The following is a 111,708-nucleotide window of genomic DNA, read 5'->3' on the forward strand; positions in this document are numbered from 1 at the left end:
GGCCGGCGACCGGCGAGAACATCGGCAGCGGCGGACCGGTGGCCGACGCACCGGGAACGATCGGCGGGACGGCCGTCGGCCTGACGAACGCCATGCTCGCCGAGAAGGCGCCCGAGGACGGACACCGCCGGAACATCCTCGACTGCTCGTTCCGTCACGTCGGCATCTCGATCGTCCGGGACGACTCCGGAAGGGTCTGGATGACCCAGGACTTCTCGCGCTGACGCGCCGGGGAACGTCCGTACCCCGTCGGCATCAGCCGACGGGGTACTCCCACTCGACTGCGGGAGCCCCGTCGACGGACGGATCAACCGTCAGCAGGTGCTCGGCGATCTCCAACGGCACGGCCACCAGCGGGATTCCGGAGTCCAGCGGGATGCTGACCCGGTGGACCGCGCCGAGGGCGGACACCTCGACCACCGCGGTGGTCTCACCGATGAGGCCGACGGCATCCAGGCGGGCCACCACGTCCGGACGGCCGACATCGCTGGGGTAGCCGGTGAGCGTGAACAGGAGGTCGCCGATGTCCTCGAGCAGGTCGGCGTAGACCAGCAGTGGTGGCGCCTCCCCGGTCACCGGGAACCGGGTCAGCGGCCTCGGGTCCGGGGCGGCCCATCCGCCTTCACGGGCGAGGGCCACATGCAGGTCGTGCCGGGTCGCCGTGGTCGGCAGCAGCACCGGCGCTCCCGCCTTCGGACTCACCGTGGTGACCAGGGCGAGGGGGGCTCCGTCCGAGTCCTCGGCGGAGGGGAAAGCGATCCGTGCCAGGTACCGGCTGCCGCCGGCGTTGGCGCGCTGGAGTGCCGCGGCCTCCTGGAGGAAGTACCCGCGCTGGAGTTGCTGCCGTTGATCCGCCGCCATGGTCCTGCCCGTCTTCCGCGCACTGTCCGAATGGTCAGGAGGGGGCGCCCGGTCCGGGCCGGTACCGGTAGGACGGCCGTCCGCGCCCAGTGGCGCCGGCAGCGTTGCCACCGGCACCGGCGGCAGCCCGTGGGCCGGGCCCCACGCCGGAGCCCGCCCTCCGGTGCGAGCCGTACGGCACGCACGCGCTCAGGGTGCCACGGAGAACCTGAGGTTCTGATGAGCACCGGCGTCGATCATCCGCGGACCGGCCGGGCAGGCGCCGGACCGAGCACCCGGCGCCTGCCCGCGGGGATGTCGAGGCAGCGGTTGGACCGGGGGTTGAGCAGGGCGCCGTCCGGCCGGGGCTGCCAGATCTGGGCACCGGTGCGGTGGATCGTGCTCCCCCTCCCCACGACGGCCGAACCGGCCGCACGCGTGCTGCGGGTCACCCCGGTCCGCCGGCCTGACCTCGGCGCGGTGCCGGGAGCCGCACCGGGAGCCGCACCGGAGCGGCCGGCGGACGCCCCGTCAGGCGACCCCAGGCGCCCCGTCAGGCGCGGATGATCTCCAGTCCGCAGCCCGAGACGGCCCCCGCCCGGTCGGTGTCCAACCCGTCGTCCGTCACCAGCGCGTGGACCTCGGACAACGGGCAGATCGAGGCGAAGGTCACCCTGCCGATCTTGGTGCTGTCCGCGAGGACGACCGAGCGCCCGCTCCTCCGGAGCAGCGCCCGGTCGGCCTCGGCCTCCATCTCGTCGTGTGTCGTGCATCCCTCCTGGGCGGTCAGGCCGTCCACCCCGATGAACGACAGGTCGAGGTGGTAGTGCGAGAGCATCCGGTCCGCCGCCGGACCGACCAGCTCGTAGCTCGCCGATCGGGCGAGTCCCCCGATGACCACCAGGCGGATCGCCGGGCGCACGATCAGTTCGGCGGCGATGTTCACGGCGTTGGTGACCACGGTGATCCCGGTGCGGTCGGCCAGGGCACGGGCCAGCTCGACCGTGGTGGTCCCACCCGTCAGACCGACCACGGCGCCCTCGGGAACCAGTTCGGCGGCCGCGAGGCCGATCCGCCGCTTCTCCTCCTGCCGGTGCTCGCTCCGCTGCCGCAGCGACCGTTCGAGGGTCACCGCCCCCGTGGACGCGCCACCGCGGGTGCGGTGGAGCAGGCCTCGGTCGTGCAGCCCCTGGAGGTCCCGGCGGATCGTCGAGGCCGAGACTTCGAGCAGTTCCGAGAGCGCGTGCACATCCGCGCTCCCGGCCTCGGTGACGTGCGACAGGATCCGGACCACGCGATCAGCTTTGAGCATGATGGAAAGTCAACCCTCCAGCCGCTGCCCGTACACAGTGACCACCCGATGGTCTAGACCGTCAGAGCCGGGGCCTTCAACACCGGGAGCAGCCGGGCGACCTCGGCGGCCGTCGCCGCCCGGCCGGGGCCGAGATAGCGGCGGGTGTCGACCAGTTCGCCGCTCCCCGCGAGGGCCTGCCGGACGGCAGCGGTGAAGACCTGGTTGAGGTGGGTGGCGATGTTGATCTTCGTCATACCGCACTCGACGGCGCGGGTCAGGTGCTCGTCGGCCACGCCGGAGGAGCCGTGCAGCACCAGCGGCACCGGCACGGCAGCGCGCAGTTCGGCGATCAGGTCGAAGTCGAGCTCGGCGTCCCGGGTGGTCATGGCGTGCGAGGTGCCGACCGCGACCGCGAGCGCGTCGATGCCGGTCGCGGCCACGAACGCGGCCGCTTCGCCGGGCTCGGTCCGCGCACCCGGCGCGTGCACACCGTCCTTGCCGCCGACCTCGCCCAGCTCCGCCTCCACCCAGACCTCCGCCGCGTGGCAGCGCGCCACCACCTCCGCCGTGGCCCGGACGTTCTCCTCGTACTCCAGCACCGAGGCATCGAACATCACGGAGGTGAAACCGAGCCGGACGGCCTCCTCGACCAGTTCGGGCGCCGTCGCATGGTCCAGGTGCACCGCGACCGGGACGGCGGCCGCCCGGGCCACCGCCAGGACCGCGGCACCCACCGGGGCCAGTGCCCCGTGATAGCGGACGGCGTTCTCACTGAGCTGGAGGACCACCGGGCAACCGGCCCCCTCGGCGCCCGAGACGATGGCCTCGGCGTGTTCGAGCTGGATGACGTTGAACGCACCGACACCCTGGTTCGCGGACACCGCCGCTGCGACGATGTCACCGGTCGGGGTCAGGGGCATAGCAGGCTCCTCAAGGGTTGGATCTCCACGAGCGGTAGCAGCCCCGCGCGGACGACGGGGTCGAAGTCGCCGGCCAACGGGGCGGCGACGGCGGCGGCGGAGAGCGCGACGGCCTCCGCCAACCGGTCCGGCCAGGACGCGCCGGTCACCAGGCCGAGGGTGAGCGCGGCCACGGCCGCGTCCCCGGCACCGGTCGGGTTCCCGAACAGCCGCTCGGGTACGCAGGCCTGCCAACTTCCGTCCGGTGTCACGGCGATGAGGCCGTCGGGCCCGAGCGAGGCGACCACCGACTTCGCGCCCGCGCCCTGCAGGGCGTGGGCGGCGCGGACGGGATCCCGCAGCCCCGTCACCGCCGCGAGTTCGTCCGCGTTGGGCTTGACCAGCGCCGGCTTCGCCGCCAGCGAGGCCCGCAGGGCTGGTCCGTCCGCGTCCACCACGGCCGGCACTCCGTGGGTGTGGGCGAGCAGGACCAGTTCGGCGTAGGCATCGGCCGGCACTCCCCTGGGGAGACTGCCGGAGAACACCACCGCCTGCGCCGCGGGCAGCAGGGTGTCGAGCCGGTCCAGGAACCGGTCCCACTCCCCCGTGCTGACCAGCGGCCCGGGTTCGAGCAGGATCGTGGCGTCACCGGCCAGCTCGTCCACGACCGTCACCGTCCGGCGGCTCTCGTCCGCGATCGGTACCAACCGGTCGGCCAGGCCCGCCGATGCGAGCTCGCTGCGCAGCGCCTCGCCGGTCGGACCACCGGCCAGGCCGGTGACGGCCGTGGGCTGCCCCAGGGCGTGCAGCACGCGGGAGACGTTGACCCCCTTGCCGCCGGCGCGCTGGACCACCGAACGCACCCGGTTGCTCCGGTGCGGGCGCAGCCGGTCGAGGTGGTAGGTGATGTCCAGCGCCGCGTTGAGGGTGACGGTGAGGATCACGACAGGCCCCTCCCGTGCGCTCGACCGCCCATCGGCTCGGTCACGGCTGGGCCAGCACGATCGAGCGGGTGAGGTTGCGCGGCCGGTCGGGGTCGAGACCGCGCAGCCCGGCCAGGTCGACGGCGAGGCGTTGGGCCCGGATCAGGTCGGCCATCGGGTCCAGGGTGCTGACCGAAACCTTGGCGCCGGTGAGGCGCACCTGGTCCACGAGCCCGGCCGGGGGCCGGCCGAAGAACCACACCAGGCTGTCCGGACCGGTGACGCTGATCGGACCGTGCCGGTACTCCATCGCGGGGTAGGACTCGGTCCAACTTCCCGATGCCTCGCGGAGCTTGAGCGCTGCCTCGTGGGCGAGCCCGACGGTCCAGCCGGCACCGAGGAAGGTGAACTGGGTCGCGGCGGTGGCACCCTCCGGCAGCGGCTCGGCCAACGCCCGCTCGCCGTCGGCGGGCAGGTCGTCGGGGGCCAGTCCGAGGTGGCCGCGGAGCAGGGCGAGCACGGTGGTGGCGAACCGGGTCTGCACCACCGACTTCTCGTCGGCGTAGCCCAGGTCCACCACGGACCGGGCGGCCGTGCTGATCGGCGTGGCGACGTCCCCGGTGATCGCGACGGTGGCCACGCCGTCGGCGCGGCCGAGGGCGCTGAGCACCTCGGTCGTCGTGCCGGAGCGGGTGATGGCGACCACCCGGTCGTAGCGGCGTGCGGCCGGGTACTCGGAGGCCGCGAAGGCATCGGTCTCGCCGAGCCCGGCCCCCTCGCGCAGCGACGCGTAGGCCTGGGCGATGTAGAGCGAGGTGCCGCAGCCGATCACCGCCACCCGCTCCCCCGCCGGCGGCAGGTCGGCGGCGTTCGCCTCCAGTGCCGTGCGCCAGTGCTCGGGCTGGCTGGCGATCTCCTGCTGGACATGACTCATGACGGCCTCCATGGGCGGTCGAGGAGGGTTGCTCATACTTGCGCATTTCCTAATGCATCAGAGCAGCTATGAGCATCATCATGCAGGCATCACCCGGCTCCGCGCCAGGCCTTGACCCGATGGAATAAAGGAATTTAACTTATTAGGACCGAGCCGAACCCTCGGTGCCCCCTCCTGCCCCCGGACAGCGGGTTCGGTCGGCCTGCCAGCCCGCAGCCGACCCGGAGCCCGCACGAGAGAACCCCTCGGATGCTGACAGAGACGCCGTTGCACCCCCACACCCACCACCGCCCGGCCCCCGGGACGGCCGACGCCCGACCGGCCCACACGGTCATCGGCATCGACTTCGGTGGCACCAAGACCGAACTCGCCCTCGCCGACCCGCACGGGACGATCCTCGTCCGCAAACGGCTGGCGACACTCGCCGAGCAAGGACCCGACCAAGCCCTCGGGCGCGCCGCCGAGGCCGTCCGGCAACTGGCCCTCGAATCCGAGACCCGCTTCAACGCACCGGTCACCGCCCACGCCGCTGTCGCACCGGGCATCATCCAGTCCCACCGCATCCTGCTCACCCCCAACCTGCCCGGCTGGGAGGAGCTCGCCCTGTCCGCGCGCCTCGCCGAGGAGTTCGGTGTCCCGACCGTCCCCGTCGCCAACGACGTCCGGGCCGGCGCACTCGCCGAACTTCGCCTCGGCGAACTGCGCGACGTCGACCCCGGCCTCTACATCAACCTCGGCACCGGGCTCGCGGCCGCGCTGGCCGTCGGCGGACGCATCGTGTACGGCGCCAACCAGGCGGCCGGCGAGATCGCCTACGTCAACCCCGGCGACGCACCGCTGAACGCCGTCGCAACCGGCCGTGCCCCGCTCGAGGAACTCCTCGGCGGCAGGCAACTGGCCGAACGCGCCAAGGAACTCCTCGGCGGGACCGCCACCGGCGGCGACCTCTTCCGCAGCACCGACCCCGCCGCACGGGCGCTGGCCCACCGGACACTCACCGTCCTCGCGACGGCGCTCGCCAACATGGCCGCCCTCGTCGACCCCGCCCGCATCGTCCTCGGCGGCGGAATGATGTCCGCCGCCGCCGAGATCCTCCCCGCACTCGAGCGCCTGCTGGCCGACGCCCTGCCCTTCCCCACCGAGCTCAAGGTCGCCCGGTTCCGCCGGGACGCCTCCCTGCACGGCGCGATCGTCCTCGCCCTGGACGACGTGTGCGCACGGGGAGCCCACCCCGGCCTCGCCGACGACCCCGAGGCGTCCTGAGGCCCGACGCGCCCTGAGGCCCGACACGTCCTGAGGCCCGGCGTCCCTCACGACGCCTCCCCGGGGCGGGTCGGACCCGCCCCACCAGCCCGGTCGATCACCACCCTCGACCGGCCATCGACACCCGGACCGGGTCCGGAGCACCGCGCACCACCCGTACGACCGCACCGGTGCCGCCATCCGACCCGTCAGTCCGGTTGGAGCCGCGAAGTCTGCCCCCCGCCTGACATCCCAGGAGGTTCCCATGTCCTTAACCAGTGCATTCACGCGACGCGGCAGTGCCGTGCTCGTCGCGGGGATCATGGTCGCCGCGGCGGCCGTGGGAGGGCCACCCCTGCACGCGAGGGCGGCCACCCCGGCCGTGCCCGCCGTCTCCACCACCACCGTCACCGGCGCGCCCGGCTCGTCCACCGCCCTCAAGGGCTTCGCCATCGAGTCCTCGGCCGACGTGCCGGACAGCGGTGAGGCCATCTCGCACCCCGGCTACCAGCCGGCCGGCTGGCACGCGGCCGGCGCCCGCTCCACGGTGTTCGCCGCACTCGTGGCGGACGGCACCTACCCGGACCCGTTCTACTCCGAGAACATGAAGACGGTTCCGAAGGAGCAGTTCCAGGTGCCCTGGTGGTACCGCTCCGACTTCACCGTCAACGACACCTCCGCCCGGACCTACCTGAACGTCACCGGTGTCGTCTCCGCCGCCGACGTGTACGTCAACGGCACCCTGGTCGCCACCGCCGACCAGATCGCGGGCATGTACACCTCGCACGAGCTGGACATCACGGCCTACGTCCGCCAGGGGCTCAATGCCGTCGCCTTCAGGATCAAGCCCAACGACCCCAAGAAGGACTTCACCTCCGGCTGGATCGACTGGAACCCCGCCCCGCCGGACAACAACATGGGCCTGGTCTACGACATCAGCGTCCGGCGCGCCGGCGCGGTGTCCCTGACCGACACCCATGTGATCACCTCGGTGGACATGCCCTCCCTCAGCTCCGCCAAGCTCACCGTCAAGGCCACGGCGCGCAACGACACCGACCGCACCGTCACCTCCACCGTCACCGGCAGCATCGGCGACCTGACGTTCGCCAAGGACGTCACGCTCGCCCCCCGCGAGTCCAAGCCGGTCGTGTTCACCCCTGACGACACCTCGCAGCTCAAGATCGACAACCCGCGGATCTGGTGGCCGGCCGGCATGGGCGACCAGGCGCTGTACGACCTCCAGCTGACGGCGAGGACCGACGGCGCCGTCACGGACACCGCACACAAGAGCTTCGGTATCCGGGACGTCCAGGCCCCCCTGAACCAGGACGGGGCGCGCTCGTACATCATCAACGGCCACCCCCTCCTGATCAGGGGTGCCAACGACTCGACCGACCTGCTCTGGCGCTGGAACGCACAGGAGGTCTCCGACCGGTTCGCCTACGCCCGCAACCTGGGCATCAACGCGATCCGGCTGGAAGGGCACCTGGAGCCGGACGAGTACTACGAGATGGCCGACAAGGCGGGCATGCTCCTGCTGCCGGGCTGGGAGTGCTGCAACAAGTGGCAGGACCGGGACTCCGGCCCCTACAGCGCGCACGAGCACGAGATCAACCGCGCCTCGATGGCCGCCGTGGCGGCCCGGCTGCGCAACAACCCCAGCGTGATCTCGTTCCTCATCGGCAGTGACAAGGCCCCGTCGGAGGAGTCGGCGAAGGACTACAAGGCGGCCCTGAACGCGGCGGACTGGACGCTTCCGGTCATCAGCGACATCGACCGGAACAGCGTCCTCGACTACCAGAGCGGTATGAAGATGACCGGCCCCTACGAGTGGGTGCCGCCCGTGTACTGGTACTTCAAGAAGGACGGGGGTGCCGAGGGCTTCAACTCCGAGACGAGCGCCGGCGCGAGCATCCCCACCATGGACACCCTCCGACGGATGATGACGCCCGGCGAACTCGAGACCATGTGGACGGACCCCTCGGCGGTGCTGTACCACCGGTCTCCGGGCACGTTCTTCGCGACCCTGAAGGACTTCAACACGGCGCTGTCCGCGCGCTACGGCAAGCTCACCAGCCTCGACGACTACGTCCGCAAGGCCCAACTCGCCCAGTACGAGGCGGTGCGGGCCCAGTTCGAGGCGTACGGCCGCAACTTCACCGACGAGAAGAACCCCTCCACCGGCCAGATCTACTTCCTGCTCAACTCCCCCTGGACGTCCCTCCACTGGCAGCTCTTCGACCGCTACTCCGACCAGGGCGGCGCGTACTTCGGGGCCCAGAAGGCCAACGAGGACGTCCACATCCAGTACTCCTACGACGACCGCTCCGTCGTCGTGGTCAACCGGCGCACCGACGCCGCCCCGGGACTCACCGCCCACGTCGACCTCTACAACATCGACGGCACCCAGCGCTTCCACCGGGACTCCGACGTGCTCACCGTCCCCGGCGACGGCGGCAAGGCCATCGCCCTCGAGGAAATCCCCAAGGACATCCCGAACCTGGACACCACCTACCTCGCCAAGCTGACCCTCACCGACTCCAAGGGCGAGGAGGTCAGCCGCAACGTCTACTGGCTGTCCACCGAGCCGGACGTCCTCGGCGACTACAACTGGCCGAACACCCCCACCACGTCCTACGGGTCGCTGGACGGCCTGAACCAGCTGGCCAAGGACAAGGCCCAGGTCTCCGCCACGGCCACCAGCAAGAGCAAGGGCGACACCACCGAGGTCACCGTCACGCTCACCAACACCGGCACCGGCAACACCCCCGCCCTGCTCACCGACGTCCACCTCGTCGACGACCAGAACAAGCCCGTGCTGCCGGTGACCTGGTCCGACAACCAGGTCAGCCTCTGGCCCGGCGAATCCACCACCCTGACCGCCACCGTCCGCACCTCCGACCTCGCCGGCGCCACCCCGAACCTGCGCCTCTCCGGCTGGAACCTCATCCCCACCGACAACATCGTGGCCAAGCCCAGCTCCTGACCGCAGCACCCGCTGCCTCGCTCCACCGGTGTGACCGGCCCGGCTGCTCGGGCCGGTCACACCGGCACGTACGGGCCCGGCCGAGCCGGGAGCTTTTGCCGGGCGCCTTCACGAACTCTTGACGGACGCGCCCACGGGTGCACACTATGAGAAAACTCTTTTACGAAAACCTCCTTTACCAAGGCGCGCACCGCAGTCACCACCGTCACTACCGTCGCCATCGCCGCCCCGTGAGGAGGCCATCGATCCACGGGCGGCACCACGCCGGCCCGCCGTGAAGGACGCACATGTTCCTCAACTCACCGACACCTCGGACGGATCCACCGCCGGTCACGCTCCAACCCTGGCTCCCGGACGACCCGTACGGCCTGCGGCTGGTCGCCCTCGGCGTCGACTTCGACGCCGTGAAGGTCCCCCAGCCGCTGGCCCGCTCCGTGCGCACCGCCCTCGGACGGCACGAGACCAGCTTCATCGAGGACCTCCTGGACGGCTCCCACCTGTGGCTCGTCGCCCCCGGCAGCTGCTGCTCGACCGGCTCCCGCCACCTGGTCCTCTCCACCGGCTGGCACATCGCCATTCCGGGTCCGCGCTGTACGGCGCGGCGCCGATGGAACTGCCCCTGGCCGACCTTCACCTCCGCCCGCCTCCTCCAGGGCGCCATCGAGGCCGCGTCCAGCCCCTCGAAGGGGCGATGAGACGCCCACCCCAACCGACTTGCGCCCCGATGCCGCCCACGCCCCGCCACGCGGCCTCGCACGACTCACGCGGACCGTGACCCCACCGTCACGGTCCGTTCTCCGTGTCCCGGGCAGGGCTCCGAATGTCATGGGCAGAGCTCCGACCGGCCGTGCCGTGCCTGGCACATCGGCGCACATCGGACGGTCGGCGCCGGTCGCGACCGTATAGGCTCAGGTGACGCCCGAAACCCTCCGCACCCGAACGCCCGGCCGAAAGGAAGCGCCGACCACCGTGGAAGCCGCATGGAACCGCAGCGTCTTGCGAACCAACAACGAGCGGCTCCTCCTCGATCGGCTCCGCACCGACGGTGCCACCTCCCGGGCCGAGCTCGCCCGGATCACCGGGCTGTCCAAGCCGACCGTCTCCACCGCGCTGAGCCGCCTGCAGTCCGCGGGCCTGGTCCGCGAGCTGGGCAAGGTCGTCGTGCCCGGCCGCGGCCGCTCCCCGGTGCTCTACGAGGCCGATCCGAGCGCCGGACACGGGCTGGGGGTGCACGTCGGCCGCCGGTGGGTCCGCGTGGCGCTGACCGACCTGGACGGCCGGATCCTGGCCCGTCATGACGAGCCGAACGACTCCGGCGACGCCCACGGCGCGGTGTCCAAGGTGATCGCCCTGGCCCGCAGGGTCACCGCCGAGGCGGACGTGCCCCCGGAGAGCGTCCTCCACACGGTCATCGGCGGGCCCGGCGCCGTCGACGAGCACGACGCGGTCCGGTACGCGGTGGGCCTCCCGGGCTGGGGAATGCCGGGCATCGTCAACCGCCTCCGGACGGAGCTGGGCACCGGCCTGACCCTGGTGAACGACGCCAACCTCGCGGCGCTCGGCGAGTACGCGGGCGGCGTCGGGCAGGGGCGGCGACTGTTCATGTACCTCCTGGTCGGCGCCGGCGTGGGCGGCGGCATCGTGGTCGACGGGAAGCTCTTCCCCGGCGCGCACGGCGCCGCCGGGGAACTCGGCTACCTGCCGTGCTGCAGCGCGACGGGAGAGGGCTCGGCCGGCGGGACCCGGCACGCCCTCCTGGAGGAGTCCGCCGCCGGCGGGGCCGTGGTCGCCATGGCCCACGCCAAGGGCCTGCTGGACGTCACCACCGCGAAGCAGGTGTTCGACGCGGCCCGTGCGGGCGACGAACTCGCCCGCAGCGTCGTCGCGGAGGAGGCGCAGCGCCTCGCCCACGGCATCGCCTCGGTCGCCGCGGTCATCGACCCGGAACTCGTGGTCCTCGGCGGCGGCATCGGCAGCAGCGCGGACCTGCTGATCCCGCTGATCCGCGCGGCCCTGCCGCGCATCACACCGCTGCGGCTGAACCTGGCGGCCTCGGAGCTCGGCGACGGCGCCGTGCTGCACGGCGCGGTGGCCATGGGGGTGGAGATCACACGGGAGCTGGTCTTCGAGAAGTGGCAGCGCGCCCAGGAGCCGCTGGACGAGTAGCGGCGGCCCGCGTACTGCCACGCGGTTCGAGGGTTCCGCCGGGGTCGGTCGGCGGAGTACGGTCGTTCGAAGGCCGACCACCTGGCGACGGCCACCCCGCGGACCCGCACCAGGGTCCGCCGTACCCCGGTTCCGAGCAGGCCGGCCGCCCGGCTCCGTACAGTCCGGGCACAGTTGAACCGCGCGGGCGGTGGTGCCGCACAAGAACGCCGGGACACCACAACGCCGGCACACCACCGATCCGCCGAAGAGGCCCGTCACCGCGCGGTGGCACCGCACCCCTGCTGCCACCGACGCCGTTCGCGCAGCCGATCGCCGCGCCGGCCCAGCCGCCGAGAGCCGGCGTCCGAAGTGAACCCGATCCGTGACCTGCTCCGCTCTTGACCGCGATCCTGTTAAGGAATTTTACTTTTCCCACACCGCCACCTCTAGCCCCCAGGAGGCACCCTTTGACCACCCAGCAAGGCCCCGGTCTCATCAGACGGGTCGGCCTGTTCCAAGCCACCGCCATCAACATGAGCCAGATGGTCGGCTGCGGTCCGTTCGTGACCATCCCCCTCATGGTCGCTGCCTTCGGTGGCCCCCAGGCCATCATCGGCTGGATCGCCGGCGCACTCCTGGCCTTGGTCGACGGTCTCGTCTGGGCCGAACTGGGCGCCTCACTGCCGGGCTCCGGCGGCACCTACGTCTATCTCCGCGAGGCGTTCCAGTACCGCACCGGGCGTCTGATGCCGTTCCTGTTCGTCTGGACGGCGATGCTCTTCATCCCGCTGATCATGTCGACCGGCGTCCAGGGCCTGGTCCAGTACCTCGGCTACCTGTGGCCCGACATGACCACCGGCCAAGGGGACCTCGTCGGTGTCGGCGTCGTCGCGCTCGTGATCCTCCTGCTGTGGCGCAAGGTCGAGAACATCGGCAAGGTCACGGTCGCCATGTGGATCGTGATGCTCGTCTCCGTGGCCGCCGTGATCCTCGCCTCCTTCACCCACTTCCACCCGTCGATGGCCTTCAGCTGGCCCGAGCACGCCATCGAGCTCGGCAGCGGCACCTTCTGGCTCGGATTCGCCTCCGGCCTGACCATCGGCATCTACGACTACCTCGGCTACAACACCGCCGCCTACATGGGCGCCGAGGTCAAGAACCCCGGCCGCGTGCTCCCCCGCTCCATCGTCTACTCCGTCATCGGCGTCCTGGTCATCTACCTGCTCCTGCAGATCGGCGTCCTCGGCGTCGTGCCCTGGAAAGACATGCTCGACCCCAACAGCCAAGCCTCCCAAGCCGTCATCTCCCTCGTCCTCGAACAGACCCTCGGCAAGACCCCCGCCCAGATCATCACCGTCCTCATCCTCATCACCGCCTTCGCCTCGGTCTTCACCGGCCTGCTCGGCGGCTCCCGCGTCCCCTACGACGCCGCCCGCGACCGCCTCTTCTTCCGCTCCTTCGCCAAGCTCCACCCCAGGCACAACTTCCCCACCGCCGGCCTGCTCACCATGGGCGTCATCACCACCGCCGCCTACCTCCTCGCCCGCCACATCGGCACCTCCGCCGACCACCCGCCCCTGACCATCCTGATCACCCTGCTGACCACGGTCATGGTGATCATCCAAGCCCTCGCCCAGATCGCCGCCGTCACCGTCCTGCGCAAGCGCCAACCGAACCTGGCCCGCCCCTACAAGATGCTGCTCTACCCCCTACCGAGCATCATCGCCGCCATCGGCTGGCTGGCCATCTACGGATACGCCGACAAGGCCAACCCCGGCATCCACCCCATCGAATGGTCCATCGGCTGGGTCGCCCTCGGCGGCGTCGTCTACCTGGTCTGGTCCCGCATCGAGAAGGTGTGGCCCTTCGGCCCCAAGGAGATCCGCGAGGAGTACCTGACCGAACAGCAGGCCGCCGAACACGTGGCCGCCTCCTCCTGAACCCTCCCTGACCTGCGGGCCCCGACCGGTCGCCCCTCCCCCGGGCACCGGCCGGGGCCCGACCGCCGTCCACCCACGACGGACGTCACGGAGCCGAACTCCCGGCGGACTTGACGGCCCTCGACGGCCCTCGACGGCCGTCGGCGGATCAGGATTCCGGGCGCACCTGACAGCGGCTCAACGGGGTGCGGACTCCGTCCGGTCACCGGGGTGGCGACAGGCCTCCGGGTCGGGTGCGGGCGCCGCCTCGCACACGTAGCCCTGGTCGTCCTCGTCATGGCTGAGGTAGCGGGCGCTGCACTCCTCGGAGCCGAGCCGGTCGCAGTAGGCGAGGGCCTCGAAGCCGTCGGCGAACTCCCCCGGCGCACGGACGACCCAGGCATCCGGAGGCAGGGAGGCCCAGGTGTCGCTGTCGACGAGCGAAGCGCCGGGCACTCGCTGCTGGAACTCGGCGACCTGCTGGTCCCGTTCCTCCCGGTCCGTCGTACGGGGGATCTCGGCGAGCCCGACGATCCAGGTGCCGGACGGGCCGGCCGCCGGAGTCCCCGCGGCCTGGCCGCTCCGCTGCGAGAGCATCAGGGCGGTGGCCGCGGCGACCACGACGGCACCCACGACGACGTCGACCACCACGGCGAGGCGGCGGCGCCGACGAGGGCTCGGCGCGGGTCCGGATTCCGCACGCGGCCGGGCGGCGCCGGTGGCGGAGTCCGCGGACTCCGCAGGCGTCGGGGGCTCGGAGAGCACGGCGGTTTCCCTTCCACTCCGGTCGGATCGAATGTGCGGCTGCCGACGGGGATTCTTTCAGGAAAATCCTGAGGTTTTGATGAGGTCGCCCGGCACCACGCACCGGCGAAATCGGTTTCCTCGGCGCGGCTGGAAACCATGTCTACAGTGGTCCCCTGCACCGCCGACGACGAGGGCCTCCCCCGCCCCACCACGCGTCCCACCTGATCGGAGAAAGCCGCCCCGTGACAGCAATTCGGGACCGCTACATCGACACGATTCGTGCACTGGCCATTGTGCGGGTGATCGTCTATCACGCATTGAATCTGGGCTGGCTCACGATCGTCTTTCCGTCGATGGGCATCATGTTCGCCCTCGCCGGCTCCCTGATGGCCGCGTCGATGGAGAAGTCCGGGCTGGTGACGGTCGGCCGCCGTCTCCGCCGCCTGCTGCCGTCGCTCTGGGTGCTCGGCGCGGTGGCCGTCTCGGTCATGCTGATCCACGGCTGGACGGCCGACGACCGGACGTCGCCGACCGACCCCAGAATGCTGTTCTGGATTATTCCGCTGAATTCCCCACCGGCCAACGACTGGGGCCAGGAATTCGTCGGAGTGCTGTGGTACATCAGCACCTACCTGTGGTTCGTACTGCTGTCGCCGGTGCTGCTTCCGCTGTTCCGCCGCCTCCCGGTGGTCATGCTCGCCCTGCCGTTCCTGCTGGTGTACCTGTTCAGCCTGAATTCGTACGGGATGAGCGACGAGATCACCGGGCCGATCACCGATCTCTGCAGCTACCTGGCCTGCTGGCTGCTCGGTTTCGCCCACCACGACGGCACCCTGCGCCGGCTCAGGTGGCGGTTGGTGGTGCCGGTCGCCCTGGCCGCCTTCGTGGTCGGCGGCTGGCTGGCCTGGACCAATCGGGCGGAATCGAACTTCGACCTCACCGCGGATCCCATGGCCAACACCTACTGGTCGTTCGCCTTCGTGCTGCTGTTGCTGCGGTGGCAGCCGAAGATGTCCTCGCCGAGCCGGATTCCGGTGCTGGACCGGTTGGTCTCCCTGCTCAACGCCCGGGCGGTCACGATCTACCTCTGGCACAACCCGGGCATCTTCTTCGCCGGCCTGCTGCTCGCGGAGGTCGGGCTGGACACCGCCCCGGTCAGCGATGCCGTCCTGCTGCTGGGCACGCTCCTCTGGACCTTGGCGGCCGTGCTGCTGTTCGGCTGGATCGAGGACCTGGCGGCACGCCGACGGCCGAGGCTCCTCCCGATCGGCGGTGAAACGCGCCGGGTCTCGGCCCCCGCCGCCGATGCCGGTGATCCGTCCGACCAGGGCGGGCAAGGCGACCAAGGCGACCAAGGCCGCGAGCTCGACCAGCGAGGCCGGCATTCCGCTCGGCGGTGACCGGTGCCGGGGGCTACCGGCCGGCTCCAGGGAGGGCACGGCTGTGCCGCCGCGGGCCGCGGCGGCACAGCCGTGGCGCGCTCCGCTACCGGTAGGTGAGGCGGTCGACCAGCAGGTAGCTGCCGCTGGTCTTGACCAGTTTCAGAGTGTGCACCCCGTAGGGCAGTCCGTCGACCGTGTAGACCCGCTGCTGGGCGTTGCGGGTGGGGGTGTTGGCGTTGACGCTGCCGCGCGGCTGACCGTCGACGTAGACGTCCGTGGTGCCCTCGTCGCTGTTGGTCTCGGTGACCACCTCGGCGCCGGTGCCGTTGAAGGTGGCGGTGACCGAGTCGCCGTCGGTGGTGGTGTAGTGGACGTCGTCGTTGAAGTCGCCGTAGCCGCGGCCGGTGGTGTAGGACCAACTGCCGGAGTAGACGAGCGACGGGTCGGTGTCGTTGACGGAGTGGTCCAGCTGGAAGCCGTCGATGGTGGCCTGGTTGCCGCTGGTCTTGGTCAGGGTGACGGTGTGGTTGCCGTAGGGCAGGTTCGCGATCCGGTAGATGGCGACCTGGGCCTGGCGGGGGCCGGAGGTGGAGGTGTCGACGGTGCCGGCGGGGGCACCGTCCAGCGTGACGGCCAATTGGCCCTGGTCGGAGTTGAGTTCACCGAGGACACGGAGGCCGGTACCGGTGAACCTGATGGTCGCCGTCTCGCCGTTGACCGCGGTGTTGTGGACGTCGGAGCCCAGGTCGCCGAAGGAGCGCCGGCTGTTGACGCTCCAGCCACCGCTGTAGGCGATGGCGGCCGGCGCCATCAGGCCGCCGTAGTCGCCGTCGTTGAGCAGGTCGGCGGCCGGCGGCATCAGGGACTTGTGGCCGGGCTCCAGGCCGGCCCGGGCGGCGAGGTCCTTGGCGGCCTGCGGCCAGGAGCCGTTCGAGACCACGGTGTTGTCGGTGACCGTGACATTGGTGCCGTTGTTCGTGTAGCGGGCGGTGTCGGTGTAGTTGTCGTGGATGGTGATGTCGTGGATCGTCCAGATCCACTCGTTGGTCCAGTCGCTGCCGACCTGGCTGACCACGTTGTCGTAGGTGTTCCAGTGGGAACTGCCCTCGTCGTGGTAGATGCCCTGGGCCGCGCCGTCGTTGGCGCTGGAGACGGCGATGACGTTGCCGGCCAGCACGGAGGTGGCGCCACCGTCGCCGGTACCCTGGCCGCCGAGGGTGTAGATCCCGCCGCCGTCCTCGAGGACCCGCATGGTGTCGTGGATGTGGTTGGCCAGGATCTGGTTGCCACCGGAGTAGATGGTGCCGTGCTGGGCGACGCCCTGGGTGGCCCAGCCCCAGCCCCAGCCGATCGAGATGCCGGAGTACGGGGTGTGGGCGATCTCGTTGTGGGCGAGGGTGACGGCGCGGGAGTTGCCGACCATGATGCCGACCGCGTCGGCGTACTCCCGGCCGATGTTCAGGATCGCGTTGTTCGAGACGGTGTCACCGGAGGTCATCAGCGCGGGGTCGTTGAGGTAGTAGTCGTCGACCTCGCCGACCCACACTCCCGCACCGGAGGTGTCCTGGATGCGGTTGCCCGTGACGGTGGAGTCCTGGGTGCCGTCGGCCAGATCCACGGCGTTGCCGCCGACGTGGCTGATCTCACCGCCGGTGACCGAGATCCGCTGCCCGCGGTGGACCTGGACCGCGCCCGGGGTGCGCGCCACCTGGGTCGAGCTGCCCGCCCACAGCACGCCGGCCTGGTTGTCCGCGTAGCCGTCCGGGCCGGCGGGCTGCAGCCAGGTGGCGTACGAGAAGGTGATGCCCCGGAAGGCGAGGTCGTGGACCGGCGCGACGACGTCCGGCACGACCGTGAAGGCGTCCACGGTCAGGTAGCTGCCGCCGGTCTTCACCAGCTTCACCGTGTGCGAGCCCTTGGCCAGGCCCCGGACCGAGGCGATCACCTGCTGCGCGAGCCGGGTGGAGCCGTACGCGGAGGTCGAAGCGGTGCGGACGCCGTCGACGTAGACGTCCAGGCCGCCCTCGTCGCTGTTGGTCTCGCCGAGCACGTCGAGGCCGGTACCGGTGAAGGTGTAGGAGACCGAGTCGCCGTTGGTGGAGGTGGCGTGCACGTCGTCGCCGAGGTCGCCGTACCCGCGCTTCTTGGCGGCGGTCCACGCGCCCGTGTACCCGGCGTTCGCGTCGTCGTCGTTGACGGGCGCCAGGTGGCCGGGAGTCCCGGAGGCGTCCACCAGGGTTTCCAGCACGGGCAGTTCGACGTCGGCGGTGGCGAGGTCCTCCCCGGCGCGGGGGATGTAGTAGACCTGCGGGGTCCCGCTGCCGTCCACCGCCCCGGTGCGGTCCAGGTAGAACTGACCGGGCACGGCGAGGAGTTCGTAGGCGTTCTCGAGCCAGCTGATCGAGTCGAAGGAGGGGCGGCCGGAGCCGTGGAAGGGGAATCCGGGCGCGGGCGAGGCCGTGGTGTTCGCCCAGCACGGCTGGGCGGCGTTCAGGCTGGATCCACCGTTCGCCGCGGCGATGCCGGACAGCGGGCAGCGCAGGTGCTTCCAGTTGGGCAGGCCGGCGATCTGCACGTCGGAGGGGTTGCGCCAGGCCGTGTACGAGGGGTCGGCGGTGGTGAACCCGGTGGCGGACTTGGTGAATCCGGCGGGGTTGACCGCGGAGCGGGTGCGGTCCGCGCGCTGCCCGTCGACGTACAGCTGCAGGCCCTGGGCTCCGGCCGGGGCCGGCGCCTTCCAGATGTTCTTGTCCGCGTCGACCTGGGTGAAGCCGGTGACCTGCCGGCCGCCGCTGAGCACCGGCCGCTCACCCGGGTAGGCCTGGTAGACCACGGTGTGGCCGCCGGTGCCGGAATCCTGCGGGCCGAGCTGGAAGGGCGCGGCCAACCGGTAGGTACCACCGCGCAGTTGCACGGTGAGGTCGCCGGTCATGCCCGGGGCGAGCGTGCGGACCAGGTCCCGGGCGGACGTCAGGTCGCAGGGGTCGGCCAGGGTGCAGGCGCTGCCCGAGCCGGAGGGGGAGACGTAGAGCACGGTCTGGACGGTGACCGCTGCCGCGGTGCCGGCGAGGATGCCGGAGGCGGCGAGCAGGGCCGCCGCCGTGGCGGCGGCCACTGAGCGCAGGGGTGGCGGAGTCATGGGTGGGGTACTCCTTGGACACTGAGCCAGTCATCGGATGTTGACGGCATGAAATCGCCATGAGACGGCGGCACTTGGGCACGATGCTGGATATACATCCGACCAATGTCAAGGGATTGCACAACCACCGGGCATCCTCCAATCGACCGGCGCATGCCGACCCGAGCCAAGGGCGGGGCGGCGCAGCCCCCGCGCGCCGCGTCGGCGATGGCGGGCCGGAGACGGATGCCCTCCACCGCGGGGCGGGCGCCGGCGGCCACCCCCGGCCCGCCCCGACATCACGCATTCGACTTCGGTGAGTAGTCGAATGGTCGTCATTCCTCACCCGACGGAAACCCGCCGGCGCCATCGCCCTGCACCATTGCCCGACCACCCTTGGTCGGCCGATTCACGAATGCCGATTCACGAATAGGGGTCGCAGGAAAAGCTGGATTTTTCGGCGGATCACGATCTTGGTGCGAGATGGAGTGGAGCATATGCTGGTTTGAAGCTGGCCGAGGATCTCCACATGCGACCTCGGGCGGGAAGGCAGGCGCAGGTGACAGTCGAGTGGGACGATATTCGAGCGCTGAATATCGCACATGAACGATTTCTGGGCGGCCTTCCGGTGGCCGACGGTTGCCGCGGGTCGGTCTTGCGGTCATGGCGGCGTTGCCATTCCCAGGGGGTCAGGGCCGACCACATCCAGGCCCGCTACCACCAGGACCTGGATTTCAGGGGCCGGCTCGGCCTCCTCGCCGAACCGGTCCTGGATGATCTCGAGTCGAAGATCTCCGGCATCAAAGTGTCCGCCCTCCTGTGCGACGAACAGGTTCGTGTCCTGGCACGGCGCGTGGGCGAACCGTCACTGAACGCCTATTGCGACTCCATTCAGCTCGCGCCCGGATTCGGCTTCCCGGAACCGATCGTCGGCACCAACGGGATGGGCACGGCGCTCGCCAGCAGGCGCCGGGAGTTCATCTGCGGCCGTGAGCACTTCGCCGATTCCATGCGGTCGTTCGCCTGCGCTGCCGCGCCCATCCGCGATCCGCTCGGCGGCGCGATTCTCGGCGCGCTGGACCTGACCTGCGAACACGACGACGCTCACCTCAACATGCTGAATCTGGTCGACGAGACGGCGAAGCTGATCGAACGGCGGCTGCTGGACCAGATTCGAGCCCGGGACCGCGCCTTGCTCGCCGCCTTCCACCGGGCGCGCCGCCGGGCGGGCGTCTCCGCAGCGAGCTGGTCCGACCGGCCGGTCTCCGCCTGGCTGCTTCCCGAGGACCGGTTGGAGTCCAGCGACCGCATCGTCCTCCTGGAAGCGGCGGCGGAGATGATCTCCGCGGGACGTACCTGCCTGACCGTCGTACAGCTCCGCCACGGTCGCGTCGCGACCCTGCTCTGCCGCCCGGTGGACGACGGCGTCGGCCCTGCCGGGTTCGCGGTCGAGGCCGTGCTGCCCGACGGTGCGCTGCGGTGTCTGGACTCCGCGGCGATGCGAGCCACCGAGACGATCATCGGGCACGGCAACGGTTCCGGACCGGGCCAGGAGCCCCCCGCCCGGCGGTCGCCGCCTTCGGCGGCCACCCTCAGCGCGGCGCCGTCACCACCGTCCCAGTCCCCGCCGTGGCTGGTCGCCATCGGGGAGCCGGGCGTGGGACGGCTGGCACTGCTGTCCCGGCAGCGCCTGTCCTTGCTGAGTGATGCCGGGCGCCTCGGATCCAGCCTCGACGTGACGCGCACGGCCGAGGACCTGACCGAGGTCGCGGTCCCGAAATTCGCCGACTTCGCCGCCGTGGACATCCCGGACGCCGTGCTCGGCGGCGAGGAGCCACCAGGCCTCGGCGAGCCGGTCCGCCGGATCGCGCTCAGCGGGGTCCGGCCGTCCCCGCACCTGTACGAGGTGGGTGAGCCGATTCTGTACGGCCGGTCCACCCCGCAGGCGATCTGCCTGGCCTCGGAGGAGTCGGTCCTCGAGCAGGATCTGAACACGGCGGCCGGGTGGATCGCCCAGGATCCGGACCGCACCGAGCGGATCCGTGCGGAAGGCATCCACTCGCTCATCGCGGTGCCCCTGCGCGCCCGTGGCGTCGTCCTGGGCGTCGTCGTCCTCTACCGGTCCGGGCAGTCGCCTCCGTTCGAGGAGGACGACCTGCTGCTCGCCGAGGAACTCGTCAGTCGCGCGGCCGTGAGCATCGACAACGCCCGGCGCTACACCCGGGAGTACGCCACCGCTCTTGCTCTGCAGACCAGCCTGCTGCCCCACGACCTGCCCGATCAGAACGCCGTCGAGGCCGCACACCGCTATGTGCCGGCCCGCGGCGGCGCCGGCGGCGACTGGTTCGACGTGATCCCGCTCTCGGGCGCCCGGGTGGCGCTCGTGGTGGGCGACGTGGTCGGTCGCGGAGTGCAGGCGTCCGCCACGATGGGGCGGCTCTGCACCGCGGTGCGGAACTTCTCCGACCTCGACCTGCCGGTCGAGGAGGTCCTGGCCCATCTCGACGACCTCGTCGAACGCCTGGACCACGAGCAGCAGGCGCGCACCCCGGCCGGTAACACGATTGCTGGCGCCACCTGTCTGTACGCCGTGTACGACCCGGTCTCGCGGCACCTCACCCTCGCCAGCGCCGGCCACCCACCGCCCGTACTGGTCCGGCCTGACGGCCGGGTCGACCTCCCGGACGTCCCGACCGGGCCGCCGCTCGGACTGGGGTGGCAACCCTTCGAGACCCTCGAGCTCGAACTCGAGGAGGGCAGTGAACTGGTGCTCTTCACCAACGGCCTGCTGCACGACGGTTCGCAGGACCCCGAGGTCGTGCTCGCCGCGGTGCGTGCCGCACGCACCCGCGCCACGGGGACCCCGGAGGAGCTGTGCCGCACCCTGCTCGAAGCCCTGCTCCCGGCCAAGCCGCGGGACGATGTCGCCCTGCTCGTCGCCCGCACCCGCTCGCTCGACGGCGGACAGGTGGCGCAGTGGGACCTGCCCGCCGACCCTGCGGCCGTCGCCGGCCTGCGCGCCGCGGTCGCACGACAGCTGGCCGACTGGGGACTGGAGGAGCTGTCGTTCTCCACCGAACTGATCATCAGTGAGCTGGCCACCAACGCCATTCGCTACGGCGGGCCGCCCATCCAGGTACGACTGCTTCGCAGTCTCGCGCTGATCTGCGAGGTCACCGACGGCAGCAGCACCTCACCGAGACTGCGCCGTGCCGCCAGTACCGACGAAGGCGGGCGCGGACTGTTCCTGGTCGCTCAGCTCGCTCACCGCTGGGGCACCCGCTACGTCCGCGAAGGCAAGGTCATCTGGGCGGAGCAGCCCTTCCCGGACGCCGAACCCCCGGACACCGAGCCCCCGGTCGCCGATCCGCCTGGCATCAGCGGCATCAGCGGTCGGTGAGCTCCGGCGCGTACACCGTGCCCAGCGGCTCCGGACCCACGTACTGCTGGCAGTTGCAGGGCCGCGGCTCGTAACTCACCGGGCGCCGGTCGGCGTCCCAGGCGGTGGGTGCCTCGACCACCTCGTGGCAGCGGCCCTGCCGGTCGTGCTTGGCCAGGTGGTGGGTGCAGCCGCAGACCGGCTCGGGCGGGCGGCCGGCCGCCTCCAGGGCGACCCTCTGCCGCTCGGTCGCCTCCAGCACCTCCAACTTGCGCTTGTGCCGGGTCTTCAACGCCTTGCGGGCCAGGTCCGAGCCACCGTAGATCACCATGGGCAGCAGCCACCACAGGTTCCACAGGTTGTCCATCAACGCCCCCCAGTGATCCGTCCTCGGCCCAGATCATATGACTGACCAGCACGAACGACCCGGCGGGGGGGTCAGCGGATGACCGGCAGCACCGGCTCCGAACTGCGGCCCGAAGCCGCCTCGATGAAGGCCACCGGGTCGGCGACCTCCGCCAGCAGCGCGCTGGTGAACCGCAGCGCCCGCTCGGCCGGCGCGGGGCCGCCGACGGCCGCGACCAGGTCCAGCAGGTGGACGGTCGCCTCCATCAGCGCCACCTCGCCGAGCGCCCCGACCGTGACGCTGCCGAGCAGCGGGTGCGCCACCACGGTGCTCGACGGCAGGTCGGCGAGCCCGGCCAGGGCCTCCGGGCCCTCGGTGCCGAACCGGGCGATCAGCGCCGCCGGTTCGCTCGCCCTGGCCGCCTCCCTGGCCAGTTCGGCGACCTGTCCGGCGGCGATGTGGGCGAGCCCGCCCGGCCGGTTGAAGGTCCGCAGGACGTCCGCCCCGCAGGTCAGTTCGGCCGGTCCGTCCAGGACGGCCGTGCGCAGTCCGGTGAACATCTCCGGCACCGGCGCCACGTGCGCGTAGAGGTCCCGTACGGTCCACTCGGTCAGCCGGGTCGGCCGGTCCCAGTCCGCGGCTCCGAGAGCCGCCCCGCGTTCCGCCCAGGATCGCCAGGCCTCGGCCAACAGCTCGCGCACGTGGTCGTTCTGACTGCTCATCGGGTACTCCTCGACACAGGATCCACGGAGTGCCCCACGCTACCCGCCCGCACGGGAGAAACCACTTGCACCCCCGGTGCCCACCCGCCACCATCGGCCCATGACCTCGGCACCCGCCCACCCGCTGCCCGTGACCGCCGCCGCCCGCCCGGCCGCCGGTCAGCAGCAGCCCGACCGCCCCCGGAGGCCCGACCGCGCCCTCGGATGAGGGCCGCGCTGGTCGCGGGGCTGCTCGCCGGGTGGGGCGTCGCCGTGCCGGTGGGGGCCGTCGGGGCCTACCTGGTGGCGCTCACCGCGCGGACCTCGCTGCGCACCGGGGCCTGCGCCGCTCTCGGCGTGGCCACCGCGGACGGGCTGTACGCCGTGCTGGCCACCCTCGGCGGCAACGGCCTCGCGCCCCTGCTGGTGCCGGTGGCCACGCCGCTGCGGATCGCCTCCGCCCTCGTGCTGCTCGCCTTGGCCGTCCGCACCGCCGTCACCGCCCTGCGCGCCCCCGGCACCCTGGCCGCCCTCGCCGCGCCGACCCTGCCCGGCCCCGGCCGGGCCTTCCTGACCCTGCTCGGGATCACCCTGCTCAACCCGCTCACCGTGCTGTACTTCGCCGCCCTGGTCCTGGGCGACGGCCCCGGCGGCCCCGACAGCCCGGCGGGCCCGCTCGCCCGCACGGTCTTCCCCCTCGCCGTGTTCGCCGCCTCGGCGAGCTGGCAACTGCTGCTCGCCCTCGGCGGCGCCCTGCTCGGCCGGACCCTGGCAGGCGCCCGCGGCCGCCGGTGGACCGCCCTCGGCTCGGCCGCGCTGGTGGGCTGGCTGGCCGTCCGGCTGCTGCTGCCCTGACCCGACCCGGCCAGAGCTGGCCCCACCGGGCCGCACCCGGCCACTGGTTGCGCTCCGTGACCGAGCGGGGCACGGCCGAGGCCTGTTTTCCGGGTATTCGTCCCTTGTATCCTGGTTCTGTATCCGCTGCGTAACCTGCGACCTGCCCGGCCCCGGCCCCCGTCCGACCCCGCCGCCCGGGCACGGCCGACGGCCCACCGGCACCGACTCGGAGGAGTGCGGACATGGCTGAGCGGGACGGCCCCGAGAAGCGCGGGCGCCTGAGTCGCCCCCTGGTGCTGGACGCCGCCGTCGCCCTGGTGGACCGCGAGGGGCTCGGCGCGCTGACCATGCGCAGGCTGGCGGCGGAGCTCGGCGTCGAGTCGATGGCCCTGTACCGCTACACCCCCGGCAAGGAAGCCCTGCTGGACGGCCTGACCGAGGCCTACTTCACCGAGATCAACACCCAGTTGCGCACCGGCCTCGGCAGCGGCCACGAGAACGGCTGGCGGACGGAGCTGCGCCGGATCGCCCAGGCCTTCGCCGTCGTGGCGCACGCCCACCCCGAGATCCTGCCGCTGGTCGCCACCCGCCCGCTGGCCGTCCCGGTGTCCCGCCGCCCGGCGCCGGCCCTCGCCCTCACCGAGCACATCCTGTCGGTGCTCGCCCGGGCCGGTTTCGACGACACCACCGCGCTGACGATCTACCGCACCTTCGTGGCCTGGAACCTGGGCTTCCTGCTGGTGGACAAGCGCCAGGTGGTCGACAACCCGGACGAGCCGGACCCGGTGCTGCGGCTCGGCCTGCACCGGCTGCCCGCGGCCGACTACCCGCGACTGCGCGCGCTGGTCCCCCGCTTCGCCGACTTCGACGACCGGGCCGAGATGCTGACCGGCCTGGACCGCCTGCTGGACGGGATGCCGGAGCCGCCCCTCGACGGCTTCTACGGCGCCGACGGGTCCTGAGGGGACGCCGACGGGCCCTGAGGGGGCAAGGCACCCGGGGACGCTCCGGTCAGACCCGGGCGCCGAGCATCCGCAGCACCAACTCGCCGTAACGGCGGCCGAGTTCCTCCGGCGTACCGGAGGAGCGCTCGGTGTACCAGCGGGAGACGTCGATACCCAGCGAGGTGACCGCGCGGGCCGCCGTGCGCACCTCCGAGACCTCGAACTCCCCGGCCGCCACACCGGCCTCGATCAGCGCGCTGACCTCGCGCTCGATGTCCAGGCGCAGCGCCGCGACCTCGGCGTAGGCGTCCTCGGGCAGGGCGTGCAGCTCGTAGTTGACCACCCGGCCGACCGTCCGGGCCCGGGCGTGCCAGGCGGTGAACTGCTCGACCACGCGCCGCATCCGCTCGGCCGGGCCGCCCTCCCCGGCCGCCGCCTCCCGGACCAGGGTGAGGGTGGCGGCGTGCCCGGCCCGGCTGATCTCGGCGAGCAGGGCGGCCTTGGACTGGTAGTGGATGTACAGCGCGGCGGGGCTCATGCCCGCCGCGGTGGCGATGTCCCGGGTGGTGGTGGCGTGGAAGCCGCGCTCCGCGAACGACTCGACGGCCGCCTGGAGCAGCCGGTACGCCGCCTCGGGGCGGGTGTCGGCGCCGGGCAGGGTCGGCCAGAGGTCGGCGATGGGCGTGCTGGTCATGGCGCCATCCTCCCAGAGAGTCGTACAGGCATTCCCGCCGGCCGCTCCGCTGCGGCCGCCGGACTGTTGACAGGCTCTCGCACCGACAGCATGCTGAGCAAGCGCTTAGTCAGCACTGTAGAGCAGACCCGAAAGGCAGGACCCTCCGTGGTGCACTCCTTCAAGGGCCGGGTGGCCGTCGTGACCGGATCGAGCCGGGGCATCGGCCTCGGCATCGCCCGCGAACTGGTCGACCGCGGCGCCAAGGTCTGCCTCACCGCCCGCAACCCCGAGCCGCTCGCCGAGGCGGTCCGCGACCTGGGCGGCCCGGACAACGCGATCGCGGTCGCCGGCAAGGCCGACGACCCGGCCCACCAGGAGGAGGCGGTCGCCCGCACCCTGGAGGCCTTCGGACGGCTCGACCACCTGGTCAACAACACCGGCATCAACCCGATCTACGGGCCGGTCCTGGACACCGACCCCGACGCGGCCGCCAAGATCTTCGCCGTCAACGTGCTCGGCCCGCTGGCCTGGACCCGCCGGGCGCACGCCGCCTGGATGGGCGAGCACGGCGGCTCGGTCGTCAACGTCGCCTCCGTCGCGGGCATCCGCTCCTCGCTCGGGATCGGCATGTACGGCGTCAGCAAGGCCGCGCTGATCCGGCTCACCACCGAACTCGGCGCCGAGCTGGGCCCGCAGGGCATCCGGGTCAACGCCGTCGCCCCCGCCGTGGTGAAGACCAAGTTCGCCGAGGCGCTGTACGAGGGCCGCGAGGAGAAGGTCGTCAAGGCCTATCCGCTGGGCCGGCTCGGCGTCCCCGAGGACGTCGCGGGCGCGGTGGCCTTCCTGCTCTCCCCGGAGGCCGGCTGGATCACCGGCCAGACCCTGGTGGTGGACGGCGGAGTCACCCTCGGCGGTGGGCTGTGACCGGCGGGCCGGACGCACCGACCGGGCCGGACGCACCAACCTGGCCGGGCAGCGACCTGACCGGCCAGGGCGTCGTGGTGACCGGCGCCGGCCGGGGCATCGGCGCCGCCCTGGCCCGGGCCTTCGCCGCGGCCGGCGCCCGGGTGGTGGTCAACGACCTGGACGCCGACGCCGCCCGCGCGGTCGCGAAGGAGTGCGGCGGCACCGCCGTATCCGGGGACGCCGCCTCCGCCGAGGGCCTCGCCGCCCTGGTCGACCGGGCCCGCGCGGAGCTCGGCGAGGTCGACGTGTGGTGCGCCAACGCGGGCGTCGCCCCGATCGGCGGCGCCGACGCCCCCGCGGCGGCCTGGGCGAGCGCCTGGGAGGTCAACGTGCTGGCCCACGTACGGGCCGCCGACCTGCTGCTCCCCCGCTGGCTGGAGCGCGGCCACGGCCGCTTCCTGGCCACCGTCTCGGCCGCCGGGTTGCTCACCATGCTCGGCTCGGCCCCGTACGCGGTCAGCAAGCACGGCGCGCTCGCCTTCGCCGAGTGGCTCTCCGCCACCTACCGCCACCGGGGTGTCCGGGTGCACGCGCTCTGCCCCCAGGGGGTGCGCACCGACATGCTGGCCTCCACCGGCGCGGTCGGCGAGGCGCTGCTGGTGCCGACCGCGCTGGATCCGGAGGACGTCGCCGAGGCGACGCTGGACGGGCTGCGCCAGGACCGCTTCCTGATCCTGCCGCACCCCGAGGTCGCCGAGTACTACCGCGTCCGGGCCACCGAGCCGGACCGCTGGCTCGCCGGGGTGAACCGGCTCCAGCAGGGGCTGGAGAAGGGTGGGGCGCTGTGAGGGCCTGGCAGGTCACCGAGCTCGGCGAGCCGGCCGCGGTGCTGCGGCTCGCCGAGGACGCCGCCCGGCCGGTGCCGGGCCCGGGGCAGTTGCTGGTCCGGGTCCGGGCGGCCGCGGTGAACTTCCCCGACGCACTGATGGTGCGGGGGCAGTACCAGGTCCGCCCGCCGCTGCCGTTCACCCCGGGCGTGGAGCTGTGCGGCGAGGTCGCGGAGGGCGCCCGGCGCGGCGAGCGGCTGATCGGCAACCCGGTGCTGCCGCACGGCGCCTTCGCCGAGTACGCGCTGCTGGACGCCGCGGCCGCGTTCCCGGCGCCCGAGGCGCTGGACGACGCCGAGGCGGCGGCGCTGCACATCGGCTACCAGACCGCCTGGTTCGCCCTGCACCGCCGGGCCCGGCTGCGGGCCGGCGAGACCCTGCTGGTGCACGCGGCGGCCGGCGGGGTCGGCAGTGCGGCCGTCCAGCTCGGCCGGGCCGCCGGGGCCCGGGTGGTCGCCGTGGTCGGCGGCCCGGCCAAGGCCGAGGCGGCCCGGGCGCTCGGCGCCGACCTGGTGGTGGACCGGACGGCCGACGGCCCGGCCGGGGACTTCGTCGCCGCCGTCAAGGAGTTCACCGGCGGACGCGGCGCGGACGTGGTCTTCGACCCGGTCGGCGGCGAGGCCTACACCGGCTCCACCAAGTGCGTGGCCTTCGAGGGCCGGATCGTGGTGGTGGGCTTCGCCGCCGGGCAGATCCCGGCCCCGGCGCTGAACCACGCCCTGGTGAAGAACTACTCGATCCTCGGCCTGCACTGGGGCCTGTACAACACCCACGACCCGCGGGCCGTGCGCGCCGCCCACGACGCGCTGACCGAGCTCGCCGAGCAGGGCGTGGTCCGGCCGCTGGTCAGCGCCCAGGTCCCGCTGGCCGAGGCCGCGGCGGCCGTGCAGCTGGTCGCCGACGGGCGCAGCACGGGGCGGATCGCCGTCCTGGGTAAGTAGCCCAAGGGCGGGACGCTCTACGACAGGTGGCTCAACCGCCGCGCCGGGCGGACTCGTTCTCCTGGGCCAGCCGCCGCAACGCGAGCAGCGCCGGCTCCAGGAGGACGGTCCGCAGCAGGGCCCGCTCGGCCTGTTCCAGCGGGTCGGCAGCCGGGTCGAGCTGCTCGAGGTCGAGGACGGCGGTCCGCTCGGCCAGTTCGGCGTAGCCACGCAGGGTGGCGGGGTCGAGTGCGGCGCCGAGCGAGCGCAGGGTCTCCAGGGTCTCGCCGAGCACGGCCCGGGCGGGGGCGTGCTCGGAGACCTCCCAGCCGAGGGCGTCGATCAGCGCGTCCACCTCGGCGGCGCCGGGCGCCGGTTCGGGTTCCGGGGCGTCCTCGTCCACCGGCCGGGCCCCGAGCACCAGGCCGAGCACCTGGTGCCGCTCCCCCGCGTGCTCGGCCACCGCGCCGAGCACCTCCCGGGTGGCGCTCACGCTCAGTCCGCGCACCCCGATGAGTGCGCGCACCAGGCGCAGCCGCCGCAGGTGGCCCTCGTCGTACTCGGCCTGGGTGGCGGCGGTGGCCCGGCCGGGCGGCAGCAGGCCCTCGCGCAGGTAGTACTTGATGGTCGCGGTCGGGACGGCGCTGCGGCGGCTCAGTTCGGAGATGCGCACGGCTACACCTCTGGCTTTCCTCTGGCTCTGGCTTTCCTCTGGCATCTGGATACCAGCACTGTCTAACATAGATAGTGCCACTACCCAATGTGGCGCCCTCCGCCGACGAGGAGAGTTCAGCCGTGCCCACACTGCCCTGGATCACCCCGAATCCCCCCACCCCCGGCACCCGGGCGGTCGTGATGGCCTCCCGCTTCGAGGTCCGCTCGCTCGCCGACGTCCCGCGGTTCTTCCTCCGCTCGCTCGCCGTCTGGCGCCAACTCCGCAACACCCAGGGCGCGTTGGGCGCTTCGCTGATCGCCCGGCCGCTCCGGCGGACCTTCTGGACGCTCTCCGCCTGGGAGAGCCGCGAGGCCCTGAACGCCTTCGCCGCCGCCGAACCCCACCGCAGCACCATGACCGGACTGCGCTCCACCATGCGGGAGTCCACCTTCACCTTCTGGGACACCCCGGTCGAGCGGCTGCCGATCGCCTGGCCGGACGCCCACGCCCGGATCGACGCCCAGCGCGCCGCCGACCGGGCCCCGCAGGCCCCCTAGGGCGTGTCTTGTGGATCAGGTCGGACCAGACCGCGGCGTCAGGGTGCGTGCATCGCAAGGCGGAGGATGGGGGCACCTCCCGGCCGAAGGCTGGGGGAGAGTCCATGCGGTGGGGGCACCTCCCGGCCGAAGGCTGGGGGCCATCGGCGACCGACGACAACGCGGCGAGGTGCGTGCCCTGGCGTCGCGGGCCTGGCCTGATCCACAAGACACGCCCTACCGCCCCGCGATGACCTCCAGCGCCGGGCGCGGCGGGCGGCCCAGCAGCGCCGCCAGGTCCCCCGGCCCACCCGGCCCGGCCAGGAAGCCGTGCGCGATCGCCGAGTAGGTGCCCACCGTCATCGGCACCTGGAAGTCGCGCAGCGCGTCCGAGGCCGCCAGCGCAGTCCGGGCCTCCGCGAGCCCGCCCGGGCGGTACTCGGCGCCCAGCACCTCCGCCACCTCCGCGCCGCCCACCGCCCGCTCCCCGACCAGCTCGTACGTCCGCCCCGCGTGCCCGGCGGGCGCCAGCGCCACCTTCACCGCCGCCTCGGCCAGGTCCGCCCGGGCCACGGCCGCCAGCCGCCCCGCCCCCAGCGGCGCGGTGATCACCCCGTCCGGACCGGGCGCGGCGATCGCGGCCAGCAGCTCCGCGTAGAGGCCGTTGCGCAGCACCGTCCAACGCAGCGTGCCGGACTCGCGCAGCCGCCGCTCCGTCCAGCGGTGCGCCAGCGCGTACGGCAGGTGGTCGCCGTCGCCCGACAGGCTGGTGTAGACGACGTGCTCGACGCCCGCCTTCTCCGCCGCCTCGATCGCCACGCCGTGCCGGGCGATCACCACGTCGTCCTCGGCGGCACCGGCCGAGATCAGCAGCAGCGTCCGTACCCCGTCGAAGGCCTCGGCCAGGGTCTCCGGCCGGTCGAAGTCCACCAGCCGGACGGGCTGACCGCCCGGCACCTTCTCGGGCGTCCGGCTCCCGGCGACGACATCCGCACGGCCCGCGAGGCGCTCCAGGACGAGGGCGCCGAGACCTCCGTTGACACCGGTGACGAGCAGCATGTTTCTCCTCCAGATGGCTGGTCGTTGAAGACGTGACCATCCTCGGTAGCCTGGGCGTCCGGCGTAAGGAGGCACTTCCATGTCAGTAGGGCACACCGCGGTAACCACCCCCCGTCCGGTGGTCTGGTGCGACGACGGCGTCGACTGCGGGATCCGCGACCTGCTGACCCGGCTCGGCGACAAGTGGTCGGTCCTCGCCGTGGTCGAACTCGCCCAGGGCGTACGGCGGTTCCGCGAGCTGCAGCGCGCCCTGCCGGGGATCTCGCAGCGGATGCTGACCCTGACGGTACGCCGGCTGGAGCGCGACGGCCTGGTCTCCCGGACCGTCCACCCGACCGTCCCCCCACAGGTCGAGTACGAGCTGACCCCGCTCGGCCACAGCCTCACCCACCTGGTGCGGGCGATGGTCGACTGGTCGTACGACCACCACGACGCGATCCTCACCTCCCGGCAGGAGTGGGACGACGCCAACCCCGGCTCGGAGATCCGCTAGCGAAGCACGACGCGGCCGGCCGCGGTCGAGGTGGTCACGAACCCGGCGCGAACGCGGTGGCGTGGTCGGCGGCCCACTGACGGAACGTTCGCGGGGCCGTCCCGAGGATGTCGGCCACCGCGGTGGTGACGTGTGCGGGCGGTCCGACCGCGGCGGCCCAGGCGGCGAGCAGCATCTCGACGACCGGCCGGGGCGCCGTGCCCTCCGACAGGCTCCGGAACTCGTCCGGCGTCATCTCCTCGAACGCGATCCGGCGCCCCAGGGCGGCACCGATGGCGTCCACCTGTGCGACCTGGCTCAGCGACTCGGGGCCCGTGAGGACGTAGTCACCTCCGGCGTACCCGTCCTGGTGGAGTGTCCGGGCCGCGACGGCTGCCACGTCGCGGTCGTCGACCGGTGCCGTCCGCGCGGCGCCGTAAGGCCATCGGACGACCTCGCCGCGCCGGATCGCGGGCGCCCACCAGGCCAGCGAGTTCGACGCGAGCATCCCCGGCCGGATGATCGACGACTCGAGTCCGGTGGCCGCGATGAGCCGCTCGATGTCGGCGTGCAGCGCCGCCATGGGATTGGGCTGCTGGAAGAAGGGGTGCGGGGTCCGATGCGGAGAGGAGAGGAAGACGACCCGCCGCACGTTGGCCGCCAGCCGCTCGATGACTGCCGCGGCGCTCTGCGGCGGGGCGGTCCAGACCAGGAAGACCGCACCGGCGCCCTTCAGCGCCGGGTCGAGCGACTCGGGCACGGTCAGGTCACCGGCGAAGACCTCGACCTTCGCCGGCAGCGTCGCCGCCTCGGAGCGACGGGCCAGGGCGCGGACCGGCACGCCCGCTTCGAGGAGTCGGTCGACGACGATGCGGCCGATCCGACCCGTCGCACCGGTGACGAGCACGGGAGGAATGACTGTCCGATTCATGCCACCCATGAAATCGTTACCTGGTTAACAACGCAACTCGGTAAGCCATTGCCTCGGTTCCATGACGGCCGGCGAGCTGGTGCTCACCGTCGACCGACGGCGGCACGGGGCGGTTTCGGCCAGAGCGCCACGCCCGGTGGCTCGCAAGGCGTCCTTGTCCGGGACGGCCGCGCACCGATTCGATGGCCCCATGGGCCGACGAGACCTCGTTCTTCTGACCGATCACAGCTCGACCGAGGGCACCCGGGACGCGATGGCCGCCGCCGCCCGGCGGCTGACCGGTCGCGAGCCCGTCCTGCTGGACGCGCGGCACTTCATGACGAATGGCTCCCGAGACGCCACCGGCCGGATCGAAGCCGTGGGCCACGGTACCGTCCGGCTGGAGGCCGAAGGGCGTGTCGTGACCACGGACGCGGTGGTCGTCTACGAGATCCCGCCGCACCGGCGCCCCGCCTTCGCCCACTGCCAGCGGCAGTTGCGCGCGGCCGGCGTCCGCTCGCTCGGCACCGACGTAGAGGCCTGGCGCGCGGCGACCGAGAAGGACCTCACGGTCGAGCACTTCACCCGCGACGGTGTGCCGCACATGCCGACGATCACGCTCTCCCGGCCGAGCCCGGAGGCCGCCGTCGAGGCCTTCGAGCGGCTCGGCGGCGACGTCTGGGCCCGGCCGTGCGTCGGCATGGGCGGCGACGACGTCTTCCACGTCACCACCCACGCCCAACTCGCCGCCGCCGCACGACACTACGCGGATCTCGACGAAGCCTGGCTGATCGCCCGGGACGCCCGGAACTTCACCGCCGACGGGCGGCGCCACCAGTACCGGGTGGTCGTCCTCGGCGGCCGGGTGGTCCGCGCGACCGAGCACGTCCAGGCGGACCCGGATGCGCCGTGCAACGAATGCCGGGGCGCCGTCTCCACCCTGCTGGAGGTCGACGAAATCCCCCCGGGTCTCGCCGAGTTGGCGATCCAGGCGACCAAGTCCCTGGGCCTGCCGCTGGCCGGCGTCGACCTCGCCGCCGAGAGCGGCGGCGTGGTCTTCGAGGTCAACGTCCACCCGGCCTTCGGCCGCACGCGCGGGGTGGACCAGATCGCCGTTCCGTACGTCGCGGCGCACCTGCATTCCTGAAGCAAGGTGTCGTGGCACGGGCTACCGCTCGTACGTCATCTCCGGGAAGCGGGCCGAGGGGCCGTCCAGCAGGTGGTCGTCGTGGCCGCGCAGCCAGCGGTCGAGGAAGGACGCCACGTAGGAGCGGGTGGCGAGCTCGGCCCGGTCGGGGCGGACGTCGCCGACGTCCCCGGCCAGCGCCTCCGGGGTGACGGCGCCCTGGCGGGCGAGCTGCGGCAGCAGGGACTGCGCGTCGGTGTAGGAGCCGTGCCGGGAGCCCTCCAGGGTGAGGTCGGCGTGCCAGCCGGTGCTGTGCTGCCACAGGGCGTTCCAGCCCGGCTGGCCGCGGTAGCTGCCGGAGTCCTCGCTGCGGGTGCCCATCAGCAGGAACGGGCGGTCCAGGCCGTCCTCGACGAAGTCGGGCAGGAAGACGCCGGTCTGGCCGTCGGGGCCGGGGAAGTGCAGTTGGCCGTCCAGGTTGACCGCGGCGGCGATCCGCGGATCGTCGTGCATGGCCTGGAGGGCGGTGAAGCCGCCCGCCGAGTGGCCGACCATGGCGATCCGGTCCAGGTCCAGCGAGGTGGCGACGCCGGCCGGCAGGCCCGGGGCCCGGCGCAGCCCGGAGAGTTCGTCCAGGACGAAGCGGGTGTCCGCCACCCGGGCGGCCAGGGACTTGCGCAGCACGGCGCCGACGTCCAGACCGGGCTGTTGCAGCATGGCGGGGAACACCGAGGTGGCCAGGTCCCCGTCGGGGAAGGCGACTTCGGAGGCCTCGTAGGTGTGGTCGACGGTGACGACCACATAGCCGCGCGAGGCGAGGTCCTCCACCAGGGCCGTCCCCCAGGTGCGCGGGTCGCCCAGCCCGGGCGAGTACAGCACCACCGGGCGGGGGCCGCCGGGCCGGGCGGGGGCGTCCCGGCGGGCGTGGGTGAGGATCCCCGACCAGTCCGTGCTGCCGGGCCGCACATGGTAGTTGAGTTCACCGACCCCGGTGTCGCCGCCGAAGTGCGCCCCGGCGGCGGGCTCCATGTAGCGGGCCCGCTCCCCGCCGGTGGCCGGGCGGGCGGTCGGGTACCACAGGCTGACCATCAACTCGCGCCCGCGGCCCGGCTTCCAGGGGTCCTCGCGCCCGGCGTCGGTCAGCCGCAGCGAGGTCGTCCCGATCGGGTACGGCCCGGTCGGCCGCGGCAGCCAGGCCGTGGCCTGCCGGCCGCCCCCGTCGTCCACCGCCGGCGCCGCCACCGCGCCCGGCGCGCCCGTCACCCCGAGTGTCGCCGACGCCGCCAACAGCACCGCCGCCACGGCCCGTCCCCGCCTGCCCATGCCAGTCTCCTCGTCCCGATCGGTCACAGGGCAGACGCTACGGGCGGGGCGTGCCGGAGCCGTCATACCGGGGAGCCAAGTCCCCCTGACTACCCCGGTATGACACCCTTACGGGCCGGCCGGGGGCGGCCCGGAGCCCGGCCGCCCCTGGTGCCCGGCCGGGTCCGTACCGGGTGCTCAGCGGTACTGCTTGAGCTCCCGCCGGGCCAGCGAGCGCTTGTGCACCTCGTCCGGGCCGTCCGCCAGGCGCAGGGTGCGGTTGCCGGCCCAGAGTTGGGCGAGCGGGGTGTCCTGGCTGACGCCCGCGGCGCCGTAGGTCTGGACGGCCTTGTCGAGGATCCACTCGACGGTGCGCGGGGTGGCGATCTTGATGGCCTGGATCTCGGTGTGCGCGCCGCGGTTGCCGACGGTGTCCATCAGCCAGGCCGTCTTGAGCACCAGCAGCCGCAACTGCTCGATGCGGACCCGGGATTCGGCGATCCAGTCCTGCACCACGCCCTGCTCGGCGAGCGGCCGGCCGAAGGCCACCCGCTCGCTCGCCCGGCGGCACATCAGCTCCAGCGCGCGCTCGGCCAGGCCGATGGCCCGCATGCAGTGGTGGATCCGGCCCGGGCCGAGCCGGGCCTGGGCGATGGCGAAGCCGCCGCCCTCCTCGCCGATCAGGTTCTCGACGGGCACCCGGACGTCCTCGAACAGCACCTCGGCGTGGCCGCCGTGGTCGGCGTCGTCGTAGCCGAAGACGGTCATGCCGCGCTTGACGGTGAGGCCCGGGGTGTCGCGCGGCACCAGCACCATGCTCTGCTGGCGGTGCGCGGCGGCGTCCGGATCGGTCTTGCCCATCACGATGAAGACCTTGCAGTCCGGGTTCATCGCGCCGGTGATGTACCACTTGCGGCCGTTGATCACGTACTCGTCGCCGTCGCGCTCGATCCGGGTGGCGATGTTGGTGGCGTCCGAGGAGGCCACCTCGGGCTCGGTCATCGCGAACGCGGAGCGGATCGCGCCGTCCAGCAGCGGCCGCAGCCAGCGCTCCTGCTGCTCGGCGCTGCCGAACTGGGCGAGGAGTTCCATGTTGCCGGTGTCGGGGGCGGCGCAGTTGAGGGCGGGCGGGGCCAGCTGGATGCTGCGGCCGGTGATCTCGGCGAGCGGGGCGTACTGGAGGTTGGTGAGCCCGGCCCCGTGCTCACCCGGGATGCCGTGCCGGTCCACGAAGAAGAGGTTCCACAGGCCCTGCTTGCGGGCCTGCGTCTGGAGGTCGGCGACGACGGGCGGGACGCTCCAGGGTTCACGGGCGGGGTCGGCCAACTGCTGCGTGAGGACGGGCTCGGCGGGGTGGACGTGCTCGGCCATGAAGGCGAGCAGCTGCTCGCGGAGCTCGTCCGTCCGGGCGTCGTAGGCGAAGTCCATGGTGCTCAGCCCTCCTTGAGGGTGGTCAGTCCGTGCCGGGCGAGGATCGGGGCCATCTCGCCCGCGCGCTCGAAGCCCGCGCCCAGGGTGCGGCCCTGCTGGAAGCGGTAGTGGATGCCCTCGGCGACGGCGGCCAGCTTGAACGAGGCGAAGGCCACGTACCAGTCCAGGTCGGCGGCCTGACGGCCGGTCAACTCGGCGTAGTACGAGACGATCCCGTCGGCCGCGGGGAAGCCGGGGGCGGTCATGGCGTCGGGGATGATGCCGCCGCCGACGCCGGCCAGCTCGGTGTACATCACCAGCAGGCCGATGTCGGTGAGCGGATCGCCGAGGGTGGACATCTCCCAGTCGAGGACGGCGGTGATCGCGTCGGCGTCGTCGACCAGGACGTTGTCGAGCCGGTAGTCGCCGTGCACCAGGGCGGGCGCGGGCGAGGCGGGGAGCCGCTCGGCGAGCAGGGCGTGCAGCCGGTCGAGTTCGGGGAGGTCCCGGCTGCGGGACTTCTCCAGCTGGGTGGACCAGCGGCGCAGCTGGCGTTCCAGGTAGCCCTCGGGCCGGCCGAAGTCGCCGAGGCCGACGGCGGCCGGGTCGATCCGGTGCAGGGCGGCGAGGGTCTCGACCAGGCGGCGGCCGAGCGTCGCCGTCCGCTGTTCGCCGAGGCCGGCCAGGGTCTTGCGGTCCCGGTGGGCGACGCCGGTGACGTGCTCCATCAGGTACCAGGGCGCGCCGAGCACCTCGGTGCCGTGGTCGATCAGCAGCATGCCCGGGACGGGCACCTCGCTGTCCCGCAGCGCGGACATCACCCGGTGCTCGCGCCCCATGTCGTGCGCGGTCGCCAGCACGTGCCCCAGCGGCGGCCGGCGCAGCACCCAGCGACCGGTGCCGTCCGTGAGCGCGTACGTCAGGTTGGAGCGGCCCCCCTCGATGAGTTCGGCCCGCAGCGGGCCCCGGACGGTGCCGGGCAGTTCCCGGTCCAGGTGGGCGCGGAGGCGGGCCAGGTCCAGGCCGGGCGGGTCGGCGGGGGTCGGCGGCATCGGGCGGCTCCTCGGGGACGACGGAGGTTGACTAAGCGCTTGCTTAGCATTCAGGGGAGGCGCTCCCGTGTCAATGGCACCCGGTCCGGGCCTGGGCCGAATGCCGCCGTTCCGGCCCCACCTGCTGACGGGTTCGCGACAATGCACTCCAGGTGCCGACGGATCCGGCGTCGCACGGACGAGAGAGGGACGACCCCATGGCGTACGGGACGAAAGCCGTCAGGCGGGCGGCGACACTCGCGACCGCCCTGCTGTCACTGGGCGCCGGCCTCGTCCCGGCCGCCTCCGCCGCGACACCGGAACCCGGGGGGTCGAGCGCCTACTGGACACCGGCCCGCCTGACGGCCGCACTCCCCCAGCGCACCGATCCCGCCGCCCCGGGCACCGGGGACGGGCCCCGGCCCGGCGAGTTCATCCCGCCGAGCCACAGCTTCGACGGCATCCCCCAGGCCGGCGCGTTCTTCTGGACGGACGCCGACGGCACCGGCCGCACCTGCAGCGGCTCCGTGGTGCACAGCCCGGGCCGCGACCTGGCCCTGAGCGCGGGGCACTGCCTCAAGGGGTACGCGGGCCGGGCCCCGAAGCGGCACCTGGCGTTCGTGCCGCAGTACCACGACGGGCTCACGCCCTTCGGCGTCTTCCCGGTCCGGGCCGACGGCGTCTACGTCGCCCAGGAGTACTACGACCGGGGCGAACACGCGGGCGCCGCCTACGACTTCGGCTTCGCGGTGACGGAGCCCAACCAGGCCGGGCAGCGCCTGGAGGACGCGGCGGGCGCGGTGCGCCTGCTGACCGGCACGGGGTACGTCCACGCGCCGGTCCGGATGATCGGCTACCCGGGCGGCTCGCAACAGCCGCTGGAGTGCCTCAGCCGGACCACCCGCTGGCCCAGCGACGACCCCGCCGACCCGGGCACCTTCCTGCGCATCGCCTGCGACGCCTTCACCGGCGGCACCTCGGGCGGGCCGATGCTGGTGCCGTGGCCCGGCGGCTGGGCGGTGATCGGCGTGATCGGCGGCTACCACACCGGCGGCAACACCCCCCAGATCTCCTACAGCGCCGCCTTCGGCCCCGCCGTCGAGGACCTGTACGAAGCCGCCGTCAGCGGCGCCGCACCGGCCGGCCCGCGCCCCGCCGCGGAGTAGGCCCGCCGCGGAGTAGGTCCGCCGACCGTCCGGACGCCCGTCCGAAAACTCGTACGACCTCCCGTGCAACGTTTCCGACGGCTCCGGTCATCGATCAAGGGAGAACCCTGTGTGATCGAAGACTGTCGGCCGAAGGAAAGGGAATCCGTGCGGACTGCTCGCGGTGCGGTCGTCCTGTTGGCCGTGGGGGTCGTCGCGTCCCTCACGCTCACCACGGGGGACTCCTTCTCCGAGGGCAGACCGGGCGCCGCCGCCCCCGATCCCGACCCGGCGGCCTCGGAGGCAAGCCCCACCGACCCGGCGCCCGCGCCCGCCCCGACCCCGACGCCCACCTGGGACGGCCAGGTCCACCTGCTCGGGGACGGCTCCACCTCCTACACCGGCCCGCAGCCCAAGCAGTCCAAGCCGGAGAAGCTGAAACCGGGTGAGAAGCCGCCGCAGTTCGTCGTCTTCTCCTGGGACGGCGCCCTGGAGGGCGACGACCACCTGTTCTCCCGCTTCCGCAAGCTGGGCGCGGACAACAACGCCCGGATGACGTACTTCCTCAGCGGCCTCTACACCCTGCCCAAGTCCAAGCGCGCGCTCTACCACCCGCCCCGGCACAACCCGGGCGACGCGTCCATCGACTACGCGACCGACCCCCACATCAAGGACACCCTGGAGCAGCTGCGCCTCGCCTGGCTGGACGGCAACGAGATCGGCACCCACTTCAACGGGCACTTCTGCGGCACCAAGGGCGGGGGCGAGTGGAGCACCGAGGAGTGGCGGAGCGAGCTCGACCAGGCGGTCTCCTTCGTCACCAACTGGAAGACCAACACCGGCTTCAAGAACCTGCCGCCGCTGCCCTTCGACTACACCAAGGAGCTGGTCGGCGGCCGCGCGCCGTGCCTGGAGGGGCAGAAGAACCTGCTCCCGGCCGAGAAGGCCGCGGGCTTCCGCTACGACGCCAGCTCCCCGGGCGAGTTCCAGGTCTGGCCGACCAAGCAGGGCGGCATCTGGAACTTCCCGCTCCAGCTGCTGCCCTTCCCGGCCAGGTCCTCCCAGGGCCTGTCGATGGACTTCAACTTCCTGGCCGGCCAGTCCGGCAACACCACCAAGGGCGACCCGAAGAAGTTCGCCGACTGGGAGAAGGAGGCCCGGGACAGCTACCTGGCCGGCTTCAACCGGGTCTACAACGGCAGTCGCGCCCCGCTGTTCATCGGCAACCACTTCGAGGACTGGAACGGCGGCATCTACATGGACGCCGTCGAGGACGTGGTGAAGAACGTCTGCCACCAGGACGGCGTCCGCTGCGTCTCCTTCCGCCAGGTCGCCGACTGGCTGGACGCCCAGGACCCGAAGGTCCTCGACAGGCTCCGCCAACTCGACCCCGGCCAGCCGGGCGACTGGTCCCGGCTGGTGAAGTGACGTTCCGTCGCCCGGGGAAGGCCGCCCGCCCTCACCGCCGGGCCAGCGCCAGCAGGCTCAGCCCAAACATCAGCACCCCCAGCGGGAGATGGACCGCCGGGACGTGCGCGATGCCCAGCACCACCTGCACCGAGGCGAGCGCCAGGAAGCCGGCGGCCTCCCACACCGGTCGCACGGCGCCGCCGCCCGGCTTCCACGCCAGCACCGCCGCGAGCAGGTGGAGCATCGACGCCCCGTACATCACCCGGGCGCCGGCGCTGTGCAGCGTCTCCCCGTAGGAGGTGGCCAGCAGCAGTCCGGCGGAGACGGCCTGGAGCAGGATGGTCAGGGTCTGCAGGGCTATCGCGGCCCGCAGGAACGGGAATCCGTGCGGCGCGGTCGTCGTCGGGGTGGCCATGTCGCGGTCCTCTTCTCCGCCCGGGGGCAGTGGCTCGGTAGGGTCTCACCAAGCCCGACGACGCGGGCCCACGAAAGGTAAGGCGAGCGCATGGCGGCAGCGGGGGCGGGCACCGACGGCACGGTCGGCGAGCGAGGCCAACTGATCAACGTCGCCTACCGGTTGCTCGGCTCGCTGACCGAGGCCGAGGACGCCGTGCAGGAGGCGTACGCGCGCTGGTACGCCCTGCCGCCCGACCGGCGCCGGGAGGTGCGGGCCCCCGGCGCCTGGCTGACCACCGTCACCGGCCGGATCTGCCTGGACGTGCTGGGCTCGGCCCGGGCCCGGCGGGAGCGCTACGTCGGCGCCTGGCTGCCCGAACCGCTGCCCGGTCACGGCGCTCACCCCGACCTCGCCGACCAGGTGGTGCTGGACGAGTCGGTGGAGATGGCCTTCCTGGTCGTCCTGGAGTCGATGACCCCGGCCGAGCGGGTCGCCTTCGTGCTGCACGACGTCTTCCGCTACCCCTTCGCCGAGATCGCGGCCGTCCTCGACCGCACTCCGGCGGCCTGCAAGCAGCTGGCCTCCGCCGCCCGCCGCCGGATCGGCCCGGCCCCGGCCCAGGCCGCCCCGATCGCGCGGGCCGACACCGTACGGCGGGTCAAGGAGGCCTGGCAGAGCCGGGACATCGCCGCCCTGGTCGCCGTCCTCGACCCGGCCGCCGTGATGACCGCCGACGGCGGCGGCCTGGTGGGCACCGTGCTGCGCCCGGTGGCGGGCGGCGCGCTGATCGCCCAGTACATGCTGGCCGTCGCCGACCGGGCCCCGGGCATGGAACTGCTGGAATGCTCGGTCAACGGCGCACCGGGCCTGGTGGCCCGGCGCGCCGGCGTCGTGCTGACGGTGGCCGCGTTCGACGTCGCGGACGGCCGGGTGTCCCGGATCTGGGTGGTCCGCAACCCGGAGAAGCTCCGCCCGTGGGCGGGGTGGACGACGGCGGCCGCTACTGCCCGGCGGTCTTCATGAACGCCGTCCAGATCCGCCCCGGCAGGTCCGAGTCCGGGGTGTCCGGCGCGGCCCCGCCGACCCCCTCCAGGGACTGCAGCTTCATGTCCTTGAGGTCCGCCCGGAAGACCGTGACCGCCGTCGACAGCTGCCCGTTGTAGCCGACCGTCCACCCCGCGGTGCGGTCCGGGGTGGTGCCGGGCTTCGCCGCCAGGCCGGCGCCCGCGCCCGCCAGCGCCTGGGCGCTGCCGCCGCGGACGGCGCCCTTGAGGGCGGTGTCCACGTCGGCCGCCACGGCCGCGGGCAGCACCCGGGCGGCGGTGGGCAGGCGCAGGTCGACGGGCGCGCCGTTGCGGGTGACGCCCAGCACGGAGTACGGGTCAGTGTGGCTGCCGCCGGATCCGAAGGCGGCGTAGGCGTCGGCGGCGCGGATCGCGCTCGGGGTGGAGTTGCCGACGCCGAAGGCGGGGACGAGCTCGCCCAGGCTCTCGGGGAGCAGGCCGAGGGCCGCCGCGGTCTGCTGCACCCGGTCGAGGCCGACGTCCATGCCGAGCTGCATCATCGGCCCGTTGACGGACTGTTCGACCGCGCTGCGCAGGCTGACCGGGCCCCAGTTCCGCCTGCCGTCGTTGGCGGTCTTCACGATCTTCCCGTCCCGCCCCCAGTACGGCCCCTCCGGGGTCATCACGTTGACGCCGTTGTCGCCGTCGTACGTGGTGCCGGGTGTCACCGGGGACCGGCCGCCGTCGCGCCGGCGCTGCACGCCCTGGTCGAGCCCGGCCGCGTACACCAGCGGCGTGAACGCCGAACCCAGCGGCACGGTCGAGGTGTTGGCGTTGTTGAAGCCCTGCTTGCGGTAGTCGGGGCCGCCGTAGAGGGCGACGATCCGCCCGTCGAGGGCGACCGAGGCGGCGCCGACCTTGAGCAGTTTGTCGGCCTCGCGGTGGTCCGGGTCGAGGCCCTTGGTGGCCTCCTGCACGGCCGCGGCCAGGGCGTTGACCTTCGCCCGGTCGAAGGTGGTGCGGATCTGGTAGCCGCCGAGGTCGAACTGGGCCGGGGTGATGTCGCTGTGGCTCTCCACGAAGCCCCTGGACAGGTCGACCAGGTAGCCGATCTGGCCGCCGAGCCCGGCCGCCCTGGGCGGTGTCCGCGGCTCGGGGAAGACCGTGTACCGGGCCCGCTCGGCGGCGGAGAGCTTGCCCGTGTCGACCATCCGGTCCAGGATCCAGGACCACCGCTCCACGGCCCGGGCGTGGTTCTCCGCGCTCACCGCCGGGTCGTACTGCCCGGCGCCCTTCAACAGGGCGGCCAGGAAGGCCCCTTCGCTGGGGTCGAGCTGCGACACGTCCTTGCCGTAGTACGCGGCCGCGGCCCGCTCGATGCCGTAACTGCCGCGCCCGAACCAGCTGGTGTTCAGATAGCCGGCCAGGATGTCCTGCTTGCTCATCCGCCGGCCCAGCTTGACCGCGATGACCATCTCGCTGAGCTTGCGGGAGACGTCCTGGCGCTGGTTCAGGTAGATGTTCTTGACGTACTGCTGGGTGATGGTCGAGCCGCCCTGGGTGTCGCCGCCGGTGGCCATCTCGTAGACGGCGCGGCCGATGCCGCTGAGCGACACCCCCGGGTCCGAGTAGAAGGTCTCGTTCTCGGCGGAGAGCGCCGCCCACTGGACCGACTCGGGCACCTGGCTCAGCGGCACCTCCTGCCGGTTGGTCTCGCCGACCCGGGCCATCTCGGTGCCGTCCGCCCAGTAGTAGACGTTGCTCTGCTGGGTGGCGAAGGCGTTGAGGTCCTCCGGGACGTGGGTGGTGGCGTAGAACCAGCCCGCCAGGCCGGTCAGCACCGCCAACCCGAGACCGGTCGTCAGGAGCAGCTGCCGCCAGGAGGGGAGCCAGCGCCGGACCCCGCGCCGACCGCGGCGCGGGTAGTCGATCCGCCGCAGCGGACGCCACCTCCGGCGTCCGGTCCTCTCCTCCTCGGCTTCCCCACCCTGCTGTACGCGCATCCGGTCTCCGATCTCCTGGGGCGGCCCCCTCCATCCCGTTAGATGCCGAAGCGGCCGTCCTTTGGACGGGCGAGATCGGTGTGATCATGTTCATATCGGGCGGGGGAACCGAACCGCACCGGGAAGATCCGCGCCCTGACCGGGGGCTTCGCACCGCACCCCCGGCGGCCTACCGCCACAATGGCGCCATGAGGTTGATCCACACCCTGATCGGCGTGCTGCTGCTCCTGCTCGTCGTGGGCAGCATCCTGCGCACCCTGGTCGTCCCCCGCGGGCTCTACTCGGCCCTGGTGTTCCGGCTCTGGGCGCTGCTGCGCACCGTACTGCGGCTGTGGGCCACCCCCTTCGGCACCTACCGGGCCCAGGACCGCGCCCTGACCTGGCTCGCCCCGCTGGTGCTGCTCGGCATGCTCACGGTCTGGCTCAGCGGGATGCTGCTCGCCTACACCCTGCTGCTGCACGGCACCTCGGAGCTCAGCTGGTCGATCTCCATCCGGGAGGCCGGCTCCAGCCTCTTCACCCTCGGCTACGCGAGCGGCGAGCGCCTGCAGCTGTCCGCGATCGACTTCATGGCCGCCGCCAGCGGCCCGCTGGTGATCGCCCTGCAGATCGCCTACCTGCCCACCCTGTACGCGGCCTACCAGCGGCGCGAGACCGAGGTGACGCTGCTGCAGTCCCGGGCCGGCGAACCCGCCTGGGGCCCGGAGCTGCTCGCCCGACAGTCCCTGGTCGACACCGAGACCGCCCTCCCCCAGCTCTACCGCGACTGGGAGCGGCTGGCCGCCGACATCGGCGAGAGCCACTCCAACTACCCGGTGCTGCTGGCCTTCCGCTCCCCCCAGCCCAACCGCAGCTGGGTGGTCGGGCTGATCGCGGTGATGGACGCCGCCGCCCTCCACCTCGCCCTCTGCCCGCAGTCCGCCCCGCCCGAGGCCCGGCTGGTGATCCGGGCCGGCTTCACCGCGATGCGCGACATCGGCCGCTCGCTGCGGATCGACTTCGACGCCGACCCGGCCCCGGACACCCCGATCCGCCTCAGCTACGCCGAGTACCTGGGCGCCGTCGCGATGATCTCCGCGGCGGGCTTCCCGCGCGAGCGCCCGGTCGAGGACGCCTGGCGGCACTTCCGCGGCTGGCGGGTCAACTACGAGGCCCTGGCCTACGAACTGGCCCGCCGCGGCGACGCCGTCCCCGCCCTGTGGACCGGCCCGCGCGACTTCCGCGCCCCGGTCATCCCGCCGGCCCGCCCCACCGACCGCCGCCCGGAGTCCGCCGCGCCCGGCCTGCCGCCGGCCTGAGCGATCGCGCCGGCCCGAAATTCCCGGCGGGCGCCGGAACGGGCCGGTACACTCGAACGCAGTACGTGCCGATCAGGAGCAGAGAGTAGGGAGGTGGGGTTGATGACCGCGTCGAAGGCCGCCGTGCGCAGCGTCCGGGTCTCCCTCGCGTCCCGGGCCGCGGCCTAACCCTGCCCTGTCCTGCCCCGCCGGGAGCGTGAGCCCGCGGGGCGCCACACGTACCCCTCCCAGGAACGGAATCCCCGTACCGCCATGCGCAACTGGATCACCCGCGCCGAGACCGGCGCCGACATCCCGACCGTTCACGCCGTCAACGCCGCCGCCTTCGACACCCCGGCCGAGGCCGACCTCGTCGACGCGCTGCGCGCCGACCCCGCCTGGATCGACGGCCTGTCCGTGGTCACCACCGACGGCTCCGGCACCGTGGTCGGCCACGCCCTGCTGACCCGCTGCCACATCGGCGACGTCCCGGCCCTGTGCCTGGCCCCGGTCGCCGTGCTCCCCGCGCACCAGCGGACCGGCGCCGGCTCGGCCGCCGTCCGGGCCGCCCTCGACGCGGCCCGGGAGCGGGGCGAGCGGTACGTCGTCGTCCTCGGGCACCCGGGCTACTACCCGCGGTTCGGCTTCACCCGGGCCTCCACCCACGGCATCGGCCTGACCATCGACGTTCCGGACGCGGCCGTGATGGCCCTCGCCCTCGACGCCGACCACCCGCTGCCCGCCGGTACGGTCCGCTACCCGGCGCCGTTCGGCATCTGACGGACGGATGGCGGTGGCGGGCACCCCGGTGCCCGCCACCGCGCCCAGAGCACTCGATCCCGGCTCAGACCGCGACCGGGCCGCCGTCGGCCAGCGACCGCTCGGCGCCCGCCAGCACCTCCACCACCCGCAGGCCGAAGTCCGCCCCGCAGGGGTGCGCCTCGCCGGAGGCGGCGGAGGCCAGCAGGGCGTCCACCGCCCGGTGCAGGGCCACCGTGGGGCCCTCGCCGCGCTCGGGCAGCCGGGCCACCCCGTGCTCGCCGCGCAGCTCCATCGCGACGCCGCCGCCCGCGCGCGGGGCGGTCAGGCTCAGCGCCAGCGTGCTGGAGGCGCCGCCGGCGTGCCGGAGCACCAGGTGGACGGTGTCCAGCGGCCCGGCGACGGCCGTGACCTCGGTCGCGTCACCCAGCACCGGCAGCAGCACGGACAGCGCGTGCGGGCCGACGTCCCACAGCGCGCCCTTGTCCCGGCGCCAGGGCGAGGCCGCGTACGGGCTGGTGCTGCCCGGGGCGAACACCGAGCCGAGCCAGTCCGAGCGGCCGGTGAACCAGCCGCCGAGCCCGGCCTGCCGCTCGATCCACGGGATCTGCTCGCCGCCGAAGCGGACGGTGAAGAACACCACCGAGGCGAGGCGGTGGGTGCGCACCGCCTCGGCCACCGCCCGGGCGTCCGGCACCGTGAACGCGACCGGCTTGTCCAGCAGCAGGTGGCAGCCGGCCCCGGCGGCCCGGACCGCGAGTCCGGCCTGGACGGACGGCGGCAGGGCGATGGAGACGGCGTCCACCTCGGCCAGCAGCCGGTCGAGGTCGCCGTACCCGGGCACGCCGTGCGCGGCGCCCAGCGCCTCGGCGGCCTCCGGACGGCGGCCCCAGACGCCGGTGAACTCCAGCCCGGGGTGCTCGGCGAGCACGGGTGCGTGCACCCGCTCCGCCCAGGTGCCGGTGCCCAGCAGTCCGATCCGCACGTTGTCTCCGTTCCTCGGTGTGCCGCGCGGGCCGGGCGTCCGGCTGCCGCAGCCGGGCGCGTTCCCGCAGGTCAGCCCCGAGCGTAGCGGCAGCTCGGCTGCGCCCGCGGCGGGGCGGGCGGCTCGGCGCGGGCGGCTCGGCGCGGGCAGGCCCGGTGCCGGCGGGGCCGGTGCCGGCGGGGCCGGGCACAACGCGAAGGAGCCGACCCGCGGCCTGGCCGTGGGTCGGCTCCTTCGCGGCCGCCCCCGGTGGGCGGCCGTACGGTGTCACTCGGCGACGGGCGCCTTCGCCGACGCCGCGGCAGTGCCGGCCTCGGCGGCCGCTGCGGCCTCGGCCGCCTCCTCCGCCTCGATCCTGGCGTGGGTCTTGGCCGCACGGCGCTTCATCACCCAGGCCGAGATCGCCCCGATCACCACGGCGGCCGCGAGGCCCGCCCAGGAGAACCGGGACAGCCAGGGCTCGATGGCCTTGCCGACCTTGTAGACCAGCAGGGTCGTGCCGCCGGCCCAGATCACGCCACCCAGCACGTTGGCGATCAGGAACTTCCAGTACGGCATCCGGAGGGCGCCCGCGAGCGGACCGGCGAAGATGCGCAGCAGGGCGATGAACCGGCCGAAGAAGACCGCCCACATGCCCCACTTCTGGAAGGAGCGCTCGGCGGTGGCGAGGTGGGAGGGCCCGAAGTGCTTGGGGAACTTCCGCCCGAGCTTCTCGAACAGCGGCTTGCCGCCCTTGCGGCCGATCGAGTAGCCGATCGAGTCGCCGATGATCGCGCCCGCGATCGCGCAGATCGCGATCCCCCACGGGCTCACCACACCCTTGACCGACATCAGGGACGCCGTGACCAGCGCGATCTCGCCGGGCAGCGGGATGCCCAGCGACTCGATCCCGATGATCAGGCCGATCAGGGCGTACACCGCGGTCGGTGGGACGCTCTCGATCCAGGCGTCGATGTGCAAGGCCAGTACCTCCGTGGCAGGTCGGTCCGGGGGTCGGCTCCCCGTGGAGCCGCACGCCCGTCCCGGCGGTTGTCCGATGGCGGCACCCTGGCCGCTCCCCCGGGGCGCAGCCTAACGTGCCGGGCGGCCCGTCCCCCTGGCCGATCACCCGTCGTTACGACGTACGCCCCGCCCCCCATAGTTCCAGGTCGACCGGCATTTCCTCAAGATTCGGTAAAACGCAGTGCGACGACCGACGGACGCTGCTTGATCACCCGCGCGAGCGGCAGCACGGCGCGCAGCAGGCCGCGCCCGCCCTCCGGGTACACCTCCCGCACGCCGGTGACCGCCGGGTGGGCCTGCGCCAGCTTGCCGAGCTCGTCGGCGTCCATGCCGAAGGGCATCGGCGGGGCCTGGTAGTGGCGGTCCCGCAGCTTCCCCGCCACGGCCCGGCGGGCGGCCCAGCGGGGCACCGCGTCCAGCACCAGCGCGCCGCCCGGGAAGCGCGCGGCGCAGGCGGCGATCAGCGCCCGGACCTCGTCCGGCCGCAGGTACATCAGCAGGCCCTCGGTGGTGATCAGCACACCGCGGGCCGGGTCCGGGTCGACCTCGTCCATCCAGCGCGGGTCGGTGGCCGAGCAGGCGAGGATCCGGTGGCGCTCGTCCGGCGGCAGCAGCTGTTCGCGCAGCCGGGCGGTCTCGGGCAGGTCGACGGACAGCCAGCTCGCCCGGCCGTTGTCGACCCGCCAGGCCTGGGTCTCCAGCCCGTCGCCGAGGCCGACCACGGTGCCCCTCGGGCAACGGTCCAGGAAGTCCGCGACCTCCCGGTCGAAGCAGGCCGCCCGCAGTGCCTGCAGCTGGCTCACCAGCGGCGACTGCCCGAACCGGTCGGCGAACGGGAAGTCGATCCGCTCCACCAGCTCCACCGCCACCGGATCGTGCAGCACCGTGTCGGGCCGCCGGGCCTCCACCGCCCGGTGCCACAGCGTCCACAGCGCCGTCTCCGGCACCTTCCCCAACTCCGGCCGTTCCCCGCCACCGCTCAACGCTCGCTCCTTCGGACGTGCACCGTGCTCCGGCATGAACCCGCCGATTCTGACACCCGCCCCGCGCCGCCCCTTCCGGCGACGCGCCGCGACGCGGAGCGGGACGTCAGTGGCGGAACACTCCAAGATCGACTCGTGATCGTTGTGCCCGGTGACGGCCGCTGCCCGGCTCCGTCCTGTTCCAGACTGGCAGCGCGCGGCGGCCCAGCCAGGCGCCGCCTCCGACTTCCGGCCCACCCAAGGACTGCCATCTTGAGCGAGCGCGTTCTCACCCCCCGCAACCGGGGGTTCCTCTTCCTCGACTCCCACCCGGCGGGCTGCGCGCGACTGGTGGCCGACCTGTGGCAGGACTGCCCGGACCCGGACCGACTCCCGGACGGCGAAGGGCCGGTGGCCCTGATCATCGGCTCGTCCGCCGGGTACGGCCTGGCGGCCACCGTCGCCGGGCTCAAGCGGGCCGGCATCCGCGGCATCCTGGTCTCCTTCGAGAAGGGCCCCACCGAGCGGCGCACGGCCACGGCCGGCTGGTACCGCACCGCCGCCACCGCCGAACTGGCCCGCGCCGCCGGGCGGGACGTGGTCCTCCTCAACGGCGACGCCTTCTCCGACGCGATGAAGGACCAGGTCGCCGAGCTGATCGAGCAGCGCTTCGGCGGCCGGCTCGACCACCTGGTCTACTCGGTGGCCGCGCCCCGGCGCACCGACCCCGACACCGGCGCCGGCTACGCCTCCGTCCTCAAGCCGATCGGCCGGGCCGACCGCACCAGGACGCTGGTCTTCGACGACCAGGGCCGTCCCGAGGTGCGCGAGGTCGAGACCGGACCGGCCGAGGGCGACGACATCGAGCAGACCGTGGCCGTGATGGGCGGGGCGGACTGGGAGCGCTGGATCGACCACCTCTCCGCCCGGGGGCTCCTCGGCGAGGGCTTCACCACCGCCGCGCTCTCCTACATCGGCTCCCCGCTGACGGCGGCGATCTACCGGCAGGGCACCATCGGCGCGGCCAAGGCCCACCTGGAGGCCACCGCCCGCACCCTGGACGAGCGGCTCGGCAAGGCGGTCGGCGGACGGGCCGTCACCTCCGTCAACGGCGCCGCCGTCACCCAGTCCTCCACCGCCGTCCCCGGCATCGCCCTCTACACCGGGCTGCTGCGCGGGGTCCTCGGCGCGGGCATGGTCCCGCCGGTGCACCAGCTCGCCACCCTGTGGGACCAGCTCACCGGCGCCACCCCGCTCCTCCTGGACGACGAGGGCCGGGTCCGGCTGGACGGCTGGGAACTCGCCGACGACGTCCAGGCGGCCGTCGCCGAACGCTGGGCGGCCGCCACCACCGACACCGTGGCCGAACTCGCCGACCTCGACTGGTTCCACGCCGAGGTCCAGCGCCTCTACGGCTTCGCCGTGCCGGGCGTCGACTACTCCGCCCCGGTGGCCACCGACGTCCCCTGGCCCGGCCCGGTGTCCTGACCCGGCCGGTGTCCTGAGCGCGGCCGGCTGTCCTGACCCGGCCGGGCGTCCCCAACCTGCCGGGCTCAGCCCACGCTGAACGCGCCGTCCGGCGGGGGCGGCGAGTCGGTGGCCTCGGCGTCGGTGACCGGGGCGGTCCGGCCGACCAGGGCGGCCAGCTCCGCACCGTCGGTGAGCCGGGCCGGGAAGATGTCGCCCGCCAGCAGCCGGGTCAGCTCCGCCACCGGCAGCGGCGCGGTGGAACCGGCCAGCATGATGTTGCCGTACCGGCGGCCGCGCAGCACCGGGGCCTCCGCCACCAGGCAGACGTACGGGAACACCGCCCGCACCGTGGCCGCCTGGGCCTTGGCGAAGGCCAGCGGCGGGCCGTCCGCCAGGTTGGCCGCGTAGCAGCCGCCCGGGCGCAGCGCCGCCGCGGCCAGCCGCAGGAACTCCACCGAGGTGAGGTGCGCCGGGGTGCGGGAGCCGTGGAAGACGTCCGCGATCAGCAGGTCCTGGGAGTCGGCGGGGGTGGCCGCCAGGGCCGCCCGGGCGTCGCCGACCGTCGCGGTGACGTCCGCGCCGGGGCCCTGCCAGGGCAGGTGCTCGGCGACCAGCTCCAGCAGCGGCCCGTCCACCTCCACCACCCGCTGCCGCGAACCGGGGCGGGTGGCGGCCAGGTAGCGCGGCATGGTGAGCGCGCCGCCGCCCAGGTGCAGTACGTCCAGCGGCCGGCCGGCGGGCGCCAGGGCGTCGGCGAGGTGGCCGAGCCGGCGGGTGTACTCGAACTCCAGGTGGGTCGGGTCGGCGAGGTCGACGTACGACTGCGGGGTGCCGTCCAGGGTGAGCAGCCAGCCGCCGTCCCGGTCGATGTCCGGCATGAGCTTGGCGAAGCCCAGGTCGGTGGCCCGCCCGACCGGCACCGGCTCGTCCACCGGCCCGTCCGCGCGCCCGTCCACCGGCCCGTCCGTCACGCGGGTTCCCCCACCGGGCGCACGTCCAGGTAGGCCGCCAGCCAGCGGTCCAGCTCGGCGAACACCTCGGTCCGGGCCTGCTCGCCGGACAGCACCAGGTCGTGCATGCCGCCCTCGATCCGCACCACGGTGACGTGCCGGCCCAGCCTGGGCCCCTGCGCGGCGATGTCGTCGGCGCGCAGCACCCCGTCGGCGTGGTGCAGGGCGTTGTGCCACTTGGTGGTGGAGACCGACCGGGTGGAGGCCATCAGCAGCACCGGCACGTCGATCCCCAGCCCGCGCCGCAGCTGCCGGTGCCCCTGGTGGATCGCGGCCAGCCAGCCCGCGTACAGCGGGAAGCCCTCGGCGGGCTTGAGGGCGAGGTCGAAGTCCCACTCGCCCTTGTGGTCCTTGTGCAGGCTGTGGGTGTAGTGCGGGTTCAGCGAGGACGGCAGGATCCGGGTCGGCTTCATCCGCCCGAGCGCCGTCACCACTGGCCCGCCCGCGGTCCGCACGGCCGCCCCGGCGGGCATCGACAGGAACGGGCTGTTCAGGAACAGCCCGTCCACCACCCCGCGCCCGGCCCGGCGGCCGGCCCACAGGGCCCCCACCAGCCCGCCGGTGGAGTGCCCGTTGAGCAGCAGCTGCCGGTGCCCGTCCACCTCCCGGATGATCCGCACCGCCTCGTCGATCTCCTCGTCGTACTCGGCGAGGTCGCGGACGAAGTTCGGCGACTGGTGCGGCCGCAGCGAGCGCCCGTACTTGCGCAGGTCCAGGGCGTAGAAGGAGAACCCGAGCGCGGTGTAGTGGTCCGCCAGGTTGGTCTGGAAGAAGTAGTCGTTGTACCCGTGGACGTACAGCACCGCCCGCTCCGCCCCCGGCACCAATCGCCGCACCAGCGTCGCGCAGACCGCGCCCTCGTCATCGGGCCGCAGCGTCAGCTCGGCCGCCTCGTAGGGGGCACCCAGGATGTCTTCCCGAAACTCCATCTGCCGCCGCACCCGTCCCTCTGCTCCGCCCGCCCTTCCGGCAGGTCACCACCGTTCCGCCCCCGACCATACCGGCCGGTAGCCCGGACCCGCGCGGCAGCCGCCCGGAAGCGCTCCGGGGCGGACGGCGCCAGGCCGACGTGCCGATGGTCGGCGGCTGGGGGCCGCCCGCACGGTCGCGGTCCCGGCCTGGACGACGGTGCCCCGGCTGTCGCCCTCGCGGATGCGGTCGGATGCCGTCGTGCACCGCGCAGGGGCAGCCGTCCGCGCTTCCCGGCCGCTTCGCGTGCGCCTGCTGTGCGCCGGTGCTCGTGTGGAACGCTTCCCGGACGGACACGGCGAGTTGGGGAGTCTGCATGCAGCACGGGCATATCGATCCGTCGCTCTACCGTTCAGCGGCCGAGGCGATCGCGGCACCGCCGGAGAAGCTGGCGTACGTGGCCGGGTTCGACCGGGCGGGCCGGCAGCCGGATGCCCTGCTCACGGTGGACACCGACCCGGCCTCGGCGAGCTACGGGACGGTGCTCAACTTCTCCGAACTGCCGACACTGGGCGACGAGTTGCACCACTTCGGCTGGAACGCCTGCTCCAGCGCGCTGGCGCACGCCTGCCACGAGAACCCGGAGCGGCGGTTCCTGCTCCTCCCGGGGCTGCGGTCGTCGCGGCTGCACGTGATGGACACCCGGCCGGACCCGGTGCGGCCGCGCCTGGTCAAGACGGTCGAGGCCAAGGAGCTTGCCGCCAGGGCGGGTTACTCGCGTCCGCACACCCTGCACTGCGGCCCGGAGGGCGTCTTCCTGTCCTGCCTGGGCGCGGGTGACGGCGGGGACGGGCCCGGCGGGGTGGCACTGCTGGACCACACCACCTTCGAGGTGCTGCGCCCCTGGGAGACGGAGCGCGGGCCGCAGCACTTCGCGTACGACGTCTGGTGGCACCTGGGCACGGGCGTGGGGGTGACCAGCGAGTGGGGCACCCCGTGGATGGTCGAGGACGGGGTGCTGCCCGAGCAGTTGCTCGCCCGCAAGTACGGGCACGCGCTGCACTTCTGGGAGCTGGGCACCGGTCGGCACCTCCAGCGGGTCGACCTGGGCGACCAGTACCAGATGGTGCTGGAGCTGCGCCCCGCGCACGACCCGCAGGCGGAGTGGGGCTTCGCCGGGGTGGTGGTGAACGTGGCGGACCTCTCCTCCTCGGTCTGGCTCTGGTACCGGGAGGGCCCGGCGTTCACCGCCCGCAAGGTGATCGAGATCCCGGCCGAGCCCGGCCGGGCGGAGGAACTCCCGCCCGTACTACGTCCGTTCGGGGCGGTTCCGCCGCTGGTGACCGACCTCAACCTGTCGGTGGACGACCGCTGGCTGTACGTGTCGGCCTGGGGCACCGGCGAGCTGTTCCAGTACGACGTGTCGGACCCGTTCCACCCCCGGCTCACCTCCTCCGTCCGCCTCGGCGGCGTCGCCGCCCGCACTCCGCACCCGGCCGAGCCGGGTCGGCCGCTGAGCGGGGCGCCGCAGATGGTGGAGATCAGCCGGGACGGGCGGCGGCTCTACCTCACCAACTCGCTCTACGGCGCCTGGGACGACCAGTTCTACCCGGACGGCATCGAACCGTGGATGGTCAAGCTGGACGCCGACCCGGAGGCCGGCGGTCTGAGCGTCGACGAGCGGTTCTTCCCGCACGGCGCCGACTTCCGCGGGCTGCGCGTCCACCAGACCCACCTGGCGGGCGGGGACGCCTCCTCGGACTCGTACTGCTACCGGTGAGCCCCGACGCTCGGCGGTCTACCGGCAGACCGCGCGGTCGAACCGGACCCGCTCCAACGGCAGCCCCGCCGCGAGGAGTTCGGAGCACACCGCGGCGATCATCCCGGCCGGGCCGCTGACCCAGCCGAGATGCCCACGGCGCCCGGCGCGGGCAGGGCGGAACGCCCCGCGCACCCGGTGCTCTCCCACCACCGGTGCGCGGGGCGCCGCGGGTGACTCCCGGCGAGCCCTCGCCCTCGGGCCGCAGCCCGGATACCGCAACCCGGATATCGCAGCCCGCCTACCGGAGCCCACGGGCCGCAACCCCCGGGCAGCAGCCCCCGACCCGCACCCCGCAGGCCAGTCGCCGCTGCCCGGAGGCCGCCGTCCTCAGACCCCGGCCGCCCCTGCTCCGGCCCCGGCCCCCGCCCGGCGCGCGGCGCGCCGGTCCTCCCGCCGCTGCCTCCCACGGCGCAGCGGCTGGTCGGGCACCCACCCGAAGGTCAGACAGGCGCCCACGACCCCGAGCAGCATCCCGATCAGGAAGCCGCCCAGGTTGGAGGTCACCCAGCTGCCCAGCGAGGCGAGCGCGGCGAGGATCGAGTAGAACAGCCGCTGGGTCGGGTTGAACAGGATCAGCAGGCCGCACAGCAGCATCACCGACGGCACCAGGTACCCGGCCAGGCCCACCAGTGAGATGTGCAGCAGGACGGGTAGCGGGGCCCACAGGGTGAGGAGGATCTCGGCGCCGCCGAGGGTCACCAGCAGCCCGCCCCAGAACGGCCGGTTACCCCGCCAGTCGCGCCTGACCGGGCCCGCGGGGCTCGCGGGCGCAGCGGTCGCGGCGGCGGCTCCGGCGGGAGCGACGGCCCCTGCGGGAGCTGCGGCGGGGCCGGCGACGGGGGCGGCGGTCGCGGGGGTGGCGGCGGCCGTCCCCGCGGCCACCTCCTCCTCGGTCCGCTCGGCGGCGCCCTCGCCGGTCGCGGCCGGCTCCGGTACGGACTCCGTCATGTTCAGCAGCCCTTGGAGCTGAAGCTCAGCCGGAGGTTGGGCAGCTTGAACCCGACGGCGGTGCTCGCGTAGTTGTGCTGGTTGAGGTTGGACAGCGTGACGTGGTCGGCCTGCTGGCCGAAGACGCCCGGCTGGCCCTTCCCGACCGGGCCGGCCTTGGTGTAGGTGCTGGCGTCGCCGCCGATCTCGATGTTCTTGAACTCCGCGTCGCCGGACAGCAGATCGGAGTCGGTGGTGAGGTCGGAGGCGGACACCGGGGTGCCCTTGTCGCCCGCGTGGATCACCAGGTTGACGCCACCGAGGTCGACGCTCTGGCACAGGTTGGTGATCTGGGCGGTCTTGATCGCCGACACCGCGACCAGGACCTGCCCGCCGGTGCTGCCGGCGTTGGGGCTGTCCGGGATCATCGAGTCCAGCGAGCCGAACTGGGCGAAGCCCTCGCCGTCGAGCTTGTCGGCGGTGATGGTGAACGGCATGCCGGAGATGGAGAACTGCGCGGCGAGCACGCCCTGGGCGGTGAGGGTCATCAGGATGCCCCCGACCGCGACGGCCGGTACGGCCATCAGGGCGGAGCGCTTCATGCGGACCCGTCCCCTTCTCCTCCCGGTCGGCGTCTGCGGGGTCTCCGCCGCGGCGGCGGCTTCCTCGGACATGGCCATGTGTGCTCCCTGTGGGTGGAATGGGTGTGCAGGCAGCTGGCACGTTGTCCTGGCGCGGACAGCGTTCCGCGCCCCGAGCGGGGCCGTCCGCCCCTCGGCAGCGGGGCGGGTCCGTTCGGAGCGCGTTGAGTAACTGGGAAGCTACTGCCCGGTATTCGCCGGGTCAATACGGGTGCACGAAGGATCTTCACCGATCCTCCGGGCCGGGCCCCCCAGTCGGTCGGCCGCTTCCTCCGGCCCGAGGAACGGCGCGACGCAGAACATGCTCAACACCGTTAGCAGATCCGGCAGTTCATCAGTACGACCGGAGGAGATCCGCCGGTAGACCGCACTGTAGACGCCGCCCACCACGGCGTCGACCATCTCCTGCACCCGTACTCCGCCCGGGAGTTGCGGCACCTCGGCGAAGAACGCCCGGAACCGGCTGAGCAGTTGTTCCCGCTCACGACGACCGGCCGGGCCGACCGCCTCGATCTCGATCACCGCCATGACCGCGAAGGACGGTGTACCGGCGAGGAGTTGGAGCATCGCGCCGAGCGCCTGCCGGATCCCGGAGCACCAGTCGGATTCGGCCGCGAAGGCCGCCGCCATCCGCCGGATCACCACCCCGGTGCCGTACCGGTGCGCGGCCAGGAAAGCGTCCTCCTTGCCGCTGAACAGCTCGTAGAAGACCGGCCTGGTCACGCCCGCCGCGCGGCAGATGTCGCTCACCGTGGCGTGCTGGTAGCCGCGTTCGGCCACCGTCCGGACCAGGCCGTCCAGCAGCCGTTCGCGCTGGGTCGCGGCGACCACCCCGGCGGGCTGCCGGCGCGGCCCCGGTTTGATCGACCTGGCCGGATCCCGGCCGGTCCGGGCACCCGGCAGCAGGATCAGGTCGGCACTCCGGAGGTGTTTGGGATCCATCACCAACTCCTGTGTCCTGTATTGACATTGACGTAACGCCGGGTTTACAACACTGCCAGGTTTCCAATCGGTCGGCGCGCAGGCCGCGACCGGTCGGATCCAGGGGGCTCCGACGGCCCCGGGCGAGCCGCCCGGACCGCCGGACCAGGGCGGGAGCCGGGCCCGCGGCGGTGGCAGCCGCCGACGTGCACCCCGCGAGACCGCACGTCCGCACGGCCCCGCGCCGTGCCGCCGTACCCGGACCGCCCCACCACGGAGCCACCGCACCAGCGTCGCAGCGCCGCACCAGTACCTCTGCACCAGTACCTCTGCTACCGCTGCACCGGTACCGCTGCACCGCTGCACGAACACCGTCGTACCCCAGGAGCGGGCCCGTGGCGCCGGGCCCGCCCGCACCCGTGGTCCGACAGAGCTCCCGGTACGCCATGCACCTCCCCCGTCGTGCACACCACCACACCCGCACGCCGGGATTCCCCCACCCGTCTCCGGACGGAGAGAGGCACCCTCATGCGCATCCGTCGCACGCTCGCAGCCGCATCCCTCGCCGCCTTCGCCCTCACCGGTGCCGCCGTCGCACCGGCCCAGGCCGCCTCCCCCGCCGTCCTCACCCAGGGCAGCGCCGGCGGCCCGGCCATCGCCGTCGGCGACACCCTGGTCGCCAACCTGGCGCCCGGCACCGCCGCGACCTTCACCAACGGCGCGGGCAGCACCAGCGGGGTGAGCTGTGCCAGCTCCTCCTTCTCCGCGACCGTGACGTCCAACCCGACCGCGCCCGGCAGCGCGACCGAGCAGCTCAACAGCCAGTCCTTCGGCTCCTGCACCTCCAACGTCATCGGCGTCCGGAGCGTGAAGAGCGTCACGGCCACCAGCCTGCCGTACACCAACACCGTCACCTCGGGCGGCGGCGCCTCGCTCAACGGCACCAGCGCCGGCCCGGTGGGCATCACCGTGGTCCTCAACACCCTGCTGGGCACCGTCAACTGCGTCTACCAGAGCCCCAGCGGCATCACCGGCTCCACCTCGAACACCGGCAACAGCATCAGCTTCTCCAACCAGGCCGCCAACCTGGTCTCCGGCCCCGGTCTGTGCTTCTCGACCGGCTACTTCAGCGCCACCTACGGCCCGGTCACCGACAGCTCGGTCGCCGGCAGCCCGGCCCTCTACGTCAACTGACGCCCCGGGCAAACGGATCCAGCCGAGCGGCGTACGGCGGGCAGCCGCCCCCGTACGCCGCTCCACCACCCGCCGTACGCCGCTCCACCGACCCCCGGGTCAACCCCCGGACAACCCCCGGACAACCCCCGGGACAAGCAAGTGACCGGCCGGTAAGGTGGCGCTGCGCGGGCCCGGACGGGACGGGCGCGGCGGACCGGAACGGGGCGGGTCGGATGACCAACGGCAGCAGCGACGGCAACACCACCGGCACGGGCTTCTTCACCTCGGTCGCGGACACCGCCGAGCGGCTCGCCGCGACCGGCTACCTCGCCTCCACCGCCGTGGCCACCACCGTCTTCCTGGCCGACCGGCTCGGCAAGCCGCTGCTGGTCGAGGGCCCCGCCGGAGTCGGCAAGACCGAACTCGCCAAGGCCGTCGCCGAACTGGGCGCGGCCCGACTGGTACGGCTGCAGTGCTACGAGGGCATCGACGAGGCCCGCGCGCTCTACGAGTGGAACCACGCCAAGCAGCTGCTGCGGATCACCGCCGGCCGCGACGAGGGCTGGGAGGAGGCCCGCGGCGACATCTTCGGCGAGGAGTTCCTGCTCACCCGCCCGCTGCTCACCGCCATCCGCGGCGAGGAGCCCACCGTCCTGCTGATCGACGAGATGGACAAGGCCGACGTCGAGGTGGAGGCGCTGCTGCTGGAGGTGCTCAGCGACTTCCAGGTGACCGTCCCCGAACTCGGCACCATCACCGCGACCCGCCGCCCCTTCGTCCTGCTCACCTCCAACGCCACCCGCGAGCTCTCCGAGGCGCTGCGCCGCCGCTGCCTGTTCCTCCACCTCGACTACCCGGACGCCGAGTTGGAGCGCCGGATCGTCCGGCTCAAGGTCCCGGGGCTGGACGCGACACTGGCCGAGTCGCTGGTCCGGGTGGTCGGCGCGCTGCGCGCGATGGACCTGCGCAAGGCCCCGTCGGTCGCCGAGACCATCGACTGGGCCCGCACCCTGCTGGCGCTCGGCGCGGACACCCTGGACGACGCGGTCGTCCGGGACACCCTCGGGGTGATCCTCAAGCACCAGGACGACGTGCGCAAGGCCACCCGGAAGCTCACCCTCGCGTGACCGCCCCGGGGGCCACCGACACCGCCGGCCGGCTGACCGGACTGGTCCGCGCCCTGCGCGGGCACGGCCTGCGGATCGGCCCGGCCGAGACCGTGGACGCCGCCGCCGTGCTCGACGTGCTCGGCTTCGCCGACCGGGAGCAGCTGCGGGCCGGACTGGCCGCCGCCCTGCTGCGCTCGGACGGCCAACGGGCGGTCTTCGACGCCGTCTTCGACCTGTTCTTCCCGCTCGGTGTCGGCACCCCCGAGGCCCTGCGCGGCACCGAACCCACGGCCGAAGCCGCAGCCGGATCCACGCCGGAGGCCCCGGAGCCGCCGCGCTTCGGCCGCCCCGACCCGCTCCGCGACCGCTTGCGCGAGCGCCTCGCCGCCGCCCTGGCCGCCGACGACCGGGCCGACCAGGCCCGGCTGGCCGGCGAGGTCATCGAGGCCTTCGGCCGGTACGGCACCGGCAGCACGCCCGGCTCGGACGGCTGGTCCGCCCACCAGGCGCTCGGCCGGCTGGCCCCCGAGACCCTGCTCGCCCGGATCCTCGCCGGCCTGCGGGACCAGGGCCCGGACGACCGCTCCGACCGCTCCGACCGCGACCTCGCCGACCGCGTCCTCGCCGACGAGATCCGCCGCCGGATCCGGGACTTCCGCGCCCTGGTCTCCGCCGAGGCCCGCCGCCGGGTCGCCGAACTGCGCGGCGCCGAACGGATCGCGGAGCGCGCCGTCGCCCCCACCGTCGACCGGATCGACTTCCTGGCCGCCGGCCGCGACCAGCTCGCCGAACTGCGCCGCACCGTCCACCCGTTGGCCCGCAAGCTGGCCACCCGGCTGGCCGCCCGGCGCCGCCGCGCCGCCCGCGGGCGGATCGACCTGCGCCGCACCCTGCGCCGCTCGCTCGGCACCGGCGGGGTGCCGCTGCGCCCGGCGTACCGGCTGCGCCGCCCGGCCCGGCCGGAGCTGGTGCTGCTGTGCGACGTCTCCGGCTCGGTGGCTGGCTTCGCCGACTTCACCATGCTGCTGGTGCAGGCGATGGGCGAACAGTTCAGCAAGGTCCGGGTGTTCGCCTTCGTCAACCGCACCGCCGAGGTCACCGACCTGCTGCGGCGGGGCGAGGGCGACCCGGCCCGGCTGGCCGCCCGCATCCTCGCCGAGGCCGGGGTGATGGGCTACCACGGCAACAGCGACTACGGCTCCGCCCTGGGCGAGTTCGCCGACCACCACCTGGCCGCCGTCGGCCCCCGCACCTGCGTGCTCGTCCTCGGCGACGCCCGCAACAACTACCGCGACCCCAACCCGGAGGCGCTGCGCCGGATCGCCGCCCGCGCCCGCCGGGTCATCTGGCTCAACCCCGAACGCCCCGACCTCTGGACCACCGGCGACTCCGCCGCCCCGGCGTACGCGGACGTGGTGGAGATGCACTCCTGCCGCAACGCCCGCCGCCTCGGCGAGCTGATCGGCCGCCTGCTACCCGTCTAGCGCACAGAACCCGAGGCCGCCGGCCCGCGCGCTGGGGGGCAGCGGCGGGCCGGCGGCCTCGGGTGGTCAGGCGGGTACCCGGCGTCAGCGGGTGGTGGGGATGAGGGTGGCGCAGAGCTCGCTCTGCGTCACGTTGCCCGACTTGGCGAGGTAGTCGAAGTACAGGCGGTCACCGGTCCTCGGGCCGACGATGCCGTCCGGCTGGAGGCTGCGGTTGGCCTGGAAGTCGGTCAGCGCCGTGTAGGTGGCCGTGCCGTACTTCCCGTCGACGTCGATGTTGTAGCCGGCGTCCCGCAGGCCCATCTGCACGCAGGCGACGGCGTCGCCGCGCTGGCTGGGCTTGATGTACGGAACGCCCGGGTCGGCGTGCGCGACCCCGCCGAGGGCGGCGACGGCGAGGCAGGCCGCGCCGGCGGTGACGGCACCGCGCTTGAACAGGTTCGAGAGCATGGAAGTCCCCCAGGTGGAGTTTCGAGTCGCCCGAGCCACCGTGGCAGGGGGCCGCACCTGGCGGGGCGACGGTCCCCGCTTCCGGGCGCGACTCAGGATCGACGGTCCGTCGGTCGTCCCACCAGGGGATGCGCGTCCCTGGGACGTCCCTCGGCCCGGGGCGGGCCCGCGGGCCTGCCCCGGGCCGAGGGGCCGTCAGCGGGCGCCGAGGTGGTCCGGGGCCGGGCGCGGCGCCGCGACGGGCCGGCGGGCGTCGGCGTCGGCACCGGGCGCGGTGGCCGGGGCGGGCCGCAGCGGCCACCAGAGGCCGCGGCCGAGCAGGGCGGCCAGGGCCGGGACGGTGACCAGCGAGAGCACCAGCGCGGAGAGCAGGATGCCGAGGGTCAGCGCAAAGGCGACCTGCTCGCTGCCCGGGGTGGTGGCCAGGGTCGCGAAGGAGCCCGCCAGCACCAGACCCGCGGTGGCAATGGCCGGGGCGGTGTACCGGACGGCGCGGGCCACGGCGGCGCGGACCGGACCGGGGCGGTGCATCTCCTCGCGGATCCGGTCGGTGATCAGGATGTTGTAGTCGGTGCCGATGGCGACCACGAACAGGAACAGCACCAGCGGGAGGGTGAAGGAGACGCCGGGCCGGCCCAGGCCGTGCTGGAACAGCAGGGTGGCGGCGCCGAGGGTGGCGGCGAACCCGAGGCCGACGGAGAGCAGCAGGGCGACCGGGGCGAGCAGGCTGCGCAGGAGCAGCAGCAGGATCAGCGCGATCAGGCCGGCCGCGACCGGGAAGACCACGCGCAGGTCGTGGTCGACGGCGGTGGAGATGTCGACCACGATCGCCGCGGCGCCGCCGACGTGGGCCTCGGTGCCGGCCGGGGTGTGCGCGGCGACCGCGGCGCGGACCGGCCCGGCGACCAGGTCGCGGGCCCGCTGGCTCTGCCCGTCGGCGTCGAGGAAGAGGTCGATCCGGGCGGCGCGGTGGTTGTCGGCGAGGACGGTACGGCCGACCTGGCCGACGCCCTCGGTCTTCTTCAACTCCGCGGCGAAGCCGTCGAACCGCTTGGCGTCCAGCGGGCCGCCGTCCTTGGCGACCAGGTACACGGTGGTCGGGTCGGAGATGCCGGCCGGCAGGGCGCGGCCGATCTCCGCCGCGGTGACCGCGGCCGCGGTGGTGGTGTCGTCGGGCTGGCTGTAGTCCATCTTGAGCCCCACCGCGCCGGCGGCCAGCGTGCCGAGCAGGACGACCGAGCCGAGCAGCAGCGCCAGCGGGCGGCGGGCGACGAGTTCGCCGAAGCGGGCCGCCACGCCGGGCTTCGGCACCCGCCGCAGGCTGCGCGAGGGCCAGAACATCCCGCGGCCGCAGGCGGCGAGCAGGGCGGGCATCAGGGTGAGGCTGCCCAGCAGCATCACCAGCACGGCGACGGCGACGGCCGGGCCGAGCGAGCGGAACTGGCCGAAGCTCGCCACGCCCAGCGTCGCGAAGGCGGCGACGATGGTCAGCGCGGCGCAGGTGATCGCGGTGCCGACCTTGGCGGACACCTCGGCGGCGGCCTGCCGGGCGTTCTGCTCGGGCCGGGCGCGCAGCTGCTCGCGGAACCGGAAGAGCAGGAACAGCAGGTAGTCGACGCCGATGCCGAGCAGCACGACGTTGATCAGACCGGGGGTGGAGGCGTCCAGCTTGAGCCCGGTGAGGATCGCCGACCCGGCCACGGCGCCGCCGGCCGCGCCGCCGACCATGGCGACCGCGAGCAGCGGCAGCAGGGCGGCCAGCGCGCTGCGGAACACCAGCACGTTGAGCAGCACGATCAGCCCGGTCAGCAGGGCGTGGCCGAGCACCGCCGTGCTGCGGTTGGCGTCGGTGGTGTCGGAGGCCTGGGCGAGGCCGCCGGTGAAGCCGGTGCGCATCCCGATCCCGTCGAACTGGGCGCGGGCCTGGTCCCGGAAGACCCGGTAGACGCTCTGGACGCCCTCGTCGGAGGAGTTTCCGGTCATTTCGACGGTGAGCAGTTCGAAGGTGCGGTCGGGCGCCATCGTGGCGGGGGCGACCCGGGGCGTCTGGGAGTGGTCGGGCACCAGGGCGGCCGGCTCGTCGGGCTTGCGGGGCATCACGACCCGGCGTTCGGCGAGCTTGCCGGCCCCGGCCTCGATCTGCTGCTGGTCGCCGGCGGTGAGCGGCTTGCCGTCGTGCCGGGCGACCAGCACGGTGACGGTGGTGGCGTCGGGCTTGACCCCGAAGTCCTGCTCGGCGATCCGCAGCGCCGCCGCCGAGTCGTAGCTGCGCGGCAGGAACTCCCCGGTCTGGGACTGGGTCACCCGGTTCATCAGCATCGGGCCCAGGAAGGTCAGCCCGATGCCCACCACCGCCCAGACGGCGATGACCTTCCAGGCGTGTCGGGTGGAGAACCCGGTCAGTGCGCGGATCACTGTTCCTCCGGTCGGTGGACGCGAACGTCGGCCTCGGCGCCGGGGGTTCCCGGCCTGTTCCAAGACCATCAGCCGCGGGGGTGCCGGGGCGTCGGGGCAGCGGAGGATCCGCCCGGGGGCCCGCGCTCCCCCGCCCTGGCCGGGACCGGGACCGTGGTCCTGGTCCGGGCCCCTGCTCCTCCGCCCGGGGGACCACGCCCGGACCGGCCGACCGATGCCAGAATGGGGGCGTCAGCGCTGGTCAGCCGGGAGGAACACAGATGGACGGGCCTCAGCGCCCCGGGGTGGACACGGGTACCGACGGACCGCCGGAGGAGTGGACGGGCCGCCTGCCGTGGACCCGGACGGACGCCCTGGTGGCCATCGGGGCCGGCACCCTGGACGTGCTCGGCTACCTGCTGCTCGGCCCGTTGACCGGCACCCGCAGCATGTCCGTGCCGGGCTTCGCCGTGATCGTCCTCTCCGGCCTGCCGCTGCTGGCCCGGCGCAGCCGCCCGGTGGCGGCCCTGGCCGTCGTCCTGGTGTTCCAGGCCGCGGCCGACCTGCTCTCCCCGATGGGCCCGCACTACGGAGCGGTGCTGGCCGTCGCGCTGTACTCGGTCGCGGTGAGCCGCGGCGTCCCGGTGACCGCGGCCGCCACGGTGGTGACGGCGGTGAGCACCACGCTGACCCAGCTGCGCTACGACGCCCCGATCTGGCCGCAGCTCATCTCCGACCCGGCGGCCGCCACCATGGTGGCCGGGGCCGGTCTGGCGGTGGCCCGCTGGCAGCGCGAGGTGGCCGACAACCGCCGGCTGCTGGCGGACCGGGCGGTTGCCGACGAACGCCGCCGGATCGCCCGGGAGCTGCACGACATCGTGGCCCACCACATCACCACCATGCAGCTGATGGCCGGCGGCGCCCGGGCCAACCTCGGGGACCAGGAGCTGGTCCGGGACGCCCTGGTCGTCCTGGAGTCCTCGGGCCGGCTGGCGCTGCGCGAGATGCGCCAGCTGCTGCACGTGCTGCGGACCGGGGACGAACCGGACGCCGCGCCACCGCTGCCCCAGCCCGGGGAGGCGGACCTGGAACGGCTCGTTGACGAGTCCCGGGTGGCCGGGCTGCCGACCGAGTTCACCGTCGAGGGCTCCCCGCGCCCGCTGCCGCCGACCCTCGGGCTGACCGTCTTCCGGATCGTCCAGGAGGGCCTCACCAACGCCCGCAAGTACGCCGGCCCGGCCCGGGCCACCGTCCTGCTCGCCTACCACCCGGACCGGGTGACCGTCGAGGTGCGGGACGACGGCGGCGGCGCGCCCCCGCCGGAGCCCACCGGCCGGGCCGGGTACGGCCTGGTCGGCATGCGCGAGCGGGTCGCCCTGCACGGCGGCACCCTGACGACCGGTCCGCAGCCGGGCGGCGGCTTCGCCGTGACGGCCGAACTGCCGCTGACCGACGCCGAATCGGCCGAGGCGGCCGTCCAGCACGGGCAGGTGGCGGCATGACGACCGACGGCACCGCCCACCCGGACGGCGCGGGCCCCGTGATCCGGGTGCTCGTCGTGGACGACCAGCCGCTGGTCCGCCGCGGTCTGTCCCTGATCCTCTCCCCCGACCCGTCGCTGACCGTGGTCGGCGAGGCGGAGGACGGCGAACAGGCCGTCGCCGCCGCCCTGCGGCTGCGCCCCGACGTCGTGGTGATGGACATCCGGATGCCCGTCCTGGACGGCGTCGGCGCGACCGAGCGGCTGGCCCGGGAGCTGCCGGAGTGCCGGGTGCTGGCGCTGAGCACCTTCGACATGGACGAGTACGTGGTGGCCGCGCTGCGCGCCGGTGCGCACGGCTTCCTGCCCAAGGACGTCTCCCCGGAGGAGCTGGGCTCGGCGATCCGGACGGTGCACGCCGGGGAGGCGGCGGTCGCCCCGCGGCTGCTCACCCGGCTGATCTCGGCCTACGTCCGGACGCCCGCCGCGGCCGCCCCGGCACCGCCGGCCGCCGTGCGGGCCGGTGAGCTCACGCCCCGGGAGGTCGACGTGTGGCGGCTGATCGCCACCGGGCTGGACAACGCCGCGATCGCGCTGGCGCTGGAGATCAGCCAGTCCACCGTGAAGAACTACATCACCAGCATCTTCGGCAAGCTGGACGTCCGGGACCGCGCCCAGGCGGTGATCGCCGCGTACGAGTCCGGCCTGGTCACCGCCCGTACGGGGGACGGCGACCGGGCCGGCGGCTTCGACTAGTCGAGGCTCCTGAGGAAGTCCAGCAGCGCCCCGGTGACCTCGGCCGGGCGCTCCTGCTGGGTCCAGTGGCCGGTGTCCGGCAGCCGGACGTGCCGGTGCAGGCGCGGGGTGAGCTCCTTCAACAGGTAGTCCAGCACCCCGGGCGGGATCATGGCGTTCACCAGGTCCTGCTCACCGGCCACGTACAGGGCGGGCACGTCGATCCGCAGGCCGGTGAAGGGCGCCATCAGCTCGTTGTTGCGGTCGATGTTGCGGTACCAGTTGAGCCCGCCGGTGAAGGCCCGCTCACCGTGCAGGGCGTAGTCGGCGGCGAAGGCGTCGAGGTCCGCGTCGGTGAGCCAGGCGGGCAGCCGCTCCGGTTCCGGGATGGTGTCCAGCAGGGTCCTGCCCTCGGGGACGACCCACGGCCGCGGCTCGCCGCCGGGCTGGAGGCCGCACAGCACGCGGCGCAGGCTGGACCTGACGTCGGCGGCCAGCTCGGCGTCCGCCCGGCCGGGCTCCTGGAAGTAGATCTGGTAGAAGCCCTCGCCGAAGTTCTCCCGCGCGGCCTGTAGCGTGCCGGGGCCGGCCGGCAGCGGCGGGACGCTCAGGCCGGCGACGCCCCGGACCAGGTCCGGCCGGAGGGCGGCGGTGCCCCAGGCGACCGGTGCGCCCCAGTCGTGGCCGACCAGCACGGCCGGTTCCCCGCCCAGTTCGCGGATCAGCGCGGTGACGTCGCCGATCAGGTGCAGCACGGAGTAGGCGTCCACGTCCTCCGGCTGCGAACTGCGGGCGTAGCCGCGCTGGTCGGGGGCGACCACCCGGTACCCGGCCTCGGCGAGCGGCCCGAACTGGTGCCGCCAGGAGTACCAGCTCTCCGGGAAGCCGTGCAGCAGCAGGACCAGCGGCCCCTCGCCCTGTTCCGCGAGGTGCAGCCGCACCCCGTTCACCTCGACGTGGCTGTGCTTGATCGCCTCGTTCAACTCCGGCTCCAGGTCCAGTCGGTGGTTCCTCTGCGACCTCCTGCCCGGCTCCACCGGCCGCCAATCCCGGCGGTTTCGCGGCCGGGACGGAGGGCACGGCAAGCAGCCGAGGCCGCCCCGGAACTCCGGGACGGCCTCGGCCTCAGGCTGGCGCGCTGAACTGGTTGAGCGTCAGTTCACCGTGTAGCTGTAGGGGATCGCCGCGAGCACCGCACCGGTGGTGCCGAGGCTGTTGTTGGCGGTCGGCACGAAGGTCGGGCCGGACACCAGGTAGAGCAGACCCTTGACCGTGCTGCCCTTCGGGCCGGTCGGGGTCACGGTCACCTGCAGCGAGCCGGTGGCGCCGGGGGCGACGGTCACCGGGGCGGCGGCCGGGGCCGTGGCGTTCACCGCGGCGGCGTACGGGTCACCGGTGCTGGAGGTCAGCGCCGGGTCGAACGCCAGGGTGTGCGCGGTGGCGCTGATGTTGGCGGTGCCCTTCGGCGCGCCGGCGGGACCGAACGGGCCGATCTGCTGGACGAAGGTGCCCCAGGCACCGGGAACGATCGGCTGCTCGGCGCTGCCCTTGGAGATGGCGACCGAGATGGCGGAGCCGTCCTGGGCCTTCTTGAGGTCACCGAAGAGGTCCGGCGAGGCGGTGGTGGCGCTCAGCTCGATCTGCGCCGGCGTCGAGGACGCCGCCACGGCCTTGAGCTGGTCGGTGCTCGGCGGCACCAGGAAGCTCGGCACCGAGGAGGTCAGGCTCAGCGGCAGGTTGACGCTGGCCGAGGCACCCTGCGGGACGAGCGGCAGGTCGACGCGCTTGTCGAGGCGGCCGTCGGCCGCGATCGACTGGGTGGCGACCGTGTTGTTGGTGTAGTCGACCTTGACGGTGACCGGCTTGCCGGCCGCCAGCTTCGTCTTCGGGTCGTTCGGCAGACCGGCCGCGGTGGCCTGGTTCTGGTTGAACGCGATGCTGCCGGTGAAGTCCTGCGCGAGCTGCTGGCCGCTGACCGGGCCGAGCACGTTCAGGACGAAGCGCCAGTGGCCCTCGGCCGGGTTGATCGTGGTGGCCGAGACGCCGTTGCCGGCGCCGGTCAGGTTGCCCTGGGCGTCGAACAGCGTGTTGCCCTCGATGTCGACCGGGGTGCCGTTCGGGCTGATCAGGGCGCCCTGCATGAACAGGTTGGCGTCCTTGCCGACGGTGACGCCGACCCGCAGGTCCTTCTGGCCCTTCGGGACGTCGAAGCCGTAGGCGAACATCTGCGTCGGCGAGGAGCCGCGGCCGTTGCCACCGGTGATGGTGCCGGTGAAGCTGCCCTTGCCGTCCTTGACCGGGACGAGGCTGCGCAGCACGACCGGGACGCTGGTGGTGTTGCCGTTCGAGCTGGAGACGAGGACCGCCTCGCTGCTGTCACCGCTGGTCGCCGGGGTGGTGAGCTGGACCTTGAGGGTCTTGGTCTCACCGGGCTTGAGCTCGGTGGTGTTCGGGCTCACCGCGCCGGCCGGGACCGCGCGCTGGGTGGAGGTGCCGAACTGGACGTCGCCGGTGTAGCCGGCCTTGCCCGCCGGGGTGTACATGATGGCGGTCCACTCACCGGCCACCGGGTGCGGGACGTCGACCAGGCCGAAGTTGGCCGGGGTGGCGCCGCCCTGCGGACGGGTGTTGGTCTCGAAGCGGCCCGACGGGTCGAGCAGCGTCATGCGGACCACGGGACCGTTGGTGACCGGGTTCGGGCCGCCGTGCCAGGCGATCGACGCCGCGAGGCGGTCGGCACCGGCCGGAACGGTGAACTTGACCTGCTTCTGCACCCAAGTGGCACCGTTGGTGGCGTACTTGAAGGTGTCGGTCGAGGCCGAGTCCAGCTTGACGACCTGCTGGTTGGTGGCCTGCGGCGCGAAGCTGCGGGTGGTGGCGCTCACCGACTGCGGCTCGTCACTGGTGTTGGTGACGGAGACGTCGGCGGTGTGGGTCGAACCGGGGGTGCCGGAGATGCTGACCTGGCCGGTGTTGACCACGACGGTGCGGGCACCGTCGGTGCCGTCGCCGTCGTCGTAGCCGCGGGCGGCCTCGACGGCGGCCCGGACGTTGAGCAGACCGGCGCCCTGCTCCTCGGCGGGGACGCCGAGGTCGGTGGCGGTGCCGGTGAGGAACTTCTTCACCAGCGCCGGGGACGGCGAGTCGCCGCCGTGGGTGTCGCGGTAGGCCTGGATGACCAGGGCCGCGGCACCGGTGACGAACGGGGCGGCCTGGCTGGTGCCGCCGAAGGGCTGGATGTTCGAGCCCTTGCCGTTGAAGTTGGTGCAGTCCGCGTACTTGGTGGTGTCGGCGGTGCACAGCGCCCAGTCCGACTCGCCCGGGGCGACCAGGTCGAGGGTGCGGCCGGCCATGGTGAAGCCGCCCGAGGAGAGCGCGGAGATCCGGCTGTTGCTCCAGGTCTTGTTGGAGAACTTGGAGGCCGCGTAGCCGGTCTGCTGGTAGTTCTGGTTGTCCGTCGACGCGCCGACCGAGATCACGTACGGGTCGGTGGCCGGGGTGCCGATGGTGCCGCTGATGCCGGCGTCACCGGTGGAGACGGCGACGGTGACACCGGCCTTGACGGCCTGCTCGTTGAAGAGCGCGATGGTGTCGTGGGCGCCGCTGTCCGGGGTGACGTTGCCACCGAAGGACTCGTTCAGCACGTCCACGTGGGCGACCCGCACCGCGTAGTCGATGGACTGCAGGATCGACGAGTTGGACATCATCTCGCCGCCGGCCTTGAGGGCGACCAGGTCGGCGTCCGGGGCGAGGCCGCGGATCTTGATGTTGCAGCCGGCCGGCAGCGGGTGCGAGGCGTTGACGAACTGCGAGACGTCGTAGGTCTGACGGCCCTGGGCGATGACCGCCGAGGCGTCGCCGAAGGCCTCGGCGCCACCGCTCGGCGCCTCCCAGCCCTCACCCGAGAAGTCCTGGTGGTCGACCACGGCGTGCGAACCGTCGGCCCGGATGAAGTCCGGGTTGTTCGGGTCGAGCGCGTCGGCGATGTAGGCGACCTTGACGCCCTTGCCGGTGGCCAGGTTCTCCACGCCGGGGTTGCCGTTGCCGCTGTAGGCCCGGACCGAGTAGAGGCCCTCGGGCTCCAGCAGCGGCTTGGACGGGTCGGAGGGGCAGACCGTGTTGGTCGCGTTCTCCTGGGAGCCCTGGCCGTTGCTGCCCGAAACGGCCTTCGAGGCGTCGCCGGACGTGCCGGAGGCCGTGGCCGCGGTGTCCGCCTTCTTGGCCGTGGTCGAGGCGACCGGGGCCACCTGGACCTGAGCGTCCGGGACGACGGCGGCGACCGCCGGGTCGGACAGCAGCGAGGCGCGCAGCGCCGGGCTGACCGTGGCGGAGAAGGCGTTGCCGACCACGAAGCTCTTGACGTTGGAGCCGCCGTTGGCCTTGACCTTGTCCAGCAGCGGCTTCTGCGCGCTGGCCGTCTTCTGCTGACGGGCGCCGAGGTGACCGTGGTCGGCCGGGGCGTCCGCTATCTGGTCCTTCAGGATCACGATCACCGGTGCCGGCGACCCGTCCGAGGACGCCGCCTGGGCGTTCTGCGGATCCTGGGTCGGGGCTGCGCTCGCGATGGTCCCGAGGCTCAGGACCATGGACGCGGCGGTGACGGTGACGGCGGCTGCTAGCTGGGTCTTGCGCCAGCCGATCAATGGACATCCTTTCGTCTGATGAGACGTCAGGTTGCACGATCCGGCCTACGCGAATCCTGGTCGGACGCGTGGTTGCTCCGGACCGCGCGTCCCGACAGCGGACGCATTCCAGCGCATCCGGCACGACCACGACAAGGGGTTAAAACCCCATCAGAAAGTAAAAATGACCATCAGAAAGTAAAATACACAGTATAAATCCGGCCGTCATCGCCCCTTTTTCACCGATCAGAGCCGGTCAGGGACGGTCAAAACAGGCTTCCGCAGCCACAAAAACGTCAGTGGCGGACTCCGGTCACTGGCGGAACATCGCCACCCCGCCCACCTGCTGCCTCTTTGTCGACACCGCGACTCTTCTTCCCCGTCGACGGCCTTCGAAACAAACAATGCCCGGCAAGCAGAACGGACGGGGCGGCCGGAGAGTTCACCCCAGTCGTTCCCGGGCGTCCGCCAGGTCCTCGGCCGTCGGGGCGTCGTCCTGGGTCAGCCGGTGGCGCCAGTAGCCGGTGAAGTCGATGTCCGACTTCGGCACCCCGTACTCCTCCACCAGGCAGCGGCGCAGCGCCCGCACCGCGCCCGCCTCCCCGGCCAGCCAGGCGAAGGGCCGCCCGGCCGGCAGCACGCCGCCCCGGAACGCCGAGGCCAGCAGGGCGCCCGGGGCCGCGCCGTCGCGGTGCAGCCAGCGCACCTCCAGTTCGGCCCGGGTCGCCAGCTCCTGACGCTCCGCCCGGTCCGCGACCTCGATCCAGGCGTACGCCCGTACGCCCTCCGGCAGGGCCTCCAGCAGCGTCGCCACGGCCGGCAGGGCGGTCTCGTCGCCGGCCAGCAGCACCCAGTCGGCCGCCGCCGCAGTCTGGGCGAACGGGACCGGCGGGGCGTACAGCGCGGAGGGCCCGACCATGCCGAGCCGCTCCCCCGGCGCGGCCCGCAGCGCCCAGGCGGCGGCCGGGCCGGTGTCGCCGTGCAGCACGAAGTCGATCTCGATCCGCCGGGTGCCTGGGTGCCTGCGGCGCAGGGTGAAGCTGCGCAGCACCGGGCGGTCGGCCTCGGGGATCGCCAGGAAGGCCTGGTACCAGCCCATCGGGTCGTCCTGCTGCGCGGGCAGCGCCGGCTCGCGCCGGCCCGGGCGCGGGAAGCAGAGCTTGAGCTGCTGGTCGGGCGTGCCGCCCACGGTGTCGTCCAGGGCCTCCGCCTCGAAGACGACCCGGGCGGTGCGCGGCGTGATCCGGTCGACCGCTACGACCTCGATGAAGGTGACGGGCAGAGTCATCGCGTAACCCCTCGCTGTACGGAATCCTGATAACTTACGGCATAAAGAGTCGCTCCCGCGAGGATACTTTACGCCATAAGGAGATGTCGGGATGACCGTCTACGCCGGGCAGGGAGACGCCCACCGCTCGCTCGCCCTGCTGTGGGGGCACCCCGGGGAACCGCGCACCGGGCGCAGCGGCCCGAAACCGGGACTGAGTGTGGACGCGATCGTGTCCGCCGGAATCGCGGTGGCCGACGCCGAGGGAATGGCCGCCCTGTCGATGCGCGCCGTGGGCGAACGGCTCGGCCGCACCGCGATGGCGCTCTACACCTACGTGCCCGGCAAGGCCGAACTGCTCGACCTGATGCACGACCGGGTGCTCGCCGAGCTCCCCGCCCAACTCCCGCCCGGACCGGCGCAGTTCGACGGCTGGCGGGCCGCCGTCACCGCCTGGGCCGAGGAGTTGTACGCCTGCTACCTGCGCCACCCCTGGGTGCTCCAGGTCTCGCAGGCCCGCCCCGTCCTCGGCCCGGCCGAACTCGCCGCCATGGAACACCTGTTGACCGCGCTGCAGCCCGCCGGCCTGCCGCCCGGGCGGCTGCGCGGGGCGGTCGCGGCGCTCTGGCAGTTCGTCCGCGGCACGGCCGCCACCACCGCCGACACCCGCGGCGCGGCGGCCGCCACCGGCATCACGGACGAGGAGTGGTGGACCACCCGCTCCGCCCGGCTCGCCGAACTGGCGCCGGACTTCCCCCAGCGCTTCCCCCTGCTGACCGCCCTCCAGAGCGCGGGCGGCGCCGCCCCCGGGGACGAGGACCGGGACGCCTTCCGCACCGGCCTGGCCGTCCTGCTCGACGGGGTGGCCGCGGGCACCGGCGCCTGAGTGCGCCCGAGTGCCTGAGTGCCTGAGGTGCGGGGCCGGGAGCCCGGGCGCTACCCCCGGCGGGCCGCGGGGATCGCCAGCAGGGCGCCGAGCACCAGCAGTACGGCGTACCCGGCGGTCTCGTGGCCGTCCGGCACCAGGAAGCGGACGAAGCCGAACAGCCGGAAGCCCCCGAGGTGGTCGGCCAGCAGGCCGGTGCCACCGCCCAGGATCAGGACGAAACCGAGGTAACCGAGCAGGTTCTTCATGCCCCCGAGCCTAGGAATCCGCGGTCCCGCACCCAACCGACTTTCGGTGCGACCGGCGTTGACCAAAGTCGCGCCGCTCGTCGCGCCGCTCGTCGCGCCCCGAGTCGCACCCCTCGTCGCACCCCGAGTCGCGCCCCGCCCTCCCTCCGGACGGAGCAGCAGGCACGGCGGCCCGACGGCTGCGCCGGTACGTTCGCGGTGTGCAGCCAAAGCGTGTGCAGCGGAAACCGCAGCAGAAACCACCGACCGTCGCCAGGGTCGCGGCCGCCTCCGCCGCCTCCGCCCTGGTGCTCGCCGTCGGCGCCCCGGCGGCCCTCGCCCAGGACGCCGCCTCCACCGTCGGCGGCGAGCGGCTCGGCCGCCCGGCCGTCCAGGTCGCGCCGCTGGCCGGGGCCCCCGCCCTGCCCGCCGAACTGACCGGCCGCTCCTGGCTGATCGCCGACGCCGGCACCGGCGAGGTGCTCGCCGCGCGCGACGCCCACCGGCCGCTGCCCCCGGCCAGCACCCTCAAGATGCTGTTCGCGGACACCGTGCTGCCCAAGCTCGACCGCGCCACGGAGCACCAGGTCACCACCGCCGAACTCGCCGACCTCGGCGTCGGCAGCAGCCTGGTCGGCGTCAAGGAGAACCTGCCGTACCGGGTCGAGGACCTCTGGCGGGGCGTCTTCCTCAGCTCCGGCAACGACGCCGTGCACGTCCTGGCCCACATGAACGGCGGCGTCCAGCAGACCGTCCGGGAGATGCAGGCCCGGGCCCAGTCCCTCCAGGCCCTGGACACCAAGGTGGTCTCCCCCGACGGCTACGACATGGACGGCCAGGTCTCCTCCGCGTACGACCTCACCCTGTTCGCCCGCGCCGGGCTGCGCAACGCCGACTTCCGGTCCTACTGCGCCACCCGCACCGCCCGCTTCCCCGGCGGACTCGACAAGACCACCGGCCAGCGCACCGCCTTCGACATCGCCAACACCGACCGGCTGCTCGGCAAGTACCCCGGCCTGATCGGCGTCAAGAACGGCTACACCACCAACGCGGGCGCCACCTTCACCGGCGCCGCCGAACGCGGCGGCCGCACCCTGCTGGTGACCGTGATGCACCCCGAGGCGCAGGGCAAGGTCTACGACGAGGCCGCCAGCCTGCTGGACTGGGGCTTCGCCGCGGCGGGCAAGGTCCAGCCGGTCGGGCAGCTGGTCGAGGACCTCGCCGCGCCGAAGGGCACCGCCGCGGGCGGCGCGCCGGGCACCCCCGCCGCCCCGTCCGGCGGCGCCCCGCAGGCCGCCGCGGACAGCGAGGCCGACCTGCCGCCCTGGTCCCGCACGCCCGTCCTCGACGGCAACGACTCCGTCCTCGCCCCCGCCCTCTGGACCGGCGCCGCCGTCGCCACCGGGCTCGCCGTCTGGGGCACCGCCCGCGGCTCCGCCCGGCGCCGCGCCGCCCTCGCCGCTGCCCGCACGGCTCCCACGGCCCCGACACGCAGCGGCGGGCGCACCGGCACCGGCCGGATCGGCGCCACCGGCGTCGGCAGCCGCGCCGGCCGCCGCCTCACCCGCCGCGCCCGTGCCCTCCTCCGCGGCACCCGCCCGCGCCGGGACAGCTGACCCGCGAAAGCTCCCCTAGACTTCCGGCCATGACCACGCCCGACCCCGCCGCCGCGGCCCGGCTCGCCCGGATCGTCAGCCTCTCCTCCGGCAACTACCTGCTCGTCACCACCTACAAGAAGGACGGCACACCGGTGCCGACCCCGGTGTGGGTGGTCCGGGACGGGGAGGCGCTCGGCGTCTGGACCGTCGCGGACTCCTGGAAGGTCAAGCGGATCCGCAACCGGGCCGACGTCCTGGTCGGCCCCTGTGACGTCAAGGGCCGCCCGACCGGCGACCAGTACCCGGCCACCGCCGAACTCCTCACCCCCGAGCGCACCGCCGCCTACCGCACCCTGCTGCGCCAGAAGTACGGGCTGCTCGGCGTGCTCACCTTGCTCGGCAGCCGGCTGCGGCGCGGCGAGCGCGGCACCATCGGCATCCGGATCACCCTGACGGACTAACGGACGGCACCCTCCTGAGCGGCACCCTCCTGAGCGGCGCCCTCCTGAGCGGCGCCCTCGCGCGAGCGGACCGCCGGGCCGGGGCGCGGCTGCGACGTGGCAGGCTTGACCGTCATGGAACATGACGAGGCCGCGCCGCCGCCCCTGCTGGTGGTGGACGGCGCGAACGTGGTCGGCTCGGTCCCCGACGGCTGGTGGCGCGACCGGCACGGCGCCGCCGAACGCCTCCGCGACGCCCTGGTTGCCGTGGCCGCCCAGGGCCTGCCGGAGCACCCCGGCCCGCTGGAGGTGGTGCTGGTGGTCGAGGGCGCGGCCCGGGGCGTCACCGGACTGCCGGAGGTCCGGGTGGTGTCGGCGGCGGGCAGCGGGGACGACCGGATCGTCGAGCTGGTCCGCGAGGCCCGCACCGGGGCTCCGGCCCGGGCCTGCCTGGTGGTCACCGCCGACCGTGAACTGCGGGCCCGGGTGGGCGCGTTGGGAGCGGAGGTCACGGGCCCGCGCAGCGTCCGGCGCTGAACCGGGGGCCGGCGGCCCGTCCCGTCGCCTACCGGTCCTGGGCGACGAACCGGCTGAGGAGGTCGTGCAGTTGGCCCCGCTGCTCGGCGCCCAGGACCACCAGGAGTTCCGCCATGGCGCCGCGGAACAGCTCCCCTGCTTCCCGCAGGCTCCGCTCGCCCTCCTCCGTGATCCGGATCCCGTAGGCCCGGCGGTCGTTCGGGGTGCGCTCGCGCCGCAGCAGGCCCCGGCGCTCCAGGTCGTCGACGATTCGCACCAGGGTGGACTTGTCGATGCCGAGCGCCGCCCCCAACTCCCGCTGGCTGCGCGCCTTTCCGTCCCGGACCGCAGTGAGCACGCCGGCGTGCTGCAGCTCGATGCCGGTCGGCCGGGCGGCCTGGTTGGCCTTGGCGCGGGCGAGTTGGTGGGCGCGGTACATCAGCAGTCCGAGGGCGGCCGGATCGCCGGCGCCGCCGTCCGGCGCCAGCTGCTGCCGGACTTCCGGGTCACCGTGCGGGACAGCCGGATCATCTACGGCCGCACCCCGCGCTGACCGACCTCCTCCGGCGGCTGACGCCCCCGGCCGCCCTGGCCGGCTTCCTGGGCGTGGTCGGCCCGGACGGCCGGCAACTCGCCCTGGCCGCACAGCACTTCCGCCGCGACCCGGCCGAGTTCGGGCTGCCGCCGGCCGCCGACTACGTCATGTGGGGCATGACCGCGCCGGCCGCCGTCTTCGGGCACCCCGGGCCGGAGTTCTTCCGGCTCGGCGCCGCCGAACTGCTGGCCCTGGCGGAACGGGCCGTCGCCGACTGGCACCCGTCCCTGGGCGCGCTGATCCGGCTCGGGGAGCCCGGGTACGTGGTGCCCGCGGGCATCCAGACCTCCGAGCGCCCCGAACCGTGGCCGCCGGTGCCCGTGACCCTCGTCGGTGACGCGGCCCACCCGATGGCCCCGGTCGGGATCAGCGCCGGAGTCGCCCTCCACGAGGCCGGGCTGCTCGCCTCCCGACTGCTCCCCGACGTGCCCCTGCTCGACGCCGTCCGCTCGTACGAGACGGAGATGCTCGACCACGGCTTCGCCGCGGTCGCCACCGCCACCCGCCACCACGGCGGCGACCGGTCGGGGTGAGCGTGCGGCCCGGGGCCGGGGTGCGGAAGCAGCTCAGCCGGTCGGCGAGTCGACCGGCGGGCGGACCTGGAGGGCGTTGATGCCCCAGTGGATCGACGGGTCCGAGGTGTGCACGGTGAACTGGAAGTCCCGGCCGGGACGGGCGGGGATCTGCACCGAGCCGACGCCGACCGAGTCCACCGGGCACTGCACCGTGAAGTCGGCCGGGGCCAGGCCGCCGACGTGGACCTGCACCGAACCGCCGCCCTGGCAGCCGACGGTGATGTCGATCGGCAGCGACTCGATCGCCGAGGCGGTCACCGCGCCGCCGTTCCCGATCCAGTCCGGGATCGAGAACATGGTGTCCTCGTCCGGGGTGGGCGGCAGGATCCGGCCCGTCCCCGGACCGCCGATCGGCACGTCCGGGCCCGATCCGTCGGCCGGCTGCGCCCACGCCGCCCCGGCGAACGCCACCGAGGCCCCCAGCACCGCGGCCGCCACGGTCAGTGCGCGCGTCTTCTTCTGCTTCGTCGTCAGCATCGTCATCCCCCCGGATGTCGTCATCCGTGCCGGTCCTCGGCACGCAGACGATCGTACGGCGCCCAAGCGACGGTGGCGATCGTGACGAACGCCACCCGATCGGCCCAGGAGGTTCGGGAACCAACCGCTCCGGCCGTCCGACAGCTGGGGGGTGAAGGCGAAATCGCCGGGAGTCCGGCCGTTGAGTGTGCTGGTGGGGTTCGCCCTGCTGCTGGTGGTGGTGTTCGTGGTCTCGTACGCGGTGGGGCGGCAGGCGGGGCCGGTGGCTCCGGGGCTGACGCCGAGCCGGGGCGGCGGTTCCTCGCCCGGTATGGGCGGGCACGACATGGGCGGGATGCGGTGAGCCCCGTCGCGGGTGCGGACACCGGGGAGCTGGTGTCCACCGATCTGGCGGTCGGCGGGATGACCTGCGCGGCCTGTGTGGGCCGGGTGGAGAAGAGGCTGGGCCGGATCGACGGGGTGACGGCCGGGGTGAACCTGGCGACCGGCCGGGCCCGGGTGCTGCACCCGGCCGGGGTGTCCGTGGACGAGCTGGTCGCGGCGGTCGAACGGGCCGGGTACACGGCCGAGTTGGCGGCCTCCGGGGTGCTCGGCGGCTTGCCGGAGGAGGAGCCGGACGAGCGGCGGCGGCTGCTGGTCACCGCCCTGCTGGCCGTCCCGGTGCTGGCCCTGTCGATGGTGCCGGCGCTCCAGTTCGACGCCTGGCAGTGGGTCTGCTTCGCGCTGGCCGTGCCGGTGGTGACCTGGGGGTCGGCCGGCTTCCACCGGCGCGCCCTGCAGGGGCTGCGGCACGCCGCCGCGACCATGGACACCCTGGTCAGCCTGGGTGTGGTGGCCTCCTTCGGCTGGTCCGCCTACGCGCTGTTCCTGGGCGGGGCCGGGGAGTTGGGCATGCGGATGCCGTTCTCGCTGACCGCCGACGGCGGCGGCGCGGCGCACGTGTACCTGGAGGCGGCGGTCGGGGTGCCGCTGTTCGTGCTGGCCGGGCGGCTGTTGGAGGGCCGGGTGCGCCGCCGCAGCGGCTCCGCGCTGCGGGCGCTGGCCGAGCTGGGCGCCAAGCAGGTGTGCGTCCGGGCGGAGGACGGCGAGGAGCGCCTGATCCCCGTCGAACTGCTGCTGCCCGGGCAGGAGTTCGTGGTGCGGCCGGGCGAGCGGGTGGCCACCGACGGGGTGGTGGTGGAGGGCGGTTCGGCGCTCGACCTGAGCCTGCTGACCGGGGAGAGCGTGCCGGTGGAGGTCGGCCCCGGGGACGCCGTGGCCGGGGCGACGGTGAACGTCGGCGGCGCGCTGGTGGTGCGCGCCACCGCCGTCGGCGCGGACACCCAACTGGCCCGGATCACCGCGCTGGTGGCCGAGGCCCAGGCCGGCAAGGCCCGGGCGCAGCGGCTGGCGGACGCGGTGGCCGGGGCCTTCGTGCCCTGCGTGCTGACGGTGGCGGTGTGCGTCCTGGGCTTCTGGCTGGGCGCGGGCGCGGCCCCGCAGGCGGCCGTCACGGCGGCGGTCGCCGTCCTGGTGGTGGCCTGCCCGTGCGCGCTGGGCCTGGCCACCCCGACGGCGCTGCTGGCCGCGACCGGGCGCGGCGCCGAACTGGGCGTGCTGGTGCGCGGCCCCGAGGTGCTGGAGAGCCTGCGCCGGGTGGACACCGTGGTGGTGGACAAGACCGGCACGCTGACCACCGGCCGGATGGAACTGGCGGCGGTGACGGTCGCCGAGGGGTGCGCCGAGACGGAGGTGCTGCGGCTGGCGGGCGCGGTCGAGCACCGCTCGGAGCACCCGATCGGACGGGCTGTCGCGGCCGCCGCCCGGGAGCGCTGCGGGGCGCTGCCCCCGGTGGACGGCTTCGCCGCCACCACCGGCCTCGGGGTGTCCGGCACCGTCGAGGGCCGCCCGGTCCGGGCCGTCCGGCCGGACGGCAACGGCGGCAGCGACGGCAACGCCAACGGCGACGGCAACGGCGGCAGCGACGCGCTGCCCCCGGAGCTCGCCGCGGCGGTGACCGCCGCCGGGGCGGCGGGCCGCACCGCCGTCCTGGTGGAACTGGACGGCCGGCCCGCGGCCGTCCTGGCGGTCGGTGACACCCTGCGCTCCGGCAGCTGGCGGGCCCTCCACCGGCTGCGCGGGATGGGCCTGGAGACCGTCCTGCTGACCGGGGACGGCCCGGGCGCGGCCCGGGCGGTGGCCGCCGAGCTGGGCATCGAGCGGGTGCACGACTCGGCCTCGCCCGAGCGCAAGGCCGAGGTGGTGGCCGAACTGCGGGCCGCCGGACGGACGGTGGCGGTGGTCGGCGACGGCGTCAACGACGCGGTCGCGCTCGCCTCGGCCGACCTCGGGGTGGCGCTGGCCTCCGGCAGCGACGCCGCGATCGGCGCGGCCGGGCTGACCCTGGTGCGCGGTGACATCGAGGCGGTGGTGGACGCCGTGCGGCTGGCCCGGCAGACCCTGGCCACGATCCGGGCCAATCTGATCTGGGCCTTCGGCTACAACCTGGTGCTGATCCCGCTGGCGGCCGTCGGGCTGCTGAACCCGGTGCTCGCGGCGGTGGCGATGTCGCTCAGTTCGCTGCTGGTGGTGGGCAACAGCCTCCGGCTGCGCACCTGGGAACCGGGGCGCGGGCGGGCGACGGGGGGCCTGGCGACCGGACGCGGCACGGCGGGCGCCCCGAGGACAGCAGGCCGGGCGAAGGGCGGTCCGCGGTGAGGATACCCAGGCCGCTCGACCGGCTGAGGACCGTCGGCCCGCCGGTCGGCGCGGCGGCGCTCGCCCTGGCCCTGCTCAGCGGCTGGACGGCGGTCGGCGGCGCCGGCGGCCCGCGCCGGGTGGAGGCCGGCCCCGGCTGGGTGCTGCTGCCCACGGCCGGCGCGGCCACCGCCACCGCGGCCTTCTTCACGATCCGCAACCCGGGTGACGTACCCGACGAACTCACCGGCGCCGAATGGGAGTTCGGCGGAACGATCACCCTCAAGCGGCACCTGCACCAGGGCGCGGCGGGCCGCTGGGAGCCGGCCCCCGGCCTGCCCGTCCCCGGTCGGGGCGAACTGGCGATGTCCCCCGAGGACTGTGACCTGATGATCCCCGCCCCGCCCCCGCTCCGGCCCGGCCAGTCGGTGGGCTTCACCCTCACCTTCCGGCACAGCCCGCCGCTGCACCTGACCGCCGAGGTCCGCACGGCGGCGGACCGGCCGCGCTGAGCCGACCGGCCCGGTGCCGGGAAGCCCGCGCGCTCCCCGGCACCGGGCCGGGCCCGTTCAGCCGAGCGTCTCCTCGACGGCCCGCCGGGGCGTCGCCGCACCGGGCGGGCCGTACCCGACCCGCAGCACCAGCTGGACGTGCCCCGGGCCGGCGGCCGGGTCGCGCAACGCCCAACGGAGGTCCGGCCACTCGAGCGCCTGGTGCCAGACCGTCAGCCGCGCCCCGTGCACGGTGGCCAGCAACCAGACCCGCTCCAGGGCCTGCCCGGCGCGCAGCCAGTCCAGCGGGCCGTCACCCGGGGTGGTCAGGGTGACCAGCTGCGGCAGCGCCTCGAACCGCCGCTCCGGCCCGACCGGCGGCGCGGGCGGCGCGCCTGAGGTCGCTCCGGGGGTCGCTCCGGGGGGCGTGCCGTACGGCGGGCGGCCCGCGAACCGGCGCATCGGGATCCTCGCATCGCGGTCCTGGGAACCGAGCGCCTCGTACGGGATGCCGTCGGTGCCCTCCCCCGGCGGGCGCAGCCACGCACGGCTCTCGGCCACCCGGGCCGGGTCGTCCTCGCCGCGGCGCTCCGCCTCGGCGGTCAGCGCCAGCACCCGCCGGACGCCGTCCTCCTCCAGGACGGCACCCGCCACGCCCTCCTCCGCGGCGGCCGTGAGCAGCTCGCCGAGCACCGCCTCAGGCACGTCCCGCTGAGCGAAGGGCTCGCGGCTGGAGCGGCGGGCGGCGACGGCCGGGTGGAGGTCGCGGCCGAAGGGCAGACGCTCGCGGGCCGGCGCGGAGAGGTCGAGCAGGGCCAGCAGGCCGGGCTCGGCGGGCTCCGGGAGCAGCCGGACCACCGCCTCGCGGCCGAGCTGCCCGGCGGCCACCCTCAGGTTGAACACGGCGGCGCCGACCGCGATGTGCAGCGCCGCGCCGACCGGGTCGGCCAGCGGCACCGCGCGGGAGGGGTCGGCGTGGACGGCGAGCCCGCGGCCGTCCGGGGTGGGCACGAAGCGCCAGGGCTGGCTGTTGTGGAGCGACGGCGCCGCGCCGCCCGCCGCGGCGAGCAGGCGCAGCTCCGCCGGGGTGAGCGTCGGGGTCGGAACCGGGGTGCGCATCATGGCGATCAACTCCTCACGACCGTCCGTCGGTCGACGACCTCGACCGCGGAGTCCTCGCTGCTTCCGAGCGTGCGCGCCGTGCCCCGGCGGGGGCCAGTGCCGAAAGCCCCGCCTCCGCCGGGTCGTCCGTCACCCGTGCGGGACGACCGCCACCGGGGCCTCGGCGTGGTGCAGCGCCGCGTGGGCGATCCGGCCGAGCCGGGGGCCGAACTCGACCGGGCGGCGGCGCCGGCCCACGACCACCAGCCCGGCCCCGGCGGAGGCCTCCACCAGGCCGCGCGCGGCGCCCAGCCGGACGTCCTCGACCACCTCGACCCCCGGGTGCCGCTCGCGCGGCCCGGCCAGGGCGAGCGACAGCAGCTTCGCCTCCAGCGCCTCCAGCTGGGCGACCTCCCCCGCCGGCACGGCCCCGCCCGCGTAGCCGAACAGCGGCGGCAGGTCCCAGCCGTGCACCGCCCGCACCCCGACGCCGCGCAGGGCGGCCTCCTGGAAGGCGAAGGCGAGCACCTCCTCCTCGGGCGCGTGGGCGTCCACGCCGACCACCACCTCGCCGGCCCCCGCCCCCTCGGCGCCCGGGCCGGCCTCCCGCACCACGACCACCGGCGTGCCGCTGCGCCCGGCCACCGCCATGCTGACCGAGCCGAGCAGCAGCCCGGTGAAGCCGCCGCGTCCGCGCGAGCCGAGCACCAGCAGCTCGGCGTCGGCGGCGGCCGCCACCAGCCCGTCCACCGGGGCGTCCAGCACCGTGTCGGTGTCCACCACGAGCTCCGGCCGGCGCTGCCGGACGGCGTCCGCGGCCTCGGCCAGGGTGCGCTCGGCGGCCGCCGGGAGGTCGTCGGGCCCGGCGTAGGAGGACACCCCGTCGGTCAGCCACGGCCAGGCGTGCACCAGCCGCAGCGCCGCCCCGCGCCGCCGCGCCTCCTCGGCCGCCCACTGGGCGGCGGCGGTGCTCGCCGGCGAGCCGTCGACTCCGGCCACCACGGTTGACGTCATGACGGTTCCTCCACTGACTCGGCACGGAGACGGTGCGCACTGACGCCCCGTCCGCTCTGCTCCCACCCTGGGGTCCGCCGACGGCCCGCCGCCAGAGGCCGCAAGCCCCCCGCCCACAGGACGAAAGACCCCCGCCGAACAGTACGGGCGACCCCGGCCGCCACCGCGCCGACACCCGGGCACTACGGTTCGTACCGAGCGTTCCCGCTGGTCGGACGGCCCCGATTCGGCCCGGCCGGTGGGGGTCGACGGGCCAGGGCGGGCAGGAGGAGGACAGCGGTGGGCGGAGCGGACGGCAGCGCGGCGGGTGGCGGCGCACGGATGCCCCGGCTGCGCCTGGACGAGCTGCTGGAGGAGCTCCAGTGGCGGATCGACGCGGCGCGCGGCACCCAGAACCGGGTGCACAGCCTGCTGGAGGCCGTCCTCGCGGTCGGCCGGGAGCTGGACCTCGCCCAGGCGCTGCACCGGATCGTGGAGGCCGCCGTCGACCTGGTGGACGCCCGCTACGGCGCGCTGGGCGTGATCGGGTCGGACGGGCACACCCTGTCGCAGTTCCTGACGGTCGGTCTGTCCGAGGCGGAGATCGAGGGGATCGGCCCGCCGCCCTCCGGCCGGGGCATCCTCGGCGAGCTGATCCGCCATCCGCGGCCGCTGCGCTGCCCGGTGCTGTCCGAGCACCCGGCCTCGGCCGGCTTCCCGGCCGGCCACCCGCCGATGCACACCTTCCTGGGGGTGCCGGTACGGGTGCACGGCGAGGTGTTCGGGAACCTCTACCTGACCGACAAGCGCGGCGGGCTGGACTTCGACGAGGACGACGAAGCGGTGATCGCCACCCTCGCGGTCGCCGCCGGGGTCGCGATCGACAACGCCCGGCTGTACGAGGAGGCCCAGCTGCGCCAGCGCTGGCTGCGGGCGAGCACCGAGATCACCCGCAGCCTGTTGTCGGGCGCGCCGCGCCTGGAGGTGGTGGAGCTGATCGCCCGCCGGGCCGGGGAGATCGCCGGGGCCGAGCTGGCGGACGTCTCGGTGGCGCTGGCCGGGCCGGGAGAGCGGGCCGAGGAGCTGGCGGTGGAGGTCGCGCTCGGCGCCGAACCCGCCGCCCGGCTGGGGGTGACGGTGCCGGTGGACGGCACGCTGTCCGGCGCCGCGTACGCCTCCGGCTCCCCCGCCACCAGCGACGACCTGGCCGCCGACACCCGCTTCCCGGCCGGTCCGGCGGGCCGCTTCGACGGGCTGGGCCCGGCCGTCGCGGTGCCGCTCGGCACCGGCCCCGGGTACGGGCGGGGCGTGCTGCTGCTGGCCCGGGCGCAGGGGCGACCCGCCTTCGGGCCGGAGGAGACCGGCCCGCTGCTGGGCTTCGCCGACCAGGCGGCGCTCGCCCTGGAGCTGGCCGAACGGCGGCGCGACGCCGAGCAGTTGAACCTGCTGGAGGACCGCGACCGGATCGCCCGGGACCTGCACGACCTGGCCATCCAGCGGCTCTTCGCCACCGGGATGACCCTGCAGAGCGCGACCCGGCTGATCGAGAGCCCGGCCGCCGCCGACCGGGTCGCCCGGGCGGTGGCGGACCTGGACGAGACGATCAAGATCATCCGCTCGACCATCTTCGGCCTGCGCGCCCACAGCGAACCCGACCGCGGCCTGCGCGCCCGCGCCACCCGGGTGGTCACCGAGGCCCAGGGGCCGCTCGGCTTCGCACCCCGGCTCAGCCTGGAGGGGCTGCTGGACACCGACGTCCCGCAGGAGCTGGCCGAGCACGTGGTCGCCGTGCTGGCGGAGGCGCTCAGCAACGCCGCCCGGCACGCCCGGGCCGGCCGGGTCGAGGTCACCCTGCGGGCCCTGGCCGGGCGGGTGGTGCTCACCGTCACTGACGACGGCACGGGCATCCCCGGGGGCGGCCGGCGCAGCGGGCTGCGCAACCTCGCCGAACGCGCCGAGCGGGTCGGCGGGGCCTTCACCCACGGCCCGGCGGACGACGCGGGCGGCGGCACCCGGCTGGTGTGGGAGGCGCCGCTCGGGTCCTGACCGGCGGCCCGCACCCGCCGCTCCCCTATCCGCCGGGCCCGTACCCGCCGGGCCCACCGCCGTACGGGGGAACTCCGCCGCGGCCCAGCCCCGGACCGGCACCACCACCCCGGGGCACCCCGGGGGCGTGTCTGACAATTCCCGCCGGGCGCGCGACGCCGGGGCACGCACCTCGCCGCGTTGTCGTCAGTCGCCGATGCTCCGCATGGACTCCCTCCTCCGCCTTGCGATGCACGCACCCCAACGCCGCGCGCTGATCCGACGCGAATTGTCAGATACGCCCTAGTCTGCTTCGCGTCCCCCGAGCGTTGCGCCGAGCCCCCGCCGCGCGCCCCGCCGAGCGTCGAGCACGAGGACGGCCGATGGCCCACGAGTCACCCGCGACCGCCACCCCGCCCCCGGGCACCGCCGAGGTGCCGTCCGCGCCGCCGCCCAGTGGGTCGGTGACGGCGTTGCGGCTCGCCGCGGCCGCGGCCGGCGCGCTGCCCGCGGTGGTGCTGCGGCTGGCCGGGATCCACCCCTCGCCGGTGCCGGCCATGCTGCTGTTCGGCCTCGGGGTGCTGTCGGCGGCACTGCTGCTGATGTGGGCGGCGGAGACCGCCCGGGCGGACATCTCCGGGCCGCTGGCGCTCGCCCTGCTGGCCTTCATCGCGGTGCTGCCCGAGTACGCCGTCGACCTCTGGTTCGCCTACACGGCGGGCACCCGCCCCGAGTACGCCGCCTACGCGGCCGCCAACATGACCGGCGCCAACCGGCTGCTGGTCGGCGTCGGCTGGCCGCTGGTCGCGCTGGCCGCGTACCTGGCCGCCCGGCGCCGCGGCGTCGCCCCCGGGATCGTGCTGCGCGAGCACCGCCGGATCGACACCGCGTTCCTGGGGGCCGCCGCACTGGTGGCCTTCGTGATGCCGGCGACGCGGCGGATCTCCTGGCTGCTCGCGGTGGTGCTGATCGCCTGGTACGCCTACTACCTGTTCCGGATCAGCCGCTGCAGCGAGACCGACGAGGAGGAGCTCGTCGGTGTCCCGGCCCGGCTGGCCCTGCTGCCGAGGGCCCGCCGACGGCCCGTCACCGTCCTGGTGTTCCTGGCGGCCGCGGCCGTCGTCTTCGCCTGCGCCGAGCCCTTCGCCACCTCGCTGGTGGACGCCGGCGCCTCGCTCGGCATCGACCGCTTCCTGCTGGTGCAGTGGCTCGCCCCGCTGGCCTCCGAGGCCCCCGAGCTGATCGTCGCCGTGGTGTTCGCCTGGCGGCTGCGCGGCGACGACGGCCTGGGCGCGCTGCTCTCCAGCAAGGTCAACCAGTGGACCCTGCTGATCGGCTGCCTACCGCTGGCCCACCTGCTGGGCGGCGGCCCGGCCTCGCTCCCCCTGGTCGAACGCCAGGTGGACGAGGTACTGCTGACCGCCGCCCAGACCGTCCTCGCCGTCGTCCTCCTCCTCGACCTGCGATTCCTGCCCTGGAAGGCCGCCCTGCTGCTGGTGCTGTTCGCCGTCCAGTTCGCCCTGCCCGGCGAGTCCTCCCGGCTGGTCCTCAGCTGGGTGTACCTGGGCCTGGCGCTTCCGTTGCTCGCCCTGCGGCTGCGCGAACTGCCGCCCACCGTACGGGCCTTGGCCGGGCGGGTCGCGGGCGACCCGCACTGAGCGGGGCCAACTGCCGGGCGGGCGGCGGGCGGCGCGCGCCTCGGCGTGGTGGGCGAGCACCGTCCCTGCCCGAACGATTGCCCTCGGTCGGGAGCAGTTCACAGTTCCACCACGAGGCCTTGGAAGAACACCCTCAACATCCATTGTCGCCACGCATGTTCGAAGGTAGAGTCGCCGTTCGCCGAGCACGGATGAGCAGTTCTCAGCGCATTTGGGGCGGGCATGTCAAATATTCACGATTTCCCCCGGGTCGCACCCGACCTACTTGACGTCCTCAGAGATATCGCACGTCGAAATCCCCGCCGTCCGGCGATCGTCCACCGCGGACCCGCCCTCACCCACGCCCGACTCCCGGAGTCGGCGAACGCCCTGGCCACGCGCCCGGGACCGCACCCCGGCGCGGCCTCCGGAAGCACCGTCGAAGGCCTCCAACTCGCAATCCGATTAGTGGAGTTACCGAAGCCGACCGCAGAACCTCCGAATATCCCCGGGCCCCCGGCGCACCCGTCCACGGTGGCGCCGGAACAACCGGCCCGCATTCTCCTCACGTCGGGTTCGACCGGGCAGCCGAAACCCGTCCTGACTTGCCAATGACGAGGACGCCCACAGCGGCTCCTTCCCCCTTCCCCCGGTTCCTCCGACCGGTCGGACGCGAGCGGACCACCGTGCTCGACATTCCGTTCCTGGACGGCGAGTTGACGGCGCCGAGGCCCTCGCCGCCGAGGCCCTCGCACTGAGAGCCGCACCACGCTCCCAGCACGGCCCGGCTGCACATTCCCCAGCACACAACCCCGCACCACCCCCTCACCACGCCCAGGCGCCCGCCCACCGGGCCGCGCGCCCGGCTCCCCACGTCCGGAGACCGCCATGAGCGACCAGAGCCCCATCGCCCACCTCGCAGCCCGCGAACGGCTGGTGACCGCCCCCGCCCCGCCCGGCCCGCTGCGCCGGCTGTGCTGGATCTTCCCCGACCGGGAGTCCTCCCGGATGGCCGAGATGTGGCACGGCTTCTTCTGGGACCTCTACGCCGAGAGCGCCGCCGACCTCGGCCTGCGCTGGACCAGGCACGCCCCGGACGCCGTCAGCGTGGACGCCACCGGCCCCGGCCGCCCCCGGGTGTACGTCGACGACGAGTTGGTGACCCCCGAGGACACCCTCTTCATCACCGCGCTCTACTCGCTGCCGTACCAGTCGATGGACGTCTTCAACCAGTACGCGCTCTACGCGGTGCTCGAACAGGCCGGCTTCTACCTGCCGTTCCCCCCGCAGGTGTCGCTGATCGGCAACGACAAGCTGGCCACCCTGCTGTTCCTGGCCGACTCCCCCGTGCCGACCATCCCGACCGTGCGGATCGGCACCGGACGGGACACCGCCAAGTACGGCTACGAGGTCGCGCTCGGGCGGATGACCTACCCGGCCATCGTCAAACCGGCCGGCTGGTGCGGCGGCGGCGGGATCAACCTGGCCCGCAACCCGGAGGAGGTCCGCGGCCTGGCCAGCCTCGCCCAGGGCGGCGACACCACCCTGGTGATCCAGCCCTACCTGGGCGACGGCACCATCGACTACCGGGTGTACGTGGTCGACGGCCGGCCGTACGCGGTGATGAAGCGCACCCCCGAGCCCGGCTCCCCGGTCGCCAACGCCAGCCGCGGCGGGGCCATGGAGTTCCCCCCGGTGCCGCCCGAACTCGCCGCCGCCACCGCCTGGTTCGCCGAGCGGCTGCCGATCCCCTTCTTCTGCGTCGACTTCCTGTACGACGGCGAGCGGTACTGGTTCTCCGAGCTGGAGCCGGACGGCGTGATCGCCCCGGACCGCACCGACCCGCACCGCACCCTGCAACGGGACGTCACCCGCGCCCGGTTCGCCGCCTACCGGGACGGCCACGCCAGCTGGCTCGCCGACGGCGCCCGCCCGCTCACCCTCGACGCCGTCCCCCGCCCCGCTCCCGCCTCCCGGACCGCCCCCTCGCCCGTTCTCGTCCCCGCCGCCTCTGCCCCTGCCCCCGCCCCCGCCCCTGCCCCTGCCCTCCGGACGGACCCCAGATGACCGCCTTCTCGCTGTCCCCCGAGGCCGCCGCGCCCCGGCTGCACGTGGCCCGGCGCACCCTGGACCGGCTGCGCGCCGTCCCCGCCCTGGCCGGGCGCTACCCGCAGCACCTGGACGCCGGCTCGCTCGACCGGCTCGCCCAGCTCCCCCCACTGGCCCGGGACGACCTCAACACCGCCCTGGCCCACCTGGAACCGGCCGCCGAAGGGTCCGCCACCTGGCTGTTCCAGAGCGGCGGCAGCACCGGCGCCCCGAAGATCGGCTACGCCCCCACCGGCTTCTACATGGCCGGCGTGCACGCCCACTGGCAGCCGCTCGACCGCACCGACGTCTTCGTCAACGCCTGGGGCGCCGGCCGGATGTGGGGCGCCCACTTCCTCGCCGCCGCCCTCGCCGACCTCTCCGGCTGCCGGATCATCGCCCTCGGCTCCGTCACCAAGGACGAGTACGGCGCCTGGCTGGAGTTCCTGGCCGCCCGGCGGGTCACCGCCATCGGCGGCACCCCCAGCGTGCTGCGGCTCTGGTTCGCCCACGCCCGGGCCGCCGGGATCCGGCTGCCCTCGCTGCGCAAGGTGCTCTGGCTCGGCGAGGCCTGGCAGCCGCAACTGGACGACGACCTGGCCGAGGTGGCCCCCGGGGCCCGCCGCTGGGGCATGTTCGGCAGCACCGAGACCTGGGTGGTGGGCACCAACACCCCGGACTGCCGGGCCGACGTCTTCCACCCGCTGCCGCACCAACTGGTGCACACCGCCGACGACGGGCTGCTGGACTTCACCACCCTCGACCCCGCCATGCTCAACCCGGTGCTGCGCTACCGCACCGGCGACGCGGGCGAGTTGACCGGCTGCCCGTGCGGGCGCCCGGGGCCCGCCATGCGCGTCCTGGGCCGGCGCGACAGCGTCGTCCAGGTCCGCGGCCTCGGGCTGGACGTGGACGAGCTGGTCGCCCGGGCGGAGCGCACCCCGGGCGTCGCCCGCGCCCAGGTGGTGCTCACCGAGCGCGGCGGCCGGGCGACCGGTGTGGAACTCCTGGTGGTGGCCGCCGGCCCGGCGCCCGCCCCGGACGTCGAACGGCTGCGCACCGAGCTGTTCACCGCCACCATCACCCTCGGCACCGCCTTCCAGCACGACCCCGGCTCCTTCCGGGTGCGCCCGGTGGACGAACTGGTCTGCAACGGCCGCACCGGCAAGACCGCCGCCCTGGTCGTCCGGGAGGAGTCTTGACGGCCGACACCGCCCGGGCCCGGCCGGAGCAGTCGGGCCGGCCCACGCCGCTCGGGCGCGGCTTCGCCCTGTTCTGGGCCGGACAGAGCGTCAGCCTGGTCGGCGACAAGGTCACCGTCTTCGTCGTCCCGACCCTGATGATCTTCGTGCTGCACGCCTCCGCCCTCCAGGTCGGCGTGGTGGCGATGGCCCAGTACCTCGGCATCCCGCTGCTCGGGCCGGTCGCCGGGGTGCTGGTCGACCGCTGGGACAAGCGCCGCACCATGCTCGTCTGCGACCTGGTCCGGCTGGCCGCCGTCGCCGCGATCCCGCTCGCCCACGCCCTGGACGCGCTCTCCACCCCGCTGCTGTTCGCCTGCGTGGCCGTCATCAGCGGCGCGACCATCTTCTTCAACGTCGGCTACCTGGTCGCCGTGCCCGCCGTCGTCCCCGCGGACGGCATGGTCCGCGCCTACTCCCGGCTGGAGGGCAGCGGTTCGGTCGCCGAGGTCGCCGGGCCGTCCATCGCCGCCGCCCTCTACAGCGCCCTCGGCGTGGCCGCCCTGCTGGTCGACGCGGCCAGCTACCTGGTCTCGGCGGCCTGCTTCCGCCGGATGCGCCCCTGGGGCGAGCGGACCGTCGAGGAGGGCTCGATCCGGGAGCGGCTGACCCGCGGCTTCCGGCTCAACTGGGCCGACCCGGTGCTGCGCCGGGTGGTGCTGGCGGCCGTGCTGCTCAACTGCGGCGGACCGGTGTACGTCACCGTGCTGCCCGTCCTCGCCTACCGCGGCCTGGGCGTCCAGGTCGGCGTCTTCGGCGCGGCCATGTCGGTCGCGGCGCTCGGCGCCCTGCTCGGGGCCGTGGTCGCACCCCGGCTCTCCCGGCGGTTCGGCCTCGGCCGGACGATGGCCTGGTCGCTGCTGCTGCACTGCCTGGTCGGCCTCGGCGTGCTCGCCGCGCCCGCGCTGCCGCCCGGCCCGGTGATCGCCGTGACCATGGGCTGCTACGGCTTCTTCATGTCCTGCATCAACGTGTGCAGCGCCCCCGCCCGGCAGTCCCGGATGTCCGCGCGCAACCAGGGCGTGATGCACGCCGCCTTCCGGACCGTCACCTGGGGCGTCATCCCGCTCGCCGCGCTGGTCGGCGGCCTCGCCGTCTCGCTGCTCACCGGACCGCTCGGCGTCCTGGACGCCGCCCGCCTCACCATGGCCGGCGGCACCCTGCTGGCGGCCTGCTCCTTCGTCCCCGCGCTCGGCCTCCAACCGCTGCTGGACGCCGCCGAGCGCGCGCGGACCGAGGCGGAGGGCGCCGCGGCGGTCACCAGGACCACGGCGGCGGAGGGCGCCGCGTGAACGGGCCCGAGGCCGTGGACCCCGCCGGCCGGGTCCTGCTGATCACCGGCACCTCCTCCGGCATCGGCCTGGCCACCGCCCTCGCCGCCGCCCGGGCCGGCTACACCACCGTCGCGACCCTGCGCGCACCCGAGCGCGCCGGGCCGCTGCGGGCCGCCGCCGAGGCCGCCGGGGTCACCCTGGACGTCCAGCGGCTGGACGTCACCGACCCCGGCTCGGTCACCGACTGCCTGGCCGCCGTGCACCGGCGGTACGGGCGGCTCGACGCCGTCGTCAACAACGCGGGCGTCTCCAACTCCGACCCCACCCTGGAGATGTCCACCGACGCGGCGCTGCGCGCCAACCTGGACGTCAACTTCTTCGGCGTCGCCACCGTCAGCCGGGCCGCCCTGCCGCTGCTGCGCGCCGCCGGCGGCCGCCTGGTCACCGTCGGCAGCGTGCACGGCGTGGTCGGCCAGCCCTTCAACGAGGCGTACTGCGCGGCGAAATTCGCCGTCGAGGGCTTCATGGAGGCGCTCGCCCCGGTCGCGGCGGCGCACGGCGTCCGGGTCTCGGTGGTGGTGCCGGGCTTCGTCCCGGACACCGGGTTCGGCGTCTTCCCCGACGTCAACCGGGCCACCCTGCACGCCGCCTCCGGCCCGTACGCGGACACCTTCGCCGACTACCTCGACTGGGTCGGCGGCGCGGGCTGGGAGTCGGCCGGCCAGCCCGCCCGGGAGGTCGCCGAGGTCGTGCTCCGCACCCTGCGCGAGCCGCGGCCGCCCTTCCGGGTGCCCGCCAACGCCTGGGCCGCCGACTACCTGGCCGCCAAGCTCGCCGACCCGGACGGCTCCACCGTCCAGGCCCTCGCCCGCGGCTGGCTCGGACGGCCCCCGGACACCACCGCCTGAGCCCCCGCCCGCTGCCCACTGCCCACGTCCCGACCCACGGAGTCCCGCCATGCCCGCCAAGCCCCTGGCCGAGCTGATCCGCTTCGCCCGCGCCAACTCGCCCTTCTACGCCGAGCTCTACCGCGAGCTGCCCGAGGCGGCCGACCGGCTCGACCAGCTCCCGGTGATCGACCAGACCGCCTTCTGGGCCGCCAACACCTGGCCCGACAACCGCGTGCTGACCGGCCCGCTCACCGACGCCGGGGTCTACAAGACCGGCGGCACCACCGGCGTCCCCAAGTTCTCGCCCTGGACCCGCACCGAGCACGCCGACTCGGTCACCGCCTTCGGCGCCGGCCTGGTCCGGGCCGGTCTGCGGCCCGGCCACCGGGTGGCCAACCTGTTCACCGCCGGCGAGCTCTACGGCGGCTTCCTCTACATCGAGAACGCCCTGCACCACGCGCCGGTCGACAACGTGCGCCTCGGCGTCGGCGGCGCCGCCCCGGACGGCTACATCGCCGACCTGGTCACCGGCTTCGGCGTGCACGTCCTGGCCGGCGAGCCGATGAAGCTCAGCGCCGTGGCCGAGTGCCTGGTCGCCCGCGGCGAACGCGCCGACGGCGTCGAACTGCTGCTGTTCGGCGGGGACCTGCTCTTCGCCGACCTGCGCCCGCTGCTCGCCCGGGCCTTCCCCAACGCGGCCGTCGCCTCGGTCGGTTACGCCTCCAACGACGCCGGGCTGGTCGGCGCGCCCGTCCCCGGCGACGACGTCCGGGTGCACGAGGCCTTCGCCGACCGCACGGTGGTCGAGCTGCTCGACGAGGTCACCGGCGAGCCCGTCACCACCCCCGGCACGCCCGGCCGCGTCGTGGTCACCAACCTGTTCCGCACCCTGATGCCGATCCTGCGCTACCCCACCGGCGACCGCGCCGCCTGGGTCGACGGCGAGTGCCGCCGCTTCCGCCTGCTCGGCCGCACCACCGAGGGCGCCCGGGTGGGCACCGTCACCCTGCCCACCGAGGAGATCCGCAGCGTGCTGGTCGCCGCCGACCCGGACCGGCACATCGCCGGGATGCAGCTGGTGCAGCGCCGTTGGGACGGCCGCGACGGGGTCATCCTGCGGCTCGGCCACATCGGCCAGCCGCCGCCCGCCGACCTCGCCGACCGGCTGGTCGACGCCGTGCACCGGGCCCTGCCGCTCTACCCCTCCGAGGTCGCCCTCGGCAGCATCCACCCCCTCACGGTGGAGTGGGTGCCGCGCTCGGAGCTGGTGACCAACCCGCGGACCGGCAAGCTCCAGCAGGTCCTGGACGAGCGGCCGCAGAAGTAGCGGGAGCAGCGGGAGCAGTGGGGGCAGTGGGGGCAGGGCGACGCGCCGTCAGCACCCTGTCGGCGGCCCACCGGTGCCCTGCCGGTGGGCCGCCGGTGCCCTGCCGGTGCTGTCAGCGGTCTGTCCGTGTCCTGAGGGTGGCGCCGCGCAGTCTGGTCGTCGACAGCAGCACCGAACCCACCGGAGGCCCACCGTGACGACGACCGCGACGACCACCCCCCTTCCGCACACCACCCCGGCGCACCCCGACGCAACCGAACCCCGCGCCTCGGTCCTGGTCTCCGGCGCCGGCATCGCCGGCACAGCACTCGCCTACTGGCTCCAGCGCTACGGCTTCCGCGTCACCGTCGTGGAGCGCGCCCCCGCCCTGCGCGGCGGCGGTCAGGCCGTGGACATCCGCGGCAACGCCCTGGAGGTCGTCGACCGGATGGGCCTGCTCGCGGAGGTCCGGGCCCGCCGGACCGGCCTGCGCGGCATGTCCCTGGTCGACGGGGACGGCCGCGAGCTGCGCCGCACCACCGAGTGGACGGTCACCGGCGGCCCGGTCGGCGGCCCCGACGTGGAGATCCTGCGCGACGAACTGGCGGAGCTGATCGCCGGAGCCACCGGGCCGGGCGTCGAGTACCGCTTCGACGACACCATCGACACCCTGGTCCAGCGCGGTGAGGGCGTCCAGGTCCGCTTCCGCGACGGCGAGGAGCGCTCCTTCGACCTGGTCGTCGGCGCCGACGGCCTGCACTCCAACACCCGCCGCCTGGTCTTCGGCCCGGAGCGCGACTACCTGCACCCCGTCGGCTGCTACGTGGCCGGCTGGAGCGTCCCCAACCACCTCGGCCTCGACCGCTGGGAGGTCGTCCACCAGGCCGAGGACGGCTGGGGCTGCCTGGTGATGACCGTCCGCGACAACACCGAACTGCGGGTCTTCGTCGACTTCGCCACCGACGAACCGCTCGACCGGATGCTGCCGCGCGACCGCGCCGAGCAGCGCAGGCTGATCGCCGAGCGCGCCGCCCACCTGCGCTGGGAGGTGCCGCGCTTCCTGGCCGGGATGTGGGAGACCGAGGCCTTCCACTACGACGTCGTGGCCCAGATCCGGATGGACCGCTGGTCCCAGGACCGGGTCGCGCTGCTCGGCGACGCCGGGTACTGCTGCTCCCCGTTCACCGGCCAGGGCACCAGCGTGGCGCTGACCGCCGCCTACGTCCTGGCCGGGGAACTGCACGCCGCCGACGGCGACCACCGCACCGCCTTCCCCGCCTACGAGCAGCGGCTGCGCGGCCACGTGGCGGCCAACCAGGCCATCCTCGACCTGACCCGCGACCACTACGGGGACGACGCCGCAGCCGACGCCGACGGTGTGACCGGCTTCGACCGGCCCGGCCCCGAGCTGGACGCGGTCTTCCGGGCCGCCACCGCCTTCGACCTGCCTGACTACGCCTGAGCTCCCGGGCGCCCGGACCAGCACGCCGCCGGGCGCCGGCCGGCAGGCCACCCGAAGGTCCCCCGAAGGTCCCCGGAAGGTCACCGGAGAGACGGCCGCAAGGGCGTCGGCGACGACCGGGCGGCGGCCGACTGCCGCAGCTCGGTGGCGATCAGCGCCGCCTGCACCCGCCGCTCCACCCCGAGCTTGGCCAGCAGCCGGGACACGTGGTTCTTCACCGTCTTCTCCGCGAGGTAGAGCCGCTCGCCGATCTGCCGGTTGGTCAGGCCCTCGCCGATCAGCGCCAGCACCTCCTGCTCGCGCGCCGTCAGCCCCGGCCCGGCGGTCACCGGCCGGGCGGGCGCGGCGTCGCTGCGCAGCCGGTTCAGCAGCCGGGTCGCCGCGCCGGGGTCGAGCATCGACCGCCCGGAGGCCACGGTACGGACGGCGGCGACCAGGTCGGTACCGCTGATCTGCTTCAACACGTACCCGGCGGCGCCCGCCATCACGGCGTCCAGCAGCGCCTCCTCGTCGTCGAAGGAGGTCAGCATCAGACAGGCCAGGTCGGGCATCCGGGACCGCAGTTCACGGCAGACGGAGACCCCGTCGCCGTCCCCCAGCCGGACGTCCAGCACCGCCACGTCGGGCCGCAGCGCCGGCACCCGCACCAGGGCCTGCTCGGCCGTCGCGGCCTCCCCGACCACCTCCAGGTCCGGCTCGCCGTCCAGCAGGTCGTGCACCCCGCGGCGCACCACCTCGTGGTCGTCCAGCAGGAACACCCGGACCGGCGCCGAAGCCCCGACGCCCTCCGCCTCGGTCGCCATCACGTGGTTCCACCTTCGTCACCCCCGCACACTCCCGGCGGGGTCCACCGCATCATCCCCCGCCACCCCCCGACGGCCCAGGGCCCAAGGACCCCATTCGCCCGCCGTCCCGGTCGCCGCCCCGGCCTCGTCGCGGCCCCGGGCCTCGACCCCGACGTGAACGAGCAGCCGGCGGGCGGGCGTTCAGCGCTCCCGGCGCCGGACGTTCTCCAGGCCCGCCAGCAGGAAGGCCAGCGCCACGCCCGCCCCGCCGACCGCCGCCAGGGCCGCCTTCGCCGCCGAGCCGCCGCCGTCGGTGAGCAGGATCGCCACCGCGCCCAGCACGGCCACGGCGGCGCCCACCAGCAGCCAGCCCGCCAGGGCGACGGCCGCCGTCCGCCCGCTCCGCGGCGCCGACCCGCAGTCGAGCGCGGCCCAGCGGGCCGCGGTCTCCCGCCGCTCCCCGCGCCGGTCCCACCGCGCCCGCACCCGTAGGGCCGTGCCGCCGACCAGCCCCGCGAGGGCCACCTGCGCGGCGGGGCGCCAGTCCGGCCAGGCGAGCAGCAGCCCGCCGGCCAGCGCGAGCGCGGCCCACCAGAGCACGCAGGCCGCCGCCGCGGTCCGGGTGGAGCGGGGCCGGTCGGCCCCGGCCTGGAGGTCGGCGATGGCGGGCAGGTACCAGACGCAGCCGCTCGCGGTGAGCGCGGCGGTGCCGATGGCGAGGACGGTGTGGGTCATGGGCCGGCCTTCCGGATGTCGCACGGGGGTAACGGGTCTGACGGGACTGACGTGGAGCGGGGTGCCGTCCCCGCCCGCCCGGGGGCAGCGGCGCGGGCGGGAACGGCGTTCGAGGAGGCGGGGCCTCAGCCGTCGACGGACGAGGCCCGGGCCCGTTCCGCCCGGCTCAGCGGGCGGTCGTACTTCACCGGCTCCACGTCGCCCAGGTACGACGCCGGCTTCCCGGTGTGCACCAGCACGTCCCGGGCCGCGATGTCCGGGTGGTGGAGGTCGAAGGCCGGGGATTCGGAGCGGATCCGGGGCAGCTTGACGAAGTTGTGCCGGGGCGGCGGGCAGGAGGTGGCCCACTCCAGCGAGCGGCCCCAGCCCCAGGGGTCGTCCGAGCTGACCTTCTCGCCGTACTTGGCGGTCTTCCAGACGTTGTAGAGGAACGGCAGGATCGACAGCCCGAGCAGGAACGACCCGATGGTCGACACGGTGTTCAGAGTGGTGAACCCGTCCGAGGCCAGGTAGTCGGCGTAGCGGCGCGGCATGCCCTGGGCGCCGAGCCAGTGCTGCACCAGGAACGTCGCGTGGAAGCCGACCGTGAGCGTCCAGAAGGTGATCCGGCCGAGCCGCTCGTCGAGCTTCCGGCCCGTCATCTTGGGCCACCAGAAGTGGAAGCCGGCGAACATCGCGTACACCACCGTGCCGAACAGCGTGTAGTGGAAGTGGGCGACGACGAAGTACGAGTCGGAGACGTGGAAGTCGATCGGCGGCGCGGCGAGCAGCACGCCCGTCAGCCCGCCGAACAGGAAGGTGACCAGGAAGCCGACCGTCCAGAGCATTGGCGTCTCGAAGCTCAGCGAGCCCTTCCACATGGTGCCGACCCAGTTGAAGAACTTGACGCCGGTCGGCACCGCGATCAGGAAGGTCATGAAGGAGAAGAAGGGCAAGAGCACCTGCCCGGTCACGTACATGTGGTGCGCCCACACCGTCACCGAGAGCCCGGCGATGGCCACCGTGGCGGCGATCAGGCCCGCGTAGCCGAACATCGGCTTGCGGCTGAACACCGGGATGACCTCGGAGACGATCCCGAAGAAGGGCAGCGCCAGGATGTACACCTCGGGATGTCCGAAGAACCAGAACAGGTGCTGCCAGAGCATCGCCCCGCCGTTGGCCGGGTCGAAGACGTGCGAGCCGAACTTGCGGTCGCACTCCAGCGCGAGCAGTGCGGCGGCCAGCACCGGGAAGACCAGCAGCACCAGCACCGAGGTGAGCAGCACGTTCCAGCAGAAGATGGACATCCGGAACATGGTCAGGCCGGGCGCGCGCATGCAGATGATCGTGGTGATGAAGTTGACCGCGCCGAAGATGCTGCCGAAGCCGGACAGCGTCACGCCCATGATCCACATGTCGGAGCCGACGCCCGGCGAGTGGACGGCGTCGGAGAGCGGCGCGTAGAGGAACCAGCCGAAGTCCGCGGCTCCCTGCGGGGTGGCGAAGCCCGCGGCGGCGATCAGCGAGCCGAACACGAACAGCCAGTAGGAGAGCATGTTCAGGCGTGGGAACGCCACGTCGGGGGCGCCGAGTTGCAGCGGCATGATCCAGTTCGCGAAGCCGGTGAACAGCGGCATCGCGAACAGCAGCAGCATCACCGAGCCGTGCATGGTGAAGGCCTGGTTGAACTGCTCGTTGGAGAGGATCTGCGTTCCGGGCCGGGCGAGTTCGGCGCGCATGACCAGCGCGAGGATGCCGCCGATCAGGAAGAACGCGAACGAGGACACCAGGTACATGGTGCCGATCGTCTTGTGGTCGGTGGTGGTCAGCAGCCTGATCACGGCCGAGCCGGGTCGGCGGGGCCGAACCTGCCCTGCCGACACGGGCGTTGGCGGTGGGGACGGGTCGCCCGGTGCCTGGGTGGCGCTCAAGGACGCGCTCCTTCGGAACGTCGTGCGAATGGATGGCGATCCATGATCCGAACGCACGACCCGTGCACCCCAGGGCCGTTGGGCCCATCCGCCCGGGGCCGCTGGGCCCGAGTTCCCGGCCGGGACCGGGACCTCCCGACCCGGGCCCCGGCCAGGTTCAGCCCGTCAGCCCGTCAGCCCGTCAGCCGGGCGAGCTGCCCGCGCTCCAGCGCCGTGTACACCGCGCCGTCCGGGCCGACGGTGATCCCGTGCGGCTCCGCGCGCCAGCCGGGGATCGGGTACCCGTCGAGCCGCCCGTCGGGGGTGAGCACGCCGATCCGGCCGGCGGCCCACTCGGTGAACCAGAGCCGCCCGTCCGGGCCGGCGGTGATCGCGTGCGGCCTGGCGTCCCGGTCGGCCAGCGGGTACTCCGTCACCTCCCCGTCCACGGTGATCCGCCCGACCAGCCCGCCGCCGATCCCGACGTACCAGAGCGCGCCGTCCGGGCCGGCGGTGATCCCGACCGGCGCGGTGCCGGCGGTGGGCAGCGGGTGGACGGTCACCGCGCCGTCGGTGCTCACCCGGGCGATCGCGTCGGCCTGGTTGAGCGCGCACCACAGCGCGCCGTCCGGCCCGGCGGTGATGTGCGCCGGGAACGCCCCCTCCACGGGCAGCGGGTACTCCGTCACCTCGCCGTCCACGGTGATCCGTCCGACCACGTCGGCGTTGACCTCGGTGAACCAGAGCGCCCCGTCCGGCCCGGTGACGATCCCACCCGGCCCGGCGTCCGTCCTCGACAGCGCGAAGGAGGAGACCTCGCCGTCCACCGTGATCCGTCCGATCCGGCCGACGTTCATCTCGGCGTACCAGAGCGCGCCGTCCGGCCCGGCAGTGATCACCGAAGGCCCGCACCGGGGCGCGCCGAGCCCGAACCGCCGCACCGAGCCGTCCGGTGCCAGCCGCCCGATCTCCCCGGCGTGGACGAGCGTGAACCACACGCCGCCGTCGGGCCCCACCGTGATCCCGTACGGCCCGTCCCCCGCCTCGGCCACGTCGATCAGTTCCACCCGTACCCCTCTCAAACTATCGCGACTGGCGTCGCGTTAGTGATGATCGCACGCCCGCCCGCCCCGGGCAACCGACTTCACTCGGCGTCGGTGCCCAGCCCCCGCAGCACCGAGATCACGCCCATCCCGGCCGCGCAGACCGGCACCGCCAGCAGGGCGCCGATGATGCCCGCGATGCCGGAGCCGGCCACCACGGCGACCATGATGGTCGCCGGGTGCAGCTCGACCGTCCGGCTCTGGATGACCGGCTGCAGGATGTTGCCCTCGATCAGCTGGACCGTCAGCACCACCCCGAGCGCCCACAGCGCCGTGCCCAGGCCGCCGTCGGCGAGGGCCACCAGCACCGCGACGGTGCCGGACAGGAAGGCGCCCACGAAGGGGATGTACGCCCCCATGAAGACCAGCGCGCCCAGGCCCGGGGCGCCGGGGACGCCCAGGGCGAGCAGGCCGACGGTGATGAAGACCGCGTCGATCAGGGCGATCAGGGTGGTCCCGCGCATGAAGCCGGCCATCGCCTCGAAGGCCCGCACGGCGCAGGCCACCACCGTCTCGGCGCCGCGCCCGGGCAGGTGGGCGCGGATGCTGTCGCCGGTGCGGTGGCCGTCCCGCAGGAAGAAGAACACCAGGGCCAGGGCCAGCACCGCGCCGGTGATCAACTGGGTGAGCAGGCCGAGGCCGGACAGCACGCCGTTGGTCAGCGTCGAGACCAGCGAGTTGGTCTCGCCCTTGGCGTTGGCCAGCGCGTGCTCGACCTTCGCCCCGAACGGCCCCAGCCACTCGGCCAGCCGCCGGCCGGCCGCCGGGAGCGAGCCGGCGATCTGCGGGGCGCTGTGCACCAGGGAGTTGACCAGCAGGACGATCACCCCGGCCACCGCCGCGACCAGCAGCGCGCAGGTCAGCCCGGCCGCCAAGCTCCGACCGACGCCCCGCCGGACCATCCAGGGCACCACCGGGTACAGCAGCGAGGCCCCCAGCAGCGCCAGGACGAACGGCACGGTCGCGGCCCGCAGCTCGACCAGCGCGAACACCACCAGCGAGCCCACGGTGATCAGCAGGATCACCGCCACCGACCAGGCGGCCGCCTGCCGCACGGCGGGCGGCAGCATCAGGTACGGCCTGCGGTGGTCCGGCCGGCCACCGGACGGGCGCTCCACGGACACGGCCACCTCCGCCGGGATCGTCATCGGGTCCGGCGGCGACGAGTCCGGACCCGACCCAGCTCAGCAGAGAATCTGACGATCCGCCCGTTCTACGCCTCGCCGACCGCCTCGCCGACCGCCTCGATCCGCACCCGTCCGCCCGCGCCCGCGAAGGCCAGCACCCGCTCCGCCTCGGCCTCCGCCGCCGCGCGGTCCGCCCGCGCCAGCCGGACGAACGGCTCGACCACCACGCCCGCCTCCGGCCCCTCGTACCGCCACGTCCCGGCGACCAGCCCGTCCACCAGCAGGGTGCCGAGCACCAGGCCGTTGCGGGTCATCACCCGGTCCTTGTACCGCTCCGGCAGCACCCGGCTCCGGTCGGCGTGCGAGAGCAACAGGTTGTCGAAGGGCGCGACCAGCCGCACCGGCGCCGGGACGTCCGGGTCCGGGCGGGGCGCCCCCGGCAGGTCGTACAGCACCCGGTCCTGCTCGTCCCGGAAGGTGAGCAGCTGCGGCGCGAGTCGCCGCAGCACCGGGCCGAGGCCACCGAGGCCGGACCACTTCCGCAGGTCCGCCGCGCTCGCCGGGCCGAAGGCGGCCAGGTAGCGCAGCACCAGCCCGTCCAGCCCGTCCAACCGGTCCGGCCCGTCCGAGCCACCCGAGCCGCCCGGCGTGTCCGCCCGGTCCGGCGGCGCCGGGTCCAGCGGGCGGCCCAGCCAGGCCTCGGCGGTGGTGTGGGCGGCCGGGCCGCTGCGCCCCCACAGCCCGCGCGGCGGCACCTGGACCAGCGGCAGCAGGCAGCGGGCGGCCTGGGCCAGCGCGGCCGGGTCGCGGTCCGGGCGGGTGGCGGCCAGCAGCGTGCCGAGCTGCTGGAAGGTGCGCGGCTCCTGCTCGACCAGCGTGCGGGCCTCGACGGCGAGCTCGGTCGGGTCGAGTCCGGCGAGCCGTCGGCCGTAGGTGGTGCGCAGCGCCTGGTCGAGGACGGGCTGGAGCAGCGGGCGCAGGGTCAGGCAGTCCTGGGCGGTGACCAGGTGGATGGTGCCGCGCTGGAGCGCGATCCGGACCGCCGCCCGCTGTTCGAGCAGGGTGCTCAGCCCGTCCGGGGTGAAGCCGTCGAGCCGGGAGAGCAGCCCGAGGTAGGGCGGCTGCGGTACGGCCTGGGCCTGGAGTCCGACGAGGTGGTGGATGACCTCGGCGGGTGCCCGGTCGGTGCGGGCGAGCAGGTGCTGGCGGGCCAGCAGGGCGCGGCCCAGGGCCCGGGGGCCGAGCACCCGGGGGCGGGGCACCTGGGGGCCGGACGCCTGGGGACCGGGCTCCTGGGGGTCGGGCTCCTGGGGGTCGGGCACCTGGGGACCGCGCACCGTCACCGGCGGCCGTCCAGGACCGAGCGCAGCACGGAGATCCGGTTGGTGGTGATGGAGGCGGCCCCGGTGTCGCGCAGTCGGCGCATGGTGCGGCGCAGGTCGGCGGTCCAGGTGGAGACGGCGAGCCCCTCGTCGGCGGCGGCCCGGACGAAGTCGGGGGTGACCAGGCCGAACGGCGGGTTGAGGAAGCGCGGGCGCAGGTCGCGCAGGAGGTCGGGGGCGGGCAGCCGCGGCTGCTTCCAGGTGAGCGCGATCTCGGCATCGGGGCTGAGTGCGCGGACGGCGAGCATCGCGGTGGCGGGTCCGCAGAAGGCGACCAGGCCCTCGGCGCCCTGTCCGGTGACGACGGACCAGGTGGCGGCGGCGGGGCCGGGCTCGTCGAGGTCGATGAGCAGTCGGGGGCCGTCGGCCGCGGCGACGGCCTTGATCGCCTCGGCGAGGGTGGGGACAGCCAGGTCGCCCTGGCGCAGCTCGCCGAGTTGCTCGGTGGTGACCCGGCCGATCGACCGCGGGTCGCCCCAGAGGCGTTCCAGGGTGGTGTCGTGCAGCAGTACGGGCACCCGGTCGCGGGTGAGCTGGACGTCCACCTCGACGGCGTCGGCGCCGGCGGCGAGTGCGGCCTCCACCGAGGGCAGGGTGTTCTCGCGGTGGCGGTACGGGTCGCCGCGGTGGGCGACGGCGAGCACCGGGCGGCGGTCGGCGCGGGCGGGAACGGCGGCGGAGGCGGCGGGGATGCTCATCGGATCTTTCCAGAAAGCCAGGGGGTGAGGTCGTGGACGCCGAGGGCCTCGCGGTAGCCGGATTCCCCGGGGACGGTGACGATCAGTGTGCTGGACGGCGGGAAGGTGCGGACCTTGACGTGCACCAGGCCGGACCAGACCGAGTTCAGGAAGGCCGGGACGCTGTCGCGCGGGACGTCGAAGGCGATGCCCTCGACGGTGACGGCGGCCTCGTCGTGGGTGAACAGCCGGACGGCGGTGCGCGGGCTGCCGTCGAACTCCAGCAGGGCCTCGTGCGGGATGGCGCCCGGTTCGCCGTCCTGGCCGACCAGCCCGGCGAAGGTGCGGTCGCTGCCGATGTCGTGCTGGGCGCGGACGGTGCGGCCGTGCCGGGCGGCGACCGCCTCGATCGCCAGGACGGCGGCCTGGGTGGTCGGCAGGTTCGGGCGGTTCATCCGGGCCTTTCGTTCGAGGGTCCGAGGGTTCGAGAGTCCGAGGGTCCGAGGGTTCGAGGTCTCGTCGGCAGACCGCAGCTAGCGCCGTTCGATCATCACATTGGTCGACTTGATGACCGCCGTCGCGGGTGCTCCCGGGACGAGGTTCAGCTCCTCCGCCGAGTCCCGGCTGATCAGCGACACCACCCGGAACGGCCCGGCCTGCACCTCCACCTGGGCGGCCACGTCGCCGAGCCGCACCTCGGTGACGATCCCGGGGAAGCGGTTGCGCGCCGAGGAGGGGCGCCCCTCGGCCTCGGCGTTCTCCGGCTCGGCCAGCTCCCGGGCGAAGGCGGCGAGTTCGGCGCCGGGGATGATCCGGTGCCCGTGCTCGTCCCGCACCGCGGCGAGCCTCCCGGCATCCACCCAGCGCCGCATGGTGTCCGCGCTGACGCCGAGCAGCGCGGCCGCCTCGCCGATCCGGTACGGGTTGACCGGCACCTCGGACTGGCCCATGTACGACTCCTGACGGTGGTTCGAGCGGCGGGGTACGCGCCCCCGGTGGACTGTTACGCGCCCCCCGGTGGATTGTTACGCGCCCCCGGCGGCCATCCTGCCGTACCGGGGACGCGGACGGAAAACAGGGCTATGGCTCGCCGAAGAGGTCCCGCCGTACGGCGTCCCCGGCGGTGAGCACCGCCCCGGCGAGCACGGCACCGCCGCCCGCCGTGCCGGCCCGCACCTCGGTGCGCAGCGGGGAGAGCCCGGCGAGGCACCGCTCCACCCGGCCGGCCAGTTCGGCGCCGCCGGCCCGGCCGATCTCGCCGCCGAGCACCACGCAGCCGGGGTCCAGCACCACGCAGACGCTGGCCGCGCCGAGCGCGATCCGTTCGGCCAGCTCGTCCAGGAAGGCCGCACCCGCCGCCCCGCCGGCCAGGGCGGCGCGCACGACGGCCTCGGCGGCGGCCGCGTCGTCGGCCGGGTCGGCGGACAGCCCGTGGGCGCGGGCCAGCGCGCACAGGGCGGCGCTGCCGACCAGGCCGTGGAAGCCGCCCTCGCAGCTGTCGGCGCTGGGCAGTCCGGTGGCGCCGGGGACGGGCAGGAAGCAGATCTCGCCGGTGCCGCCGGAGAAGCCGCGGCGCAGCCGCCCGTCGAGGATGACGGCGGCGCCGACGCTGTGGCCGAGCCACATCAGCACGAAGGTGTCGCGGTCGCGGGCGGCGCCGACCCGGTACTCGGCCCGGCCGGCCAGGTTGACCTCGTTCTCCAGGATCACCTCGGTGTCGGGCAACTCCCGTAGCTCGGCGAGGAGTTCGGCGTGCCAGCGGGGGAGCTGGCCGGTGCTGTGCAGCCGGCCGGTGGCGGGGTCGACCAGGCCGGGGGCGCCGACGGCGACGGTGTGCAGCCGTTCGACGCCGGCGCCGCGCGCGGTCTCCCGCAGAGTGCGGACGATCGCCGCGGCCGTACCCGGGGGCGCGTCGCTGTCGACGGGGATCTCGGCGGTGCCGAGGGTGTGCCCGGCGAGGTCGGCGACGACCAGGCTGACGCCGCCCTCGCGGACGTCGAAGGCGGCGATGTGGGCGCGGGAGGTGACCAGTGCGTAGAGCCGCGCGTTGGGGCCGCGCCGCTGCTCGCCGCGTTCGCCGACGACGGCGACCAGGCCGGTGCGCTGGAGGCGGTCGAGCAGGTCGGCGACGGTCGGCCGGGAGAGGCCGGTGAGGTCGCGCAGCTCGGTCGCGGTCAGGGGGCCCTGTTCGAGCAGGAGGTTGAGCGCCAACCGGTCGTTGATCGCCCGGGCGGTGCTCGGCGTGGCCGTACGCGCGGTGGTCATGGCGGATCATCCTTCCAGAGTGTTTCTATCAGGGTCCCTTCCTGATAGTTTATCGACCACCAGGACCGGGAGGGAACGCAGCATGACCGTCACGACCCTCGAACCACTCGCCGAACCACGCCGCGCCCGCCGGAGCATCGCGCTGGTCTTCGGCGTGCACGGCGCCGTCGGCGGCACCTTCGTCACCCGCATCCCGTGGATCCAGGACCACCTGGACCTCTCCCCCGGGCAGCTCGGCCTCGCCCTGGTGATGCCCGCCGTCGGCTCCTCCCTCGCGATGCCGCTGGCCGGGCGCGTCGTCCACCGCTACGGCGGCCGGGCGGCGGTCCGCGGACTGCTCTCGCTCTGGTGCCTGGCCCTCACCCTGCCCGCGCTCGCCCCCTCGCTGCCCGTACTGTGCGCGGTGCTGCTGCTGTACGGCGCCACGGCCGGCACGGCGGACGTCGCGATGAACGCCCAGGGCGTGGAGATCGAACAGCGTCTCGGCCGGTCGATCATGTCCGGACTGCACGGGATGTGGAGCGCGGGCGGCCTGGTGGCCTCCAGCTTCGGCATCCTGGCCGCCCACCTCGCCCTGGACGCCCGGCTCCAGCTGGCCGTCACCGCCGTGGTGCTGCTCGCCCTCGCCCAGCCGGTCTGCCGCGGACTGCCCGACCTCCGCTCCCCCGCGGAGGCCGAGGCCCCGCCGCGCTTCGCCCTGCCGCCGCGCAGCTCGCTGGTGATCGGCCTGGTCGGCTTCTGCGCGGTGTTCGGCGAGGGCGCCTCGATGGACTGGAGCGGCGTCTACCTCAAGGACGTCACCGGCGCCTCGGCCACCGTGGCCGCCGCCTCGTACACCGCCTTCGCGTTCACCATGGCGGTCAGCCGGCTGGCCGGCGACGCGGTGGTCCGCCGCCTCGGCGCCGTCCGCACCAGCCGCCTGAGCGGGGCCGTCGCCACCCTCGGCGGCGTGCTGGTGGTGGCCGCCGACACCCCGGCGCTGGCCGTCCCGGGCTTCGCCCTGATCGGCATCGGCGTCGCGGTGATCGTCCCGCTCGCCTTCGCGGCCGCCGGCCGGATCGGCACCAACCCCAGCCAGGCCATCGCGGGCGTCGCCACCGTCACCTACACCTCCGGCCTGATCGCCCCCGCCGTCATCGGCGCCCTCGCCCAGGCCACCTCCCTGACCGTCTCCTTCGGCCTGGTCACCCTGCTCGCCTTCGCCCTCCTGCTGAGCGCCGGCGCCCTGCGCCGGGCCGAGCCGAATTCCGCCGGGGAGAACGTGACCGCGGGGTCGCCGGAGAATGCCTCCGGAAAGGACCTCTCCACGCTGTGACGGGGATTCCCCAGGGACTTCCCCGCTCATGCCGCCGACCTCCGACCTCCGACCGCCGGGCGCACTCCAGCGCCTGGCGGTCCGCCGTACCGGGGCGAAATCCCTTTGCCCGGGCGGGTCTTGCGGACCGACACTGGGGCCGTGCTCGGATTCGTGAGAACTGACAACGAAGCCCTGGTCGCCTGCCTGGGCGATCCACAGCGCGCCGTGGCCGCGTACCGGGAGCTGCTCCGGCGCGGGGCGGACGCGCTCGATGCCATTCGGGCCGGCCTGGCCGACGAGCGCGCGGCCGTCCGGGAGGGCTGCTGCCGGCTCCTGGACCATCTCGTCGACACCGACTCCATGGGCCGGCTGATCACCATGGCCGACGACCCGGACGCCGAGGTCAGGATCGCCGCGTTCCACGCCCTGGCCTGCGACCGCTGCAAGGACGACGCCTGCGCACCGGGCGCGGGCCTGGTCCTCGCACCCGCCCTCCGCCACCTCTCCGACGACCCCGACCCCCGGGTCCGGGCGCGGGCCGCCGAACTGGTCGGCAAGTTCGTCCACACCGACGCCCGCGCCGCCGAGGCCCTGACGGCGGCCCGCGCCGGGGACCCGAGCGCGGCCGTGCGGAAGAAGGCGGGCTGGTACGCCCCGGGCGGGGCGATCCACCGGCGGACCGCTCCGCGCACCCCGGGCCGGCCCGTGGCGGGGACCGGTTAGGCTCGGCGCGTGCCCGCAGCCTTGACCACGCCCGCCGACTCCGCCACGCCTCCCGACTCCGCCGCTCCCGCCGAACCGGTCGAGGCCACCGAGCGGCCCGCGGGCCGCTCGGCCTGGTGGCGGTTCGGCCTGCTGGTGGTCCTGCTGGGGGCGTGCGCCGGGTCGCTGCTGCTGTGGAGCCCGACGGCCCTGCTCTCCGGCGGCCTGGCAGACCGGCTGCCCGGCTACTGGTTCGCCCCGCTGTTCGCCCTGGTCTACGCCGTCGGCACCCTCGCCTTCGTCCCGCGCCCCGCGCTGAACGCCGTGGCCGGCCTGCTGCTGGGCATCCAGCAGGGCGTGCTGCTCGCCGTCCTCGGCACCACCCTGGGCGCGGCCCTGGCCTTCGGCCTCGGCCGGGGCCTGGGCCGGGAGGCCCTCAAGCCGTACCTGCGCGGCAAGGTGCTCGGCGCCCTCGACCAGCGCTTCACCGACCAGGGTTTCCGCAGCGTCCTGGTGCTGCGGCTGCTCCCCGGCCTGCCCTTCCAGGCCGGGAACTACGGCGCCGCCTTCTCCGGGGTCCGCTTCCTCCCCTTCCTCCTCGCCACCGCGATCGGCGTGGTGCCGACCACCGTCGTCTACGTGACCGCCGCCGCCAGCGCGGACCAGCCCGGCTCGGCGGCCTTCCTGGTCTCGGCCGGGGTGATCGCCCTGCTGGTGCTCGGCAGCCTGGTCGGCGCCTGGCGGGCGTACGCCGCCCGCCGTCGCGCGCGTACCGACTGACCCCTTTCTCCGGTAGGAGCGTCCGCCCGCAGGTCACCGGATGCGTGGGCTTCGCGGGCGGTTCGGCCCTGCGTTCGGCCGGCCCGGCCTGCTGACCACCAACAACCGGGACGCCCTCGCCGAGCTGCGCGACGGCCATGTCTGCGCGGCCGTCCTCCCGGTACTCCTCGGCGTCTGACGGCCCCGCGCATCGGGGCACTCCCCCTCCCCGACTGAACAGTCATCCACCTGGCCGGCTGTCGATGCACTCGAACTTCGACACTTCATCCAGTGCACCCCAGATTTACCCGCCAGTAGGTTCATTGGTCGGCACCTGTCCCACCCTGGAAGGAACACCGTGGGAATCCTCCGCAAGCTCACCTCTGTCACCACCCTTGGCGCGGTCAACTTCCGCAGCAGCAAGGAGAAGACGGCCCGCAATACCAAGAAGGCGGCCAAGGAGGCGAAGGTGCAGACCAAGCTCCTCCAGGAGCAGAACCGCCTCCTGCGCGAGCAGCAGCAGTAGTACCAGGTCGTACCGGGCCCCGCTTCCGCCGATCGGGAGCGGGGCCACCTCATGCCCTCCCCAGAAAGATCACGATGGCTCTCGACCAGACCCCGGCCGGCGACCCGAACGCCAAGGCCAGGAACATCCGCAACGCCAAGAAGGGCTGCGGCGGCTGCCTCGCCGTCTTCGTCGGCCTGATGGTGCTCGCCGCCGCGTGCGGGGGCAGGAGCACCACCTCGACTTCGGCCGCCGGCAGCAACCCGCCTCCGGCCACGCCTGCGCCGACCGCTGCCACGGAGGCCCCGAGCAACACACCGACCCCGCAGTCCACCTATACGCCGCCCGCCCCGGCACCTGCCCACACCACCCAGGCCCCGCCGGCTGGGGCCACGCACCCGGCGAGCAGCTGCTACCCGCAGACCAACGGCCGCAAGTGCTACCAGCCCGGCGAGTACTGCCGAAGCTCCGACCACGGCGCGAGCGGCATCGACGGCGAAGGTGCCGCCATCCGCTGCGAGGACAACAACGGCTGGCGCTGGGAGCGGGTGTGACGGCCGATCAGCGCACTCTCGCCTCGAAGCTGTTCGCCGGGCAGGCCGCCGGCCACTCCAAGAAGGCATGGTGGGCATCGGTACTGATCCCCGCCGCCTTCCCGGTGTGGCTGTTCACCACCGACCCGGCGGCCAACCAGCCCACCCCTGGACCCGACCCGGTCAGATCGGCCGCCGTCCAGGCGTGCCACGATCTCGAAGCCCAGGGAATCCCCGTCCAAGGCGGTTGCCCCGTCGGCTGACCCACACCGAGGACCACCGCCGCCCCTCCCCGTACCGCTCCGGCCGGTCAGGCGGCCCGACGCAGCGCCAGGACGTTGTCGGTGACGGTCGCCGTCCGCCCCTGCGGGCCGGTGGCGGTGCGGCGGGGCGCGTGGCAGCGCTCGGTGCGCCAGCCCTCGCCGAGTTCCAGCGCGGCGAGTTCCTCCTCCGGCGCGGGGAACCGCACGTCCTGCCCGGCCTGCCAGGACCACGGGGCCAGTGAGGCGTGGTCCACCACGACCAGCAGCCCGCCCGGCGCTACCGCCGCCGCGGCCCGGCGCAGCACCTCGACGCGGGGCAGCTCGACCGGGGTGTGGAAGTAGCAGGCGCTGACCAGGTCGAACGAGCCCGCCGGGAAGGTCCGCGCCAGGTCGTGCCGGACGGGGTGCACCCGGTCGGACAGGCCGGCGGCCCGGGCCCGCTCGGCGACCCGGTCGAGGGCCGTCCGGGCGACGTCGACGGCGGTGACGTCCCAGCCCAGGGCGGCGAGCCGGAGCGCGTCGCCGCCGTGTCCGCAGCCCAGGTCCAGCGCCCGGCCGGGGTCCGGTGCGAGAGCGGCGACGAGGCCGTCCAGGACGGCGTTGGGCCGGGTGCCCCACTCGGGGTCGAGCCGGGCGTAGTGGCGCTCCCAGAAGGTCGCGGAGTCGGTGTCGACAACGGTGTCGGAGTCGGAGTGGGTGACGCGGTTTCGGTTGCCGTGGCTGTCGCTGTTCATGCCCCGACGTTCCTCCGCCCCCTGCCGGACTTGCAAGGCCCCGTGCCGTTTCGGCAACCTGGCCCCATGGCCAACACGAGGCGGGACGTCCTGGACGCGGTCGGCCCCCGGCTGCGCGAGCTGCGCCACCGGCGCGGGATGACCCTGGCCGAGCTGGCCGAACGGACCGGGATCAACGAGAGCACCCTCTCCCGGCTGGAGGGCGGCACCCGCAAGCCCACCCTGGAGCTGCTGCTGCCGCTCACCGAGGTCCACGGCGTCCCCCTGGACGACCTGGTGGGGGCGCCGCGCACCGGGGACCCGCGCATCCACCTGCGCCCGGTGGTCCGGGACGGCATGACGTACGTCCCGCTCAGCCGGCCCGGCGGCGTCCAGGCCCACAAGCTGCTGATCCCGCCCCGGCCGGGCACCGAGCCGGAGCTGCGGACCCACGACGGCTTCGAGTGGGTCTACGTGCTCTCCGGTCGGCTGCGCCTGCTGCTCGGCGACCAGAGCCTGGTGCTCCGGGCCGGTGAGGCGGCCGAGTTCGACACCCGCGTCCCGCACTGGCTCGGACCGGACGGGGAGCGGACGGTCGAACTCCTGGTGCTGTTCGGGCAGCAGGGCGAACGGGCCCACCTCCGGGCCCGTACGACCTGAGCCCGTGCCGCAGGGCAGCAGGCCGACACCGTCCCGCCCGATGCCGTCGCCCTCCCCCACCCGCCGCCGACAATTCGCTCGCACCGGCGGGCCGTCGGCGACCAGGATGTCGGCATGACCGAACTCACCCCGCGGGTGGACCCGCCGATGGCCGCCGACGAGGCCGCCATGCTCACCTCCTGGCTCGACTACCACCGCAGCACGCTCGCCCTGAAATGCGCGGGCCTGACCGACGACCAGTTGCGACTGCGCTCCGTCCCGCCGTCCTCGCTCTCGCTGCTCGGCCTGGTCCGGCACATGGCCGAGGTGGAACGGCACTGGTTCCAGGGCGTCCTGCTGGGCGCGGAGGTCGCCACCGGCCACTACTGGACCGAGGCGGATCCGGACGGCGACTTCGACAACGTGGCCACCGCCGACGTCGCGGCGGACTTCGCCACCTGGCGCGCCGAGATCGAGGCCGCCCGCCGGGCCGCGGCCGGTCTGCCGCTGGAGACCGTCGGCAAGCGGCCGCGCCACGGCCAGGAGGTGACGCTCCGCTGGATCCTGGTGCACATGATCGAGGAGTACGCGCGACACAACGGTCACGCGGATTTGTTGCGCGAACTGGTGGACGGTTCGACCGGCGAGTGAAATCGTTTCCGCATTGTTGACAGAAGGTCAATTGGGCGGTGACCGCTACCGATATGGTCTACGCGCGCAACCGTACGGCGCTGTGCCGCGTCGCTCTCTTTGCCCGGGTCCGCCCGGGTTTCCGGCACGGCACGACTCTTACGGGGGCCGCGAACGGGCACGGGACCGGTGAACAGTGCGATACTCGGACAGTTCCGTCGAGTGGATGACGTGTCAAGAAGGACACTCACCCCCGGGGGACCAGACGGGACGAGGCAGGGAGGCGCGGCATGGGAGCACTTCGCGACGAGCACCACAACGGGTGGCTGATGCCCTCCGGGAACTACCCGGCCGCGGTGTACGACGACGAGTGGGTGGATCAGGAGACGGTGCCGGCCGTCCCCGCGCCCGCGAAGATCGTCTCCCTGCGGCCGACGGGCTTCGAGGCGGCCCGTACGGTCGGTGAGCACATCCGGGCCTCCATCCCCGTGGTGATGGACCTCACCGAGATGGACGAGGCCGAGGCCAAGCGCATGGTCGACTTCGCCTCCGGGCTGATCTTCGGCACCCGGGGCGGCATCGAGCGGATCGCCCGCCGGGTCTTCCTGCTCACCCCGGCGGACGTCGAGGTGACGGTGATCGACCGGCCGATCGACGACACCGGGTTCTACAACCAGAGCTGAGCGCAGCGGAGCGGGCCGTTTCGGCCCACCTCCACCCCGACCGGGGACGGCACCCGCCGCCCCCGGTTTTTTGCTGCCCATCGGCCGGTCGCCGACCTCGCAGTTGAGATCCCCGCAGTAAAAGTGAGACACGGATGTCTCACTTGGCCTAGACTCGTTGCATGGCCACCGACCGCGACACCGTTCTGGAAGCCGCCGTCGGCGTGCTGTCCCGCCGCCCCACCGCCCACCTGGACGAGATCGCCCGCGCCGCGGGCATCAGCCGGGCCACCCTGCACCGGCTGTTCCCCGGCCGCGACGCGCTGATCCGCGAGGTCGGCCTGCGCGGCCTGCAGCGCTTCGCCGCCGCCCTGGACACCGCCGCCACCGAGCAGGGCGACGCCCAGGCCGCGCTGCGCCGCCTGGTGGACGCCGCCGTCCCGGACGCCATGCTCTGCGCCTTCCTGGCCGGCGAGAACCAGCTCTACGACCACGCCGACATCAACGACCTCTGGGAGGTCCAGATCGACCGGCTGCACGCGCTCTTCCTGCGCGGGCAGCGCGAGGGCGTCTTCCGGATCGAGCTGAGCGCCGCCTGGATGAGCGAGGCCTTCTTCGACCTGGTGGCGGGCATCGGCTGGGCCATCCAGGACGGCCGGCTCGCCCCGCGCGACGCCGCCTTCTCGCTCGCCGAGCTCTTCCTGGGCGGCGCGCTGCGCCGGCCTGAAGCCCCCGCCCCCGTCGCCACCCCCGACGCGACGACCCACAGCACCTCGGACCGGAAACCGGAAACCGATACACCATGAGCACCCCCGCCCCGACCACCCGCCAGCGCTGGACCGGCCTCGCCGTCCTGGTGCTGGCCGTCACCGTGGTCGCCCTCGACGCGACCGTGCTGTCCCTCGCCATTCCGTCCATCAGCGAGACGCTGCGCCCCAGCGGCACCCAGCTGCTCTGGATCGGCGACTCCTACTCCTTCGTCCTGGCCGGCCTGCTGGTCAGCATGGGTGCCCTGAGCGACCGGATCGGCCGCAAGAAGCTGCTGCTGACGGGTGCCGCCGCCTTCGGCGCGGCCTCCCTGCTGGCCGCGTACGCGCCGGGCCCGGGTTGGCTGATCCTGGCCCGCGCGCTGCTCGGCGTCGCCGGGGCGACGATCATGCCCTCCACCCTGTCGCTCATCCGCAGCCTCTTCCCGGACGACCGGGAGCGGGCCACCGCGATCGGCATCTGGGGCGCGGCCGCCACCGCCGGTGCCGCGCTCGGGCCGGTGATCGGCGGGCTGCTGCTGGAGCACTTCTGGTGGGGCTCGGTGTTCCTGCTGAACATCCCGGTGCTGCTCCTGCTGCTGGTGCTCGGCGCCTGGCTGCTGCCGGAGTCCAGGGACCCGGAGCCGGGCCGCTGGGACGTGCTGAGCGTCGGGCTGTCGATGGCCGGGGTGATCGGCGTGGTCTACGCGATCAAGGAGGCCGCCGCGCACAGCGTGGCCCGCTGGGACGTCCCGGTCACCTTCCTGCTCGGCGCCGCCGCGCTCACCATGTTCGTCCGCCGCCAGCTGCGGCTGGAGACCCCGCTGCTGGACGTCCGGCTGTTCCGCGACCGGCGGTTCACCGCCGCCGTCACGGCCTCGCTGATCTCCCTGGTCGGCCTGTCCGGCGTGATCTTCGTGGTCTCCCAGTACCTCCAGCTGGTGCGCGGCTACGAGCCGCTCCAGGCGGGCCTGGCGGAGCTGCCGGCCTTCGCCGGCTCGGTGGCGGGCGGGCTGCTCACCGCCCGGATCGCCCGGCGCTTCGGCGCGCGCAGGGCGCTGACCGTCAGCCTGCTGGCGATGGGCCTGGCGGCGGGCGCGCTGGGCTGGTTCCAGCAGGACACCACCTACCTGGTGCTGGCGGTCTCCTTCCTGGTCACCGGCACCGCGGAGGGCGTGGTCTACACCCTCGGCGCCGACCTGGTGCTGAGCGCCGCGCCCGCCGACAAGGCCGGGGCCGCCTCGGCGGTCTCCGAGACCGCGTACGAGCTGGGCACCGCGCTCGGCATCGCACTGGTCGGCTCGGTGGTCGGCTCGATCTACGCGAACGGGCTGACCGTCCCGGCCGGGGCCTCCCCGGAGGTCGCCGCCCGGGCCGGGGAGTCGCTGGGTGCGGCCGTGGAGACGGCGGCCGGGCTGTCGCCGGACCTCGCCCGGCCGCTGCTGGCGAGCGCCAGAGAGGCCTTCGTGCACGGCATGAACAGCGCCGGGCTGCTGGCCGGGGTGCTGCTGGTCGGCGCGGGCCTGCTGGCCTGGCTGCTGCTGCGCGGGCTGTCCGCCCCGACGGCGGCCGAGCCCGTCGCTACCGGGCCGGTCACCGCAGGGCCGGTCACCGCAGGGCCGGTCGCTGCAGGGCCGGAGCAGCCGGAGACGGCGGAGCACGCGGAGCACGCGGACAAGCCGCACGTGCCCGCGTGAGGAAGCGCGAGAACGGTCGTTCCCCGTTTACGGGAACGACCGTTCTCGCGCGTCCGGCAGCGCCTAGGAGACCCCGAAGGGCAGCTCCAGCTCGGCCCAGACCACCTTGCCGTCCCGGGTCAGCCGGCTGCCCCAGCGCTGGGCGAGCTCGCTGACCAGGAACATCCCGCGCCCGCCCTCGTCCTGCTCCGCGAAGGGGCGCAGCTGCGGG

General features: G+C 74.0%; 105 protein-coding genes (2 of these 105 running past the window's edge). 57 read left to right on the top strand and 48 right to left on the bottom strand.

What is annotated here, in order from left to right:
• Nucleotides 1-224, top strand: the final stretch of a protein-coding gene (locus ACIQWA_RS02250; RefSeq protein WP_402477013.1) for a sigma-70 family RNA polymerase sigma factor. The gene continues 1,471 nt to the left of window position 1, outside the view; 224 of the gene's 1,695 nt are visible here — the last part of the coding sequence; its start codon lies off the left edge, out of view; its stop codon occupies nt 222-224.
• A 31-nt stretch (nt 225-255) separates the two neighbouring features.
• On the opposite strand, the gene ACIQWA_RS02255 is transcribed toward ACIQWA_RS02250, so the two are convergent.
• The 5 genes from ACIQWA_RS02255 to ACIQWA_RS02275 form a co-directional block, all read right to left on the bottom strand.
• Complete coding sequence (locus ACIQWA_RS02255; RefSeq protein WP_402477015.1) at nt 256-861, bottom strand: hypothetical protein; 606 nt, start codon at nt 859-861, stop codon at nt 256-258.
• 532 nt (nt 862-1,393) lie between these two features.
• Nucleotides 1,394-2,152 carry a DeoR/GlpR family DNA-binding transcription regulator gene (locus ACIQWA_RS02260; RefSeq protein ID WP_402477017.1) on the bottom strand — a complete coding sequence of 253 codons (759 nt, stop codon included), beginning with the start codon at nt 2,150-2,152 and terminating at the stop codon, nt 1,394-1,396.
• Between the two features lie 53 nt (nt 2,153-2,205).
• On the bottom strand, nt 2,206-3,054 hold the full coding sequence (locus ACIQWA_RS02265; protein ID WP_402477020.1) for a ketose-bisphosphate aldolase: 849 nt from the start codon (nt 3,052-3,054) through the stop codon (nt 2,206-2,208).
• On the bottom strand, nt 3,045-3,977 hold the full coding sequence (locus ACIQWA_RS02270) for a 1-phosphofructokinase family hexose kinase (protein WP_402477022.1): 933 nt from the start codon (nt 3,975-3,977) through the stop codon (nt 3,045-3,047). Before ACIQWA_RS02270 ends, ACIQWA_RS02265 begins: the two co-directional genes overlap by 10 nt.
• 40 nt (nt 3,978-4,017) lie before the next feature.
• Nucleotides 4,018-4,890 (bottom strand): SIS domain-containing protein, encoded by an 873-nt coding sequence (locus ACIQWA_RS02275; RefSeq protein ID WP_402477024.1) that lies wholly within the window; start codon nt 4,888-4,890, stop codon nt 4,018-4,020.
• 249 nt (nt 4,891-5,139) lie between these two features.
• On the opposite strand from ACIQWA_RS02275, the gene ACIQWA_RS02280 reads away from it, so the two are divergent.
• The 5 genes from ACIQWA_RS02280 (at nt 5,140) to ACIQWA_RS02300 (ending at nt 13,206) form a co-directional block, all read left to right on the top strand.
• On the top strand, nt 5,140-6,153 hold the full coding sequence (locus ACIQWA_RS02280) for an ROK family protein (protein ID WP_402477027.1): 1,014 nt from the start codon (nt 5,140-5,142) through the stop codon (nt 6,151-6,153).
• 244 nt (nt 6,154-6,397) lie between these two features.
• The gene (locus ACIQWA_RS02285) at nt 6,398-9,118 is read left to right on the top strand and encodes a glycosyl hydrolase 2 galactose-binding domain-containing protein (protein WP_402477029.1); all 2,721 of its coding nucleotides are present in this window, start codon (nt 6,398-6,400) and stop codon (nt 9,116-9,118) included.
• Between the two features lie 287 nt (nt 9,119-9,405).
• Nucleotides 9,406-9,813 (top strand): hypothetical protein, encoded by a 408-nt coding sequence (locus ACIQWA_RS02290; protein WP_402477031.1) that lies wholly within the window; start codon nt 9,406-9,408, stop codon nt 9,811-9,813.
• Between the two features lie 301 nt (nt 9,814-10,114).
• On the top strand, nt 10,115-11,284 hold the full coding sequence (locus ACIQWA_RS02295) for an ROK family protein (protein WP_402477033.1): 1,170 nt from the start codon (nt 10,115-10,117) through the stop codon (nt 11,282-11,284).
• 449 nt (nt 11,285-11,733) lie between these two features.
• Nucleotides 11,734-13,206: an APC family permease gene (locus ACIQWA_RS02300; protein WP_402477036.1), complete on the top strand. Its 1,473-nt coding sequence runs from the start codon at nt 11,734-11,736 to the stop codon at nt 13,204-13,206.
• Nucleotides 13,207-13,383: 177 nt separating this feature from the next.
• Here ACIQWA_RS02300 and ACIQWA_RS02305 read toward each other — a convergent pair whose 3' ends face one another.
• On the bottom strand, nt 13,384-13,950 hold the full coding sequence (locus ACIQWA_RS02305) for a hypothetical protein (RefSeq protein ID WP_402477039.1): 567 nt from the start codon (nt 13,948-13,950) through the stop codon (nt 13,384-13,386).
• 224 nt (nt 13,951-14,174) lie between these two features.
• On the opposite strand from ACIQWA_RS02305, the gene ACIQWA_RS02310 reads away from it, so the two are divergent.
• On the top strand, nt 14,175-15,332 hold the full coding sequence (locus ACIQWA_RS02310; RefSeq protein WP_402477041.1) for an acyltransferase: 1,158 nt from the start codon (nt 14,175-14,177) through the stop codon (nt 15,330-15,332).
• 85 nt (nt 15,333-15,417) lie between these two features.
• Here the strand turns inward: ACIQWA_RS02310 and ACIQWA_RS02315 are convergent, their stop codons facing one another.
• On the bottom strand, nt 15,418-18,453 hold the full coding sequence (locus ACIQWA_RS02315; protein WP_402477044.1) for a hypothetical protein: 3,036 nt from the start codon (nt 18,451-18,453) through the stop codon (nt 15,418-15,420).
• A 484-nt stretch (nt 18,454-18,937) separates the two neighbouring features.
• Here ACIQWA_RS02315 and ACIQWA_RS02320 point away from each other — a divergent pair, with 484 nt between their 5' ends.
• Nucleotides 18,938-21,832, top strand: coding sequence for a SpoIIE family protein phosphatase (locus tag ACIQWA_RS02320; RefSeq protein WP_402477047.1), 2,895 nt, complete (start codon nt 18,938-18,940; stop codon nt 21,830-21,832).
• Here the strand turns inward: ACIQWA_RS02320 and ACIQWA_RS02325 are convergent.
• Nucleotides 21,819-22,142: a hypothetical protein gene (locus ACIQWA_RS02325; protein ID WP_360230829.1), complete on the bottom strand. Its 324-nt coding sequence runs from the start codon at nt 22,140-22,142 to the stop codon at nt 21,819-21,821. The genes ACIQWA_RS02320 and ACIQWA_RS02325 overlap by 14 nt on opposite strands.
• A 107-nt stretch (nt 22,143-22,249) precedes the next feature.
• The gene (locus tag ACIQWA_RS02330; RefSeq protein ID WP_402477050.1) at nt 22,250-22,879 is read right to left on the bottom strand and encodes a maleylpyruvate isomerase N-terminal domain-containing protein; all 630 of its coding nucleotides are present in this window, start codon (nt 22,877-22,879) and stop codon (nt 22,250-22,252) included.
• Between the two features lie 204 nt (nt 22,880-23,083).
• Here ACIQWA_RS02330 and ACIQWA_RS02335 point away from each other — a divergent pair, with 204 nt between their 5' ends.
• Together ACIQWA_RS02335 and ACIQWA_RS02340 are read left to right on the top strand one after the other, a co-directional pair.
• Nucleotides 23,084-23,713, top strand: a complete 630-nt coding sequence (locus ACIQWA_RS02335; RefSeq protein ID WP_402477053.1) for a LysE family transporter — start codon at nt 23,084-23,086, stop codon at nt 23,711-23,713.
• Nucleotides 23,714-23,937: 224 nt separating this feature from the next.
• Nucleotides 23,938-24,657, top strand: coding sequence for a TetR/AcrR family transcriptional regulator (locus ACIQWA_RS02340; RefSeq protein ID WP_402477055.1), 720 nt, complete (start codon nt 23,938-23,940; stop codon nt 24,655-24,657).
• A 49-nt stretch (nt 24,658-24,706) separates the two neighbouring features.
• Here the strand turns inward: ACIQWA_RS02340 and ACIQWA_RS02345 are convergent, their stop codons facing one another.
• Entirely contained in the window at nt 24,707-25,333 is a 627-nt protein-coding gene (locus tag ACIQWA_RS02345) for a TetR/AcrR family transcriptional regulator (protein ID WP_360230560.1), read from the bottom strand.
• A gap of 147 nt (nt 25,334-25,480) precedes the next feature.
• On the opposite strand from ACIQWA_RS02345, the gene ACIQWA_RS02350 reads away from it, so the two are divergent.
• From ACIQWA_RS02350 to ACIQWA_RS02360, 3 genes are read left to right on the top strand one after another with little or no spacing between them, the layout of a single operon-like run.
• A complete protein-coding gene (locus ACIQWA_RS02350) occupies nt 25,481-26,239 on the top strand; it encodes an SDR family oxidoreductase (protein WP_402477058.1) in 759 nt (252 codons plus the stop codon).
• Nucleotides 26,240-26,295: 56 nt separating this feature from the next.
• Complete coding sequence (locus ACIQWA_RS02355) at nt 26,296-27,069, top strand: SDR family oxidoreductase (protein ID WP_402477853.1); 774 nt, start codon at nt 26,296-26,298, stop codon at nt 27,067-27,069.
• Nucleotides 27,066-28,049: an NADPH:quinone oxidoreductase family protein gene (locus ACIQWA_RS02360; RefSeq protein ID WP_402477060.1), complete on the top strand. Its 984-nt coding sequence runs from the start codon at nt 27,066-27,068 to the stop codon at nt 28,047-28,049. Before ACIQWA_RS02355 ends, ACIQWA_RS02360 begins: the two co-directional genes overlap by 4 nt.
• Before the next feature lie 31 nt (nt 28,050-28,080).
• Here the strand turns inward: ACIQWA_RS02360 and ACIQWA_RS02365 are convergent, their stop codons facing one another.
• Nucleotides 28,081-28,701, bottom strand: coding sequence for a MerR family transcriptional regulator (locus ACIQWA_RS02365; RefSeq protein WP_402477063.1), 621 nt, complete (start codon nt 28,699-28,701; stop codon nt 28,081-28,083).
• A 122-nt stretch (nt 28,702-28,823) separates the two neighbouring features.
• On the opposite strand from ACIQWA_RS02365, the gene ACIQWA_RS02370 reads away from it, so the two are divergent.
• The gene (locus ACIQWA_RS02370) at nt 28,824-29,240 is read left to right on the top strand and encodes a DUF3291 domain-containing protein (protein ID WP_402477065.1); all 417 of its coding nucleotides are present in this window, start codon (nt 28,824-28,826) and stop codon (nt 29,238-29,240) included.
• A gap of 216 nt (nt 29,241-29,456) precedes the next feature.
• Here ACIQWA_RS02370 and ACIQWA_RS02375 read toward each other — a convergent pair whose 3' ends face one another.
• Complete coding sequence (locus ACIQWA_RS02375; protein WP_402477067.1) at nt 29,457-30,278, bottom strand: NAD(P)H-binding protein; 822 nt, start codon at nt 30,276-30,278, stop codon at nt 29,457-29,459.
• A gap of 79 nt (nt 30,279-30,357) precedes the next feature.
• On the opposite strand from ACIQWA_RS02375, the gene ACIQWA_RS02380 reads away from it, so the two are divergent.
• Entirely contained in the window at nt 30,358-30,771 is a 414-nt protein-coding gene (locus ACIQWA_RS02380; RefSeq protein ID WP_360230548.1) for a helix-turn-helix domain-containing protein, read from the top strand.
• Between the two features lie 34 nt (nt 30,772-30,805).
• Here ACIQWA_RS02380 and ACIQWA_RS02385 read toward each other — a convergent pair whose 3' ends face one another.
• The gene (locus ACIQWA_RS02385) at nt 30,806-31,681 is read right to left on the bottom strand and encodes an SDR family oxidoreductase (RefSeq protein WP_402477069.1); all 876 of its coding nucleotides are present in this window, start codon (nt 31,679-31,681) and stop codon (nt 30,806-30,808) included.
• Between the two features lie 190 nt (nt 31,682-31,871).
• Here ACIQWA_RS02385 and ACIQWA_RS02390 point away from each other — a divergent pair, with 190 nt between their 5' ends.
• Nucleotides 31,872-32,807, top strand: a complete 936-nt coding sequence (locus ACIQWA_RS02390) for a RimK family alpha-L-glutamate ligase (RefSeq protein ID WP_402477071.1) — start codon at nt 31,872-31,874, stop codon at nt 32,805-32,807.
• 21 nt (nt 32,808-32,828) lie between these two features.
• On the opposite strand, the gene ACIQWA_RS02395 is transcribed toward ACIQWA_RS02390, so the two are convergent.
• From ACIQWA_RS02395 to ACIQWA_RS02405, 3 genes are all read right to left on the bottom strand, one after another.
• The gene (locus tag ACIQWA_RS02395; protein ID WP_402477073.1) at nt 32,829-34,109 is read right to left on the bottom strand and encodes an alpha/beta hydrolase family protein; all 1,281 of its coding nucleotides are present in this window, start codon (nt 34,107-34,109) and stop codon (nt 32,829-32,831) included.
• 177 nt (nt 34,110-34,286) lie between these two features.
• Nucleotides 34,287-35,516, bottom strand: coding sequence for an acyl-CoA dehydrogenase family protein (locus ACIQWA_RS02400; protein ID WP_402477076.1), 1,230 nt, complete (start codon nt 35,514-35,516; stop codon nt 34,287-34,289).
• Nucleotides 35,517-35,521: 5 nt separating this feature from the next.
• A complete protein-coding gene (locus ACIQWA_RS02405; protein ID WP_402477079.1) occupies nt 35,522-36,550 on the bottom strand; it encodes a phosphotransferase family protein in 1,029 nt (342 codons plus the stop codon).
• A gap of 197 nt (nt 36,551-36,747) precedes the next feature.
• On the opposite strand from ACIQWA_RS02405, the gene ACIQWA_RS02410 reads away from it, so the two are divergent.
• Together ACIQWA_RS02410 and ACIQWA_RS02415 are read left to right on the top strand one after the other, a co-directional pair.
• Nucleotides 36,748-37,695: a trypsin-like serine peptidase gene (locus ACIQWA_RS02410; RefSeq protein ID WP_402477082.1), complete on the top strand. Its 948-nt coding sequence runs from the start codon at nt 36,748-36,750 to the stop codon at nt 37,693-37,695.
• A 147-nt stretch (nt 37,696-37,842) separates the two neighbouring features.
• Nucleotides 37,843-39,102: a hypothetical protein gene (locus ACIQWA_RS02415; protein WP_402477084.1), complete on the top strand. Its 1,260-nt coding sequence runs from the start codon at nt 37,843-37,845 to the stop codon at nt 39,100-39,102.
• Between the two features lie 31 nt (nt 39,103-39,133).
• On the opposite strand, the gene ACIQWA_RS02420 is transcribed toward ACIQWA_RS02415, so the two are convergent.
• Nucleotides 39,134-39,499, bottom strand: a complete 366-nt coding sequence (locus tag ACIQWA_RS02420; RefSeq protein ID WP_402477086.1) for a hypothetical protein — start codon at nt 39,497-39,499, stop codon at nt 39,134-39,136.
• 90 nt (nt 39,500-39,589) lie between these two features.
• On the opposite strand from ACIQWA_RS02420, the gene sigJ reads away from it, so the two are divergent.
• Nucleotides 39,590-40,504 (top strand): RNA polymerase sigma factor SigJ, encoded by a 915-nt coding sequence (sigJ, locus tag ACIQWA_RS02425; protein WP_402477089.1) that lies wholly within the window; start codon nt 39,590-39,592, stop codon nt 40,502-40,504.
• On the opposite strand, the gene ACIQWA_RS02430 is transcribed toward sigJ, so the two are convergent.
• Nucleotides 40,482-42,488, bottom strand: a complete 2,007-nt coding sequence (locus ACIQWA_RS02430) for a transglycosylase domain-containing protein (protein ID WP_402477092.1) — start codon at nt 42,486-42,488, stop codon at nt 40,482-40,484. The two genes, sigJ and ACIQWA_RS02430, sit on opposite strands and share 23 nt — an antisense overlap.
• A gap of 188 nt (nt 42,489-42,676) precedes the next feature.
• Here ACIQWA_RS02430 and ACIQWA_RS02435 point away from each other — a divergent pair, with 188 nt between their 5' ends.
• Nucleotides 42,677-43,786, top strand: coding sequence for a hypothetical protein (locus ACIQWA_RS02435; RefSeq protein ID WP_402477095.1), 1,110 nt, complete (start codon nt 42,677-42,679; stop codon nt 43,784-43,786).
• 252 nt (nt 43,787-44,038) lie between these two features.
• Nucleotides 44,039-44,545 carry a GNAT family N-acetyltransferase gene (locus tag ACIQWA_RS02440; protein WP_402477097.1) on the top strand — a complete coding sequence of 169 codons (507 nt, stop codon included), beginning with the start codon at nt 44,039-44,041 and terminating at the stop codon, nt 44,543-44,545.
• Nucleotides 44,546-44,609: 64 nt separating this feature from the next.
• Here ACIQWA_RS02440 and ACIQWA_RS02445 read toward each other — a convergent pair whose 3' ends face one another.
• The 3 genes from ACIQWA_RS02445 to ACIQWA_RS02455 all read right to left on the bottom strand — a co-directional run bounded on the left by ACIQWA_RS02445 (nt 44,610) and on the right by ACIQWA_RS02455 (nt 47,494).
• The gene (locus tag ACIQWA_RS02445; RefSeq protein WP_402477100.1) at nt 44,610-45,509 is read right to left on the bottom strand and encodes a Gfo/Idh/MocA family protein; all 900 of its coding nucleotides are present in this window, start codon (nt 45,507-45,509) and stop codon (nt 44,610-44,612) included.
• Nucleotides 45,510-45,776: 267 nt separating this feature from the next.
• Entirely contained in the window at nt 45,777-46,469 is a 693-nt protein-coding gene (locus ACIQWA_RS02450; protein ID WP_402477102.1) for a DedA family protein, read from the bottom strand.
• Between the two features lie 203 nt (nt 46,470-46,672).
• The gene (locus ACIQWA_RS02455) at nt 46,673-47,494 is read right to left on the bottom strand and encodes a class I SAM-dependent methyltransferase (protein WP_402477104.1); all 822 of its coding nucleotides are present in this window, start codon (nt 47,492-47,494) and stop codon (nt 46,673-46,675) included.
• Between the two features lie 252 nt (nt 47,495-47,746).
• On the opposite strand from ACIQWA_RS02455, the gene fabV reads away from it, so the two are divergent.
• A complete protein-coding gene (gene fabV / locus ACIQWA_RS02460) occupies nt 47,747-48,961 on the top strand; it encodes an enoyl-[acyl-carrier-protein] reductase FabV (RefSeq protein ID WP_402477107.1) in 1,215 nt (404 codons plus the stop codon).
• Nucleotides 48,962-49,026: 65 nt separating this feature from the next.
• On the opposite strand, the gene ACIQWA_RS02465 is transcribed toward fabV, so the two are convergent.
• A complete protein-coding gene (locus ACIQWA_RS02465; protein ID WP_402477856.1) occupies nt 49,027-49,875 on the bottom strand; it encodes a spermidine synthase in 849 nt (282 codons plus the stop codon).
• A gap of 35 nt (nt 49,876-49,910) precedes the next feature.
• Nucleotides 49,911-50,882: an alpha/beta hydrolase gene (locus tag ACIQWA_RS02470; protein WP_402477110.1), complete on the bottom strand. Its 972-nt coding sequence runs from the start codon at nt 50,880-50,882 to the stop codon at nt 49,911-49,913.
• A gap of 356 nt (nt 50,883-51,238) precedes the next feature.
• On the opposite strand from ACIQWA_RS02470, the gene ACIQWA_RS02475 reads away from it, so the two are divergent.
• Nucleotides 51,239-52,642, top strand: coding sequence for a selenium-binding protein SBP56-related protein (locus tag ACIQWA_RS02475; RefSeq protein WP_402477112.1), 1,404 nt, complete (start codon nt 51,239-51,241; stop codon nt 52,640-52,642).
• 369 nt (nt 52,643-53,011) lie between these two features.
• On the opposite strand, the gene ACIQWA_RS02480 is transcribed toward ACIQWA_RS02475, so the two are convergent.
• From ACIQWA_RS02480 to ACIQWA_RS02490, 3 genes are all read right to left on the bottom strand, one after another.
• Entirely contained in the window at nt 53,012-53,632 is a 621-nt protein-coding gene (locus ACIQWA_RS02480) for a DUF6114 domain-containing protein (protein WP_402477113.1), read from the bottom strand.
• Between the two features lie 2 nt (nt 53,633-53,634).
• Nucleotides 53,635-54,291 carry a DUF6230 family protein gene (locus ACIQWA_RS02485; RefSeq protein ID WP_360230510.1) on the bottom strand — a complete coding sequence of 219 codons (657 nt, stop codon included), beginning with the start codon at nt 54,289-54,291 and terminating at the stop codon, nt 53,635-53,637.
• 141 nt (nt 54,292-54,432) lie between these two features.
• Nucleotides 54,433-55,194 carry a TetR/AcrR family transcriptional regulator gene (locus ACIQWA_RS02490; protein ID WP_402477116.1) on the bottom strand — a complete coding sequence of 254 codons (762 nt, stop codon included), beginning with the start codon at nt 55,192-55,194 and terminating at the stop codon, nt 54,433-54,435.
• 507 nt (nt 55,195-55,701) lie between these two features.
• Here ACIQWA_RS02490 and ACIQWA_RS02495 point away from each other — a divergent pair.
• From ACIQWA_RS02495 to ACIQWA_RS02505, 3 genes are all read left to right on the top strand, one after another.
• A complete protein-coding gene (locus tag ACIQWA_RS02495) occupies nt 55,702-56,367 on the top strand; it encodes a Tat pathway signal sequence domain protein (RefSeq protein ID WP_402477118.1) in 666 nt (221 codons plus the stop codon).
• Between the two features lie 215 nt (nt 56,368-56,582).
• On the top strand, nt 56,583-57,476 hold the full coding sequence (locus tag ACIQWA_RS02500; RefSeq protein ID WP_360230504.1) for a MoxR family ATPase: 894 nt from the start codon (nt 56,583-56,585) through the stop codon (nt 57,474-57,476).
• Nucleotides 57,473-58,942 (top strand): VWA domain-containing protein, encoded by a 1,470-nt coding sequence (locus ACIQWA_RS02505; protein WP_402477120.1) that lies wholly within the window; start codon nt 57,473-57,475, stop codon nt 58,940-58,942. The genes ACIQWA_RS02500 and ACIQWA_RS02505 overlap by 4 nt, the downstream gene beginning before the upstream one ends.
• A gap of 84 nt (nt 58,943-59,026) precedes the next feature.
• Here ACIQWA_RS02505 and ACIQWA_RS02510 read toward each other — a convergent pair whose 3' ends face one another.
• Together ACIQWA_RS02510 and ACIQWA_RS02515 are read right to left on the bottom strand one after the other, a co-directional pair.
• Nucleotides 59,027-59,392: a peptidoglycan-binding protein gene (locus tag ACIQWA_RS02510; protein ID WP_402477123.1), complete on the bottom strand. Its 366-nt coding sequence runs from the start codon at nt 59,390-59,392 to the stop codon at nt 59,027-59,029.
• Between the two features lie 195 nt (nt 59,393-59,587).
• Nucleotides 59,588-61,807 carry an MMPL family transporter gene (locus ACIQWA_RS02515; protein ID WP_402477124.1) on the bottom strand — a complete coding sequence of 740 codons (2,220 nt, stop codon included), beginning with the start codon at nt 61,805-61,807 and terminating at the stop codon, nt 59,588-59,590.
• A gap of 260 nt (nt 61,808-62,067) precedes the next feature.
• Here ACIQWA_RS02515 and ACIQWA_RS02520 point away from each other — a divergent pair, with 260 nt between their 5' ends.
• Together ACIQWA_RS02520 and ACIQWA_RS02525 are read left to right on the top strand one after the other, a co-directional pair.
• Nucleotides 62,068-63,288 (top strand): sensor histidine kinase, encoded by a 1,221-nt coding sequence (locus ACIQWA_RS02520; protein ID WP_402477126.1) that lies wholly within the window; start codon nt 62,068-62,070, stop codon nt 63,286-63,288.
• On the top strand, nt 63,285-64,022 hold the full coding sequence (locus ACIQWA_RS02525; protein WP_402477129.1) for a response regulator: 738 nt from the start codon (nt 63,285-63,287) through the stop codon (nt 64,020-64,022). The genes ACIQWA_RS02520 and ACIQWA_RS02525 overlap by 4 nt, the downstream gene beginning before the upstream one ends.
• Here ACIQWA_RS02525 and ACIQWA_RS02530 read toward each other — a convergent pair.
• The 3 genes from ACIQWA_RS02530 to ACIQWA_RS02540 form a co-directional block, all read right to left on the bottom strand.
• A complete protein-coding gene (locus tag ACIQWA_RS02530; RefSeq protein WP_402477131.1) occupies nt 64,019-64,984 on the bottom strand; it encodes an alpha/beta fold hydrolase in 966 nt (321 codons plus the stop codon). The genes ACIQWA_RS02525 and ACIQWA_RS02530 overlap by 4 nt on opposite strands.
• Before the next feature lie 171 nt (nt 64,985-65,155).
• Entirely contained in the window at nt 65,156-68,644 is a 3,489-nt protein-coding gene (locus ACIQWA_RS02535; RefSeq protein WP_402477134.1) for a S8 family serine peptidase, read from the bottom strand.
• Nucleotides 68,645-69,065: 421 nt separating this feature from the next.
• A complete protein-coding gene (locus tag ACIQWA_RS02540) occupies nt 69,066-69,911 on the bottom strand; it encodes a siderophore-interacting protein (protein WP_402477136.1) in 846 nt (281 codons plus the stop codon).
• 91 nt (nt 69,912-70,002) lie between these two features.
• Here ACIQWA_RS02540 and ACIQWA_RS02545 point away from each other — a divergent pair, with 91 nt between their 5' ends.
• On the top strand, nt 70,003-70,776 hold the full coding sequence (locus ACIQWA_RS02545; RefSeq protein WP_402477138.1) for a TetR/AcrR family transcriptional regulator: 774 nt from the start codon (nt 70,003-70,005) through the stop codon (nt 70,774-70,776).
• Nucleotides 70,777-70,826: 50 nt separating this feature from the next.
• Here the strand turns inward: ACIQWA_RS02545 and ACIQWA_RS02550 are convergent, their stop codons facing one another.
• On the bottom strand, nt 70,827-71,024 hold the full coding sequence (locus ACIQWA_RS02550; RefSeq protein WP_402477141.1) for a hypothetical protein: 198 nt from the start codon (nt 71,022-71,024) through the stop codon (nt 70,827-70,829).
• A 200-nt stretch (nt 71,025-71,224) separates the two neighbouring features.
• Between ACIQWA_RS02550 and ACIQWA_RS02555 the strand changes: the two genes are divergently transcribed.
• From ACIQWA_RS02555 to ACIQWA_RS02565, 3 genes are all read left to right on the top strand, one after another.
• The gene (locus tag ACIQWA_RS02555) at nt 71,225-72,619 is read left to right on the top strand and encodes a D-alanyl-D-alanine carboxypeptidase family protein (RefSeq protein ID WP_402477144.1); all 1,395 of its coding nucleotides are present in this window, start codon (nt 71,225-71,227) and stop codon (nt 72,617-72,619) included.
• A gap of 29 nt (nt 72,620-72,648) precedes the next feature.
• On the top strand, nt 72,649-73,062 hold the full coding sequence (locus ACIQWA_RS02560) for a PPOX class F420-dependent oxidoreductase (protein ID WP_360230483.1): 414 nt from the start codon (nt 72,649-72,651) through the stop codon (nt 73,060-73,062).
• 114 nt (nt 73,063-73,176) lie between these two features.
• Nucleotides 73,177-73,578: an NTP pyrophosphohydrolase gene (locus ACIQWA_RS02565; RefSeq protein WP_402477147.1), complete on the top strand. Its 402-nt coding sequence runs from the start codon at nt 73,177-73,179 to the stop codon at nt 73,576-73,578.
• Nucleotides 73,579-73,606: 28 nt separating this feature from the next.
• Here the strand turns inward: ACIQWA_RS02565 and ACIQWA_RS02570 are convergent, their stop codons facing one another.
• On the bottom strand, nt 73,607-73,996 hold the full coding sequence (locus ACIQWA_RS02570; RefSeq protein ID WP_402477150.1) for a MarR family winged helix-turn-helix transcriptional regulator: 390 nt from the start codon (nt 73,994-73,996) through the stop codon (nt 73,607-73,609).
• On the opposite strand from ACIQWA_RS02570, the gene ACIQWA_RS02575 reads away from it, so the two are divergent.
• Together ACIQWA_RS02575 and ACIQWA_RS02580 are read left to right on the top strand one after the other, a co-directional pair.
• Complete coding sequence (locus ACIQWA_RS02575) at nt 73,982-74,110, top strand: hypothetical protein (RefSeq protein WP_402477152.1); 129 nt, start codon at nt 73,982-73,984, stop codon at nt 74,108-74,110. The genes ACIQWA_RS02570 and ACIQWA_RS02575 overlap by 15 nt on opposite strands.
• 53 nt (nt 74,111-74,163) lie before the next feature.
• Nucleotides 74,164-74,685 carry a hypothetical protein gene (locus ACIQWA_RS02580; protein ID WP_402477155.1) on the top strand — a complete coding sequence of 174 codons (522 nt, stop codon included), beginning with the start codon at nt 74,164-74,166 and terminating at the stop codon, nt 74,683-74,685.
• Nucleotides 74,686-74,718: 33 nt separating this feature from the next.
• Here ACIQWA_RS02580 and ACIQWA_RS02585 read toward each other — a convergent pair whose 3' ends face one another.
• The gene (locus ACIQWA_RS02585; RefSeq protein ID WP_402477157.1) at nt 74,719-75,228 is read right to left on the bottom strand and encodes a hypothetical protein; all 510 of its coding nucleotides are present in this window, start codon (nt 75,226-75,228) and stop codon (nt 74,719-74,721) included.
• A 157-nt stretch (nt 75,229-75,385) separates the two neighbouring features.
• Between ACIQWA_RS02585 and ACIQWA_RS02590 the strand changes: the two genes are divergently transcribed.
• Genes ACIQWA_RS02590 through ACIQWA_RS02600 form a run of 3 tightly spaced genes read left to right on the top strand, consistent with a single transcriptional unit; the run spans nt 75,386 to nt 78,392 of the window.
• A complete protein-coding gene (locus tag ACIQWA_RS02590; RefSeq protein WP_360230473.1) occupies nt 75,386-75,547 on the top strand; it encodes a hypothetical protein in 162 nt (53 codons plus the stop codon).
• Between the two features lie 59 nt (nt 75,548-75,606).
• Complete coding sequence (locus ACIQWA_RS02595; protein ID WP_402477859.1) at nt 75,607-77,901, top strand: heavy metal translocating P-type ATPase; 2,295 nt, start codon at nt 75,607-75,609, stop codon at nt 77,899-77,901.
• The gene (locus ACIQWA_RS02600; protein ID WP_402477160.1) at nt 77,898-78,392 is read left to right on the top strand and encodes a copper chaperone PCu(A)C; all 495 of its coding nucleotides are present in this window, start codon (nt 77,898-77,900) and stop codon (nt 78,390-78,392) included. Before ACIQWA_RS02595 ends, ACIQWA_RS02600 begins: the two co-directional genes overlap by 4 nt.
• Nucleotides 78,393-78,449: 57 nt before the next feature.
• Here the strand turns inward: ACIQWA_RS02600 and ACIQWA_RS02605 are convergent, their stop codons facing one another.
• Nucleotides 78,450-79,493: an Acg family FMN-binding oxidoreductase gene (locus ACIQWA_RS02605; protein WP_402477162.1), complete on the bottom strand. Its 1,044-nt coding sequence runs from the start codon at nt 79,491-79,493 to the stop codon at nt 78,450-78,452.
• A 129-nt stretch (nt 79,494-79,622) separates the two neighbouring features.
• Complete coding sequence (locus ACIQWA_RS02610; protein ID WP_402477164.1) at nt 79,623-80,486, bottom strand: universal stress protein; 864 nt, start codon at nt 80,484-80,486, stop codon at nt 79,623-79,625.
• A gap of 321 nt (nt 80,487-80,807) precedes the next feature.
• On the opposite strand from ACIQWA_RS02610, the gene ACIQWA_RS02615 reads away from it, so the two are divergent.
• The 8 genes from ACIQWA_RS02615 (at nt 80,808) to ACIQWA_RS02650 (ending at nt 92,388) form a co-directional block, all read left to right on the top strand.
• The gene (locus tag ACIQWA_RS02615) at nt 80,808-82,511 is read left to right on the top strand and encodes a GAF domain-containing protein (protein WP_402477861.1); all 1,704 of its coding nucleotides are present in this window, start codon (nt 80,808-80,810) and stop codon (nt 82,509-82,511) included.
• A 362-nt stretch (nt 82,512-82,873) separates the two neighbouring features.
• Nucleotides 82,874-84,148 (top strand): hypothetical protein, encoded by a 1,275-nt coding sequence (locus ACIQWA_RS02620; RefSeq protein WP_402477167.1) that lies wholly within the window; start codon nt 82,874-82,876, stop codon nt 84,146-84,148.
• An 867-nt stretch (nt 84,149-85,015) separates the two neighbouring features.
• On the top strand, nt 85,016-86,194 hold the full coding sequence (locus ACIQWA_RS02625) for a RimK family alpha-L-glutamate ligase (RefSeq protein ID WP_402477169.1): 1,179 nt from the start codon (nt 85,016-85,018) through the stop codon (nt 86,192-86,194).
• Nucleotides 86,191-87,417 carry an AMP-binding protein gene (locus ACIQWA_RS02630; protein ID WP_402477172.1) on the top strand — a complete coding sequence of 409 codons (1,227 nt, stop codon included), beginning with the start codon at nt 86,191-86,193 and terminating at the stop codon, nt 87,415-87,417. Before ACIQWA_RS02625 ends, ACIQWA_RS02630 begins: the two co-directional genes overlap by 4 nt.
• The gene (locus ACIQWA_RS02635) at nt 87,414-88,748 is read left to right on the top strand and encodes an MFS transporter (RefSeq protein ID WP_402477175.1); all 1,335 of its coding nucleotides are present in this window, start codon (nt 87,414-87,416) and stop codon (nt 88,746-88,748) included. The genes ACIQWA_RS02630 and ACIQWA_RS02635 overlap by 4 nt, the downstream gene beginning before the upstream one ends.
• A complete protein-coding gene (locus tag ACIQWA_RS02640; protein WP_402477177.1) occupies nt 88,745-89,638 on the top strand; it encodes an SDR family NAD(P)-dependent oxidoreductase in 894 nt (297 codons plus the stop codon). Before ACIQWA_RS02635 ends, ACIQWA_RS02640 begins: the two co-directional genes overlap by 4 nt.
• Before the next feature lie 49 nt (nt 89,639-89,687).
• A complete protein-coding gene (locus tag ACIQWA_RS02645) occupies nt 89,688-90,947 on the top strand; it encodes a phenylacetate--CoA ligase family protein (RefSeq protein ID WP_402477179.1) in 1,260 nt (419 codons plus the stop codon).
• Between the two features lie 193 nt (nt 90,948-91,140).
• Nucleotides 91,141-92,388, top strand: a complete 1,248-nt coding sequence (locus ACIQWA_RS02650; protein WP_402477181.1) for an FAD-dependent monooxygenase — start codon at nt 91,141-91,143, stop codon at nt 92,386-92,388.
• A gap of 80 nt (nt 92,389-92,468) precedes the next feature.
• Here ACIQWA_RS02650 and ACIQWA_RS02655 read toward each other — a convergent pair whose 3' ends face one another.
• The 10 genes from ACIQWA_RS02655 to ACIQWA_RS02700 form a co-directional block, all read right to left on the bottom strand.
• Entirely contained in the window at nt 92,469-93,191 is a 723-nt protein-coding gene (locus ACIQWA_RS02655; RefSeq protein ID WP_402477184.1) for a response regulator, read from the bottom strand.
• A gap of 183 nt (nt 93,192-93,374) precedes the next feature.
• Nucleotides 93,375-93,908: a hypothetical protein gene (locus tag ACIQWA_RS02660; protein WP_402477186.1), complete on the bottom strand. Its 534-nt coding sequence runs from the start codon at nt 93,906-93,908 to the stop codon at nt 93,375-93,377.
• Between the two features lie 125 nt (nt 93,909-94,033).
• A complete protein-coding gene (gene ctaD, locus ACIQWA_RS02665) occupies nt 94,034-95,725 on the bottom strand; it encodes a cytochrome c oxidase subunit I (RefSeq protein ID WP_402477864.1) in 1,692 nt (563 codons plus the stop codon).
• 266 nt (nt 95,726-95,991) lie between these two features.
• On the bottom strand, nt 95,992-96,864 hold the full coding sequence (locus ACIQWA_RS02670; protein ID WP_402477189.1) for a virginiamycin B lyase: 873 nt from the start codon (nt 96,862-96,864) through the stop codon (nt 95,992-95,994).
• Nucleotides 96,865-96,941: 77 nt separating this feature from the next.
• The gene (locus ACIQWA_RS02675; RefSeq protein ID WP_402477191.1) at nt 96,942-98,024 is read right to left on the bottom strand and encodes an AI-2E family transporter; all 1,083 of its coding nucleotides are present in this window, start codon (nt 98,022-98,024) and stop codon (nt 96,942-96,944) included.
• Nucleotides 98,025-98,113: 89 nt separating this feature from the next.
• The gene (locus ACIQWA_RS02680) at nt 98,114-99,349 is read right to left on the bottom strand and encodes a winged helix DNA-binding domain-containing protein (RefSeq protein ID WP_402477193.1); all 1,236 of its coding nucleotides are present in this window, start codon (nt 99,347-99,349) and stop codon (nt 98,114-98,116) included.
• Nucleotides 99,350-99,366: 17 nt separating this feature from the next.
• Nucleotides 99,367-100,107: a glycerophosphodiester phosphodiesterase gene (locus ACIQWA_RS02685; RefSeq protein ID WP_402477195.1), complete on the bottom strand. Its 741-nt coding sequence runs from the start codon at nt 100,105-100,107 to the stop codon at nt 99,367-99,369.
• Nucleotides 100,104-100,541, bottom strand: a complete 438-nt coding sequence (locus ACIQWA_RS02690; protein ID WP_402477198.1) for a hypothetical protein — start codon at nt 100,539-100,541, stop codon at nt 100,104-100,106. Before ACIQWA_RS02690 ends, ACIQWA_RS02685 begins: the two co-directional genes overlap by 4 nt.
• 78 nt (nt 100,542-100,619) lie before the next feature.
• On the bottom strand, nt 100,620-101,036 hold the full coding sequence (locus ACIQWA_RS02695; protein ID WP_402477200.1) for a molybdopterin-binding protein: 417 nt from the start codon (nt 101,034-101,036) through the stop codon (nt 100,620-100,622).
• A gap of 130 nt (nt 101,037-101,166) precedes the next feature.
• Entirely contained in the window at nt 101,167-102,351 is a 1,185-nt protein-coding gene (locus ACIQWA_RS02700; protein WP_402477203.1) for an ROK family transcriptional regulator, read from the bottom strand.
• An 82-nt stretch (nt 102,352-102,433) separates the two neighbouring features.
• Between ACIQWA_RS02700 and ACIQWA_RS02705 the strand changes: the two genes are divergently transcribed.
• The 7 genes from ACIQWA_RS02705 (at nt 102,434) to ACIQWA_RS02735 (ending at nt 106,410) form a co-directional block, all read left to right on the top strand.
• Nucleotides 102,434-103,666: an MFS transporter gene (locus ACIQWA_RS02705; protein ID WP_402477205.1), complete on the top strand. Its 1,233-nt coding sequence runs from the start codon at nt 102,434-102,436 to the stop codon at nt 103,664-103,666.
• 153 nt (nt 103,667-103,819) lie between these two features.
• Nucleotides 103,820-104,371 (top strand): HEAT repeat domain-containing protein, encoded by a 552-nt coding sequence (locus ACIQWA_RS02710; protein ID WP_402477207.1) that lies wholly within the window; start codon nt 103,820-103,822, stop codon nt 104,369-104,371.
• A 9-nt stretch (nt 104,372-104,380) separates the two neighbouring features.
• Nucleotides 104,381-105,130: a TVP38/TMEM64 family protein gene (locus ACIQWA_RS02715; protein WP_402477208.1), complete on the top strand. Its 750-nt coding sequence runs from the start codon at nt 104,381-104,383 to the stop codon at nt 105,128-105,130.
• A 40-nt stretch (nt 105,131-105,170) separates the two neighbouring features.
• Entirely contained in the window at nt 105,171-105,308 is a 138-nt protein-coding gene (locus tag ACIQWA_RS02720; protein ID WP_402477211.1) for a hypothetical protein, read from the top strand.
• A gap of 159 nt (nt 105,309-105,467) precedes the next feature.
• Entirely contained in the window at nt 105,468-105,635 is a 168-nt protein-coding gene (locus tag ACIQWA_RS02725) for a hypothetical protein (RefSeq protein ID WP_402477214.1), read from the top strand.
• Nucleotides 105,636-105,709: 74 nt separating this feature from the next.
• On the top strand, nt 105,710-106,168 hold the full coding sequence (locus ACIQWA_RS02730) for a hypothetical protein (protein ID WP_402477216.1): 459 nt from the start codon (nt 105,710-105,712) through the stop codon (nt 106,166-106,168).
• Nucleotides 106,165-106,410 (top strand): hypothetical protein, encoded by a 246-nt coding sequence (locus ACIQWA_RS02735; RefSeq protein WP_402477219.1) that lies wholly within the window; start codon nt 106,165-106,167, stop codon nt 106,408-106,410. The genes ACIQWA_RS02730 and ACIQWA_RS02735 overlap by 4 nt, the downstream gene beginning before the upstream one ends.
• 47 nt (nt 106,411-106,457) lie before the next feature.
• Here the strand turns inward: ACIQWA_RS02735 and ACIQWA_RS02740 are convergent, their stop codons facing one another.
• Nucleotides 106,458-107,144 carry an SAM-dependent methyltransferase gene (locus tag ACIQWA_RS02740; protein WP_402477222.1) on the bottom strand — a complete coding sequence of 229 codons (687 nt, stop codon included), beginning with the start codon at nt 107,142-107,144 and terminating at the stop codon, nt 106,458-106,460.
• Nucleotides 107,145-107,210: 66 nt separating this feature from the next.
• On the opposite strand from ACIQWA_RS02740, the gene ACIQWA_RS02745 reads away from it, so the two are divergent.
• The 5 genes from ACIQWA_RS02745 to ACIQWA_RS02765 all read left to right on the top strand — a co-directional run bounded on the left by ACIQWA_RS02745 (nt 107,211) and on the right by ACIQWA_RS02765 (nt 111,497).
• A complete protein-coding gene (locus ACIQWA_RS02745; RefSeq protein WP_402477225.1) occupies nt 107,211-107,783 on the top strand; it encodes a helix-turn-helix domain-containing protein in 573 nt (190 codons plus the stop codon).
• Nucleotides 107,784-107,897: 114 nt separating this feature from the next.
• The gene (locus ACIQWA_RS02750) at nt 107,898-108,413 is read left to right on the top strand and encodes a DinB family protein (RefSeq protein WP_402477227.1); all 516 of its coding nucleotides are present in this window, start codon (nt 107,898-107,900) and stop codon (nt 108,411-108,413) included.
• 269 nt (nt 108,414-108,682) lie between these two features.
• On the top strand, nt 108,683-109,075 hold the full coding sequence (locus ACIQWA_RS02755) for a cell division protein SepF (RefSeq protein ID WP_402477230.1): 393 nt from the start codon (nt 108,683-108,685) through the stop codon (nt 109,073-109,075).
• Between the two features lie 161 nt (nt 109,076-109,236).
• The gene (locus ACIQWA_RS02760; RefSeq protein WP_402477233.1) at nt 109,237-109,860 is read left to right on the top strand and encodes a TetR/AcrR family transcriptional regulator; all 624 of its coding nucleotides are present in this window, start codon (nt 109,237-109,239) and stop codon (nt 109,858-109,860) included.
• A complete protein-coding gene (locus ACIQWA_RS02765; protein ID WP_402477236.1) occupies nt 109,857-111,497 on the top strand; it encodes an MFS transporter in 1,641 nt (546 codons plus the stop codon). The genes ACIQWA_RS02760 and ACIQWA_RS02765 overlap by 4 nt, the downstream gene beginning before the upstream one ends.
• 63 nt (nt 111,498-111,560) lie before the next feature.
• Here the strand turns inward: ACIQWA_RS02765 and ACIQWA_RS02770 are convergent, their stop codons facing one another.
• Nucleotides 111,561-111,708, bottom strand: partial view of a SpoIIE family protein phosphatase gene (locus tag ACIQWA_RS02770; protein WP_402477238.1) — the 3' portion only. 2,318 nt of this gene lie beyond the right edge of the window; 148 of the gene's 2,466 nt are visible here — the last part of the coding sequence; its start codon lies off the right edge, out of view — the gene reads right to left on this strand; the stop codon is at nt 111,561-111,563.

It is taken from the genome of Kitasatospora sp. NPDC098652 (assembly GCF_044760155.1).
Classification (GTDB): Bacteria; Actinomycetota; Actinomycetes; order Streptomycetales; family Streptomycetaceae; genus Kitasatospora.

Excerpts from the sequence above, each read along its gene's own strand:
- ACIQWA_RS02685 (WP_402477195.1), bottom strand. The coding sequence starts at position 100,107 with ATGAGCATCCCCGCCGCCTCCGCCGCCGTTCCCGCCCGCGCCGACCGC.
- ACIQWA_RS02570 (WP_402477150.1), bottom strand. The coding sequence starts at position 73,996 with ATGTACCGCGCCCACCAACTCGCCCGCGCCAAGGCCAACCAGGCCGCC.
- ACIQWA_RS02585 (WP_402477157.1), bottom strand. The coding sequence starts at position 75,228 with ATGACGACATCCGGGGGGATGACGATGCTGACGACGAAGCAGAAGAAG.
- ACIQWA_RS02595 (WP_402477859.1), top strand. The coding sequence starts at position 75,607 with ATGACCTGCGCGGCCTGTGTGGGCCGGGTGGAGAAGAGGCTGGGCCGG.
- ACIQWA_RS02315 (WP_402477044.1), bottom strand. The coding sequence starts at position 18,453 with ATGACTCCGCCACCCCTGCGCTCAGTGGCCGCCGCCACGGCGGCGGCC.
- ACIQWA_RS02285 (WP_402477029.1), top strand. The coding sequence starts at position 6,398 with ATGTCCTTAACCAGTGCATTCACGCGACGCGGCAGTGCCGTGCTCGTC.
- ACIQWA_RS02390 (WP_402477071.1), top strand. The coding sequence starts at position 31,872 with ATGGGCCGACGAGACCTCGTTCTTCTGACCGATCACAGCTCGACCGAG.
- ACIQWA_RS02550 (WP_402477141.1), bottom strand. The coding sequence starts at position 71,024 with ATGAAGAACCTGCTCGGTTACCTCGGTTTCGTCCTGATCCTGGGCGGT.
- ACIQWA_RS02490 (WP_402477116.1), bottom strand. The coding sequence starts at position 55,194 with ATGGATCCCAAACACCTCCGGAGTGCCGACCTGATCCTGCTGCCGGGT.
- ACIQWA_RS02255 (WP_402477015.1), bottom strand. The coding sequence starts at position 861 with ATGGCGGCGGATCAACGGCAGCAACTCCAGCGCGGGTACTTCCTCCAG.
- ACIQWA_RS02760 (WP_402477233.1), top strand. The coding sequence starts at position 109,237 with ATGGCCACCGACCGCGACACCGTTCTGGAAGCCGCCGTCGGCGTGCTG.
- ACIQWA_RS02695 (WP_402477200.1), bottom strand. The coding sequence starts at position 101,036 with ATGGGCCAGTCCGAGGTGCCGGTCAACCCGTACCGGATCGGCGAGGCG.
- ACIQWA_RS02395 (WP_402477073.1), bottom strand. The coding sequence starts at position 34,109 with ATGGGCAGGCGGGGACGGGCCGTGGCGGCGGTGCTGTTGGCGGCGTCG.
- ACIQWA_RS02345 (WP_360230560.1), bottom strand. The coding sequence starts at position 25,333 with ATGACCAGCACGCCCATCGCCGACCTCTGGCCGACCCTGCCCGGCGCC.
- ACIQWA_RS02620 (WP_402477167.1), top strand. The coding sequence starts at position 82,874 with ATGGCCCACGAGTCACCCGCGACCGCCACCCCGCCCCCGGGCACCGCC.
- ACIQWA_RS02325 (WP_360230829.1), bottom strand. The coding sequence starts at position 22,142 with ATGGTGATCTACGGTGGCTCGGACCTGGCCCGCAAGGCGTTGAAGACC.
- ACIQWA_RS02500 (WP_360230504.1), top strand. The coding sequence starts at position 56,583 with ATGACCAACGGCAGCAGCGACGGCAACACCACCGGCACGGGCTTCTTC.
- ACIQWA_RS02525 (WP_402477129.1), top strand. The coding sequence starts at position 63,285 with ATGACGACCGACGGCACCGCCCACCCGGACGGCGCGGGCCCCGTGATC.
- ACIQWA_RS02560 (WP_360230483.1), top strand. The coding sequence starts at position 72,649 with ATGACCACGCCCGACCCCGCCGCCGCGGCCCGGCTCGCCCGGATCGTC.
- ACIQWA_RS02405 (WP_402477079.1), bottom strand. The coding sequence starts at position 36,550 with ATGCCGCCGACCCCCGCCGACCCGCCCGGCCTGGACCTGGCCCGCCTC.
- ACIQWA_RS02340 (WP_402477055.1), top strand. The coding sequence starts at position 23,938 with ATGGCTGAGCGGGACGGCCCCGAGAAGCGCGGGCGCCTGAGTCGCCCC.
- ACIQWA_RS02545 (WP_402477138.1), top strand. The coding sequence starts at position 70,003 with ATGACCGTCTACGCCGGGCAGGGAGACGCCCACCGCTCGCTCGCCCTG.
- ACIQWA_RS02400 (WP_402477076.1), bottom strand. The coding sequence starts at position 35,516 with ATGGACTTCGCCTACGACGCCCGGACGGACGAGCTCCGCGAGCAGCTG.
- ACIQWA_RS02690 (WP_402477198.1), bottom strand. The coding sequence starts at position 100,541 with ATGAACCGCCCGAACCTGCCGACCACCCAGGCCGCCGTCCTGGCGATC.
- ACIQWA_RS02280 (WP_402477027.1), top strand. The coding sequence starts at position 5,140 with ATGCTGACAGAGACGCCGTTGCACCCCCACACCCACCACCGCCCGGCC.
- ACIQWA_RS02630 (WP_402477172.1), top strand. The coding sequence starts at position 86,191 with ATGACCGCCTTCTCGCTGTCCCCCGAGGCCGCCGCGCCCCGGCTGCAC.
- ACIQWA_RS02610 (WP_402477164.1), bottom strand. The coding sequence starts at position 80,486 with ATGACGTCAACCGTGGTGGCCGGAGTCGACGGCTCGCCGGCGAGCACC.
- ACIQWA_RS02260 (WP_402477017.1), bottom strand. The coding sequence starts at position 2,152 with ATGCTCAAAGCTGATCGCGTGGTCCGGATCCTGTCGCACGTCACCGAG.
- ACIQWA_RS02440 (WP_402477097.1), top strand. The coding sequence starts at position 44,039 with ATGCGCAACTGGATCACCCGCGCCGAGACCGGCGCCGACATCCCGACC.
- ACIQWA_RS02625 (WP_402477169.1), top strand. The coding sequence starts at position 85,016 with ATGAGCGACCAGAGCCCCATCGCCCACCTCGCAGCCCGCGAACGGCTG.
- sigJ (WP_402477089.1), top strand. The coding sequence starts at position 39,590 with ATGGCGGCAGCGGGGGCGGGCACCGACGGCACGGTCGGCGAGCGAGGC.
- ACIQWA_RS02420 (WP_402477086.1), bottom strand. The coding sequence starts at position 39,499 with ATGGCCACCCCGACGACGACCGCGCCGCACGGATTCCCGTTCCTGCGG.
- ACIQWA_RS02495 (WP_402477118.1), top strand. The coding sequence starts at position 55,702 with ATGCGCATCCGTCGCACGCTCGCAGCCGCATCCCTCGCCGCCTTCGCC.
- ACIQWA_RS02510 (WP_402477123.1), bottom strand. The coding sequence starts at position 59,392 with ATGCTCTCGAACCTGTTCAAGCGCGGTGCCGTCACCGCCGGCGCGGCC.
- ACIQWA_RS02265 (WP_402477020.1), bottom strand. The coding sequence starts at position 3,054 with ATGCCCCTGACCCCGACCGGTGACATCGTCGCAGCGGCGGTGTCCGCG.
- ACIQWA_RS02755 (WP_402477230.1), top strand. The coding sequence starts at position 108,683 with ATGGGAGCACTTCGCGACGAGCACCACAACGGGTGGCTGATGCCCTCC.
- ACIQWA_RS02290 (WP_402477031.1), top strand. The coding sequence starts at position 9,406 with ATGTTCCTCAACTCACCGACACCTCGGACGGATCCACCGCCGGTCACG.
- ACIQWA_RS02470 (WP_402477110.1), bottom strand. The coding sequence starts at position 50,882 with ATGGAGTTTCGGGAAGACATCCTGGGTGCCCCCTACGAGGCGGCCGAG.
- ACIQWA_RS02380 (WP_360230548.1), top strand. The coding sequence starts at position 30,358 with ATGTCAGTAGGGCACACCGCGGTAACCACCCCCCGTCCGGTGGTCTGG.
- ACIQWA_RS02485 (WP_360230510.1), bottom strand. The coding sequence starts at position 54,291 with ATGGCCATGTCCGAGGAAGCCGCCGCCGCGGCGGAGACCCCGCAGACG.
- ACIQWA_RS02520 (WP_402477126.1), top strand. The coding sequence starts at position 62,068 with ATGGACGGGCCTCAGCGCCCCGGGGTGGACACGGGTACCGACGGACCG.
- ACIQWA_RS02740 (WP_402477222.1), bottom strand. The coding sequence starts at position 107,144 with ATGAACAGCGACAGCCACGGCAACCGAAACCGCGTCACCCACTCCGAC.
- ACIQWA_RS02765 (WP_402477236.1), top strand. The coding sequence starts at position 109,857 with ATGAGCACCCCCGCCCCGACCACCCGCCAGCGCTGGACCGGCCTCGCC.
- ACIQWA_RS02700 (WP_402477203.1), bottom strand. The coding sequence starts at position 102,351 with ATGACCACCGCGCGTACGGCCACGCCGAGCACCGCCCGGGCGATCAAC.
- ACIQWA_RS02565 (WP_402477147.1), top strand. The coding sequence starts at position 73,177 with ATGGAACATGACGAGGCCGCGCCGCCGCCCCTGCTGGTGGTGGACGGC.
- ACIQWA_RS02645 (WP_402477179.1), top strand. The coding sequence starts at position 89,688 with ATGCCCGCCAAGCCCCTGGCCGAGCTGATCCGCTTCGCCCGCGCCAAC.
- ACIQWA_RS02335 (WP_402477053.1), top strand. The coding sequence starts at position 23,084 with ATGAGGGCCGCGCTGGTCGCGGGGCTGCTCGCCGGGTGGGGCGTCGCC.
- ACIQWA_RS02480 (WP_402477113.1), bottom strand. The coding sequence starts at position 53,632 with ATGACGGAGTCCGTACCGGAGCCGGCCGCGACCGGCGAGGGCGCCGCC.
- ACIQWA_RS02430 (WP_402477092.1), bottom strand. The coding sequence starts at position 42,488 with ATGCGCGTACAGCAGGGTGGGGAAGCCGAGGAGGAGAGGACCGGACGC.
- ACIQWA_RS02730 (WP_402477216.1), top strand. The coding sequence starts at position 105,710 with ATGGCTCTCGACCAGACCCCGGCCGGCGACCCGAACGCCAAGGCCAGG.
- ACIQWA_RS02275 (WP_402477024.1), bottom strand. The coding sequence starts at position 4,890 with ATGAGTCATGTCCAGCAGGAGATCGCCAGCCAGCCCGAGCACTGGCGC.
- ACIQWA_RS02660 (WP_402477186.1), bottom strand. The coding sequence starts at position 93,908 with ATGACCCACACCGTCCTCGCCATCGGCACCGCCGCGCTCACCGCGAGC.
- ACIQWA_RS02615 (WP_402477861.1), top strand. The coding sequence starts at position 80,808 with ATGCCCCGGCTGCGCCTGGACGAGCTGCTGGAGGAGCTCCAGTGGCGG.
- ACIQWA_RS02655 (WP_402477184.1), bottom strand. The coding sequence starts at position 93,191 with ATGGCGACCGAGGCGGAGGGCGTCGGGGCTTCGGCGCCGGTCCGGGTG.
- ACIQWA_RS02385 (WP_402477069.1), bottom strand. The coding sequence starts at position 31,681 with ATGAATCGGACAGTCATTCCTCCCGTGCTCGTCACCGGTGCGACGGGT.
- ACIQWA_RS02330 (WP_402477050.1), bottom strand. The coding sequence starts at position 22,879 with ATGAGCAGTCAGAACGACCACGTGCGCGAGCTGTTGGCCGAGGCCTGG.
- ACIQWA_RS02475 (WP_402477112.1), top strand. The coding sequence starts at position 51,239 with ATGCAGCACGGGCATATCGATCCGTCGCTCTACCGTTCAGCGGCCGAG.
- ACIQWA_RS02720 (WP_402477211.1), top strand. The coding sequence starts at position 105,171 with ATGCGTGGGCTTCGCGGGCGGTTCGGCCCTGCGTTCGGCCGGCCCGGC.
- ACIQWA_RS02705 (WP_402477205.1), top strand. The coding sequence starts at position 102,434 with ATGACCGTCACGACCCTCGAACCACTCGCCGAACCACGCCGCGCCCGC.
- ACIQWA_RS02745 (WP_402477225.1), top strand. The coding sequence starts at position 107,211 with ATGGCCAACACGAGGCGGGACGTCCTGGACGCGGTCGGCCCCCGGCTG.
- ACIQWA_RS02750 (WP_402477227.1), top strand. The coding sequence starts at position 107,898 with ATGACCGAACTCACCCCGCGGGTGGACCCGCCGATGGCCGCCGACGAG.
- ACIQWA_RS02435 (WP_402477095.1), top strand. The coding sequence starts at position 42,677 with ATGAGGTTGATCCACACCCTGATCGGCGTGCTGCTGCTCCTGCTCGTC.
- ACIQWA_RS02605 (WP_402477162.1), bottom strand. The coding sequence starts at position 79,493 with ATGATGCGCACCCCGGTTCCGACCCCGACGCTCACCCCGGCGGAGCTG.
- ACIQWA_RS02375 (WP_402477067.1), bottom strand. The coding sequence starts at position 30,278 with ATGCTGCTCGTCACCGGTGTCAACGGAGGTCTCGGCGCCCTCGTCCTG.
- ACIQWA_RS02410 (WP_402477082.1), top strand. The coding sequence starts at position 36,748 with ATGGCGTACGGGACGAAAGCCGTCAGGCGGGCGGCGACACTCGCGACC.
- ACIQWA_RS02540 (WP_402477136.1), bottom strand. The coding sequence starts at position 69,911 with ATGACTCTGCCCGTCACCTTCATCGAGGTCGTAGCGGTCGACCGGATC.